This window comes from Streptoverticillium reticulum, from assembly GCF_047456005.1.
Classification (GTDB): domain Bacteria; phylum Actinomycetota; class Actinomycetes; order Streptomycetales; family Streptomycetaceae; genus Streptomyces; species Streptomyces reticulum.
Genome location: NZ_CP179755.1, coordinates 4,755,193 through 4,868,857, shown reverse-complemented (window position 1 = coordinate 4,868,857; position 113,665 = coordinate 4,755,193). Strand labels below are relative to the sequence as shown.

Sequence of the window (113,665 nt, the reverse complement as noted above, 5' to 3'; positions counted from 1 at the left end):
TCAGGTTCAGCTGGTGGAGGCGGCCCCAGCTCCAGGAGTTGACGTCCTTGCCGAGCTTGGACGTCAGCTCCCAGCGGGCGTCCTTCATGGCCGTGGCGAGCAGGTCGTCACGGTTGCGGGCACCGGGGTTGGTGCGGGTGCCGTTGGTCTTCCACCACGCGTTGTCCGGCTTGTCGAGGATGCCGCGCACGATCTCGGACCAGCGGTCGCCGCCGTCGGGCTGCGCCGCGTCCGGGTCCCGCTCGCCGCACTCCCAGACCAGCCGGGTGTTGCCGTTGAGGTCCTCCTGGGGACCCGAGTCGTTGGCCGGGCGCACCCGCAGGCACTGGCCCTTGACCCGCAGCTCCTTGGGCAGCTTGTTGCCGAAGGCGAGCTTGAGGACGTTGCGCCAGACCGCGTTGAAGTAGGCGGCGGCCGGGGAGTCGGCCTCCTGGGTGTAGTCCCAGTCCTTGAGCAGGGCCTGCGCCTCGCGGACGTACTTGGTCTCGCGCTCGTTGGCGCCCTTGACGTCGATCTTGAGCAGGTACGGCGTCAGCAGCTTGGCGATCTCGCTGGAGTTGTCCAGCTGCATCTTCTGCATGTCGTCCGTCGAGATCTTCCCGCCGTCCTTGATCTTGGACTGGATCAGCTCGTTTATCCGCTGGCTGCGGGTGCCGTAGCTCCAGTCCGAGGTCAGCTTCTCCGGGTAGTCCTTGCCGGCGACCGACTGGTTGGCGGTGACGATGTAGCCGCGCTTGGGGTTGTAGTCCCAGGGCAGCTCGGACTGCGGGATCCAGTTCTTCCACTGGTAGGAAGAGTCCCAGCCGGGGGCCGGGTAGCGACCGTCGCCCTTGCCGCGGACGGGGATGCGGCCCGGGGCCTGGTAGCCGATGTTGCCCTTGGTGTCCGCGTAGATCAGGTTCTGCGAGGGCACCTCGAAGTCGGCGGCGGCCTTGCGGAACTCGGTGAAGTCCTTGGCCTGGTTGATCCCGAAGACCGCGTCCATCGTCTTGCCCGCGTCCAGCGCCGTCCAGCGCAGCGCTATGGCGTAGCCCTCGGCGCGGTCGGGGGCGGGGTCCTGGACGGGCGCGTCCTGGCCGACCTTGCCGAGCTCGTCGTTGCGGTCGGAGACGATCGGCCCGCTGTTGGTGGAACGGACCGTGATCTCGCGGTCCTTGCCGCCCGCGACCTTGATGGTCTCCTTGCAGGTGGTGAACGGGACCTGCTTGCCGTCGTAGAGGTAGCTGTCGGCGGTGACCTTCTCCAGGTAGAGGTCGGAGACGTCGGCGCCCATGTTCGTCATGCCCCAGGCGATGTCCTGGTTGTGGCCGATGACGATGCCGGGCATGCCGGAGAAGGAGTAACCGGCCACGTCGAAGGGGCACTCGGCGCTGGTCCTGTTGCAGTGCAGGCCCATCTGGTACCAGAGCGAGGGCATCTGGGGCGCCAGGTGCGGGTCGTTGGCCAGCAGCGGCTTGCCGGTGGTCGTGTACTTGCCGGAGACGACCCAGGAGTTGGAGCCGATGCCGTTGCCGCTCGGGCCCAGCAGCGCCGGGACCTTGTCGAGCGAACCGGACAGCGCGGACAGGCTGGTGCGCAGGCCGTTGGCGGCGGAGCCGCCGGTGGCCGGGTTCGCGGTGCCGTTCTGCGTGCCCGTGGCCGGGGTGCCCTTGGGGTCGAAGGTCTTGGTGGCGGGGTCGACCGCGCCGCCGTCGACGATCGGCTGGTTCCGGTCGTACGGGTACGCCGGGTACAGCTCCTCGATCTGCTTGGGGCTCAGCCGGGCCGCGGCGAGCGAGCGGTCGATCTCGTCGCGCATGTTGCCGCGCAGGTCCCAGGCCATGGCCTTGAGCCAGGCGACCGAGTCGACCGGGGTCCACTGCTCGGGCTTGTAGTCGTTCTGGAACTCCAGGGCCGCGTACTCGACCGAGAGGTCCTTGCCCTTGTGGTCCTTCAGGTAGGCGTTGACGCCGTCGGAGTACGCCTGGAGGTACTTCTTGGTGGCCGGCGACAGCTTGGTGTCGTACTCCTCCTGAGCCACCTTCCGCCAGCCCATGGTGCGCAGGAACGCGTCCGACTCCACGGTGGAGTCACCGAACATCTCGGAGAGCCGGCCGGCCGTCATGTGACGGCGGACGTCCATCTCCCAGAACCGGTCCTGCGCCTGGACGAAGCCCTGGGCGCGGTAGAGGTCCTCGGCGTTGTCCGCATAGACCTGCGGAATGCCGTTGCCGTCGCGCACCACCTTGACCTGGCCCGACAGCCCCTTGAGCTGCAGCGTGCCGTTGGTCTTCGGGAACGAGGCGCGCACGGTGCCGATGCTCCAGTACGAGCCGTAGGCGACGCCCGCCACGAGCAGCAGCACGAGGGTGATCACGAGCAGGCGGGCGCGTCGGCCTTTCTTCTTCTTGCCGGAAGGGCCGGTCTTGTTGGCGGGCATCGCTGTCCTTGCTGTCCTTCGCGGGGCAGGGTGGTCCGGGAGTGCTGGAAGCAACCATAGGCGCAGGGCGCCGGGCCACCCGACGCGGAGTCACCACCGGCGTCGAGTGCCCGGGAAGCGATCGTCAACGAAACGCGTTAAGAACCCGTAAAATATTAGATTAGGAAATGAAGCTTCCCGCTTGCTCGTGAAGGGACCGGCCCCTGACTGTCGAACACCTCAACGAACTCCTGCTCATCTGCTCGCTCGTGCTGCTCGTCGCAGTGGCCGCGGTGCGGGTCTCCTCACGCAGCGGGCTCCCCAGCCTGCTCATCTATCTGGGCATCGGCGTGGCCATCGGCCAGGACGGCATCGGTGTCCACTTCAACGACGTCGGCCTGACCCAGGTCATCGGCTACGCCGCCCTGGTCGTGATCCTCGCCGAGGGCGGTCTCGGCACCAAGTGGCACGAGATAAAACCGTCGCTGCCCTCCGCCGCCGTGCTCTCCACCCTCGGCGTCGCGATCAGCGTGGGCGTCACCGCCGCTGCCGCGCACTACCTCGCCGGCATGGAATGGCGCCAGTCGCTGATCATCGGTGCCGTCGTCTCGTCGACGGACGCCGCCGCGGTCTTCTCCGTCCTGCGCAACGTCCCGCTGCCCGCCCGGCTCACGGGTGTGCTGGAGGCGGAGTCCGGATTCAACGACGCCCCCGTCGTCATCCTCGTCGTCGCCTTCTCGGCCGCCGGACCCGTCGACCACTGGTACCTCCTGGTCGGCAAGATCGCCCTGGAGCTGGCCATCGGCGCGGGCGTCGGCATCGCGACCGGCCTCGTCGGCGCGTACACGCTGCGCCGGGTCGCACTGCCCGCCTCCGGCCTGTACCCGATCGCGGTCATGGCCATCGCCACCGCCGCCTACGCGGGCGGCGCCCTGGCCCACGGCTCCGGCTTCCTCGCGGTCTACCTCGCCGCGCTGATCCTCGGCAACGCCAAGCTGCCGCACCAGCCGGCCACGCGGGGCTTCGCCGAGGGGCTCGGCTGGATCGCCCAGATCGGCATGTTCGTCCTGCTCGGCCTGCTCGTCACCCCGCACGAGCTGGGCGCGGACATCCTGCCCGCGCTCGTCGTCGGACTGGTGCTGACCATGGTGGCCCGCCCGCTGTCCGTCTTCCTCAGCACGGCGCCCTTCCGCACGCCCTGGCGGGAGAAGGCCCTGCTGTCCTGGGCGGGGCTGCGCGGGGCGGTGCCGATCGTGCTGGCCACCATTCCGATGGTGGCCGAAGTGGACGACAGCCGGCGGATCTTCAACATCGTCTTCGTGCTGGTGATCGTCTACACCCTGGTCCAGGGCCCGACGCTGCCGTGGCTGGCCCGCCGGCTCGAACTGGGCGACAACGAGGCCGAGGACCTGGGGATAGAGTCCGCTCCCCTGGAGCGGCTGCGCGGCCACCTGCTGTCGGTCGCGATACCCGACGGCTCTCGCATGCACGGCGTGGAGGTCTCGGAGCTGCGGCTGCCCGCCGGGGCCGCGGTCACCCTCGTCGTCCGGGACGGGGCGAGCTTCGTCCCGTCCCCCTCGACCGTCCTGCGGCACGGGGACGAACTCCTGGTGGTGGCCACGGACCCGGTCCGCGACGCCACCGAGAAACGACTGCGGGCGGTCGCCGAGGGCGGCAAGCTGGCCGGCTGGCTGGGGGCGCAGCGGACCTCGGACAACGGCAGCGCGCCGCAGGATGTGACCGGGGTCATAGGCACAACAAAGCGACCCCGTATGATAAAGAGGAAGTAATCAACAACTTCCCCAATCGAACCAACTCTGCCTGATGCAGAGCTGGCGCGACCGCACGGCGGCCGCGGCTGCGCAACCAAGGCGGCCGGAGCGGTATCTACCACGGTCCTGCGCGAGAGGACAGCTCTCGGCGCGCACCGTGCGGTCGCTCGTGCGGTGCGTGCTACCAGGCGGCGGAAAGGCCCGGACCGTGGCTGACACGGTCGACACCGCCGGGGCACGCCCCGGATACGGCAGGCTGCTGCGCACGCGCGGCGCCTGGACCTTCCTCCTGCCCGGCTTCTTCGCCCGGCAGCCGTTCGCGATGCTGACCATCGGCATTCTGCTGCTGGTCCAGGACACCACCGGCTCGTACTCCACCGCGGGCGCCGTCTCGGCGACCGCGGGAGTGTCGATGGCCCTGTTCGCCCCGCAGGGCGGCAAGCTCGCGGACCGCTTCGGACAGGGCGCGGTGCTGATCCCCGGCGTCATCGTGCACGCCGCCGCGATCTCGCTGCTGATCTCCCTCGCCCTGGCGGACGCCCCGCTGTGGGCGCTGTTCGCCGCGGCGGTGCCCGCCGGTGCGTCCACCCCGCAGGTCGGCCCGATGGTGCGGGCCCGCTGGGCGGCCAAGCTGGAGGGCTCGCCGCTGATGGCCACGTCGGCGGCCTTCGAGTCCGTCACCGACGAGTTCACGTTCGTGATCGGCCCGGTGCTGGCCACCGCGCTGTGCACGGGCATCCACCCGGCGGCCGGCCTGGTCGCCGAGGCGGCGCTGACCCTCTTCGGCGGCCTGCTGTTCGCCGCGCAGCGGCGGACGCAGCCGCAGCCGAGCCGTTCGCACGGTGCGGGCGGGACCGGGGAGAAGGGCCGCTCGGCGCTGTCCGTCGCGGGCGTCCGTGTGCTGGCCGTGATCTTCCTGGGCATCGGCTCGGTCTTCGGCGGCATGCAGGTCTCGCTCGCCGCCTTCACCAAGGACATCGGCGAGCCGGGCCTGAACGGCCTGCTCTACGGCATCTTCGCGGCCGGCAACATGACCGCGGGCATCGTCTGCGGCGCCATCGCCTGGCGCAGCAGCCCGCAGCGCCGGCTGCTGATCGCCTACCCGGCGCTGGTGCTGGCCACCAGCCCGCTGTGGGCGGCGCACTCGCTGCCGCTGCTGGGCGGGCTGGGCCTGGTCGTCGGCCTGTGCATCGCACCCGCGCTGATCACCGGCTTCACGCTGGTCGAGAAGCTGGTGCCGGCGGGCATGCGCACCGAGGCCTTCACCTGGCTGACCGGCTCGGTCGGCCTCGGCCAGGCGGCCGGCGCGGCCCTCGGCGGCAGGCTGATCGACGCGCACAGCCCGCACGCGGGCTTCCTGGTGCCGCTGATCGGCACGGCGCTGGCGCTGGCCGTCCTGCTGACGCTGCGCAAGGCGCTGGCGGCGCAGCCGGGGTCCGCTTCGCGGATCGCGGCGAGTGGAGTCGGTCACCGCGAGCCGGTATCGGTGGACTGACGGGCAGGAATACTGCACTATTGAGCGTCGTTAGCACTCATCGAGTGAGAGTGCCAGGAGGAGCAAGTGCCGACTTACCAGTACCAGTGCACCGAGTGCGGCGAGGGCCTCGAAGCGGTGCAGAAGTTCACCGACGACGCCCTGACCGTGTGCCCGCAGTGCGAGGGACGCCTGAAGAAGGTCTTCTCGGCGGTCGGCATCGTCTTCAAGGGCTCCGGCTTCTACCGGAACGACAGCCGCGGCACGTCGTCCAGCAGCACGCCGGCCTCGTCGACCACTTCGACTGCGTCGAGCACGCCGTCGGCCGGCACGTCGAGCAGCAGCACCACTGCGTCCTCCTCGGCTGCCTGATCTTTCACAAGCGGAGCCCGTCGCCCCTTCGGGGGTGGCGGGCTCCGTCGTGCTCGCGCCCCGTAGCCCCTAAGGTGAAGGCCATGGTCGACATCGGCACCGCGCGAGCGGACATAGGCGTGATCGGCGGCTCGGGATTCTACTCCTTCCTGGACGACGTCACCGAGATCCAGGTCAACACCCCCTACGGCGCCCCCAGCGACTCCCTCTTCCTCGGCGATCTGGCAGGACGGCGCGTCGCCTTCCTGCCGCGGCACGGGCGCAGCCACTCCGTGCCCCCGCACCGCATCAACTACCGCGCCAACATCTGGGCGCTGCGCTCCGTCGGCGCCCGGCAGGTGCTGGGGCCCTGTGCCGTGGGCGGGCTGCAGTCCGCGTACGGGCCGGGCACGCTGCTGGTACCGGACCAGCTCGTGGACCGGACGAAGTCGCGTACGCAGACGTTCTTCGACGGCGAGCCGCTCCCGGACGGCGCCGTCCCCCACGTCGTGCACGCCACCTTCGCCGACCCCTACTGCCCCGCCGGCCGCACCGCGGTCGTGGCGGCGGCGCGCGGGCGCGGCTGGGAGCCGGTGGACGGCGGCACGATGGTCGTGATCGAGGGGCCGCGCTTCTCGACCCGGGCCGAGTCCCGCTGGCACGCGGCGCAGGGCTGGTCCGTGGTCGGCATGACCGGGCACCCCGAGGCCGTCCTGGCCCGTGAACTGGGCCTGTGCTACACCTCGATCTCCCTGGTCACGGACCTGGACGCGGGCGCGGAGACCGGCGAGGGCGTCTCGCACGACGAGGTCCTGCGGGTGTTCGCGGAGAACGTGGGACGGCTGCGCGAGGTGCTCTTCGACACGGTGAAGGCCCTTCCGGAGCCCGCCGACGCCGACTGCCTCTGCCGGCACGCGTACGACGGGCAGGACCCCGGCATCACGCTCCCGTAGGCCCCCCGGCTCCCGTTTGCCGACTGGACAGACCGGCCAGGGTCTTCCGTATGTTGTGCAGCCGGATCGGAACCTCACATTCCGGTGTAGGTGCGTACAGAGAGGCTCTCCGGTGAGCGAGAAGAAGACAGGAGTCCTCGGCGGCTTCAAGGCGTTCCTGATGCGCGGGAACGTCATCGACCTGGCAGTCGCCGTGGTCATCGGCGCAGCGTTCACGAACATCGTGAACTCCGTGGTCAAGGGCGTGATCAACCCGGTCGTCGGGGCCTTCGGGACCAAGGACCTGGAGCACTACTCGTCCTGCCTCAAGGGCCCGTGCGTGCGGAACGCCGCGGGCGAGGTGACGGAGGGCGTCTCCATCCAGTGGGGCATGGTGCTCAGCGCCTCGCTCACCTTCCTGATCACCGCCGCGGTGGTCTACTTCCTGATGCTGCTGCCGATGAAGCGGTGGCAGGAGCGGAGGGCTCCTGCAGAGACCGAGGCGAAGCCGCTGACCGAGGTGGAGCTGCTGACGGAGATCCGCGATGCGCTGGTCGCTGCGCGACGGGACGAGGGTCCGGGGGCGGTTCCGGCTCAGCGCTGAGTGCGGGTCGGCTTGGGCTGAGCGCGCAGTTCCCCGCGCCCCTTCGGGGCGCGGTACTGCGACGGCGTGGTCAGGTGCGCGGGGAACTGCGCGACCAGCCACGACGAGCCTGCAGTCGACGCGCTCAGATGTGGTGCGGCGGCTTCTCGTCCAGGAAGCGGGCGAGGTCGCCGCCTGCGGGGCGGTCGCCCCAGCCTCGGTCCGTGTCGTCGTCCGACGGGCGCGACAGCGGGTCGTCGAAGATCAGCGCGGCGGCGGAGGCGGGGTCACGGGGCTCGGGGGCGGTGCTCATCCCTCAAGGGTAGGGCCACGCGCTCCGCGCGCGGGCCGGGCCGCCTGCGGTGAGAATCGGCCCATGAGCGTGCTGCGCCCCATGACCGCACGCGGACGCGAGGAGTCGCACCGCGCCGCGACGCCCCTGGAGCTGTTCTTCGACCTGTGCTTCGTGGTCGCCGTGGCCCAGGCGGGCCGGCAGTTGGTGCACGCGCTCGCCGAGGGACATCCGCAGCACGGCATCCTCGGCTACCTGATGATGTTCTTCGCCGTGTGGTGGGCGTGGATGAACTTCAGCTGGTTCTCGTCGGCGTACGACACGGACGACGCGCTCTACCGCGTCGTCACCCTCGTCCAGATCGCCGGTGTGCTGATCCTCGCCGCCGGCGTGCCCCGCGCCTTCGACCGCGGCGACTTCACGGCGGTCTGGTTCGGCTATGCCGTGATGCGGCTCGCCATGGTCTCGCAGTGGCTGCGGGCCGCGCACGGCTCCGAGGGCGAGGAGCGCGGCACGGCCCTGCGCTACGCGGCGGGCATCAGCCTGTGCCAGATCGGCTGGCTGGGGCTGCTGTTGCTGCCGGGCCACGCCAAGCCGTGGCTGTTCCTGGTGATGGCGGTGCTGGAGATATGCGTGCCGCCCGTCGCCGAGCACCGTCACCAGACGGGCTGGCATCCGCACCACATCGCCGAGCGCTACGGCCTGTTCACGATCATCGTGCTCGGCGAGACCGTCTCCGCGGCCACGGTCGCCGTCCAGTCGGCCGTGGACGAGCACGGGTCGCTGAGCACCCTGCTGCCGATCGCGGCCGGCGGGCTGCTCGTCATCTTCGCCGCGTACTGGATCTACTTCGCCGTGCCCATCCATCTCCACCTGGCCTCCAACAGCCAGGCGTTCCTGTGGGGTTACGGGCACTATCCCGTCTTCGTCTCGGCGGCGGCGGTCGGGGCGGGCATCGAGGTGGCGATCGAGACGGCGACGGGCAAGGCGCACATCCCGACGACGGCGGCCTCCGCGACCGTCACGATCCCCACCGCGCTGTTCATGCTCACGGTGTGGCTGATCCACTCGCGGCACCAGAAGCGCGGCCTCGCCCAGCAGTCGGTGCTGCCGGTCTCGGCCGTGCTGGTCCTGCTGTGCACGTTCGCGGGCGGCAAGGCCGTGCTCGCCGCCGGTCTGGTGGCGGCCGCGACGGTCGTGGTGGGCGTCACTCTCACGACGAGGAGGGCGGCGCGGGAGCGGAGCGCGTGATACGCATGCCCCATGAATGCATTGCTGCGCCCTGGCCCTCGTGATGCACTGACCGACGTTCCCGGTCTCCGTGTGGGACATGCCCAGTTGACCGGCGAGCGGGCCTTGAGCGGGACCACCGTCGTCCTGGCCGAGCCGGGCGGCGCGGTCGCCGCCGTGGACGTCCGGGGCGGCGGGCCCGGGACGCGGGAGACGGACGCGCTCGACCCGCGCAACCTCGTCCAGCGCATCGAGGCAGTCGTCCTCACCGGCGGCAGCGCGTTCGGGCTGGAGGCCGCGTCCGGGGTGATGGCCTGGCTGGAGGACGCGGGCCGGGGCGTTCAGGTCGGCCCGGACCCCGCCCAGGTGGTGCCCGTCGTCCCGGCCGCCGCCCTCTTCGACCTGGGCCGCGGCGGCGACTGGCGGGCCCGCCCGGACGCCGCCCTGGGCCGCCTGGCCGTCGAGGCCGCGGCGCGTACGGAACCCGGGGCGCCGGTGGCGCAGGGCAACGTCGGAGCCGGCACCGGGGCGGTGGCCGGGGGCCTCAAGGGAGGCATCGGCACGGCGAGCGTGGTGCTGCCCTCGGGCGTGACGGTGGCCGCGCTCGCCGCCGTCAACGCGGCCGGTGCGGTGGCCGATCCGCACACGGGCGTCCTGTACGGGCAGCTCTACGAGGGCACTCGGGTCACGTACCCCGAGCCGGAACGGCACGCGGCGGCACAGCGCGCACTGGACGCGGCGCGGCAGGAGTCGGCCCGGCGCTGGGCGGGCTCGGTCCGGCCCCCGCTCAACACCACGATCGCCGTGGTCGCGACGGATGCGGCGCTCACCCGCGCCCAGGCGCAGAAACTGGCCGGCACGGCACACGACGGCCTGGCGCGGGCGGTACGGCCGGTGCACCTGCTGACGGACGGCGACACCGTGTTCGCTTTGGCGACGGGCGCTCGCCCGTTGGCGGAGGACCAATCGCTGCCCAGCAGCGTGGACTTCACGGCAGGGGCCGTGAACGAGATCCTGGCGGCGGGGGCGGACGTCCTGACGCGGTGCGTGGTGAAAGCGGTGCGGGCCGCCGAGGGCGTCAACGGCCCCGGCGGTGTGTTTCCGTCGTACACGGAGCTGTACGGCTGAGCGTTGCGTTCGGCTGCAGGTCGTCTGTGGCTGGTCGCGCAGTTCCCCGCGCCCCTAGTGGTTCCGTGCCCCGTCAGGGGCGCTGGGAACTGCGCGAGCAACCACGGACCGCCCGCACCCGACCGACCAGGGGCACCGCCCCGAAAGGGGCGCGGTGAACTGCGCGAGCAACCACAACGGACCCGCACCCGACCTACTCGGCGGCCGCCCCCGCGGAGCGCTTCGGCAGCGCGAACATCAGCACCAGAACCACCCCCAGCACCCCGGCGACCCACCACATGCCATGCCGGAACGCAGTGGCAAACGCCTCCCCCGTACGCCCAGCGGCCAGCGCCTTCGCGTCCAGCGCGTTGAAGAACACCACCGACACCAGCCCCAGCCCCACCGCATTGCCCAGCTGCTGCGTCGTGTTGATGAGTCCGGACGCCGAACCGGAGTGCTCGCGCGGCACCTCGGAGAGGACGGCCTCGGTGAGCGGGGCGACGACGAGGCCCATGCCCAGGCCCATGACGATCAGCGGCGCGGCCATCTGCCACGGCTTGATGCCCGTCCCGTAGTGGCCGGCCTCCCAGATGTAGAGGAGGACGCCGGCCGCCATGGCGAGCGCACCGGTCTGCAGCACCTTGCGGCCGAAACGCGGCACGAGCTTCTGGACGGACATGCCGGCCGCGACGGAGACCGCCAGCGAGAAAGGGATGCCGGTCAGGCCCGCGCGCAGCGGGCTCCAGCCCAGCCCGATCTGCATGTACAGCGTCCAGATCAGGAAGAAGATCCCGCAGGCCACGCCGAAGGCGATCTCGACGCCGACGCCGGCGGCGAAGCTCTTCACGCGGAACAGCGAGAGCTCGACGAGCGGGGAGCCGTCCTTGCGGGCCTTGTACCGCTCGTAGGCGACGAACGCACCGAAGACGACGGCGCTGCCCGCCATGCAGAGGTAACCCCACAGCGGCCAGCCCAGCTCGCGGCCCTGGGTCAGGGGGTAGAGCAGCATCAGCAGGCCGCCGGTGGCCAGCACCATGCCCACCAGGTCGAGCCGCAGCGCCTTCGGGGCCCGGGACTCGGAGATGTAGCGGCGGCCGAGCAGCAGACCGGCGATGCCGACGGGCAGGTTGACCAGGAAGATCGGCCGCCATTCCAGGCCGAAGAGGTTCCACTGGGTGAGCAGCGCGCCCAGGATCGGTCCGGAGACGGCGCCCAGGCCGACGACGGCGCCGAACATGCCGAAGACCTTGCCGCGTTCGTGCGCCGGGAAGGTGGCGTGGACGATGGCCAGCACCTGCGGCACCATCAGGGCCGCCGTCGCGCCCTGGAACACCCGTGCCGCGACGAGGAGATGGGGGTCGCCGGCTATGCCGCACAGCATCGAGGCGAGCGTGAAGCCGGACATGCCGAGGAGGAAGATCCGCCGCCGGCCGTAGATGTCCCCGAGCCGGCCGCCGGTGATCAGGCCGGCCGCGAAGGCGAGCGCGTAACCCTCGGTGATCCACTGCAGGATGCTGAAGGAGGCGCCGATGTCCTTCTGGATGCTCGGCATGGCGATGTTGACGATGGTGACGTCGACCAGGTCCATGAAGGACGCGGTCATCACGACCGCGAGCGCCAGCCAGCGGCGGCGGTCGGCCGGTGCCTGCTGTGCGGCCTCGGGGGCCTCGGTGGCCGGCGGATCGGTGGCGGTGACGGACACGCGTGTTGCCTTTCGTGCTGATTTTCCGGGGGTGACCGAAAACCTAACCCGGGTATAGGTCAGGTCGTGTCCTACTTCGCTGGCAGGCTGAGTGACATGACGGACACCCCAGCACGGCTGCTGACCCTGCTCTCCCTGCTCCAGACCCCGCGCGAATGGCCGGGCCGCGAGCTCGCCGAGCGGCTGGGCGTCACCCCGCGCACGATCCGGCGCGACATCGAGCGCCTCCGCGACCTCGGCTATCCCGTCCAGGCGACGATGGGCGCCGACGGCGGGTACCGGCTGGCCGCCGGGGCCGCCATGCCGCCGCTCGTCCTCGACGACGAGGAGGCGGTGGCCATCGCGGTCGGGCTGCGCGCCGGGGCCGGGCACGCCGTCGACGGCATCGAGGAGGCCTCGGTGCGGGCGCTGGCCAAGCTGGAGCAGGTGCTGCCCTCCCGGCTGCGGCACCGGGTCGCCGCACTGCAGGCGGCCACCGTGCCGCTGGTCTGGGGTGCGGGGGACGGGGCGACGATCGATCCCCGGACCCTGACCGTCATGGCGGCGGCCGCGACCGGCCACGAGCGGCTGCGCTTCGGCTATCGCACGGGGGACGGCACCGAGACGAAGCGGCTCGTCGAGCCGCACCGGCTGGTGAGCACGGGGCGCCGGTGGTACCTGGTCGCGTACGACATCGACCGCGAGGACTGGCGCACGTTCCGGGTGGACCGGGTCAGCGAGCCCTTCGCGACGGGCGCGCGGTTCACCCCGCGGGAGCTGCCGGCGGCGGACGCAGCGGAGTTCATGAGCCGCTCGATGTCGCGGAGCCAGCCGGTCTACCGGGTCGTGGCGACCCTGCGCGCTCCGGCGGAGATCGTGGCCGCCCGGATGCCGCCGTCGGTCGGCACGCCGGTGCCGACGGGCTGCGGCAGCTGCCGGCTGGAGTTCGAGACGTCCGACTCGCTGGAGTGGATCGCCATGCGGCTGGCCTTGATCGACTGCGAGTTCGAGGTGAGCGAGCCGCAGGCCCTGGTGGACCACCTGCGGGAGCTGGGCGCCCGGCTGGGCCGGGCGGCAGGCGCGTAGCCCCACGCCCAGGAGGACGAAAAGGACCCCGACGCAGGGGGGGAGGCGCCGGGGCCCGTCCTTGGGGTTGCTTCCAGGCTATGCCGTTCAGGCCGCCGCGTCGAACCCCGTGTCGTGGGCCATCTTCTTCAGCTCCAGCAACGCGTGCTTCTCGATCTGCCGGATGCGCTCGCGCGTGAGCCCGTGCTGCTTCCCGACCTCGGTGAGCGTGCGCTCACGCCCGTCGTCGATGCCGTAGCGCGCCTTGATGATCGACGCGGTGCGGTGGTCGAGACGGCCGATCAGGCCCTCCAGCTCCTCGCTGCGCAGCAGGGCGATCACCGACTGCTCCGGGGAGACCGCGGAGGTGTCCTCCAGCAGGTCGCCGAACTGGGTCTCGCCCTCGTCGTCCACGGACATGTTCAGACTGACCGGGTCGCGGGCCCAGTCGAGGACGTCGCCGACGCGCTCGGGCGTGGTGTCCAGCTCGGCGGCGATCTCCCCGTGCTCGGGGTCGCGGCCGTGCTCCCGGTTGAACTCGCGCTGCACCCGGCGGATCCGGCCGAGCTCCTCGACGAGGTGGACGGGAAGCCGGATCGTCCGGGACTGGTCGGCTATGGAGCGGGTGATGGCCTGGCGGATCCACCAGGTCGCATACGTGGAGAACTTGAAGCCCTTGGTGTAGTCGAACTTCTCCACGGCGCGCACCAGGCCCGCGTTGCCCTCCTGGATGAGGTCGAGCAGGGGCAGTCCGCTGCGCGGGTAGCGCCGGGCCACGGCGACCACCAGGCGGAGGTTGGACTTGATGAAGACGTCCTTGGCGCGGGCGCCCTCGGCGGCTATGGCCTCGAGCTCCTCGTGCGAGGCGCCTGCGGCCTGGGCATCGTCCTCCAGGCCGTCGAGGATCTGCCGGGCGTAGACGCCCGCCTCGATGGTCTGCGAGAGCTCGACCTCCTTGGCGGCGTCGAGCAGGGGCGTACGCGCGATCTCGTCGAGGTACATGCCGACCAGGTCGCGATCGGCGATCTCCCCGCCCGAGGCGCGAACACTGCTGGCCTCGTCGGCCCCCGGAGAGGCGGTCTTACGACGGGCGACGGCACGGGTTGCCATGCGTGCTCCCTTGCGATGAGTGGGTCGCGGGATGGAGACGGTGCCCCTGACGGGTGGCCGTCCGAAGGAAACAACGGCTGGAATCAGGACAGAATTCCCAGGGACGTCTTCTTTTTTGTGATCATGCAGTACCCTGTCCGGCCGCAAGGGGCCCGCTGGGCGTCACAGCCGGGAAAACCGCAGGTCGGACGCGGACTCGGCCAGGGGCGAACCGGCGGGCGGCGCTGCCCCTCGGCCCTCGGCGGGTTCCGGTTCCTGCCCCCGTAGACGCCGTGCACCGGCCGCCGGTTGCCCGGAAGGCCCCCCGGACGGGCGGACGCCCCGTGATCGATTTGCCGGACCCGCGGGACGGGTGTGCGCTGGTGACATCCGGCGAGAGGAGCCCGTCATGCCGGCACGCGCCGCCCACGAGGGCCCGGGCCCGGTGGCCCGCCACACACACCTTCCGCAGACCCGCCGCACCGCGGAGACCGGTCACGCGGCCCGGTGGGAATGGGCCGCCCCCATCACGGGCGGCGTCGCCCTGGGCCTCTACGCCGTCTTCATCTCCTCGCAGCACGGCGGCTCCACGCTGCACGCGTGGCTGGTGGGCATCGTCGCCGCGCTGGTGTCCATCGCCGTCGGGCACGTCCTGATCCGCGAACGGCACCGGATGGTCGCCGAGGTGCGCGCCACGGCCTTCGGCGCGCTCTTCGGCATCTCCATGGGCTTCCTCTACAGCCTGGCCGGGCCGACCGCGCTCCGGGCGTCGGAGATCGGGCTCCTGATGGGGCTGGGGATGGGTCTGGTCTCGTACTACGTCTTCTACCTGCACGAGCACTGAGCGCGGAACCGCGCCCCGAAGGGGCGCGGGGAACTGCGCGACCAGCCACAACGGACCCGCACCCGAACCGTCACCCGAACTGAACGGACCGCTTCGCGAGCCCAGCCCAAAAACCATCGATCACGTTTCGCCCGCGCTCGCCCTCGGCCGCGCCGAGCGTGACGAAGAGCGGCGCAAAGTGCTCGGTGCGCGGATGCGCAAGCGCGGCGGCGGGCGCGGCATGCGCGAAGTCCAGCAGCGCATCGACGTCCTGCGCGTCCAGGGCCTCGCGCCCCCACGCGTCGAACTCCGCCGACCACGCGGGCGGCAACGGCCCGGCATGCCGCAAGGCAGCCAGGTTGTGGGTGAAGAAGCCGCTGCCGACGATCAGTACGCCCTCGTCGCGCAACGGCGCGAGCCTGCGGCCCAGTTGCAGCAGCCGCTGCGGGTCGAGCGTGGGCATCGAGAGCTGCAGCACGGGGATGTCGGCGTCGGGGTACATCTCGACGAGCGGGACGTACGCGCCGTGGTCCAGCCCGCGGTCCGGCAGGTCCTGCACGGGCGTGCCGGCACCGCGCAGCATCCTGCGGATCCGGTCGGCCAGCGCGGGGGCGCCGGGGGCCGCGTACTGCACCCGGTAGTAGTGCTCGGGGAAGCCCCAGAAGTCGTACACCAGCGGCACCGTCGTGGTCGCGCCCAGTGCGAGCGGGGCCTCCTCCCAGTGCGCCGAGATCATCAGGATCGCGGCGGGCCGGGGCAGCCCGGCGGACCAGTCCGCGAGCTGACGGGTCCAGAGGGCGTCGTCGGCCAGCGGCGGGGCGCCGTGCGAGAGGTAGAGGGCGGGCATCCGCCCGGAGGTCGATGACATGACACACTCCCGGCTCACTACTTGAAATCTCAAGCTCCATGGGAGACCTTATCCGGAACTAATTGAAACTTCAAGAAACAAGGTGGTGTGCAGGAAGTGGAACAGTGGATCCCATGACCAACCGACCCGCATCGGACGACATCGCGGAGGAACCGCGCTGGCTCACCGAAGACGAGCAGTCCGCCTGGCGTGCCTACATGCACGCGTCCCGGCTCTTGGAGGACCACCTCGACCGCCAGCTCCAGCGCGACGCCGAGATGCCGCACGTCTACTACGGACTGCTCGTCCAGCTCTCCGAGGCCCCGCGCCGCCGGATGCGGATGACCGAACTCGCCCAGCAGGCCAAGATCACCCGCTCCCGGCTCTCGCACGCCGTCGCCCGCCTGGAGAAGAACGGCTGGGTGCGCCGCGAGGAGTGCCCGTCCGACAAGCGCGGGCAGCTGGCGGTCCTCACGGACGCGGGCTACACGATGCTGAGCCGCTCGGCACCGGGCCATGTGGCCGCGGTGCGCGGGGCGGTCTTCGACCGGCTCACGCCGGAACAGGTCAAACAGTTCGACGAGGTGTGCCGGATCATCGCGACGGGCCTGGAGCCGGAGGGCGCGGACCTGCCCTGGCTGCGCTGACCAGCGCCCCGCAGGGGCGCCGTGGCGAGGCAAGACGAAGGGCCCTTGCCGGAACCAGGGTTCCGGCAAGGGCCCTCGCCTGCACTGCACCGGTCAGTGCGCCATCACCGGCACCGCATCCTCGGCGGCGGCCTCGCCCGCCCCGCCGGACGCGGCGGCGGAACCGTCGCCGCCCGGGCGGTGGTTGACGAAGGTCAGCGCGATCAGCGCGGACAGCGTGAGGATGCCGGCCGCCCACCAGATGGCGGTGGTGTAGCCGTGCACCGCCGACTGGAACTGCAGCAGCTTGGGGTTGGCCGCTGCAGCGGGCGTCATGTGCGACTTGAGGTAGTCGGTGGTCGCGCTCGCGGCGATCGTGTTCAGCAGGGCCGTGCCGATCGCACCGCCCACCTGCTGCGAGGTGTTGACCATCGCGGAGGCGACGCCCGCGTCCCGCGGCTGCACGCCGATCGTGGCGAGGCTCATGGCGGGCATGAAGGCCGTGCCCATGCCGAGGCCCATCAGCAGCAGCGAGGGCAGGATGCCGGTGGTGTACGAGGTGTTGAGGTCGATCCGGGTGAGCAGCACCATGCCGAGGGCGGCGAGCAGGAAGCCCGGGCCCATCAGCCAGCGCGGGGGCACGCGGTTCATCAGCCGGGCGCCGACCTGCGTCGAACCGGTGATCATCGTAGCGATCATCGGGAGGAAGGACAGACCCGTCTTGACCGGGCTGTACCCCCGGGTGACCTGCAGGTAGTAGGTCAGGAAGAGGAACAGGCCGAACATGCCGATGGCGGCGAGGCCGAGGGCGGCGTAGACGCCGCCGCGGTTGCGGTTGGTGACCACGCGCAGCGGCAGCAGCGGCGCCTTCACCTTCCGCTCCACGACCACGAAGGCAAGCAGCAGCACGGCGGCGGCGACGAAGAAGCCGATCGTGGCGCCGGCCGTCCAGCCGTCCGTCTCCGCGCGGGTGAAGCCGTACACGAGCGAGACGAGACCGAGGGTGGCCAGGATGACGCCCGGGACGTCCAGGCGGGAGGAGTTGCGGCTGCCCGCGGGCTCGCGGATGACGGCTATCGCACCGGTCGCGGCGACGATGGCGAAGGGGATGTTCACAAAGAACGTCCAGCGCCAGTTCAGGTACTCGGTGAACACGCCGCCGAGGATCAGGCCGACGGCGCCGCCGCCACCCGCGATGGCACCGAAGATGCCGAACGCCTTGGCGCGCTCCTTGGCCTCGGTGAACATCACGGCGAGCAGCGACAGGGCGGCCGGTGCCAGCAGTGCGCCGAAGACGCCCTGCAGGGCGCGGGCGCCCATCAGCATGGACGTGTTGACCGCGGCGCCGCCGATCGCCGAGGCGGCGGCGAAGCCTATGAGGCCGGTGACGAACGTGCGCTTGCGGCCCCACATGTCGGACACCCGGCCGCCGAACAGCAGCAGCCCGCCGAAGGCGAGGGCGTAGGCCGTGATGACCCACTGCCGGTTCCCGTCCGAGATGCCGAGGTCGGTCTGGGCGGAGGGCAGGGCGATGTTCACGATGGTGGCGTCGAGGACGACCATCAGCTGGGCGAGGGCGATGAAGACGAGCGCTTTCCAGCGCCGGGGATCGGCGTGGGGGGTGGCGTGTGACATGGCGGGGCCTATCTGGCGTGGCGGGGTGCGAAATCTGCGAAGGACCGGGGCTGTTGGAGAACGATGACACGAGGCACTGACAACGGGCCGGGCAACGGCCCGGCCTGCGGCCTCACTTCTGGCGCAGGTCCTCCAACGTGACGGCGGCACCGGGGAGCTGGGAGCGGGCGGGGGCCATCAGCCCGTCGAGGAAGATCTGCAGGTGCCGGTGCACGAACTGGTCGAAGTCCATGCAGCCGGTCCCCGGCAGGGGTCTGGTGAGCTGGGTGATGGCCACCATCAGATCGCCGACGGAGATGTCGGCGCGGAGCTGGCCGGCCTCGCGGGCGGCGGCCATGAGCGCCTCGATCCCCTGGTCGAGCCGCTCGCGCGCCGCGACGTGCTCGACGTGGCTCTTGTCGACGCCCTCGGCGAGCAGCGGGCAGAGCGCCCCGATCCGCTCGTCCGCCGCGGCGTGGACGAAGCGCCTCAGCGCCAGGAAGGCATCGGGCTCCTCGGCTCGTGCCGTCTCGGCGCGGTCCGCGAGACGGGCCATGACCGAGAGGGTGACGTGGTGGATCAGCTCGCGGCGGTCCGCGAAGTGCCGGTACAGCGTGGCATTGCCGACCCCGGCGCGTCGAGCGATTTCATCGAGCGAGGACTCGGCGCCGTGCTCGACGAGCGCCTCACGGGCGGCCGAGATGATCCGCTCGCGGTTGCGGAGGGCATCGGCGCGAAGGCGGGGCTGCGGGACGGCGGCCACGGCGGCTCCTCCTCGGGTGGGATGCGGGTGGGATGAAGATCCGGGGATGAGCTCCCCGTTTGACAGAGACGCTCACTTAAACGGGGAGTGGGTCCCCGGATATTTCGGCGCGGCGGGGTGAGCCGCGTCACACGGCGTTCCGGGCCGCCGGCGTCACGCGTCTGCCGCAGTCCGGGGAGCGGTCCGGCCCGGCACGGCACAGGGTGAAAAGCATGAAGACCCTGGTCGTCGCGGTCATGGCGGTGACGGTGCTGGCGCTCACGTCCCCCGTACCGTCCGAGGCGGACCCGTACGCGCCGGACACCGCGGGCGCCCCCGCGGCGGACCGGGGCCGGCGCCCGTCCGGCCCCTGCGCCCTCCGCACGGTCACCCAGAACGTCTCCGAGGGCGCCCGCACCCCGTACGGCTACGCGCGCTCCAGCGGAACGGTGCGGGCGGTCACCCTCTTCATCGACTTCCCCGACGCCCGGGCCAGGATCACCCCGAAGGAGCGCTACGCGGAGTTCTTCCCGGCCGTCGCCGACTACTTCCGCCACAGCTCGTACGGCCGCCTCGACTACCGCTCGACCCCGTTCCTGCACTGGATCCGCATGGCGCACCCGTACCGCTGGTACGGCATCAGCCGCGGCTCGGCCTTCGACCCGAACCACGACGACGGCTACCACGCGATCTCCAAGGAGATCCTCGCGGCGGTCGACGACCGGGTCGACTTCTCCCGCTACGACCTGATCAACGTGCTGGCCGCCCCCAACGCCGGGCCGCCCGCCGTGCAGGACGTCCGCTCGGTGACCTTCGCCGGCGCCGCCACGGGCCTGGAGACCTACGACGGCACCCCCTTCCGCAACGTCTCCTTCATCTGGAGCCGGCAGACCGGCGACAGCCCGTACCGCGTCCTCACCCACGAGAACGCCCACAGCTTCGGCCTCCCCGACCTCTACACCGCCGGCCGCAGCCGGGCGGTCCGCACGCCCGTGGGCCACTGGGACCCCATGGACGAGGACTGGGGCCCCTCCAACGACTTCCTCGCCTGGCACAAGTGGAAGCTGGGCTGGCTGGCTCCGCGCGAGGTCCACTGCCTCGACCGCCCGGGCACCCGGACCGTCACCCTCGCCCCGACCTCCCGCCGCGGCGGCGCCAAGCTCGCCGTGATCCCCCTCTCCCCCACCCGCGCGATCACCCTGGAGGCCCGCGCCCCCGGCCCCCTGGACCACATGGTCTGCCGCCCCGGCGTCCTGGTCACCACGGTGGCCTCGGACCTCCCCTCCGGCACGGGCCCGGTCCGCGCCTCAGACGCCACCCCCGGCAGCGCGGGCTGCTACACGACGGACCCCAACGTGAGCGCCCCCCTCTCCGACGCCCCCTACCGCGCGGGCCAGCGCTGCACGGCGCCCGGCGTCACGATCGACGTCCTGCGCCAGGAGCGCGACGGCACTTGGCGGGTGCGGGTGAAGCGGTGGGACTGAAGCCCGGCCGATCCACCGCCTTGCCGACCTGCCGCCCGCCCCGGCCCACCCGCTACACTGACGGCTGCCCCGCCTCCGTAGCTCAGGGGATAGAGCACCGCTCTCCTAAAGCGGGTGTCGGCAGTTCGAATCTGCCCGGGGGCACCAGCGCAAGTGCCCCCCGGCCGGTCCCGGCCGGGGGGCACTGTGCATGACGCGCCCCGTCAAAAACACACCCCGGCAAGCGGCCCGGAATTTCTCCGGTCCGCCGACCGGGGTGCATTTTTGACGGGGCGTCATACGTACTCGATACGTGGACTCGGGGAGCCGGAAGAGAACCAGGGGGGTGTGCTCTCTTCCGGCTCCCGGCAAAGGGTGTTCGCATTCCCTTCGACAGTGATTCACTTTTCCCGCCAAGACGGGAAATTCAGACCCTTCGGGACAGAGCTCGCTTTCTAGCCCTGGAACCACTGGAGGGCGTAGTTGAACAGGCCGGTCGCGATGTCGAAGATCGTGGAGAACATCTCGGAACTCTTTTCTCGTGATCACCGGGTGCCGGTGAGCGATGCGGACGAGATGATCGTGTCCGCCCGCCCGACCTGGGACATCCGCACAAGTCCGCAGGATTTCTGCGGGTTCCCCGCAGCAGATTGAAATTTTGACATTCGCTCCCGGAATTCCGCCAGTTGACAATATTGGCCACTACATCGGAAAGTGAATGCAGTCACGGGGGTGGCAAATCAGCCATGTTTTCCCCGTGCCCGAAAGGCTGTGCAGACAATGGGCGGTCCCGTGCGAGTGGTCCTGGCCGAGGATCATCCGACCGTACGCGCCGGAACCCGGGCGTTCCTGGAACCCGAGGGTTTCGTCGTGGTCGGGGAAGCCGCGTGCGAACGCCAGGCGTTGAAGGTCGTCTCCGAGCAGCGGCCCGATGTCCTGATGCTGGACGTGAGGCTGGAATCGGGGCTGGCCCTCAAAGCCATTCCCCAACTCCTCGCAGCCGCGCCGGGGATGGGAATTCTCGTGCAGAGCTGCTACGAGGACCGCGCCATCATCTGCGGGGCCCTGGCCGCGGGCGCCTCGGGCTATCTGCTGAAGAGCAGCCCCGTGTCCGAACTGGTCGTCGCGGCACGGACGGTGGCCTCCGGAGGACGGTACGTCCAGCCCTCGCTCGGCGCCGGGCTGGCCCGCGCCCAGGGCCGGGAGCCGGACCTGCCCCTGCGGGAGCGGCAGGTCCTGGGCCTGCTCGCCGAGGGGCACACCAACCGTGAGGTGGCCGCGCGGCTGACGGTCAGCGTCCGCACGGTGGAGAGCGTCAGGGCCGCCCTGCGCGCCCGGCTGGGCCTGGTCACCAGGGCCGACCTCGTCGCGTACGCCCGGCAGAACAGCTCCGCCGATGTGTAGCGGAAGCACCCGGCAGGCCACCGCACGACAGCCGGGTGCCCTGGGCGCACTCGGCGGCTTCTGCGTCGCGGTCGGCCTCGTCGGCGTCGTGGCCTACCTGGCCAACTTCCTCACCCACGACCGGCTGCCGCCCCGGTCCATCTCGACCCCGAGCATCGCCCTGGCCACCGGCGTCCTCGCGGTGCTGACCTGCGGGATGCGGCGGGCCCGTCGGCTGCTGCTCCTGATCTGCTGCGGGTTCACGGTCCTGAGCGTGGACCGGGTGGCGCACTCCCCCGCGACGGACCACGTGGCCCTGGCGTTCCTGCTGGCGGCATCGGTGTACGCCGTCCCGGCCTGGCCCGAGATCAAGGTGGTCCTCAGCCGGGGAAGCGCCAGTGCCATGGTGGAGCGACAGGAGCACCATGCGGGCCTGCTCGCGGGCGAGTTGCACGACGAGGTCCTCCAGCTGCTGGCACTGACCCGGCGGCGGCTCGACTCGGCCCGTGCACTCGACGACCCCGGTGCGCTGCGTGCGGCGATGCAGGACGCGTCCCGCACCCTCGACGAACAGGCCGGCACGCTGCGCCGCATCATCGCCACCGTGAGCCCGGCGGCCGTCCAGGGGCTGGGGCTCGCCGAGTCGGTCACCTTCCTCGCCGGACAGGTCGCCGCCGAGAACGGCCTCGTGGTGGACGTGGACGTCCAGGGCGACCGGCCCCATGCGTGCACGGGGGAGAGCGGCGTGAATCTCGCCGTCTACCGGGTCGCCCAGGAGGCGCTCACCAACGTGGTGAAGCACGCCGGCGCCCGGCACATCACCGTTGCCCTCGCCTGTCGCGACGAGGGCATCAGCCTCACCGTCACCGACGACGGACGCGGCCTCGGACCGAACCTGCCGAGAGCCACCGAGGGGTACGGCATGCAGGGCATGCGCTGGCGCTGCGAGGCGTACGGCGGCACGTTCAGCGCCAGGACCGCCGCCACCGGCGGCACGGTCGTCCGGGCCGTGTTCCCGCTGCGCAGCTGCCGGAAGATGCGGGCGTCCCGGGACAGGCCGTAGCCGGAACGGGCCCGGATCAGGCCGACAGCCCGCCGGCCTGCGGCGGCCCCATCATCGCCTCCACCACGACCGCCAGCCGCGGATCCGTCACCGCATAGATCTGGTGCCGGCCCTCGCTGCGGGAGCGCACGGCACCGGCGAGTTTCAGCCGGGCCAGGTGCTGGCTGACGGCCTGGGGGCGGGCGCCCACGCGGCGGGCCAGTTGTGTGACATCGCTCTCGCGGCGGGCCAGTGCCCATACGATGTGCAGGCGCAGCGGTGAGGACAGCAGACCGAACTTCAGGGCCGCGGCGTTGAGCGCCTGCTCCGAAGGCTCCCCAGGTGCCGCCATCGGCGTGGCTCCTCCCCCTTCTGCGGTTGCGTTCACGGGATTCCTCCCGGACACCCGCACAGCCTAGCCGGAACACTTGCTACATTGCGCAACTATGCAACCCGGAATGCCCACGGCAGGTCAGCGGGCCGCAGCTCCGAACAGGGCGGCGAGGCCCTCGCCGGACCCGGCCGCCTCCCGTCCCCGCGCGCAAGGATCACGCCGGGTACCGGCCCCTCGGGGCCGGGCGGCGGGGGCGCGCGGCGGAAGAAGCGGAACCGGAAGAACGCGGGCGCAGGCCCGCAGAGCGATGCTGGTCGCTCTGGTGCTGCCGGTGGCCGGAGCCTTCGCCGACGAGCTGGTCACCTCCTCGCTGGGCTGGATCTTCACGCTCACGGCGGCCGCCGGGGCGGTCCTGGCGGCGTGGACCTGCTCGCGGGCGGGCGCCTGGTGGGTCGCGTACGCGCCGCCCCCCGTGGTGCTGCTCGTCACGGTGATCGCCGAGCTGACGGCGGGCCCGAAGGACTCCCAGGCCAAGGGGGCCACCACCGGGGCCGTCCACTGGGCGATCGACGCCTTTCCGGCGATGGCGGCGGCCGAGGCCGCACTGTTGCTGGTGCTGGCGGTGCGGTGGATGCGGGTGAGGCGAAGTGTGACGCCCGGCCGAGGGGCGAGGAAGAGCGGTGCGTACCGTGCGCGATAAACCGGGCGCCGAGCGGCGCACCAGCAGCAACAGGCCCGGCAGCCGCCGTACGCCCCGCCGCCGGGGCGGCAGCGGTCCGCGTACCCCCCGCGGGGTGATCGTCGGACGCACCGTGGCCGGCCTGACCTCGGCCGCCGTGCTGGCGACCTGCGGGGTCTCCTGGGCCGCGTACCACTGGATCACCAGCGGCCTGAACACCTCCGACGCGCTCGGCAAGGTGGGCCGCAAGCACCTCGACAACTCGGTCAACCTGCTGCTGATCGGCCTCGATTCGCGCAAGGACATGAACGGCAACGACCTGCCGAAGGAGTTCGTCCAGGACGAACTCCACGCGGGGTCGAGCGAGATCGGCTACTACAACACCAACACCCTGATCCTGATGCACATCCCCGCCGACGGCGGGAAGGTCCAGGCGTTCTCCATCCCCCGGGACGACTACGTCCAGACGTTCAACGGCGACGGTTCGACACAGGGGCACTACAAGATCAAGGAGGCGTACTCCAACGCCTACACGGGCGCCCGGGAGCGGCTCTACAAGCAGGGCCGGCGGGGCGCCGACCTGGAGGCGGGCAGCCGGGAGGCGGGCCGTGAGGCCACGCTGGCGACGGTGCAGAACTTCCTCGACGTGCCGATCGACCACTTCGCCGAGGTCAACCTGCTGGGCTTCTACGACATCGCCAAGGTGCTCCAGCCCATCCAGGTGTGCCTCAAGCACCCGGTGAAGGACCGGTATTCGGGCGCCGACTTCCCCGCCGGCCTCCAGGAGGTCAACCCCCGGCAGGCGCTGGCCTTCGTGCGCCAGCGGCACGGGCTGGACGGCGGCGACCTGGACCGCACCCACCGCCAGCAGGCGTTCCTCTCCTCGGTCACCCACAAGCTGAAGTCCGAGGGCGTCTTCGACAGCCTGGGCAAGCTGCAGGGCCTGTTCGGCGTGGTGAAGAAGGACCTGGTCATCGACAGCAAGCTGAACGTCATCGACTTCGCGCAGCAGGCCACCAACCTGACCGGCGGCAAGGTCGAGTTCAACACGCTGCCGACGGAGGGCTCGGCCACGCGCAACCACGAGGACGTGCAGCTGGTGAACCCGGAGAAGATCCGGGCGCTGGTGCAGGAGCGGTTCGGCCACGGCACGTCGTCGGCCTCGCCGAGCGCGGGCGGCTCGTCCGCCCCGGCGAAGCCCGCGCCCGGCACCGTCGACGTGCTGAACGGCTCGGGCCGGACGGGCGCGGCGGCCGTGGAGCTCAAGGCCCTGAAGGACGCGGGCTATGCGGAGGGGCATGCGTCCAACACGGCGCCCCAGCCCCACACCACCGTCGTCTACGGCAAGGGCGCGGACGCCGCGGCCCAGCAGATCGCGGGGCGCCTCGGCGTGACGGCGGCCCCGCGGGCCAGCACGACGGTGCCGGAGGGGCACGTGCAGGTGACGCTGGGACAGGACTTCACGGGTGCGCCGGCGGGCGCGAGCTCGTCGCCGAGCCCGTCGGACTCACCGTCCGACGCGGCGAGTTCGTCGCCCTCGGACGACAAGTTCGCGGGTGATGCGGTGAAGGAGGGCGGCATCCCCTGCGTCAACTGACGTGATCAGGATGACGTGATCCGAGGCGCCGGGGCCGGCAGGAGAACTGCCGGCCCCGGTTCCGGGCCTGTCGGCTCAGATGTTCCAGAAGTGGTCCGGCCAGTCGCCGCACGGCCACTGGATGATCTTCTCGCCCTGCGCCATGCTCGCGCCCGGGACGGCCAGGCACTGCCCGCTGTTCCAGTTCACCAGCCGGGTGCCCTTGGCGGTGTACTCGATGCCCCAGAAGTGGTCCTTCCAGTCGCCGCAGGGCCACTGGATGACCTGGATGCCGTTCTGGGTGCTCGCACCCGGCACCGCCAGGCACTGCCCGCTGTTGAGGTTGCGGATGTGGTAATAGGCGCGTCCGCCGTCGCTGAAGGCGTACTCGAACTGCCAGAAGTGGTCGCGCCAGGTGCCGCAGCCCCACTGGATCAGGCCGATCCCGTTCTGGGTGCTGGCGCCCGGGACGGCCAGGCAGTGGCCGCTGTTGGCGTTGCGGATCCAGTTGTACGAGTCCGCGCCCGCGGGTCTGGACGAGCGCTCCGGGCCCTGGGGCGCTGCGGAGGCCTGGGTCGTACCGGTCACGACGGCGCCGAGCACGAGCGCTGCTGCTGCGGCCAGGATGCCGGGAAGGCGATAGTGCGACTTCATGTGTCCTCTTCTCTTCGTGGAGTGGACCAGGAGCCGTACTGCGCGCGCGGTGCGCAGGCTATAGCCGAAGCCCGTGGGACGGCAGTCACGGCGGGCGCCACCCCCAAGTTGGCGCGAACGCGCCGCCTTTGGCTGGGTGCACCGCCGCCGCGTCCTGACACTGCCTCAGCCCCCTAAAATTGCCCCGTAACCGCTGGTCAAGGAACCAGTGACCAGGACGTACGCGCGCGGTTCCGGGGCTGGGCCGGTCTCGGGGGGAGGGATGGGTCCGCAATGAGTCGGCGCTCCAACGGGCTGATGGGGATCTGGGCCGAGGCCCAGCGGCAGCAGCAGCGGCAGCAGGAGGCGCGGCAGCGGGCCGCGGTGCAGGCGCAGCGGGAGGCCGAGCGGCAGCAGCGGTCCCTGGAGCGGGAGCGGGCCCGGCAGGACCGGGAGCAGCGGCAGGCGTACCGGCAGAGCCGGGAGGCCGAGGTCCGGCGGCGGAACGAGGAGCTGGACGCCCAGGTCGAGGCGCTGACCTCGCTCCTCGCCAAGGGCTGCGGGACGCCCGCCTTCAGCACCGCCGCCCTCGCCCGTCCCGAGCAGGTGCCCGCCTTCGCCCCCGGGCACCTCGGGCAGCCCGTGTCCATGCCCGACCCCAACCGGTACCGCGGGTTCGGCACCCGCGCCCAGTACGAGCGCGACTGGCAGGCGGCACAGGCCGCCGAGGCGCAGCGGCAGCAGCAACTGGCCGCCTACCGGCAGCAGTACGAGCAGTGGGCCGGTGCCCAGCTGCAGGAGATCCGGCAGTACAACGCGGGGGTCGGCGAGCTCGTCGCCGCCCTGCGGCAGGGCGACCCGGACGCCGTCGTGGAGTACTTCTCGGCCGCTCTCTACGCCTCCGCCCGGCCCGACGACTTCCCCCACCGGCTCTCCGCCGCCTACGACCCCGGGCCCCGGCAGCTGGTGGTCGACTGGGAGCTGCCCGGCCCGGACGTCGTGCCGGCCGTGAAGTCCGTGCGCTACATGCCCACCGCGGACGAGGAGAAGGAGACCGCCCGGCCCGTCACCCAGCGCCGCGCGATCCACCGGGACCTGCTCGCGCAGTGCGTGCTGCTCGCCGTCCACGAGCTGTTCGCCGCCGACGAGTTCGGGATGCTGGAGTCCGTCGTCCTCAACGGGTTCGTCGACGACCACGATCCGGTCACCGGGCAGCGCGCGCAGATCGTGCTCGCGTCCGTGTCCGTCGCCCGGCCGGTCTTCTCCGGGCTGCGGCTGGCGCAGGTCAGCGCCGTCGACTGCCTCGTCGAGGGGCTCGGCGGGCAACTGTCCGCCCGGCCCGACCAGTTGGCCGCGGTGCGGTCCGCGCGGCAGCCCGGCGACGTGGGCCGCGGGGTGGTGTCGCACGGCGGGGACGACGACCCGGACCTCTTCGAGATGGACCCCATCGCCTTCGAGGCGCTCGTCGCCGAGCTCTTCCGGGCCCGCGGCATGCAGGCCGTGATGACCCAGCGGTCGAACGACGGCGGTGTCGACGTCGAGGCCCTCGACCCCGACCCGATCAGCGGCGGGCGGATCATCGTGCAGGTCAAGCGGTACCGGAAGACCGTGCCGCCGACCGCCGTCCGCGATCTCTTCGGGACCGTGCAGGGCGCCGGCGCCAACAAGGGCGTGCTCGTCACCACCTCCGGATTCGGGCCCGGGTCGTACGCCTTCGCCAACGGCAAGCCGCTGACGCTGGTCTCCGGCGAGGAGCTCGTGGGGCTGCTGCAGGAGCACGGCCTGCGGGGGCGGCTGGGCCCCGGGAGCAGCGCACCCGAACCGGCTCCCGACGGGCCCGGGGCGTCCGGGGAGTCCGGGACCCCTGATGGCCACAACATCCTCGGCATGTCCTGGTCCGGCCGCGTCGCCCTCGACGTGTGCGCCCTCGTCTGCGCCGGCGACCGGGTCCTCAGCGACGATCACTTCGTCTTCTACAACAATCCCCGCACGCCCGACGGCGCCGTCCGCGCCGCCGCCCCCTCCGCCGCGGACAAGGCCGCCCTGCGCGTGGCCTTCGAGGCGCTGCCCGCGCGGGCGGACCGGCTGGTGCTCGCGGCCGCCATAGACCCGGCCGTGAACCCGGACGCCGATCTCTCCGGTTTCACCGACGCCCGGATCCGGCTCGCGGACGCGGCCGGGGGCGAGCTCGGGCAGCTGGAGGTGTCCGACGGGCGGTCCGGCGAGACCGCGCTCGTCCTCGGGTCCTTCCGGAAGCGCGCGAGCGGCGACTGGGACTTCGTCGTGGGCGGGAAGGGGTACGCGGGAGGGCTGGAGGCGCTGGTGCAGGAGTTCGGCATCGAGGTGGCGTAGCCCCGTCAGGGGCGCGGGGCTGTAGACATATGCGGCTCCGCCGCGTGGGCGCGACCGGCCACGACGCACCCGCAGGCGACGCACCACCCGGTCCGGGGCGAAGCCCCGGAGAAACGGCGTTGTACGTCGGCTGCAGGCCGTCAGTGGCCGGTCGCGCAGTTCCCCGCGCCCCTGACGGGGCCCGAGGCCCTCCGGTTATCCACATCCCCCATTCGTGTAAGCCCTTCCCCCATACACTTCCGGAATGGACGAGCCCACCGAGACCACCGACCTCGCCGGTACCCCCGACATCCCCGACAGCGACGCCCTGCGCTGCCTCCGGCGCGTCTTCGGCTACGACGCCTTCCGCGGCGAGCAGCGGGAGATCATCGAGCACGTCGTCGACGGCGGGGATGCGCTCGTCCTGATGCCCACCGGCGGCGGCAAGTCGCTGTGCTACCAGATCCCGGCCCTCGTGCGCCCCGGCGTCGGCATCGTCGTCTCCCCGCTGATCGCCCTCATGCAGGACCAGGTCGACGCGCTCCGCGCGCTCGGCGTGCGGGCAGGCTTCCTGAACTCCACGCAGGATCCGGACGAACGGCGCATGGTCGAGGCCGAGTTCCTCGCCGGCGAGCTGGATCTGCTCTACCTCGCCCCGGAGCGGCTGCGCGTCGAGGCCACGCTGCGGCTGCTCGACCGCGGCAAGATCTCCCTCTTCGCCATCGACGAGGCGCACTGCGTGGCCCAGTGGGGCCACGACTTCCGGCCCGACTACCTCGCGCTCTCCGCGCTCCACGAGCGCTGGCCCGACGTGCCGCGCATCGCCCTCACCGCGACGGCCACGGAGGCCACGCGCCGGGAGATCGCGGCGCGCCTGAAGCTCGACGACGCCCGGCACTTCGTCGCCAGCTTCGACCGGCCGAACATCCAGTACCGCATCGTCCCGAAGAACGAGCCGAAGCGTCAGCTCCTGGAGCTGCTGCGCACCGAGCACGCGGGGGACGCGGGCGTCGTCTACTGCCTGTCCCGCAAGGGAGTCGAGGACACCGCCGCGTTCCTGGTGCAGAGCGGCATCGACGCCCTCCCGTACCACGCGGGGCTCGACGCGGCGACGCGCGCCGCCCACCAGTCGCGCTTCCTGCGCGAGGACGGCATCGTCATGGTCGCCACCATCGCCTTCGGCATGGGCATCGACAAACCCGACGTGCGCTTCGTCGCCCACCTCGACCTGCCGAAGTCCGTCGAGGGCTACTACCAGGAGACGGGCCGCGCCGGGCGCGACGGCCAGCCGTCCACCGCCTGGCTCGCCTACGGCCTGCAGGACGTGGTCCAGCAGCGCAAGCTGATCGACGGGTCGGAGGGCGACGAGGCCCACCGCCGCCGGCTCGCCGCGCACCTGGAGGCGATGCTGGCTCTGTGCGAGACGGTCGAGTGCCGCCGGGTGCAGCTGCTGGCCTACTTCGGGCAGCAGAGCGGCCCCTGCGGCAACTGCGACACCTGCATCGCCCCGCCGGTCACCTGGGACGGGACGATCGCCGCGCAGAAGTTCCTGTCGACGGTCCTCCGGCTGGCCCGGGAGCGGCGGCAGAAGTTCGGGGCGGGGCAGATCATCGACATCCTGCTGGGGAAGAAGACCGCCAAGGTCATCCAGCACGACCACGACGCCCTCACCGTCTTCGGCATCGGCACGGAGCTGAGCATGGCCGAATGGCGGGGAGTGGTACGGCAGTTGCTCGCCCAGCGGCTGCTCGCGGTGGAGGGCGAGTACGGGACGCTGGTGCTCACCGACGACAGCGGCGACGTGCTCGGCTCGCGGCGCCAGGTGCTGCTGCGCCGCGAGCCGGAGAAGCCGGTTCGCTCCGCGGGGGCCGCGCGGTCGAGCGGTTCGGCGAAGCGCTCGACCCCCGTCGATCTGCCCGCGGAGGCAGTACCGGTCTTCGAAGCACTGCGCTCCTGGCGCGCAGCCACGGCCAAGGAGCAAGGCGTGCCCGCCTACGTCGTCTTCCACGATGCGACGCTGCGCGAGATCGCCACGCGGATGCCCACAGGCCTCGACGAGCTTGCGGGCATGAGCGGTGTCGGCGAGAGCAAGCTGGCGAAGTACGGCCAGCCGATTCTCGATGCGCTCGCCGAGCTGCGGGCGACTCCTTCGCCCTGACCCACTGGGCCATGTCCGGCGGATCTTGCAGCGCCCCGTCAGGGGCGCGGGGAACTGCGCGATCAACCACAGCCGGCCCGCAGCCGAAGCACCACCCCGAGGCGGCACGTCATCTGCGGGTGCACTGTGGCTGATCGCGCAGTTCCCCGCGCCCCTTCGGGGCGAGGATCCGCGGACACGCCCCCGAGGTCCCGTCCGCCTACGAGGCGGCGCCGCGCCGCCGCCTCGGCTTGATCCGCTGCTGCGCCGCCAGGACCGCCGCCGCATAGCGGGGGTCCGGGCGCAGCGCGTGCTCGCGCCGGGCCGCCTCGGTGAACTTGATGACGTGCTCGTCGCCGTGCTCCACCGCCCGCGCGACGAGCTCGTCGAACGGCGGCACGTCCGTCTCCGCCGCCACCCGCGCCGCCTCCGCCTCACCGCCGCGGTGTTCGGTGAAGGTCAGCAGCAGCGTCGCGTGCACGTGCCAGAGCGCGGCCACCGTCGGCCGGTGCAGGCCCGTCGGCAGGTGCGGCAGGACGAGGCGCACGGCGGCCGGAGCGGTGACGCCGTGGATCAGCGGGACGGGGAAGACCTCGGGGTGGCCCAGGTAGACGCCCGCGAACTCGGTGGTCATCTCGGCCAGCAGCCAGTCCGGGCGCTCCGCGGCGGCGGGGCCCAGGGCGTCGAGCGCCCCGGCGTATCCGGGCAGCCGGGCGGGGTCGGCCAGCCGCGCGCCCGCGGCGGCGCGGCCGTGCTTGCCCTCGTAGGGCGTCCGGGGCGCGGAGGCGACGGCGGCGGCGAGGTCGCACGTGCCGGACAGCCGTACCTCGCCGGGGAGGTGGGCGAACCGTGCGGCCCAGTAGGCCATCCCCCGTGCCAGTTCGGTGAGTTGGCGCCGGGTCGGCTCCTCGGCCGCCGCCAGGGAGCGGACCGCGTGGGCCGTGCGGATCAGGCCGTGGGTGAGTCCTGCGAGCATGCCCGGCAGCAGCCGGGGCCACCAGCGGGCGAGCACCTCGCGCCAGGGCGCCGCGGCGAGTTCGCGGGCGAAGAGCCGCTCCCAGTCGCCCGCGCGGGAGAAGTCGCCGAGCGCGGGGCGCCAGGACGACTCGTCGGCGGGGTCGAGGGCGAAGCGCGCCTCGGGCACCTCGTGGTGGGGCATGGCGGTGCGGTAGCCCTCGACCCACGCGGCGACCTCGGCGCCGTGCCCGAGGGCGGCGAGGGCCTCGGCGCCCATGGGCCCGTGATTGGCGAGATCGGCGCCGGCTCCGCGCTCGTAACCGAGGTCGTCCAGGCGCTCCAGCGCCTCTCCGAGCGCATCGCGATAAGTGACGGCAGGCATGGGTGTCCCCCTTGTCCGGAACAGTTTCAGAACAGTTCGAGTTTCCCAACAGTTCGGATATCCGAAGCATCTAGACTCGCAGTATGCCGCACGCCCCCGCCGCCGGAAAGCACCGCCTCCCGACCGCCGAGGAGATGGAGGCCATCGGCCTCGTCCCGCTCATCTCCCCCTACATGCGCAACGCACTCACCGAGATGCCCGACCGCCTGCGCTCGGTCTTCGACGTGCACGGCCTCACGCCCCGGCACGGCGCGGTGCTGCCGCAGCTGATCGCGGAACAGCCGCTCGCCGTGGGCGAACTCGCCCGCCGGATGGGGCTGTCGCTGTCGACCGTCAGCGAGCTGGTGAGCGCGCTCAACAAGGCGGGCCTGGTGGAGCGGCGCGAGGACCCGGGGAACCGGCGGCGGATGCTGGTGCGGATCGACGGCCGCTACCAGGCGCTCGTCGAGTCCTTCATCGCCCGGCGCTCCGCCCCGCTGCTGCGGGCGCTCGACAGCCTCACGCCGGACGAACGGGCGGGCTTCATCGCCGGGCTGGCGGCGTGGGCGCGCGAGGCCCGGCCGCCGGCGTCAGGGTGCTGACGCCGCCTGCGGCCCCTGCAACGGCTGGAGCACCGCCGTCAGATGGGCGTACACCACCACGTTGCCCAGGTACTCCTCCGTCTCCTGCGAGAAGCCGCCGCCGCACGTGATCAGCCGCAACTCGGCCCGGCCCGTGGCCCCGTAGACCTTCCGGGACGGGAAGTCCGTCCGCTCGTACACCTCGATGGCGTCCGTCGTGAACACGGCGGTCCGGCCGTCGGCGCGCGCGACTTCGACGGTCTGCCCCTTCTTCAGGGCGCCGAGGGAGTAGAAGACGGCGGGGCCGGACTCGGTGTCGACGTGGCCGCCGATGACGGCGGTCCCGGTGGCGCCGGGGGCGGTACCGGCCGCGTACCAGCCGGCGAGGTTCTTGTCGTCCTCCGGCGGGCTGGCGAGGGTCTCGTCCGGCAGCAGGCCGAGGGTGGTCAGGGGGGCGTCGACCCGGATGTCGGGGATCCTGATCCGGGTGGGCGGGGCGGGCGGCAGCGGCGGGATCAGCCGGTCCGGATGGATCACCCGGGCGGCTCCCGCGGCGAACGCCTCGGCGGCCGAGGGCTGCGGGGGCGGTATGTGCTCCCGGGTGCCCTCGCCGATCAGCGCGCCGCCCGTGCAGAGCGCGGCCCCGAGGACCACGGCGGCCGTCGCCGTGGCGCGCAGGTCGCGCAGGGCGTCACGGAGGGCCCGGTACGGGATTCCGGGCGGACCGGCACACCAGGCGGCCGGCCGGGCGTGCCGACGGGGGCGCCGTCGGGGGCGGTTCTTGCGCATCGGAGTCCTCCACCACGGTCCGGGGACCGTGGCCCCGGCCCCGGCCCCGGTCCCCGGACGCGTACGGGGTCCGGGGACCGGAGCGGTCCGGGCCGGCCGGGGTGCCGGCTTCGCGCGGCCGGCTCAGTACCGGCTGCCGGTGCCGCGGCGGCGCAGGAACCAGACGCCGCCCGCCGCCGCCATCGCCATCAGGGCCGCACCGGCCACGATGTCGGCCGTGCCCGACTCCTCGCTCGTACCGCCGACGCCGGTCTTCATGCCGCCCTGGGGAGGCTTGGCCGCGGACATGCTCGGCATGGGCGAGGCCGCGGCCGAGGGCGAGCCGGAGGCGCTGCCCGCGCTGACGACCAGGTCGCCCGTGGCCTCCTTGCCGTTGGCGCACTTGGCGCCGATGCCGTACGTACCGGGCTTGGCGTTCTTCGGCACCATGAACTGCCCGACCACGACCTCCTTGTGGGTGCCCGGCTTGAGGTCGAACGACGCCGGCCCGCCGACGGCGCTGGCGTCGCCCGCACCGTGCCCCTTCGGACCGCAGACCGTGGTGTTCACGGTGACCTCGGCACCGGGCTGGACGGTGCCCGGGGTGACCTCGAGCTTCCCGAAGTCGCCCGCGAAGGCGGGAAGGGCGGTTATGGCCAGGGCGGTCCCTGCGGTCCCGGCGAGCACTCGTGCAGTACGCATGCTTCTTCCTCCGTGAGCGCGGATGCGGCACGCGGATGTGCCGCGCGGGGGTGGGGGTTCCGCGCCCCTCCAAGGTCGAGCGAACCGGGGATCTGCGGGGGCCGCACTCCGACGCCGGGCCGCCGCGGGCCGAACGGGTGAGGAAACCGTTACCCCTGGTGGCCGCCGGTCGCGGCCCGCAGGGTCACCGCGCCATGTCGTCCGGGCAGCCGGTGCCGCGCGGCAACTTGTACCGCGCCACGATCCGGTAGCTCCCCGCGTGGGGCGCCCGCAGGACGGTCCAGTCGTCCTCCGGCTCCCCGGCCTTCGGCGGGGTCACCTGCTTCGTCAGACAGCCCTCGACGTTGACCGGGGGCTCGCCCCCGGGCCCCGGCCTCGGCGGCCGGACGTCCTTGCCCTGCGCGTCCACCAGGCCCAGCCACGGCGAGTACGGCACCCGGATCAGCACCGGTCCCGGCTTCTTCACCGAGATCGTCAGGCCGTCGGGGTCCGTGCGGTCCACGACCGCGGGCGGCTCGGCCAGCGGGGTCGGGTTCTTCACCTCGTACAGCCGCCAGTTGTCGTCCGACCACACCTCGCGCAGGTACGACTGCCCCTGCGCGACCAGCTTGGCCTCCTCCACGGCCGCGTTGTCCGGCTCGCCGGTCGGCAGCACCACGTACGCCACCGCCCAGCGGCTGAGCCAGGCCTGGTAGCTGGCGGGGGTGAGCATGCCCTCCTCGTAGAAGAGCGGGTTCCGCTTGAGGTCCGCCTGCCGGTTCCAGCCGCGGGCCAGGTTCACGTACGGGGTCAGGGCCGAGGCCTCGCGGTGACTGCGGGCGGGGACGACCTCGACGCGGCCGCGCGCGGCGTCCACCTTCTGCAGCCGGTCCACCAGGGGGGCCAGCTCGCGCGCCCACGAGGCGGCGGGGGTGGTGTGGATGATGTCGCTGATGGAGTTGACCGACTGCCAGACCGTGCAGGTCAGCAGGGCGAGCACCATCACCGTCCACTTACGGCCCTGCTTCAGCAGCTCGGACCGCGGCGGCACCTTCATCTCCGTCAGCACGGCGACGAGCACCACACCGCCGAAGACCATGCCGAGCCGGGAGATGTTCGTGCCGATCTGCGAGGGGATCAGCCAGACCAGCAGCACGCCGAGGGCGTAGAGCCCCGAGACGACCCGCACGGTGCGCCACTGCGCGGGCACCAGGAACACCCCGAACAGACCGGCCAGCAGCGGCAGGATCGTCGACGGGAACGCCATCGGCTGCTGCCCGGAGAACGGGAACAACCAGGCCGACAGCCCCACCACGATCACCGGGGTGACGCCCAGCGCGTACGCAGCGGGACGGCGCCGGCCCAGCCAGAGCGCGGCCGCCACGATGCCCACGTACAGACCGGCGACCGGGCTCGACGCCGTGGCCAGCCCCGCCAGCACCCCCGCGAGCGCGGCCCGCGGCCAGCGGTACGAACCGTCCGAGCGCCAGCGCACCGGCCACGCGAAGATCACGGCCACGGCCGCCAGCCCGAACATCATGCCGAGCCCGAACGTCACCCGCCCCGAGATCGCGTTGCCCGTCAGCGCGAGCGCCCCGTAGAGCGCGGGCCACAGCGGCCGGCGCACCGCACGGCTGCGCACCAGGATCAGCGCGATCAGCCCGGCGGAGAGCGTGCCCGCGACCATCATCGTGGAGCGCACGCCCAGCACGGCCATCAGATACGGCGAGATGACGCTGTACGAGACGGGATGCATGCCGCCGTACCAGGCGAGGTTGTACGCCGAGGAGGGGTGCTGCAGCGCGAACTCCGCCCAGGCGTCCTGGGCGGCCAGGTCGCCGCCGCTGTTGGCGAAGACCCAGAACCACAGCACGTGCAGCACGGCCGCCGTGATCAGAGTGACCGGCACGGTCCGCGTCAGCGCCGCCCGCCAGCCCGTGCGCTGCGGGTCGGGCCGCAACGCCCAGGAGGGCAGGCGCCGGGCCGGCTTGTCCCGGCCTCGGTCTTCGTCCCTGACGTCACGTCCGGGCTCTCCCGGCGTACCGGCCCGCGCCGGTCCCACGGTGGTCACTGCGGCTCTCCCCGTCTTCCCCCTGAGGTTCTTCTCCCCCATCTTCATGCATGCTCGTCCGGCACGGCCGTCCCGGACGCAAACCCCCGCGACGCTAGCACGACGCCGTCACGGCGCTCCGGACCGCCGAACGGCTCCCGGCCCGCACCCACCCGTACGGACCAGGAGCCGCTCCGACGGCCCGGAACGGATCAGCCGAGACGGGTCACCTTGGACCCGAACGACGGCTCCACGAGGTCCTTCTGCAGCGCCACGGGCACCTTCACCTCACCCATGCCGCCGCCCGCGGTCAGCTCGCCGACCTGCGTACCGGCCTTCGCCGTGTGCGGGAGGGTCTTGTCCCCGGCGGTGATCTTCAGGTCGACCTTGAGACCGGGCCAGCCGACCGCCGTCAGGTCCTTGGTCGCCACGACCGGGGTCGTACCGCCCAGGCCGTCGTCGACGTGGCCGACGACCTCGCCCTTCTTCACGACGGTGGTGGTGGTCAGCTCCTTGCCCACGGCCAGGATGAGCTGCTTGCTGTAGTCGGTGGCGGTGTCGATGATCGGGCTCTTGTGCTGCCCGAAGACCGCTCCGATGATCAGCTGCGTGGAGTCGCCGACCTTCTTCTCCGCAGCGAAGAGCAGGTTGCCGCCGGCCTTGGTCGTGGAACCGGTCTTGATCCCGACGACACCGAACGCGGGGACGAGCTTGTTGAAGTTGGCCTGCGTCTTCTGGTACTCGACGCCGGAGCCCGTCCCGGAGGCGGTGGTGGAGGTGTACTGGGTCATCTTGGAGATTTCCCGGAAGGTCGGGTCCTGCATCGCCTTCTTGCCCAGCTTCACCTGGTCCTCGGCCGTGCTGACGGTGCTCTCCATGAGGCCGCTCGCGTCGGTGTAGGTGGTGTTCGTCATGCCGAGTTCCTTGGCGGTGTCGTTCATCTTCTTGATGAACGCCTCCTCACCGCCCGCGTCCCACCGGGCCAGCAGCCGGGCGACGTTGTTCGCGGACGGCAGCATGACGGCCTCGAGCGCCTCCTTCTCGGAGATCTTCTGGCCCTTGTGGACCTCGACGACCGACTCCTTCTCCTTCACACCGTTGGTGAAGTCGTCCTCGGCCTTCTGGTCCACGTCGATCAGCTGCCCGTTGTCGCCCTTCTTGAGCGGGTGGTCGCGCAGGATGATGTACGTCGTCATCACCTTGGCCACACTGCCGATGGGCAGCGGCTTCATCTCGCCGTACGAGCCGACCCGGCCGAGTCCGTCGACGTCCACGATCGCCTGGCCCTCGGAGGGCCAGGTCAGCGGCGGCGTGGCGCCTCCGAAGGCGAAGGACGACTTGTCGGCGGCGATCGCCAGTTTCGGGGCGGGCAGCGGACGCATCGCCTGCACGACCACGAAAATTATCCCGAGGAGCACCACCAGCGGCGTCCAGATCTTCACCCGGCGCACCGCCGTGCGCACCGGGGTCTCCGGCGGGGGCGGAGTGTTCGTCAGCTGGGCGAGCAGGTCGAGCGGAGCCGGAGGCTCCGCCGGAGCCTTGGCCGGAGCCGGAGTGCCTGCCGCCGGCTTCGGGGGCGCCGGGGGCGCAGCCTTGGGCTTGGCCTCGGCCTTCGACTCGGCCTTGGCCTCGGGCTTGGCCTCGGGCTTGGGGGCCTTGAGCGGCTTCGCCGCCGGGGCGTCGTCCTTCTTCAGCGGGACGAACTGGCTGGTGCGCTCGGACTCGGAGTCCGGGTTCGCGGGAGCCTTGATGGCCTGGGTCGGCTGGTCGGCGGAGGCCTGCGCCTTCGCGTCCTTGCCGTCCTTGGGCGCCTTGGGGGCCTCGATCAGCTCGGTGGGCTGGTCGCCGGAGGCCGCCGCCTTGGCGTCGTCCTTGTCCTCGGCCTCGGCAACCCAGGCCGCGACGGCGGCCTTCAGCCGGGCGTCCTCCTTGGGCTTGCCGTTGCCGGACGCACCGGCACCCCAGGAGGCAGCCTTGGCATCGGCCTTGGCATCGGAGTCGGCATCGGAGTCGGCGCCCCCCTTGGGGGCCTTGACCGCGCCGAACACGGCGGTGGCCTGATCGGCCTTGGCCGTGTCGGACGCAGCAGCCTTGCCGGTTCCGGCCGCGGCGGGCGTCTTCTCGGCCGCATCGGCCTTCGCAGGCGCCTGGTCGTCCTTGGTGCCGGCCTTGTCCTCGGAGGCCTTCACCGCACCGAACACGGCAGTCGCCTGATCGGCCTTGCCGCCGCCCGCAGCGCCGGACTTCGCAGCCGCCTTGCCGCCCTCGGCGATGTCGGCGCTGTCGGCGCTGTCGGCGCTGTCGGCGCTGTCGGCGCTGTCGGCCGCACCGGCCTTGTCGCCGTCGGCCGAACCGGACTTCACCGTTCCGGATGCCGCAGCCGCCCCGGCGGCCTTGCCGGCCTCGCCGCCCTCGTCGGCGCGACCGGCCTTGCCGCCACCGGCCGCGCCGTCACGCACGGCCACCCGCGGATCGGGACGACCACCGTTCCCGGCCTTCGCCCCGGCGGGAGCCGAAGCGGCAGCGGAACCGTCCGCAGGACTCCCGGCCCCGGGACGGGAACCGGCCGCAGGCCGACCCACGTCCGGATCCCCCGACGACTTCCGCTGCTCCGACTTGTCGGGGGACTCGCCCGCCACCGATGCCTCCTCAGAATTCCCGCGCCGTACATCCGGAACCTGCAGGCGCCAACGCGCCCCGGGGCCCGGAATTCACTCAACGTCTACCAGTGTCCTCTGCGATCGTCGCGCGCATGCGCACCCCTATCGCCAGAGGGCTCCGCCTGGGTTCACCCACGTGCTAGACGAGACGACATACCTACCGGTTCCCACACGAAGCCACCACGCGCTCTCGACAGACCAATGTGAGAGGGGTCACCCTGTCACTCATCCACGCGGGGAGGCATGGATGGGCAGGAGCCGCAGAACAATTCCGGAGGAGCTTCTGCTGCTCGCCCTGGACCCGGCCACGGGTACCACGGCGCAGCCGCAGTCGCTCGATCTCGGTCTCGCCGGAGCACAGCTAGTGGAGCTGGCTCTGGCCGGACGGATAGCCCCTGACGGGGATCGTATCGCCGTGGTGCACCCACGGCCGACAGGTGATCCGACCCTGGACACCGCGCTCGAACTGCTGCGCCGCCGTGGCAGTCCGGTCCGCGCCGTCCACTGGATCGGCGGGCCCCGGCTGGGGCTGCGCCAGACGTACCTCACGCACCTGGAGCGGTGCGGCATGGTGCATGCCGTGGCGGGCCAGATGTGCGGGGTGCTGCCGACCACGCGCTACCAGGCGACGGACACGGCCATCAGCCGGGAGATCAGGACCCGGCTGGACAGCGCCATCCGCACCGGCGTGCCGCCGGACCCGCGGACGGCGGCGCTCGCGGCGCTCGCGCACGCCGTCGGCCTCGGCAAGCATCTCTACCCGGGCAACGAGGGCCGTTCCTCGCGGTCCCGGCTGCGGGACCTGATCAGACACGACCCGATGGGCGGGCTCGTGGCACACGCCGTGATGGACGTGCAGAACGGCGTCGGCGCCCAGCCCCGGCGGCCGGCCGCCACGGCCGGTGCCACAGGCGGATCCGGCGCCCCGGGCCGCAGGGCAGCAGTGCGTTCCAGGGCTGCGGCACCCGCCGAAGCCGCCGCCGCCCAGCCGGTCCGCGAAGGCGTCATGGCCCGTGCGGGCGCCTCGTGAAACGGTTCGGCAGTTCTTCCGATCACCGATAAGCAGCAAGAGCCAGCGACAAACGGCAACAGACGGCACCATCAGCACGCACCACCCTCCGCTCCAACTCGACCGCATCGCAGTCCCCATGGCCCGGTTCGGGAGCCGCATCAGGACGCGGGGCGGCGGGCCGGCCCGTCCCTTGAGACGGCGACGGCCCGCCGCCCCGCGTACGCGTCCGTCCGTGCAGGCGGCGGCGGGCGGGCGTAAGCGGACTTTCGGTTCGGCATTTTCCCAGCGCCGCCGAGGCCGGGGTGGCAGGCTGCGGGGCAGGAGACATCAGCATGACGGAGCCGGAGGTGCGTCCCGTGGCGTCCAGTGTCAACCCCACCGTAAGGCGGCGCCGATTGGGGCAGGAGCTGCGCAAGCTCCGTGAGCTCAAAGGTATGACGGCGGAGGAGGTCGCCGAGCGGCTCCTGGTTTCGCAGTCGAAGATCAGCCGACTGGAGAACGGCCGGCGCAGCATCAGCCAGCGCGACGTCCGCGACCTGTGCAGCGTGTACGGGGTGGACGACCACCGCATTGTCGATTCGCTGATGCAGATGGCGAAGGAGTCGCGCCAGCAAGGCTGGTGGCATGCCTTCGGCGACATTCCCTACAGCGTCTACATCGGTCTGGAGACCGATGCGGCCTCGTTGCGCGTGTACGAGGCCTCGCTGGTGCCCGGCCTGTTGCAGACGCCCAACTACGCCAGCGCCGTGACCGAGGGCTCCTGGCCGGAGGCCACCGCGGCGGACGTCGAACGCCGCGTCCAGGTGCGGATGCGCCGGCAGGAACGCATCACCGACCCCGACAACCCCTTGCGCCTGTGGGCCGTCATCGACGAGTCCGCGCTGCGCCGCATCGTCGGCAACAAGGCCATCATGCGCGAACAGATGGAACACCTCGTGGAGTTCAGCCTGCAGCCGCACATCACCGTGCAGGTGCTCCCCTATGACGTGGGCGCGCATCCGGGCATGTACGGGAAGTTCTCCATCCTCGAATTCCACGACCCGCAGGACGCCAGCACCGTCTATCTCGAAGGCATCACCAGCGACCTCTATCTGGAGAAGCCGAATGACGTGCAGGCCTACAGCGTCATGTACGAGCATTTGCGGATGCAGGCGCTGAATGCGGAGGACTCGCGGCGGTTCATCCTGCGTGTCGCCGAGGACTGGTCGGCCTGACCAACCCCCCGGCCGCCCGCGTGGCGGCGGAACGGTACACCTCCGCGTGGCCTGCGGGAAGAGGCTCTGGACATAAGCCATCCGGTCGAGTGAACAGCCCATTCGCCACATGATGTTGGCGCGTAACGTCGATCGCACCTCGGGAAACCGGCGTACTGACAGGCATTGCTCACAGGTATCGGAGTAACACCATGGCGATTCAGCAGGGAATGACCACCTGGCGGAAGTCCTCCTACTCGCTGGCCAACGGCGACTGCGTGGAGGTCGCCTCGCCCCTTCCGCAGGCCATCGCGGTCCGTGACTCGAAGAACCCGGAGAGCCCGGCCATCGCCTTCTCCCCGGAGTCCTGGACCGCCTTCGTGGCCGACGTCAGCGGCTGCTGACTCCCACGGCTCAACCCGGCTCAGCCCTCTCGACCGGTCCGCCACCGGGGCCGAGAGGGCTTTTCCGCGCGTCCTGCGCCGGCCGTCAGCCCTTGGTCGGCCGCACGGTTCCCATGATCTTCTCGATCTGCTCGGCACTGAGGGCGTTGGGAACGCCCTGGTCGGCGTAGATCACCCAGCCGTGGAAAGTACCGTCCGGCAGCTTCTGCGCGATGCTCTTCACGATCGCGGTCGGCGGCACGCACTCACTGGCCCGGTTGGCGATCGTCACCTTGGCCGTGGCCGTGTAGCCCTCGATGCCGTTGTGCTTCCACGGCACCGCCTCGCCGACCTCGATCTTGGGCTTGTTCTTCAGCCCGCCGTAGGCCATGACGCCCCAGTTGCCCGCCCAGTTGCGGGCGTTCTCCTGCAGCGTGCCGTCCTTGCCGCCGCCGGTCGTGCCGACCGTGGCGAGCTGGCCCTTGCCGGCCTCGCCGAACGCGTCGGGGTTGGGGCTGGACGAGCAGCCGCCCTCGCGGAAGTTGGCCGTGCCCCGCATGGTGACGACCGGCTTGTTGTCCTCGGTGTACGAGATCATCGTGTCCGTCGGGAAGACCTTCCACTGGTCACCCTTGGGCGGGACGTCGTAGGCGAAGTGGTGGTCACCGTTCACCTGCGTCTGCCACCCGGCGACCAGCGCCTTGCCGCCCGACGCACCCTGCGGCGCCACGCTGGTGTCGGGGGCGGGCTGGCCGCCCTGCTGCTGCGCCGGTGCGGACGGCGCCTGCGAGGCCGCCGACGACGACGCCTTCTTGCCGTCGTCGTTCTTCCCGCTCGTGAGGACGTACGCCACGCCGCCGCCGATGACGGCCAGCGCCACGACGCCGCCGACGGTGGCGAGCAGCGCCCTGCTCTTCGCCGGCTTGGGCTCCGGGCCCGACGGAGGGATCGGGGCCATCGGGGCCGTCGACGACGGTGCCCCGCCGTAGGCTCCCGGGCCGCCCGGGCCAGGAGCGGGCGCGGGCGGCGGCGGAACCGACGCCCCGCCGGGCGGCGGCGGAGGTGCCGGCACCGCCGGCTGCCCGATCATGGTCGGCTGCGCATGTCCGGTGCCGTCCGGGCCCCACACGGGAGGCGGCCCGAAGCCGCCCTGCGGAGGCTGAGGGCTCTGCGGCTGCGCGGGCTGCTGTTGCGGATCTTGCGGGTTCTGGGGCCAAGACATGCGGGACACCTTATGCAAGGTGTGTAGCCGCCGGATCGGTGGCCGGCGACAGCTTGGCAACACTTGCGCCCCGAAGGGGCGCGAGGAACTGCGCGACCAGCCACATCCAGCCCTCACCCGTCAATCTGCCCCCAACACGGGCAAAAGCTCCGGCAGATGCCCGTCCGAATCCATGGCAGCCCGCTGCCGCTCGTCCGGTACGTCCCCGTACAGGGTCGTTCGCGGACGGGCGGGCCGCCCCGCCGCTTCGGCTATCGCCACCAGATCCCGGATGGACCGGTACGAACCGTACGAAGACCCCGCCATACGGGAGATGGTCTCCTCCATCAGCGTGCCGCCCAAGTCGTTGGCGCCCGAGCGCAGCATGTCCGCTGCGCCCTCCGTGCCCAACTTGACCCAGCTCGTCTGGATGTTGGGGATATGCGGGTGCAGCAGCAACCGCGCCATCGCCGTGACCGCGCGGTTGTCCCGGGTGGTCGGACCAGGGCGGGCGATGCCGGCCAGGTACACCGGCGCGTTGGTGTGGATGAACGGCAGGGTGACGAACTCGGTGAAACCACCCGTCTCCTGCTGGATCTGTGCGAGCAGCCGCAGATGCCCCAGCCAGTGCCGCGGCTGGTCCACGTGCCCGTACATCATGGTCGAGGACGAGCGGATGCCCAGCTCGTGCGCGGTCTTGACGACCTCGACCCACGTCGCCGTCGGCAGCTTGCCCTTGGTGAGGACCCAGCGGACCTCGTCGTCCAGGATCTCGGCGGCGGTGCCGGGGATGGAGTCCAGCCCGGCCTCCTTCGCCTCGGCGAGCCACTCGCGGACGGACATCCCGGTGCGCGTCGCGCCGTTGACGACCTCCATCGGGGAGAAGGCGTGCACGTGCATGCCGGGGACGCGCTTCTTCACGGCCCGTGCGATGTCGAAGTAGGCCGTCCCGGGCAGGTCGGGATGGATGCCGCCCTGCATGCAGACCTCGACCGCACCCACGTCCCACGCCTGCTCGGCCCGGTCGGCGACCTGCTCCAGCGAGAGCGTGAACGCGTCGGCGTCCGTGCGGCGTTGGGCGAAGGCACAGAAACGGCAGCCGGTGTAGCAGACGTTGGTGAAGTTGATGTTGCGCGTGACGATGTAGGTGACATCGTCGCCGACCACATCGCGGCGCACGGCGTCGGCGATCCCGCACAGGGCGTCCAGCGCCGGGCCGTCCGCGTGCAGCAGGGCCAGGGCCTGGGCGTCCGTGAGCTCCGTCGGGTCGTCGGCGGCCACGGCCAGGGCCTCGCGCACGTCGGCGTCGATGCGCTCGGGGGCCATGCCCGGCGCCGCGGCCTCGCGCAGGGCCTCCCAGTCGCCGTAGACCTCGTCGAAGTCCTGGCGCCGGTCGCCGGTGCGGCCCTCGGTGTCGATGGCGCGGTGCAGATCCGTACGGCCGGACGGGACGAAGACCTCCTCCGGCTCCTGCCACGGCAGGCCCCGGACCTCCACGTCCTCGCGGGCCAGGCCCGTCTCCGGGTCGGCCAGCGCGCGCACGTGGGGCAGCAGCCGGGGGTCCAGCCAGGGCTCGCCGCGCTGCACGAACTCCGGGTAGACCGCCAGGCGTTCGCGCAGCACGAAGCCCGCGGCGGCGGACTGCTCGGCGAGCCGGTCGATCTGCGGCCAGGGGCGCTCGGGGTTGACGTGGTCCGGGGTGAGCGGGGAGACGCCGCCCCAGTCGTCGATGCCGGCGCCGATGAGGCGCACGTACTCGCCGTCGACCAGGTTCGGCGGGGCCTGCAGGCAGGCCGAGGGGCCCATGATGTGCCGGGCGACGGCGACGGTGGCGACGAGCTCGTCCAGCTCGGCGTCCGGCATGCCGCGCATCGCCGTGTCCGGCTTGGCGCGGAAGTTCTGCAGGATGAGCTCCTGGATGCCGTGGTACGAGCGGGAGACGCGGCGCAGCGCGAACAGCGACTCCGCGCGCTCCTCGTACGTCTCCCCGATGCCGATCAGCAGCCCGCTGGTGAACGGGACGGAGCTGCGCCCGGCGTCCTCCAGGACGCGCAGCCGGACGGCCGGCTCCTTGTCGGGCGAGCCGTGATGCGGGCCGCCCGGCTCGCTCCACAGGCGCTCGGCCGTGGTCTCCAGCATCATGCCCATGGACGGCGCGACGGGCTTGAGCCGCTGGAAGTCCGTCCACGACATGACGCCGGGGTTGAGGTGGGGCAGCAGCCCGGTCTCCTCCAGGATGCGGATCGCCATCGCGCGCACGTACGCGATGGTGTCGTCGTACCCCTCGGCCTCCAGCCACTCGCGGGCCTCGGGCCAGCGGTCCTCCGGCTTGTCGCCGAGGGTGATCAGGGCTTCCTTGCAGCCCAGTTCGGCACCGCGGCGGGCGATGGCCAGGACCTCGTCCGGCGACATGAACATCCCGTGCCCGGCGCGGCGCAGCTTGCCGGGGACGGTGGCGAAGGTGCAGTAGTGGCACTTGTCGCGGCAGAGACGGGTGAGCGGGATGAAGACGCTCTTGGAGTACGTGATGACGCCGGGCCGCCCGGCGGCCTCCAAGCCCGCGTCGCGCACCCGCGCGGCGGAGGCGCACAGATCCGCCAGGTCGTCACCGCGCGCCTGGAGCAGGACCGCGGCCTCGGCGACATCCAGCGCGACGCCGTCCCGCGCGCGTTTGAGCGCACGCCGCATGGCGTTGGCGGTCGGCTGCCGTGATTCCTGTGCGCTGGAAGTCATTGTCCGAGCATACGAGCGGACACTGACAGCGACACGTAGCGGAAGAAGAAGGTCCATGTGCCTCTCGTCACGTCAGACGGAGGCACCCTCCGGAGAGTTGCGGCCGAGACGTGCGACCACCGGTCACAGGAACTCCGCGTGCACGTCCAGCGCCCGCAGCACCTCTCCCTCGCCACCCGGCGGAAGCCCCACCACCGTCTCCTCGATCCCCATGTCCGCGAGGTGCGCGAGCTTCCCCGCCGAGGGGTGCACCGCATACGGCACCACCTCCGGCTCGCCGTGCCGCCCCGCCTCCCGCCACACCCGGTGCAGCTCCGGCAGCGTCTCGCGCAGCCCCTTGCCGCCGACGGGCATCCAGCCGTCCGCGTACTCGGCGATCGCCGCGAACAGCCGCGGCCCGGCGCCGCCCCCGAGCAGCGTGCGCGGCCCGATCAGCGGCAGGTCCCCCTTGCGCTCCCGCGGCGCCTGCACCGGCTTGGGATGCGCCCAGCTGGCCCGTACGGCCCCGAACTCGCCCACGTACGCCGTCGGCTCCTCCGCCCACAGCGCCCGCATCAGCGCCATCCTGTCGCGCACCAGACGGCGCCGCACCGGCCACTCCACCCCGTGGTCGGCGGCCTCCTCCACGTTCCACCCGAAGCCGACGCCGAAGGTGAACCGGCCCCCGCTGAGATGGTCGAGCGAGGCCACCTGCTTGGCCAGCACGATCGGATCGTGCTGGGCGACCAGGCAGACGCCCGTCCCGAGCCCGATCCGGTGCGTGACGGCCGCGGCCTGGGCCAGCGCCACGAACGGGTCGTAGGCCCGCCCGTACTCCGGCGGCAGCGGGTCGCCCATGGGGGCGGGGGTGTCCCGGCTCGCCGGGATGTGCGTGTGCTGCGGCAGATACAGCCCGGCGAAGCCGCGCTGCTCCAGCTCCCGGGCCAGCCGGACGGGGCTGATCGTCTCGTCCGTGAGGAAGATCGTGGTGGCGATCCGCATGGGCACCTCCGTCGCGGGGGCGTGTGTGACCCACGGTATGCCCTGACGGGCCGCCATGACCCGGACGGACACGGGTGCGACGGCGCCTGTTCCGCGAGGCGCCACTCGGGCGTACGACGGTGGAGGTGCAGCCTCAGGATGGAGACCGACCATGCAGCGTCGCAACGTTCTCAAGATGACGGCTATCGCAGGAGCCGCAAGTGTGCTTACGCTCGAAGGCGTGACGTTCGCTCACGCCGACGGGACCGGCTCACGGTCCCCCGGCGAAGAGACCCGTAAGGTCACCGGCCGGCTGGCGGCCGGTGCTCCGGACTTCGTCCACCTCCCCGTGGAAGTCCCCGGCGGCGTCCGCGAGATCGCCGTCTCCTACACCTACGAGAGGCCCTCGGTACCGCCCGGCACCCCGGGCAACGCGCTGGACATCGGCATCTTCGACGAGCGCGGCACGGAACTCGGCGGCGCCGGCTTCCGCGGCTGGTCGGGCGGTGCCCGCAAGGAATTCGCCATCAGCGCGGAGCAGGCCACCCCCGGGTACCTCGCCGGTCCCATCAGACCGGGCACCTGGCACGTCGTCCTCGGCCCGTACACGGTGGCCCCGCAGGGCCTGGCGTACGAGGTCACGGTCACCCTGCGGTACGGGAAACAGGGCGCCACCCCGCAGCCCGTCTACCCGCCGCAGCGGGCGAGAGGCCGCGGGCGCGCCTGGTACCGGGGCGACAACCACCTGCACAGCGTCTACTCCGACGGCCTGCGCGCCCCCGCCGACATCGCGGCCGCGGCGCGGGCGGCCGGCCTGGACTGGATCACCACCACCGAGCACAACACGAACTCCTCGCACCGCGCGTGGGAGGGCCTGTGGGGCGACGACCTGCTGATCCTCACCGGCGAGGAGATCACCACGCGCAACGGCCACGTGGTCGCGCTGGGCACCGACCCGGGCGTCTTCCTCGACTGGCGCTACCGCGCCCGCGACCGCGTCTTCCCGCGCATCGCCCGGCAGATCCACCGGGCGGGCGGCCTGGTCGTCCCGGCGCACCCGCACGCCACGTGCGTCGCCTGCAACTGGAAGTTCGGCTTCGCGGAGGCGGACGCGGTGGAGGTGTGGAACGGGCCGTTCACCCCGGACGACGAGGTGACGATCGCGGAGTGGGACAACACGCTGGTCGCCGCGGTCCGGGGCGACCGGCGGGGCTGGCTGCCCGCGATGGGCAACAGTGACGCGCACCGGGAGCCGCAGGTGGTGGGCCTGCCCCAGACGGTGGTCCTGGCGGAGGACCTCTCGCGCCCGGCCCTGCAGGCCGCGATCCGCGCGGGCCGCAGCTGGATCTGCGAGTCGTCGAAGGTGCAGCTGTCCTTCGAGGCGACGGGCGGCCGGGGCGCGCACGCGGGCATCGGCGAACGGCTGCCGGTGGACCGGGACGCGCCGGTGACGGCGCGCCTGAAGGTGTCCGGCGTCCCGTCCGACTGCACGGCCTCGTTCGTGACGGACCAGGGCACCCTGTTCACGGCCCCGGTGCCGAGCGGAGGCGGGACGGTGGAATGGCGGACGACGCCGTCGTATGCGGCGTACGTCAGGGCGGAGGTACGGCACCCGGCGGGTCCGGGGAGCGAGCTGCCGGGGGCCATGGTGGCGATGACGAACCCGATCTTCCTGGGGCGGGAGTCATCGGCGTAGATCCATTATCGCCGGGGAGAACGGTGCCTGTCACCGTCCCGCAGAACGATCTTGAAGCCGTCGAAGCGGCCTACCGTTGCCCCCATGAATGCAACAGAACCCCGTAATTCCGCTCTGTCGGCGGAACTTGTGAGCATGGCGGAGGCTGACCGGCAGACGTCGCCGGGCGCGAACAGCGAGGACCCGGCCGAGCAGTTGGCGTGGCGCCGTCTGACCGCTCAGCACGGCGACCGCCTGGCCCGGATCATGGCCGAGCACGGCTGGCCGACGGCGCAGTTGGTCGGTGAGGAGGCGGCAACAAGTGCGTGGCTGATCGCTCAGCACGCGGACCGCCAACTGGATGTACAGCGGAGAGCACTTCGCCTGATGGAACAGGAGGACGCAACGCCCCCTCGTCAGATGGCGTTTCTGCGTGACCGGGTGCTGGTGAACGAGGGCCACAAGCAGGTATACGGCACGCAGATAGCGGGGGTGGGGAAGGACGGCGCACCGGTGCCGTGGCCGTGTGAGGAGCCGGAGCGCGTGGACGAGTTGCGGGCGGGGGTGGGGATCGAACCGTTCGGGGAGTACGTGGCGAAGTTCATGTGAGCCGGCACAAATCTTCGTGACACGCCGGGTGACGTGAAGATTTGGGGGCTGGCAGCGGCCGTTCAGGCCACGTCACTGCAAGCTGTCCGACAGTCACGGCACAGCCCGGGCCGCTCGGCCCGGAAGGCACGTTCACAGCCGTCACAGGTCTGCAGCGGCAGGGGCCGCGGCTTCGACGGTTCGGCGGCGGGAGTAGGCAGGGCGGGCGGCAGCCAGTTCGCGAGGCGGTGGGCCAGGAGGCGGGCGGGCCAGGTGATGGCGCCGACGGGCAGATCCGCACTGAGCGTGCGGACGATCTGGGCCGGGCCGACGCCTCGGTCCAGCCAGGCGCGTACGGCGGGAGAGAGGCGGCGCACGTCCTTCGCGGACAGCAACAGCCTCGGGTCGCGGCGCCGCAGCCCGGCGAGCAGCTCGGCTGCGGGCGGATCGGCGGGCGGCAGGGGCTCGGGCGGCTGCTTCGCGGGGGTGGCAAGCTTGCGGCTTGTGCTGGTGGCCCCCGGCCGCTCGTACCACCGCGTGACGGTCACGACTCGCCCGCCCTCGGTACGGACGCGCTTGCGCTCCAGGTAACCGGCCTGCTCCAACTCCCGCAGGGCGCGGGCGACCCCCACCCCGCGCCCCTCGACCTCACTCCGATCCGCACGACCGTCCGCCGTGCCCTGCAAGAGCGCACCCGACCACCCCGGAACGGCGAAGTCCGTGAAATCACCGCCGCGTTGCGCGGCCACCTCCAGCCCATGGTCCGGGAAGCCCAGCGGCGCGCCGACGGCATCGAACGCGGCACCGAGGCCTGGATCCGGTGGACCGCGCTGATCATGCGCGCCGAGGACGACCTCTACCGGGTCGGCGAAGCCGGCACCCAGGCAGCGGAAACCCGCATGAACGACCTCGCCCGCACCTGTCGACGGCTCGCGGACTGCCTCGACGAGTGGTAGTCGAGAGTGATGGCCGAGCCGCCCGTAGGGGACGGCTCGGGGGCGCATCAGGGTCTTCCCGAAGGGCGGCCACCGCCCGCCGTCCCTAGCATCGTTCGTATGACGGCTGAGACCCAGACCCCCGAACCGGCGCCTTGGAACGAGCAGCGCGCCTCCCACGCCGACCGCGACGCAGTGGTGGCGCGGCTGCAGCAGGCGGCGGCCGACGGTCGCCTCGACTTCACCGAGCTGGATGCGCGGCTGGAGCTGGCGCTGAAGGCCAAGACCCACGCGGACCTCGCCCGGCTGACCGCCGACTTGTGGGGCCCGGGCGAGCCGGAGCCGAACCGGACGCTGGTCCTCAAGGGAGGCTTGCCGGGCGTGACGCGCAAGGGGCGTTGGCAGGTGCCCGCGCACGTGACCGCTTACGCCGGTATGGGCGGCGTCGTACTCGACTTCACCCAGGCCGACTGCACGCTGCCCGAGGTCGAGGTGGAGGTGCACGGCCAGATGGCCGGGGTCGTCGTCATCGTCCCCGACGGCTGGGCCGCGCAGACCGACGACGTGGAGCCCGGTCTCGGCGGCGTGAAGGACGGCACCACTCCGGACCGTCTCCCGGGCACGCCTCTCATACGTCTCACTGGCAACGGCGGGATGGGCGGCGTGGTCGTCCGTCACCCGAGGCCGCGGGAGCGTCGCAAGCTGAACAAGCTGAAGCGGGCGGCGGCTCTGACTGCGGCGGCCTAGCCCGCCTCACTCCTCCACGACCAGCACCGGCGTCCCCGCCGTCAGCGTCTCCCCGCGGAAGAACCGCGGGCTGCGCCGCTGCATCACCAGCATCAGCACCGCTCCCAGCACCAGCAACCCCACGCCGATGATGAACACCGACCCGACCCCGAAGACCGAACTCCCGGTTCCGTACGCCGGGTTCCACATGTCGTACAGGGTCTTGCAGAAGACGGCGGCCAGCAGCAGCCCGCCCAGTACCGGGAAGACGCCCTTGAGGAAGGCGTCCCGCGCCGACCTCCGCAGCTGCTCGCGGAAGAACCAGGCGCAGGCGAACGCCGTGATCGAGTAGTAGAAGCAGATCATCAAGCCGAGTGCATAGATGGTGTCGACCAGTACGTTCTGACTGAGGAAGCTCATCACCGCATAGAAGACCCCCGTGGCCACCCCGGCCCAGACCGTCGCCCTGCCCGGCGACTTGAAGCGGGGGTGGACCCTCGCGAAGCACGCCGGCAGTGCCTCGTACGTGCTCATCGCCAGTACCGTCCGCGCCGCCGGAAGGAACGTCGTCTGGAGGCTGGCCGCAGCGGAGGCCAGCACCGCCACGAGCAGCAGCACCCCGAGTCCCTTGCCCATGACCGGCGTTGCCAGCGCCGCGAACACGTTGTCCGCCGTGCGCGGGTCGCCCAGCCGCTTCCCCGCGAACATCTGGGCAGCAATGGCCGTCATCAGATAGGAGCCGATCAGCACCACCATCGCGAGGATCGCCGCACGACCCGGCGTCTTGTCGCTGCCGGCCGTCTCCTCGTTGACGGTCAGGCACGCGTCCCAGCCCCAGAAGATGAAGATGGACAGCGACAGGCCCGCCGTGAAAGCGCTCAGCGATTCGACGCCGAAGGGGTTCAGCCAGGTGAAGGAGAAGTCCAGCGAGTCCGGGAGGCCGCCCGAGCGCGCCTTCGTGATGGCCATCGCCACGAATACGGCCAGCACGGCCAGTTGGAGGCCGACCAGTGCGTACTGCACCCCCTTCGTCGCCGTCATCCCGCGATAGCTCACGGCCGTCGCCACGGCGATGAACACCAGGCATGTCAGGACGTGCACGAGACGGTCGTCGTCGAGAGACGCCACCGCATCGCTGCCCGTGAGGTCGCCCAGCAGCAGATAGAAGAAGGATGTCGCCACCCCGGCCAGGTTCGACAGCACGATGATCGTGGCGATCACCAGGCCCCAGCCGCACATCCAGCCGATGCGCGGGCCGAAGGCCCGCACCGACCAGGTGAAGGAGGTGCCGCAGTCGGGGAGCGCCTTGTTGAGCTCGCGGTAGGCGAAGGCGACCAGCAGCATCGGGAGGAAGCCGGCCAGGAAGACGGCCGGCGTGCGTACCCCCACCTGGCCGACGGTCGGGCCGAGGGTGGAGGTCAGGCAGTAGACGGGCGCGACGGTGGAGATCCCGATGACGGCACTGCCCAGCAGGCCCACCGAGTTGCCGCCGAGGCCCTTGGCGCGCACCTCTTCGCCGGCGCGGGCCGTCACGCTCACCACCGTGTCTCCGGCCTGGGGCCGTGGGGATGCCTGAACCATGGGCAGGACGGTAGGTGCTGCTGTTTCCGTATGCGGAGGTTCGAGATCCGTTCCGATCACCTTCAACATCCGGACCGACTATGCCCGTTGGCCTGGCATTGCAAGGTCAATGACGGGTTACGGCAGGTAACAGGCAGCCCTCCCCTCTCCCACCCCTGCCGCGATATCCGCACCCCCACCCCATTTGTCCCGATTCAAAATTTTCCCGTCGCGCCTCCGTCACGCCCCCGTCCCCACCGTCTCCGTGTCCCTCCCCGACCGCAGCACCCTCCCCGGCACCGCCCCCGTCACCACGTCGTGCCGCACCGCCTCCACGCCGTTGACCCGCACGCTCACCACCCCCAACGCCCGTGCGTCCAGGCGCGGTCCGTCCCCCGGCAGGTCGTGCACCAGGGTCGCCGCCCCCGCGTCCACCCGCTCCGGATCGAAGAGCACCAGGTCCGCCCACCAGCCCTCGGCGATCCTGCCGCGGCCGCGCAGGCCGAACAGCCGCGCCGGCTCGTCCGTCAGCATCCGCACCGCCTGCTCCAGCGGGACCAGCTTCCGGCCCCGCAGGCAGTCGCCGAGGAAGCGCGTCGGATACGGCGCCCCGCACATGCGGTCCAGGTGGGCGCCCGCGTCCGAGCCGCCGAGGAGGACGTCCTCGTGGCCCCAGGTCCGGCGGCGCAGCTCCCAGCTGGCGTCGTCGTTGTCCGTGGGCATCGGCCACAGGACCGTGCGGAGCTCGTCCGCCGCGCAGATCTCCACCAGGCAGGCGAAGGGGTCCATGCCGCGTTCGGCGGCGATGTCGCGGACCTCCCGCCCGCTCAGGCCGTCGTTCTCCTTCGCGTAGGTGTCGCCTATGACGTAGCGGTCGAAGTCGGCCAGCCGCCGGAAGACGCCGGCCTCCTCGCTCCGCGCCCCGCGCAGCAGTTCCGCCCGGACCGCGGGGTCCCGCAGCCGGTCGATGCGCTGCGGTACGGGCAGGGCCAGGACGTCGCCCCAGCCCGGGAGCAGGTTCAGGGCACAGAAAGTGCCCAGCGACATGTTCATGGGCGCGAGGACGGGCATGGTCAGCGCGACGATCCTGCCGCCCGCCGCGCGGGCGCGCTCGCTCGCGGCGAGCTGGCGGGGGACGCGGTCGGGGACGGCCGCGTCGATGGTCAGCACGTTCCAGTTGAGGGGGCGGCCGGCGGCCGTCGTCATGTCGACGAGGAGTCCGATCTCGTCGTCGGCGAAGCGGTCCAGGCAGCCGTCGACGATGGCCTCCAGCTGTGTGCCCTCGTGCTGCCCCACGGCACGGGCCAGCGCGTGCAGTTCCGCGGGCCGCGCCCAGCGGGAGGCGACGGGGCGGCCGTCGCCGTCCGCGTGGGTCGCGGAGCGGGTGGTGGACAGGCCCCAGGCGCCCGCGTCCATGGCCTCGTGCAGCTGCGCGGTCATCCGCCGCAGCCCCTCGGCACCGGGGTCGGCGTCCCCCACCGCGTCCGCGCCCAGCGCGTGGCGGCGCAGGGCGCAGTGGCCCACCATGAAGCCGGCGTTCACGGCGATGCGCCCCTCCAGCGCATCGAGGTAGTCGCCGAAGGACGACCAGGTCCAGGGCGCGCCCTCCGCCAGCGCGGCGAGCGACATCCCTTCGACCTTGCTCATCATCCGCCGCGTGTAGTCCGCGTCCCCGGGACGGCCGGGGTGCAGCGGGGCCAGCGAGAAGCCGCAGTTGCCGCCGACGACCGTCGTGACGCCGTGGCCGAGGGACGGAGTGGCGTACGGGTCCCAGAAGAGCTGGGCGTCGTAGTGGGTGTGCGGGTCGACGAAGCCGGGCGCGAGGACGAGCCCGTGCGCGTCCTCCTCGGTGCGGGCGCGTTCGCCGGTCCGGCCCGGCGCCTTCACGGACGTACTCCTGTCGATCACCGCGATCCTGCCGGCCCGTATGCCGACGTCCGCCACGTAGGCCGCGGCTCCGGTGCCGTCGACGACGGTGACGCGGCGGTAGAGGTGGTCGAGCATGGGCGGCTTCCTCTCACTCGACGGAACGTCCCTACAGGTGGCAGACGGAAGCCGGGGCGGCGACCCGGGAGGCGCCGCCCCGGCGCACTGGGGGCGCGGGCGCTCAGCGGCGGCCCGCGGCCTGGCGGAAGCGGGTGGTGCGGTGCACCGGATCCGTGTCGATCTTCGGTATGACGTGCTCGCCGATGAGCCGGATCGTCTGCATCGTGTCCTCGTACGGCACCCCGACCGGCAGCCCGAAGACGAGCTGGTCGGCGCCCGCCTGCTCCCACCGCTTGCACTGGCGGAGGACTTCGTCCGGGTCGCCGCAGATCATCAGCTCCTCGGCGACGAGCAGGTCGACGATCTCCTCGGTGTACTCGGGCAGCAGCTCGGGCCACCGCGGGATGCCCTCGGGCCGGGGGAAGGTGTCGTGGTAGCGGAAGAGCAGCGACTGGAGGTAGTTGAGGCCTCCGGCGGCGGCGATCCGCCGCGCCTCCTGCGAGGTCTCGGCGCAGATGGCCGTGGACGTCACCATCACGTTGTCGTTGACGTACGCGCCGACGGGTTCCGCGTCCTTGACCGCGGTCTTGTACGAGTCGAGGACCCACTCCATGTCGCCGACCTTCTGCACGCTGAACCCCAGCACGCCCAGCCCCTTGCGGGCCGCCATGGCGTACGAGGACGGGGACCCGGCCGCGTACCACATGGGCGGGTGGGCCGGGCCGTACGGCTTGGGCAGCACCTTGCGGGGCGGCAGGGCCCAGTGGCGGCCGTGGAAGCCGGGGTACTCCTCGTGGAGCCACATCCTGGGGAACTCGGCGATCGTCTCCTCCCAGATCTCCTTGGTGGCGTCCATGTCGGTGATGCCGGGCAGGAAGCCGAGGATCTCGTGGCTGCCCGCGCCGCGCCCGGTGCCGAACTCGAAGCGCCCGCCGGAGAGATGGTCGAGCATCGCGGCCTTCTCGGCGACCTTGACCGGGTGGTTGACCTGCGGCAGCGGGTTGAAGATGCCGGAGCCGAGGTGGATGCGGTCGGTCGCGTGGGCGAGGTAGCCGAGGAAGACGTCGTTGGCGGAGAGGTGGGAGTACTCGTCGAGGAAGTGGTGCTCGGTGGCCCAGGCGTACTTGAAGCCGGAGCGGTCGGCCTGGACGACGTACTCGGTCTCCTCGAGCAGTGCGTGGTGCTCGGCGTCGGGATCGGCCCGCCGCCTGCTCGCCGGTACGTAGCCCTGTACGAAGATGCCGAATTCCACGGGGTCACCATCCCTGTTTCTGACGCTCCGTCAGATCGAGCTGGTGCGACTCTGGCACCGGCGTCATCGGACGTCAATAACCGGGGGACTGCCGGGCATCCGCCCCGCGGACAGCCAGCCACCGTCCACGACGAAGGACTGCCCGGTGACGTACGAGGACTCGTCGGAGGTGAGGAACAGCGCGAGCTGCGCCACCTCCAGCGGCTGTCCTATCCGCCCCATCGGCACCATCGTGCGGAACATCTCCTCGATGGCCGGGCCGTACTCCTGCGGCCGCGGATTGGTCATCGGGGTGTCGATCCCTCCGGGGCACACGGCGTTGACGCGAACACCCCGGGCCGCCAGCTCCAGCGCCGCCACCCGTGTCATGCCGAGCACGGCGGCCTTGGACGCCGCGTAGGCGGTGAGCAGGGGCAGGCCCGACAGAGCAGCAAACGAGGCGATGTTGACGACCGTCCCGCCGCCGGCCGCGGCGAGCACGGGCGCCACGGCGCGCATGCCCAGGAACGTGCCGGTCTGGTTGACGCGGACGACCTCGTGGTACTCGTCGAGCGAGGTGTCGACGAGGGCGGTGTGCCGCACGATCCCGGCGTTGTTGACGAGCCCGTCAAGCCGCCCGAAGGCCGCCGTGGCGGCGGCGACGGCTGCGTTCCAGTCGGCTTCCTCGCCGACGTCGAGGTGGACGTAGCGGGCGGAGCCCTCTCCGAGTTCGGCGGCCAGAGCCGCCCCCTCCTCGTCCAGGACGTCCGCCAGCACGACCCGCGCCCCTTCGGCGGCGAAGAGCCGTGCTTCCTCGGCCCCTTGGCCACGAGAGGCGCCGGTGATGAGAATGACACGCTCGTCGAGTCGGCCCATTCGGCCTCTCCTTCCTCGGACTTCACCACGGCGCCCCGAAGGGGCGCGGGGAACTGCGCGACCAGCCACAACGCGCCCGCAGATGACGTGCCGCCCCCGGACCCGCGCCCTACCCGTTGAGCAAAGGTGCAACCGACCCGGCGAACGCCTCCATCTGCCCCACCAGTTCCGACACTCCGCGGCAGCGGAACCGCACCTGGATCTGGTCCACGCCCATCGCGCGGTACGCCCGCAGCGACTCCGCGAGCTCCTCCGGTCCGCCGGCCAGCACCCCTCCCCCGGAGAACGGTGACCGCCCCGACCGCTCCGGCCGTCCCACGTACAGCGGCTCCGTGATCGCCCCGATTGCGAACGGTCCCGTCCGCCCGGCCTCTTCCCGCAGCCGCCGCAGCTCCGCCACCCGGTCCGGCAGCCGCTCCCGCGGGTCGCCCTGCGAGAGCCAGCCGTCGCCGCGCACCGCCGCCCGGCGCAGCGCGGCCGGCGAGGAGCCGCCGACCCACACCGGCGGTCTCGGCACCCGTACGGGCCGGGGTGCCAGCCCGAGCCCCGCGAACCGGAAGAACCGCCCCCGGAACTCCGGGAACTCCTCGGGCCCGAGCGCGGCGGTCAGCGCGTCGACGGTCTCGTCGAGGATCTCCCCGCGCCGCCGGAAGTCCACGCCCAGCGCCTCGAACTCCTCCCGCACGTGTCCGGCGCCGACGCCGAGGACGAGCCGCCCGCCCGAGAGCCGGTCCACGGTCGCGTACTGCTTCGCGGTGACGAGCGGGTGCCGCAGCGCCGCGACCGCGACGTGGCTGAGCAGCAGTACGCGCTCGGTGACGGCGGCGACGTGGGCGAGGGTCGCCACGGGGTCGTACCAGACGGTGCCCATGGCGGCGGCGAGCCGCGCGGGGACCGCGACGTGGTCGCACGTGGCGATGTACGCGAAGCCCAGCCGGTCGGCGGCGCACGCCACTTCGCGCAGCTCGGCCGGGCCGGCCGTGACCTCCCACGGTTCGGCGTACAGCGCGCTCAGCGACTGCACGGGCAGCTGCATCCCGTAGGACAGCAGGCCCTCGGGCAGCACCCGCAGACCCGTGGCCTCAGCCACGCGCCGCGGCCCCCGCCCAGAGTCCGTCCGGCGTCAGCCCCAGCAGGTCGATCGCGTTGCCGCGCACGATGCGCTCCACCACGTCCGGCGCCAGGTGCCCCATCTGCTCCTCGGCCACCTCGCGCGAGCGCGGCCAGGTGGAGTCGCAGTGGGGGTAGTCGGTCTCGTAGAGGACGTTGCCGACGCCGATCGCGTCGAGGTTGCGCAGCCCGAAGGCGTCGTCGAAGAAGCAGCCGTGGATGTGCCGCGCGAAGAGCTCCGAGGGGGGATCGAGCACCTTGTCCCCAACACCTCCCCATTTGCGATTGTTCTCCCATACGGTGTCGGCCCGTTCGAGGATGTACGGGATCCAGCCGATCTGTCCCTCTGCGTACATGAGGCGGAGGTCCGGGAAGCGGGTGAAGGCGCCCGACATCAGCCAGTCGGTCATCGAGAAGCAGCAGTTGGCGAAGGTGAGGGCCGAACTGACGGCGGGCGGTGCGTCCTCGGACGTGGACGGCATGTGCGAGGACGAGCCGATGTGCATGGCGACGACCGTGCCGGTCTCGTCGCACGCGCGCAGGAAGGGGTCCCAGGCGTCGGTGTGGACCGAGGGGAGGCCGAGATACGGCGGTATCTCGGAGAAGCACACGGCCCGGACGCCCCGCGCCGCGTTGCGCCGCACTTCCCGTGCCGCCAGTTCCGCGTCCCACAGCGGCACGATCCCCAGCGGGATCAGCCGGCCGCGGGCCGCAGGACCGCACCACTCCTCGGTCATCCAGTCGTTGTAGGCCCGTATGCACAGCAGGGCGAGTTCACGGTCGGCCGCTTCGGTGAAGGTCTGGCCGCAAAAGCGCGGAAAGGTGGGGAAACAGAGCGCGGACTGCACGTGGTTGGCGTCCATGTCGGCGAGCCGCTCGGGAACACTGAACGAGCCCGGCCGCATCTCTTCGTAGGTGATCCCTTCCAGTCCGATGTCGTCCCTGGAGTATCCGACAGCGGTATCCAGCCGTGTGAGGGGACGGTGCAAAACCTCATAGACCCACCAGTCCGCCACCGGACCCGCGTCGCCGGGGGCGCCCATAGTCGGCGCGAAACGACCGCCTACGAAGGTCATCTCCTTGATCGGAGCCCGCACGATCCGCGGCCCGGTGTCACGGAATTTCGCCGGAAGACGGTCCCGCCAGACGTCGGGGGGCTCGACCGTGTGGTCGTCCACCGAGATTATCGTGGGGAAGCTCTCCATGGCCGTCACGGTAGCGCCGATCTGACGGTTCGTCAGGAGAGTGCGGGGCGACCGGCCATCCGGTCGGTGAGACGGTCCTTGGCAGGCCTTGTGGAGAGGCCGGACCACTGCTGACGTAAACGCCTAGGACAAGGCAGACTGGCCGGTGCGACCGAGCAGGACAGGCAGGGGGTCACGATGGCCGGCGACACAGGGCACGGACAGGCACTGCGCTTCACCGTGCTCGGCCCTGTCCGCGCCTGGCGCGGAGAGGAACTGCTCAACACCGGTTCTCCCCAGCAGCGGGCGCTGCTCGCGGCCCTGCTGCTGCGCGGCGGGCGCACCGCCACCGCGCCGGAGCTGGTCGACGCGCTGTGGGGCGAGGAGCCCCCGCACGCGGCCCTGGCCGCGCTGCGCACCTACGCCTCCCGGCTGCGCAAGGCCTTCGGCCCCGACGCCGACACCCTGGTCAGCGAGTCCGGCGGGTACGCGATCCAAGTGGCGCCCGGCGGGCTGGACATCGACACCGCCGAGCGGCTGGCCGGAGAGGCCGACAAGGCCCGCGCCGCCGGCAACCGCCTGCGCGCCCGCGAGCTGATCGCCGAGTCCCTGGCCGTGTGGGACGGCGAACCGCTGGCCGGACTGTCCGGCCCCTACGCCGAGACCCAGCGCATCCGCCTCGGGGAATGGCGCCTGGGCCTGCTGGAGACCCGGCTCGACCTCGACCTCGAAGTCGGCTGCCACGCCGAGGCCGTCTCCGAACTCACCGCCCTCACAGCCGCCCACCCGCTGCGCGAGCGGCTGCGCGAACTGCTCATGCTCGCCCTCTACCGCAGCGGACGCCAGGCCGAGGCCCTCGCCGTCTACGCCGACACCCGCCGCCTCCTCGCCGACGAACTCGGCGTCGACCCCTGCCCCGAACTCTCCGAACTCCAGCAACGCATCCTCCAGGCCGACGCCGACCTCAACCTCCACGGAGCGACCGGCGACCGCAACTCCGCAGGCCCCACCTTCGTCCGCCCCGCCCAGCTGCCCGCCACCGTCCCGGACTTCACCGGGCGCGCGGACATGGTGCACGAGCTGAGCGACCAGCTGGCCACCGCCGAGGGCCGCGTGATGGCCGTCTCGGCGGTCGCGGGCATCGGCGGCGTCGGCAAGACGACGCTCGCCGTGCACGTCGCGCATGCCGCCCGGCACCACTTCCCCGACGGCCAGCTCTACGTCGACCTCCAGGGCACCGGCCCGGCGGTCGCCGAGCCCGAGGCCGTCCTGGGCTCCTTCCTGCGGGCCCTCGGCGTCCCCGACCCGGCCATCCCGGACGGGGTCGAGGAGCGCGCCGCCCTCTTCCGCTCCACCCTCGACGGCCGCCGCGTCCTGGCCCTGCTCGACAACGCCCGCGACGCCGCCCAGATCCGCCCGCTGCTGCCCGGCAACGAGGGCTGCGCCGCCCTCGTCACCAGCCGCATCCGCATGGTCGACCTCGCCGGGGCACACCTGGTGGACCTCGACGTGATGAGTCCGGAGGAGGCGCTCGTCCTCTTCACCCGGATCGTGGGTGAGGAGCGTGTGAGCGCCGAGCGCGATGCCGCGATGGATGTGGTCGCTGCGTGTGGCTTCCTGCCGCTGGCGATCCGTATCGCGGCGTCCCGGCTGGCGTCGCGGCGTACGTGGACGGTCTCGGTCCTGGCCCGCAAGCTCGCGGACGAGCGTCGTCGTCTGGACGAGCTGCGTGCCGGGGACCTCGCGGTGACCGCGACCTTCGAGCTCGGCTACGGCCAGCTGACTGCGGAACAGGCCCGTGCCTTCCGGCTGCTGGGCCTGGCCGACGGGCCCGACGTCTCCCTCGCCGCGGCGGCCGCCGTCCTGGACATGGACGCCGAGGCCGCCGAGGACGTGCTGGAATCGCTGGTCGACACCTCGCTCCTGGAGTCCGCGGCACCGGGTCGCTACCGCTACCACGACCTCGTACGCCTCTACGCGCGTTCCTGCGCCGAGCGCGACGAACACCCCCCGGCCGAGCGAGAGGCCGCCCTCTCCCGGCTGCTGGACTTCTACCTCGCCACGGCGGCGGGCGTGTACGTGCTGGAGCGGCCCGGCGACACCCTGCGGGCCCACCTCGCGCCCACCACCCACCCCGGGCTCTCCTTCACCGACCCCGCGGCCGCGAGCAACTGGCTGTTCGCCGAGGCCGGATGCCTGCTCGCGTGCGTGCGCCAGCACGCCGACTCCGCCGGGGACACCCTGCGCCGCGCCGTCGACCTGCTGCTCGTCGCCAAGGACCTGGCCGAGTCCGGCGCCGACTCCCGCCAGTACGAACAGGCCGCCACCGCCCTGCTGGCCTCCAGCCAGGCGAGCGGCGACGCCCGCGCCGAGGGCCGGGCCAGGACCGTGCTCACACACGTCTGCCACTTCGCCGGACGCTTCGAGCTCGCCGAAACCCACGCCAGCGCCGCAGTCGACCTCGGCCGTCTCTGCGACGACGCCATCCCGCTGTGCTACGCCTCCAACAACCGCGGGATCATCGCCAATTACCAGCACCGCTACGAGGACGGCGAGATCTACGGCGAACAGGCCCTCGCCGCCTTCCGCGCCGACGGCAACCGCCCGGGCGAGGCCAGCGCACTGTGCAACCTCTCCCGGGTCCATCTGTCCACCGGCCGCGTCGAATCCGCCCTCGCCCTCGCCGAACAAGCCATCCACCTCTACCGCGAGGTCAACGTCTCCTGGCGCCACGCCAATGCCCTCTACGCCTACGCCCTCGCCCTCACCCAGGCCGGACGCTACGAGGAAGCCATGGCCAGCCTGCTGGAGGCCATGCCGGTCTTCCGCGAGAACCGCCAGCGCATGTGGGAGGGCATGACCCTCTTCCGCATGGCCGAACTCCACCTCGCCACGGGACAACTCGCCCAGGCCGCGGCCCACGCCGAACAAGCGCTGGCCGTGCTGCGCACCCTCGGCGGCGAATGGCGCCGGGGCAACGTGCTGGCCGTACTCGGCCGCAGCCTCGACGCCCTCGGCCAGACCGGGCGCGCCCACGCCTGCTGGACGGAGGCGCTGTCCATCTTCGACCAGTTGGGCTCCCCGGAAGCGGCGGAGGTCCGCAGCCTCCTCACTCCGGTGACAGCTGCCTAGGGCGGGACGAGAGGGGTGGATTCCGGGGCCGCATTCCCGCTGCGGCCCCGGTAAAAACCCGTTCCACGTGCCCGTTCATCGATCGTTTATCGCGGGGGTCCATGCTGAGGTTCGTCGATCCGCTGCATCGGGGGGCAGGCGGGTCGTAGGTGAGGCCTCACCTTTAGGGTGAACAGCCCTGGAAGGGCACCCGTCCGGCGGTTCTCGGGGGAGTCGCCGGGCGGGTCGCATACTCCCGGACCACCAACGACTCGCACTGAGCAAACGGAGTTGACGAAAATGCGCGACGAGACCCAGGTCAGTCCTGCGGCATCACCCCTGGACGACCACGGCACGGGTACGCACAACCTCGCCGCACAACTGGCACCGGCCGACGACCACGGCACCGGCACGAAGGGGCTCACCGCGAACGCGGCCGGCCGCGGGAAGAAGTCTCCCGCAGACGACCACGGGACCGGTCCGGAGCGCGTCATGATGGACGATCACATGACCGAGGCTCCCGTCTTCACCATGGAAGACGCCGAGAAGCCCTACTAGGCCCACCGCCACCGGTCTTCGGTAACCGGGCAGAGCTCCGGGCCACCGGCCCAGGGCTCTGCTCCCGGGGGGGCGACGGGGGAAGTACGACGGGGGAAACGTACGGGGGAACCAACGGGGGGGCACGGGGAGGGAGGACGGGGGAAGGAACCAACGGGGGGAACCAACGGGGGAACCAACGGGGGAACTGAACTGTCGGAGAGGCGCGGAGAGAGACGGGGGAACGGGGGAAGTTCTCTCCTCGGGGGAAGCCTCTCGGGCTGGGGAGCCAACGGGGGAAACGGACAACTCTCCAGCCGGACCGGCACACAGCGGGACCGGCAAGCAGCAACACCGGCAATTCCAGCACCACCTGCACATACCAGGCACCCGTTCCTCCGGGCGGCTTCGGCCCACCGGGGGATCGGGGAGGCCGCAACGGGGGATCGACAGGGGCCGGCACCGACGGCGCGGAGGGGGAGCCGTCGTTGCCGGTCCCTGCGGCTGTTTTCGACCGCGAACAGCAGCCCGCAGGGACGAACCGGCACGAATGCCGACCCGAATGCCGACGCCAAGGAACCGTCAGCACCGGGTCAAGGATGCGGCCGGGGCAGCAGCGGAAGCCCCCGCACCCGGGTTCACTCGAACCGGACACCGGTACCTGTCACTTCATGTCCACTGTTCTGCACGACACTTGCGGCCGCACATCACGGCCGCAGGAGCAACTCACCGTCACATCGGTGCCCCGCCCCGCCGGGGCACCGCACCCCCGATCAGAGGAGTCACGATGAACGGCACGAAGACCATAGCCAAGGCCGCCACGAAGGCCTGCGCCATACTCGCGCTCACTGGTGCGGCAGCTTTCCTGAGCATGGCTCAAGCCTCCGCCGACGACCACAGCATGGCTCAGCCTCTCGCCCACCACGCCGGCCCCGCCTTCAGTTCGGACGACCACATGCAGGGCGGCGCGGACGCCCTGATGGGCTTCGGCTCGGACGACCACAGCATGGGCGACCGCTGACGCCGGAGACCGCTGCGCAACGACGGTCACTGACGTCTCCGTCGGCGTGCCGACATCGGTGCGGCTCGCCGGCGGACGGCCCGGCACACAGCCCGGCAACCGGGTGGCCCGGTGGGTGCTCTGCAGGGCGAGCGTGCTGCAGAGCGAACGGGCGGCTCAGCCCGACGCCCCCAGGTCCGCCGACAGCCGGCGCCGCGGCCGCACCCTGATCGCCACGGCCGCCCCGGGATCGGCCAGCACCTGCTCCACGTGTCCGGCAACCGCCTCCTCCGTGGGCAGACAGCGGGAACCGACCTCCCTCACCTCCTCCTCGGTGGCCGTGGTGACCGAGACGACCTCGCCCTCCACGGAGACGTACCGGTAGAACGGGACCGTCCGGCCGACCAGGAGCGCGAAGCGCCCGGCCTCCGCGGCCAGCCTCGCCCTGCGGGAGGCGCGGCCGGTGATCACCAGCACGTCACCGCCCGGACGGTAGGCGTACCAGACGGGACGGCCACCGGCCCGCGCCCCCGCTCACCGGGGTCAACGGCGAACGACGCCACATGCACCTCGCCCAGGAACGCCTCGCGCTCCTCTGCAGTCAGCCGCACGGACACCTCCGCCGCAGCACCTCCTTGAGCACCTTCCCGGACGCATTGCGCGGCAGCTCCGCCACGAACTCCACCTCGCGCGGCACCTTGTAGTTGGCCATCTCCTTCCTCGCCCACCCGATCAGCTCCTCGGCCGTCGGCCCGGACGCCGCCGTGCCCGCACTCCGCACCACGAATGCCCTTCCGACCTCCCCCAGCCTCGCGTCCGGCACTCCGACGACCGCGGCCTCGGCAACACCCGGGTGCCGGGCCAGGAGTTGCTCGATCTCGGCGGGGAAGGCGTTGAACCCTCCCACGATGAACATGTCCTTGAGCCGGTCGGTGATCCGCAGGTTGCCGTCGCCGTCCAGGACGCCGACGTCGCCGGTGTGCAGCCAGCCGCCGGGGTCGACGGCCCGTGCCGTGGCGGCGGGGTCCTCGAAGTAGCCGGACATCACCTGGTGGCCCCGCACCAGCACCTCGCCGGGCTCCCCCGCCGGCCGCACGGCCCCGTCGGCGCCGACCACCTTGACCTCGGTGCCGGGAACAGCCCGGCCCGACGTCCCCGCCACGATCTCCGCGGGGTCCCCGCGCCGGCACATGGTCACCAGCCCGGTGGCCTCGCTCATGCCATAGGCGGTCAGCACGACCGGTATCCCCAGCTCGTCGCGTAGCCGCTCGACGAGCCGTCGGGGCACCGTGGCCGCACCGGTCACCACCACCCGCAGCGACGACAGGTCGTACGCAGCCCGCAACGGGTGGTCCAGCAGCGCCTGGTGGAGCGTGGGCGGCCCGGGCAGCACCGTGATCCGCTCGGCGGCGGTCAGGGCGAGCGCCGCTTCCGGGGTGAAGACGGGCAGCGGGATCATCGTCGCACCGCGCATGAGGGCGGCGATGATGCCGGCCTTGTAGCCGAAGGTGTGGAAGAAGGGGTTGACGATCAGATAGCGGTCTCCTTCCTGCAGTCCTGCCAGCCCGCTCCAGGTGCCGAAGGCCCGCAGCGTCTGTGCGTGGGTGATGACGGCCCCTTTGGGCTCGCCGGTGGTGCCCGAGGTGAAGAGGATGTCGGAGGGCGTATCGGGCCGGACGGCGTCGGCGCGTGCCCGTACCTCCCGGGAGGAGACGGCCTCCCCCGCTGCGAGGAACTCTTTCCAGGTGAGGAAGCCGGGGGATGCGGGTGCGGCTTCGGCGAGCACGACGACGCGGCGCAGGTGCGGCAGCCCGGGCAGGGGACCGGGGCCGGAGCCCTGGCCGGTCCTCGGGCCCGGGCCTTCCCCGGCTGTTGCTCCCGTCGCGCGGCGGAGCGTGGCGACGTAGGACGTGCCGAGGAAAGTGCCGGTGACAAACAGCAGCTTCGCCCGGGTGCGCGCCAGCGCATGGGCCGCTTCGGCGCCCTTGAAGCGGGTGTTGACGGGGACCAGCACGGCTCCGGCCGTGACCGCGCCGAGGGCACAGACGATCCAGTCTGTCGTGTTGGGCGCCCAGACCGCGACCCGGTCGCCGGGCTCGACCCCGGCGGCGAGGCATGCGGCAGCGGCCCGTTCGACGCGTTCGCCGAGCTGCCGGTAGCCCGTTCGGGACCGGCCCTCGACGGCTGCTTCGCGGTCGCCGTACCGCTCGGCCGCGGTGCGGACGAGACGGGGTATCGATCCGAACTCCAGGTCACCGCGCATCGGACACCTTCGCCATCCTCGACCGCCCGGCATGCCAGTCCACTGAGCCGGCTAAACCGACTAAGCTGACTGTGCGTCAGATTAGCGATAGCCTTCCGCGCTGTCAGCAGCAGCACGGGCGACAGTGCCGGCACGGCCGGCGCCGACACCACCGAGGCGGCGATGGCGATGGCGATGAGGACGACGGCGGCACCGCTCAAGGACGCGACGGCGATCGTCGGCATTGGTCAGACTCCTTTCGCGAAACAACTCCCCGAATCCGAAAAGACCTTGGCGTGCCGCGCCATCCTGGCGGCGCTGGACGACGCCGGCATCGCCCCGTCCGAGGTCGACGCCTTCGCCTCGTACACCATGGAGGAGACCGACGAGGTCGAGGTCGCCAAGGCCATCGGCGCAGGCGACGTGACCTTCTTCTCCCGGGTCGGCTACGGCGGTGGCGGCTCCTGCGCAACCGTGGCCCACCTGGCGGCGGCGATCGCCACGGGACAGGCGACCGTCGGCGTGGCCTGGCGCTCACGCAAGCGCGGCTCGGGCCCCCGCCCATGGCGCAACACCGGGGCCCAGCTGCCCACGCCCGCGCAGTGGACGCGTCCATATGGACTCCTGCGCCCGGTCGACGAGATAGCCATGCTGGCCCGTCGCTACATGCACGAATACGGCGCCACCCGCGACCACTTCTTCAACGTCGCCCTCGCGTGCCGCAACCGCGCCAACCAGAACCCTGCCGCGATCATGCATGACCGGCCGCTGACCCGCGAGATGTACATGACCTCGCGCTGGATCAGCGAACCGCTCTGCCTCTTCGACAACTGCCTGGAGACGGACGGCGCGCTGGCCTGCATCGTCGTCCCCGCGGAGCGGGCCCGGGACTGCCGGTCCGCCCCCGTCTACGTGCACTCCGTCGCCCAGGCCCTGCCGGCCCAGCACCACGGCATGGTCAACTACTGGACGGAATCCCCTCTGACCGGCCCCTCCTGGACCGCCGCACGCCACCTGTGGCAGCGCGCCGACTTCGGCCCGCGCGACGTCCATGTTGCCCAGATCTACGACGCATTCACCCCGCTCATCCCGCTCTCCCTGGAGGGCTACGGCTTCTGCGGACGCGGCGAGGGTGCGGCCTTCACCGAGGGCGGCGCGCTGGAGCTCGGCGGCCGGCTCCCGCTCAACACCGGCGGGGGTGGCCTCAGCGAGGCGTACGTCCATGGCTTCAACCTCATCAACGAGGGGGTCAGGCAGCTCCGCGGCAGCTCGACCGCGCAGGTCCCCGGCGCCGCTACGTGCCTGGTCACGGCGGGCGAGGGAGTCCCCACATCGGCGCTTCTGCTGAGGAGTTGAACTCATGTCCCCCATGATGAGGGCCACCACTGACAACGGCCTCCTGGCGCCGGTCCCGGACGCGGACGGCGCCCCCTTCTGGGACTTCGCAACACGGGGTGAACTTCGCATACAGAGCTGCGCGGCCTGCCGCGAGCCCCGCTTTCCACCCCGCCCCTGCTGCCCGAAGTGCCAATCATTCGCCAGTAGTTGGCGACTGGTAAACGGAACCGGTCACATCTGGTCGTACGTTCTTCCCCACCCGCCCCTGCTGCCCGGCTACGCCGCACACGCCCCGTACAACGTGGTCGTGGTCGAACTCTCCGACGCGCCCGGCATCCGCATGGTGGGCAACCTGGTGGCTTCCCCGGACGCGGAGATCGACTCCGCGGCCCCGGAGGACCTGCGCATCGGCGCGCCCGTCCGGGCCGTCTTCCCGCAGGCCCAGGGGATCACGCTCCTCCGCTGGACGCCGGAGCGGCCATGACCACGACCGTGGAGAGCGGCGCGGACGGCGTCGCGCTGGTGGTCCTGAACCGCCCGGACCGCCTCAACGCCATCGACGCCCGGACGGCCGTCGAACTGACCGCGCTCTGGCGGGAGTTCCGCAATGACAGCGCCGTTCGCTGCATCGTCCTCACCGGGGCGGGCGACCGCGCCTTCTGCACAGGCCTCGACCGCACCACGGAGACACCGCAGCCCGCGTCCCCGTACTCCCTGGACGACCCGCTGCTGACGATCGGCCCCAAGGCCTCGGACCTGTGGAAGCCGGTCGTCGCCGCGGTGAACGGCATGGCCTGCGGCGGCGCCTTCTACCTGCTGGGCGAATCCGAGTTCGTCGTCGCGTCCCGCAACGCGACATTCTTCGACCCGCACACCACGTACGGCATGGTCAGCGCGTACGAGTCCCTGTACATGGCCGGGCGCATGCCGTTCGGCGAGGCCGCACGGACGGCCCTGATGGGCACGGCCGAACGCCTCTCGGCACAACGGGCCTACGAGATCGGCCTGGTGTCCGAGCTGACCCCGCCCGGCGGCGCCGTGGAGGCGGCCCTGCGCGCCGCGACCGTGATCGCGGCGCACCCGACGGAGGCCGTGCAGGGCACCGTGCGCGCCCTCTGGGCGGCCAAGGAGCAGGCCGGTTCCCATGCGCTGGCCCTGGCCCCGCACCTCGTCACGCTGGGCAATCTGCCCCCGGCGCGCCAGGCGGACCTCTTCGCGGCGCGCTCCCGCGACTACCGGTTGCGCTGAGGCGGGCGCCGGCCGGCGCCCGCCCGGTCAACGCCGCGTGTGGCCCGTCCCCTTCGCGGCGTCCAGCGCGTACACGCAGCGGTCCTTGCTGCAGGCGTAGACGACACCGCCCTTGGCCACGGGCGAGCCGGTGATCTCGCCGCCCGTGGCCAGCTTCCAGCGGAGCTGACCGCCTGTCGCGTCGACCGTGTAGAGGCAGTGGTCGGCCGAACCGAAGTGCACCCGGCCGTCGGCGGCCACCGGCGCCCCCACGATGTCGCCGCCCGCCGCGAACCGCCACTTCGGCGTGCCCGTCACCGCGTCCAGCGTGTAGAGCGCACCACCGCTGCCCAGGTGCACGGAACCGTCCGCCACGAGCACCGGCTCCGTCGACTGCCGGGCCTCCGTCGCTATGCGCCACCGCTCGCGGCCCGCGGCCGCGTCCAGCGCGTAGACGGTGCCCAGGTAGTCCGCGATGTAGACACCGCCACCGGTGACGACGGGGCCGGGCGCGAAGGAGGGCGGGCACAGGAAGACCGCCGACGCCTCGAACCGCCAGCGCACGTCACCGCGCGCCACGTCGATGGCGAGCAGGCGCGTGCCGGCGGCGACGTACACCACTCCGTCCGGAGCGGCCAGCAGCCGCACCGGGACCCCGCCGCACGAGGCCGCATCGCCCACCGGATAGGACCACCGCTCGGCGCCCGTACGCGCCTCCAGGGCGCGCAGCCGGGCGTCGGCCCAGACGTAGACCACGCCGTCGTGGAGGGCCGGCCCGCAGTCCGGGGTCTCGAAGTCGGTCTGGACGCCGCCCGTCTCCCACAGCAGATCGCCGGTCGCGGCCTCCCACGCCTGGACGCCTCCGCCGCGGGTGCCCGTGACGACCGTGCCGCCCTCGGCCCGCAGCGAGTAGACCCAGCCGTCGGTCGAGAGCCGCCAGCGCTCCGCGCCGTCGGCGGCGTCGAGCGCGTACAGCGTGGGACCGTCCGAGGCATGTATGCGCCCGTCGGCGACGGCCATGGCCCAGGCCACGTCCCGGGTCTTGAACTGCCGCCGCCCGCTGGCGACATCGAGCGCGTGGACCTCGAACGAGGTGACGTACAGCAGGTCCCCGGCGACGGTGGGCGTGCCCCATACGTCGTTCGACATCCGGAACCGCCACGGCCGCCAACGCCCCTGGTCCGCCTGGACGTTGCTGCTGCCCGCGTCGGGCGATGCGACGGGGGCAGGCGGCGCGGCCGGTGCACCGGTCTGGCCCGGCAGCGCGGCGGAGGCTTCGGACGGGGGCCGGACCCATCCGGCCGTGGGACCGGCGGCCGGATGCGCCTGGGCGTCGGCGACCCGGGGGCCGGGGCCGATCGGCACCTGCGATCCGGCGAGCCGGACCGTCCCCTCGGGCGGGGCTGCGACGGGTGCGGCGGCGTGCCGGCCCTGCGGCCCGGTCAGCCCGCCACGCGGGTCGGGTGCTCCGACGACGGACCGTGCGGGGCTCGCGGGGCCCGCGCCCCAGCCGCTCGCCGCGTGGGCGCTCGGCGCGGGCTCGTAGCCGGGAGCGGGGGCCGGGCCGGAGGTGGGCGGCTGTGCGGGCCGGGGCGGCACGGCACGGCTGCGCCCCGTGCCCGCGGCACCCGCGGCACCGCCCGCAGAAGCGCGCTGCCCGGCCCTGCGGCCCTCGATCAGGGACACGGCGTTGTCCGGCAGCCAGGCCGACGCCGTGCCGCTGTCGTCGTCCCCGCCGGCGGCGAACAGGTGCGGGGCGAGCTGCGCCTGCAGGTCCGCCGGGCTGGGCCGGTGCTCGGCGCTCATCTGCATGCAGGAGTCGATGAGCGGCCGCAGCTCGTCGGGCAGGCCGCTCAGGTCGGGGCCTTCCCGCAGGAGCATGAAGACGGTCTCCACCGGGTTCGCTCCGTGGAAGGGCGCGTGCCCGGTCGCCGCGAAGACCAGGGTGGAGCCGAGGGAGAAGACGTCGCTGGCGCCGGTCACGCTGCGCGAGTCCCGCGCCTGCTCGGGGGACATGTAGGCGGGCGTGCCGACGGCGACGTTGGTCATGGTCAGCCGGGTGTTGGACACCCCCGACGCGATGCCGAAGTCGATGACGCGCGGCCCGTCCTCCACGACCAGCACGTTCGAGGGCTTGAGGTCGCGGTGCACGAGGCCCGCCCCGTGGATGGACTGCAGCGCCTCGGCGATGCCCGCGGCGAGCCACCGCACGGCCTGGGCCGGGAGCGGCCCGCACTCCGTGATGATCTCCTCGAGCGAGGGCGCGGGGACGTACGCGGTGGCCAGCCAGGGCACGGCCGCCCGCGGATCGGCGTCGACGACGGCGGCCGTGTAGAAGCCGCTCACCGCACGCGCCGCTTCCACCTCACGAGTGAAGCGGACGCGGAAGAGCTGATCCTCCGCGAGCTCCGTGCGCACCGTCTTGATCGCCACTCGCCGGCCGGATGCCGAGCGGGCGAGATAGACCAGCCCCATGCCGCCCGCACCGAGCCGGCCCAGCACCTCGAACGGGCCGATCCGTCTCGGGTCGTGCTGCGTCAGCTGCTCCACCACTGGCCTGCCACCTCCCCGTCGGGGCCCGGAAGGGTTTCCGGCCCCGCTGCAGCGTCTCACCGCGAATTATCCCGGGGAACGCACCCCGATTCTTCCTGGACTGGCCCGCGGTTGCGAACCCGGGTCGGGCTTCGTCGTGTCTCCGCCACATCCGGAACCCCGCCCCCCGCGGTCACCCCCTCTGCGCCTGCGCGGGATCGATGACGGCGAAGTGGGCTCCCTGGTCGTCGGCCAGCACGGCGAAGCGCCCGTAGGGGGTGTCACGGGGCTCGCGCAGGACGCGGCCGCCGAGCCGCACGGCGGTGGCGGCCGCGGCGTCGCAGCCGTCCACGACGAAGTAGACGAGGAAGTGCGCAGGCATCTCCTGCGGGAACCCGGCGTCCATGACGACCCGGCCGCCGACCGCGTGCTCGGGGGCCGCGGGTGTTCCGGCGGGGGTCCAGACGGCGAACTCGATGCCCGCCTCCTCGCTCAGATCGTCGGTGGCGAAGCCGAAGACCTGCTCGTAGAAGGGGTCGACGGCCTTGGCGTCACGGGTGTAGACCTCGGCCCAGCCGTACGAGCCGGGCTCGCCCCGCTCCTCGAAGCCCCCGTGGCTGCCGGCCTGCCAGACGCCGAAGACGGCACCGCCCGGGTCTGCGGCCGTCAGCATCGTGCCGTACTCGCCGACGGTCATGGGGCCCACGATGATCTGTCCTCCCGCGGCATGGATCCTGCGTGCGGTGGCCGCGGCGTCGGACGAGGCGAAGTAGAGGGTCCAGGCCGTGGGCATCCTCCCGTCGGGCTTGGGCGCCAGCGCCGCGACATTCTTCCCGTGGTGGAACGCCTGGGCGTAGTGCCCGTACTCGCCGCCGCTGTCCTCAAAGGTCCAGTCGAGGAGTTCGCCGTAGAAGCGCTTTCCGGCGGCGAGATCGGACAGCATGACATCCGCCCAGCACGGCATGCCTTCCGTGAATCCTTCCGCGGCTGCGCTCATGGGCCCGGCTCCTTCTGCGTGTGCTGCATCCGCCTGCGCGGGGTGTCCCGCCGCAGGTTGTGCCCAGCTGTCACGGTATCGGCGGAGGGGCGTTCTCGCGCGGGCTGTGGATAACCGGGGAATGGGCGGGTGACGCGGTTGTCCACAGCTTGTCGATAGGACAATTCACCGGTACGGGCCAATCCGCTTCAGCCGTCTCCATACCCCTTCACACCCCATCTGACCTGCCGATACACACCATCGCGCACCCCCGCCCCCATTTGCATGCGGCCGAATCGCGCTCCGATCACCCCTCGGTAAGCTGACGGCATGACAGGACAAGTACGCACCGTCGACGGCCGGGTGGCCGGCCGGCGAGGCCAGGCGACGCGGCAGAAGCTGCTCGACTGCCTCGGCGAAATGCTCAGCTCCTCGCCCTACCGCGACGTCAAGGTCATCGATGTCGCTCGCCAGGCCGGCACCTCGCCGGCCACCTTCTACCAGTACTTCCCCGACGTCGAGGGAGCCGTCCTCGAAATCGCCGAGGAAATGGCGAAGGAGGGCGCGAGCCTCACCGAACTCGTCGCCGGACGCTCCTGGGTCGGCAAGTCCGGCTGGCAGGCGGCCGAGGAACTGGTGGACGGATTCCTCGGGTTCTGGCGCAAACACGATGCGATTCTGCGCGTCGTCGACCTGGGCGCTGCCGAGGGGGACAAGCGGTTCTACAAGATCCGCATGAAGATCCTCAACGCGGTCACCAACTCCCTGACGGACTCCGTCAAGGAGCTCCAGTCCAAGGGGAAGGTGGACAAGGACGTCAACGCCGCGGCCATGGCGGGCTCGCTCGTCGCCATGCTCGCCGCGGTGGCCTCCCACCAGAAGGGCTTCCAGAGCTGGGGCGTCAAGCAGGCCGAGCTCAAGCCGAATCTCGCGCTGCTCGTCCATCTGGGCATCACCGGCAAGAAGCCGACGAAGTAGGCGCGTTGCAGGCCCTCTTGCGGGCCTGTCCGCTCACGTCTCTCTCGCGTGTCTCGCACGTCCTGTCATCGCGGCGGCGGGCCGCCCGGGCATGGCCCCGGGCGACCCGCCGCGTCGCGCTCATAGCGGTGAGGACTCAGCGGTCCCCGGCGGCTGCCGTCGCTCCAGCCGGAAGAGTCTGATCTCCCGTTCCACACGCGCCTGATAGCGCTCGTACGGCGGCCAGAACCTCAGCAGCGCCGCCCAGACCGTCTCCCGTTCCGCTCCGCGCAACAGCCGTGCGCGCACGGGGATGTCCCGGCCCTTCCAGCTGATCTCCGCGTCCGGGTGGGCCAGCAGGTTCGCCGACCATGCGGGGTGGCCGGGGCGGCCGAAGTTGCTGCCGACGAGAACCCATCCCCCGTCCGTGCCGTCGCGGCCGCCGTCCGGCATGCAGGCGAGCGGTGTCCGCCGCTGCTGCCCGGTCTTCGCGCCTGTCGACGTCAGGACGAGCCCCGGAAGCAACTTCGTGCTCAGCAGCAGCCTTCCGCCCGTCAGACGGTGCACCGCGCGGTCCAGGGCTGGTACGCAGTGCGGTGCGATTCGCGCGAACGAGCGGGTGGACGAGACCTTCTGCACCAGGCGTTCGACTACAGGCATCACAGCACCACCGCTTCCCGACCCTCTGAAACGTCAAACAGCCCCGCCAGTTCGGCCGCATGGGCCCTCAACCGGTGCACGGGCCCGAACATCAGCTCGTCGGAAGCCGCTCGTTTGAAGTACAGCTGCACATCGTGTTCCCATGTCACCCCGATACCTCCGTGCAGTTGGACGGCCTCGCCCGCCACCCGCCACTGGGTCTCCAGGGCCTGTGCGAGCGCGAGCGCCCCGACGGCCCGCCCCCGTGCGGTACCGGCCGCGGCCCAGGCTGCGTAGTACACGGCCGAACGTGCCGCCTGAACGGTCACATGGAGATCCGCCAGCCGGTGCTTGACGGCCTGGAACGATCCGATCGGCCTGCCGAACTGTTCGCGTACGCGCGCGTACTCCACGGTCTTCTCCAGGGCCCGTGCTGCGGCACCCACCGCCTCTGCAGCCAGTACGGGGGCAGCGCTGCCTCCGAGCGCAGCGAGGGCGGGCAGCGCATCGCCGGTACCGAGCGGTTCCGCGTCGGTGTCCCGCAGCTCGATACGGGCCTGCGGCCGCGTCTCGTCCAGTGCGGTCAGACGCGTACGGGTCACTGCGTGCGCACGGTCCGGCCGTACGGCGAACAGGAGCGTGCGGCTGCGGGCGTATCCACCGGTGTGCGCGGCGACGAGCAGCAGTCCCGCGCTGTGGCCGTCGAGCACCTGCCCGGCCTCCCCGTACAGCCGCCAGCCGTCGGCGGTGTGCCGCGCCTGCACTCCTCCGGCCCGCCCGTCTCCGGCCCAGGCGCCGTCGTCCGGCCCGGCGAGGCCGAGCGCCGTCGTCAGCGTGGTGCCGGGCAGGACAAGTGCTCCCGTGAGCTCGCCGGAGGCCAGTCCCGGCAGCAGTTGCGCGCGCTGCTGCGGCGTTCCGAGCGCGGTGACGAGCGGCACGGTGAGCGCTGCCGTGGGCAGGAGGGGTGACGGCAGCAGGACGCGGCCCGTTTCCTCGGCGGCCAGGGCGAGTTCGAGGGTTCCGCAGCCCGTTCCTCCGTAGCGCTGTTCCACTGCCAGGCCGACCAGTCCAGGGGACGAGCCGAGCTGCCGCCAGAGGTCCGTGTCGTACCCGGCCCGAGTGCGGACCGCTGCGCGGACCTGTTCCGAGGAGGCATGCTTCTGCAGCAACTCCCGCAGGGTGCGGCACACTTCCTTTTGTTCGTCGCTCAGCCGGGCATCCATCGCGGACTCCCCTCATACGGTCCGACGGCGGGCATTATGGCGAGGGGAAGCCCACTTTCCCAGAGCGAATCTGATGTACCGTCAGATTCGTGTCTTCAGGCCGACGCAAGGTCGCCGTCGTCGGTGTCGCCCTCGCGGACTGCGGCCGCCTCGACACCGTCACGCCCTACGCCCTGCATGCCCAGGCCGCACGCCGCGCCCTCGCCGATTCCGGTCTCGACAGAAGCCTCGTCGACGGCTTCGCCTCCGCCGGTCTCGGCACGCTCGCGCCCGTCGACGTCGCGGAGTACCTGGGCCTGCGGCCCACCTGGGTGGACTCGACCTCCGTCGGCGGCAGCACCTGGGAGGTGATGGCCGCCCACGCGGCGGACGCCATCGCAGCAGGGCATGCGAACGCCGTCCTCCTCGTCTACGGCTCCACCGCACGCGCCGACATCAAGGCCGGCCGGCGCACCGCCAACCTCGCCTTCGGCGCGCGCGGCCCCGCACAGTTCGAGGCACCGTACGGTCACACGATCGTCGCCAAGTACGCCATGGCGGCGCGGCGCCACATGCACCAGTACGGCACAACCGTGCAGCAGTTGGCCGACATCGCCGTTCAAACCCGCGCCAACGCAGCCTGCAATCCGCACGCCCTGTACCGCGACCCGATCACGGTCGACGACGTCCTCGGCAGCCCGCTGATCGCCGACCCGTTCACCAAACTGCACTGCTGTATACGGTCGGACGGCGGCTGTGCCGTGCTGCTGGCCGCAGCGGACTACGTGCCGGACACTGCGAAGCCTCCGGTGTGGGTGCTGGGCGCCGGCACGGCGGTGTCGCACATGACGATGTCGGAGTGGGAGGACTTCACCGTCTCCCCCGCTGCGGCCTCCGGGCGGACGGCCTTCGGGCAGGCGGGCGTGACCGCGCAGGAGATCGACGTAGCCGAGTTGTACGACGCGTTCACGTACATGACGCTCGTGACGCTGGAGGACCTCGGCTTCTGCCCGAAGGGCGAGGGCGGCGCATTCGCCGCGGACGGCAGGCTGACGACCGGTGGTGCGCTGCCGGTCAACACCGACGGCGGAGGGCTGTCCGCCTGCCATCCGGGAATGCGGGGCCTGTTCCTGATCGTCGAGGCGGTGCGGCAGCTGCGCGGCGAGGCGGAGCCGGGGCGCCAGGTCCGCAGGCGTGGAGGACGGCTGCCGCAGCTCGCCGTGGCGTCGGGCATGGGCGGCTGGTTCTGCTCGTCCGGGACAGTGGTCCTCGGGCGCGGCTGACCGCCCGGCACACGGCCCGTGCACCGCCTCCTGTTGGATGGGCACATGAGCAACGTGCCGGACGCCAGGCAGCAGGAGCAGGAACAGGACGAGCGACAGGAGTCCTTCCGGCGCCTCCTGCGCTCCCTCCCCGTGTGGGACACCGAACTGCCGCACTTCGACCCGGCCGCGGCACCGGACGACCCGCTGCCGCTCTTCCAGCAGTGGCTGTCCGACGCGGCCCGGGCGGGCACTCCCGAGCCGCACACCATGAGCCTGGCCACCGTCGGCGCCACCGGACGTCCGTCCGTGCGGACGGTGATGCTGCACGACGCCGACGAACGCGGCTGGCACTTCGCCACCCACCGCACCAGCCGCAAGGGCCGCGAGCTGGCGGCACGCCCCGAGGCAGCCCTGGGCTTCTACTGGCCCGCTGTCGGGCGGCAGGTGCGCATCCAGGGCACGGTGACGGCAGCGGACGCGGCGGAGAGCCGCGCGGACCTGGGCAAGCGGTCACCCGGCGCGCTGGCCGCGGCCCTGGTGGGGCACCAGAGCGAGGAGCTGTCCTCGTACGCGGAACTGGAGCGGGCCTCGGAGGCGGCCTGGGAGCGGGCACGCCGCGAGCCGGACGCTCCGGTCGACAGCTGGACGCTGTACGTCCTCGCTGCCGACGAGGTCGAGTTCTTCCAGGGGGACGCGCGGCGCCGGCACGTGCGCCTCGTCTACCGCCGTACGGGCCCGGGGTCCTGGACTACCGGGCTGCTGTGGCCGTGAGGTCGGGTGCCGGGTCGGTGGCGAGCCGGGCATGGAGGTGCACGTCCCACATCCGGCCGTCGACGCCCGGCATCGCACCGCGCATCGTGCCCTCGTAGGCGTACGCGCAGTGCCCGGCGACGCGGCAGGAGGCGCGGTTGGGCAGGACGTGCCCCAACTCGACCCGGTGCAGCCCGAGCTCGCCCCGGAACGCCCAGCGCGTGACGGTCTCCAGGGCGCGGGAGGCATAGCCGCGGCCCCGGTGCTCGGGCAGGACCCAGTACGCGACGCGGGCGGACTGCAGCACTTGGTCGATCATCGCGAGCCCCACATGGCCCACGACGGCGCGGAATCCGTCGTCCTCCGTGGTGATCGCGAACGAGGCCTGGTCCCCCATCCGCCAGCCCGCCGCGCGTCGTTCGAGGAACTCCCGGGCACCGTACTCGTCCGGGGCGGGCACGGTGACGGCGTTCCAGCGGCGGAAATCGGGGTCCGATATGCCGCGCAGCACGGCGTCGAGATCCCGTGCCTCCCAGGGGCGCAGCAGCAGGTCGTACTCACCGAGCCAGACCGGATCCAGTGCCTTGGGTTCCATCATGTGTACATTCAACACGTCCGGAACAGCGGTATCACCAGGGCGAGTTCCGGATCCTTGCGGAAGGTGACGGTGAGCTCCACGCCCACGCGGAGCGAGCCCTCCGGGCAGCCGGTCACCTCGGTGGTCATGCGCGGCCCCTCGGCGAGGGAGACGACGGCGGGGACGTAGGGCAGCCGGGATCCGAAGGGCGGCAGATCGTTGACGTGGACGACGGACCAGGTGTAGAGCGTGGCCCTGCCGCAGGCCTCCTCCCAGACGACGTCGTCGCTCCAGCAGTACGGGCAGAACTCCCGCGGGTAGTGGTGCGCCCTGCCGCAGCCGGCGGCGCGGCAGCGGCGGATCAGCAACCGTCCTTCTCCGGCGGCCTCCCAGTAGGTCCGGGTGAAGTCGTCGGCTTGCGGGACATCGGCGCGCGGCCGTCCCTCCACGTCCGGCCTCCCTTCACGGGCCGTTCGCGGACGGCCCATTCCTGACGGTCCATCAGATCTGTAGCCTGACTGCACGTCAGCTTATCGGCCAACGAGCAGGAGTGGGCGAGAACGATGCTCGGATCGACTCATGGCACCCTCACCACCACCTCCCGCCCGGCCCGCGTGGCGGCCTGCGGCGAGCGCCCCGGACCGGCCGTCCACGGCACCGCCGACGAGCGGGAGACGGACGTCAGCGGCCGTCCGCTGCATGCCGAAGTCCCCGATCTGGCACGGTTCTTCCGACCCCGGACCGTGGCCGTCGTCGGCGCCTCGGACGCCGATGGGCGACCCGGCAGGACCGTCACCGCGCAGCTGATCGACTGGGCCGGGCGCGTCGACGCCCGTATCCACCTCGTACACCCCACGCGCACCACCGTCTTCGGCCTCCCCTGCCACCGCTCCGTCCAGGACCTGCCCGAACCGGTCGACGTCGCCGCCGTACTCGTGGGCGACCCCCTTCCCTGCGTCCGTGAACTCGCCGATCACAAGGCCGGGTTCGCCGTCGTCTTCGCCTCCGGCTTCGCCGAGGCCGGCGCCGAAGGAGCCGCGGCCCAGGCCCGGCTCGCCGCCGCCGTCCGCGGGACGGGCACCCGGCTCCTCGGCCCCAACACCAACCTCAACGCCTTCGAGCGCTTCCGCGACGACCTGGACGGACCGGCCATCGCGCTGATCACCCAGTCAGGCCACCAGGGCCGCCCCGTCTTCGCCCTGCAGGAGCTGGGCATCCGGCTCTCGCACTGGGCTCCGACGGGCAACGAGGCGGACCTGGAGTGCTCCGACTTCGTCTCCTGGTTCGCCGGCCGGCCCGAGACCGGCGCGATCGCCGCCTATCTGGAAGGGATCAAGGACGGCCGCTCCTTTCTCCTCGCGGCCGACCGGGCGGCCCGCCGCAAGGTGCCGGTCGTCGCCGTCAAGGTCGGCAGGACGGAGGCCGGGGCCCGCACCGCCGCCTCCCACACCGGCAAGCTGACCGGAGCGGACGACGTGGTGGACGCGGCCATGCGGCAGTTCGGCGTGATCCGAGTCGACGGGCTGGACGAGCTCCAGGACACCGCGGCGCTCCTCGCCCGCGCCCGGCAGCCCCGGGCCGACGGGGTGGCCGTGTATGCGATCTCGGGCGGCACGGGCGCCCACTTCGCCGACCTCGCCACCGCCGCCGGCCTCGACCTGCCCACGCTCTCCCCCGCCAAGCAGGACGAACTGCACCAGTGGATACCCGGGGACCTGAGCGTGGCCAACCCCGTCGACTGCGGCGGCCATCCCGTGGGCGACGCCCGCGGCCGCAGGATCATCGACGCGCTGCTCGCCGATCCGTCCGTCGGCGTCCTCGTCTGTCCCATCACCGGCCCCTTCCCTCCCCTCAGCGACCGGCTCGCGCAGGACCTCGTGGACGCCGCAGAGGAGACGGACAAGCCGGTCTGCGTGGTGTGGGGATCCCCCGTCGGCACGGAGGACGCCTACCGCACCACCCTGCTCGGCTCTTCGCGCGTTTCCACCTTCCGCACCTTCTCGAACTGCATCACCGCCGTCCGCGCCTACCTCGGCCACCACCGCTTCACCACCGGCTACCGCTCCCCCTTCGACGACGCACCGCGCGTCCCCTCTCCCTCGGCAGGCAAGGCGCGGGCCCTCCTGCGCCCGGGCGAGCAGCTCAGCGAGCACGCGGCGAAGCAGCTCCTGCGGGCGTACGGCATACGCGTCCCCCGCGAACACCTGGTGACCAGCGCTGCGGCGGCCGTCCGGGCGGCGGGCCAGATCGGCTACCCCGTGGTCATGAAGGCCTCGGCACCGCAGCTCGCCCACAAGTCGGAGCTCGGCCTGGTCAGGATCGGCCTCACCTCGGCCAGCCAGGTCCGCGACACCTACCGCGAACTCACCGACATCGCCCGCTTCGAAGACCTTCCGCTGGACGGCATCCTCGTCTGCCAGATGGTCGGGCGCGGCATCGAGACGGCCGTCGGCATCACGCACGACCGGATTTTCGGCCCCACCGTGACCGTGGGACTGGGAGGCGTGCTGATCGAGGTCCTGGACGACACGGCCGTGCGCATACCGCCCTTCGGCGAGGGCGATGCCCGCGCGATGATCGGCGAACTGCGCGGGCGGGCCCTGCTGGACGGCGTCCGGGGACGCCCGCCCGCCGACACGGACGCCCTCGTCGAGACCGTCCTGCGCGTCCAGCGCTTGGCACTCGAAGTGGGTGACGGAATCGCAGAGTTGGACATCAACCCGCTCGTGGTGCTCGACCACGGCCAGGGCGCGGTGGCCCTCGACGCGCTGGTCCTCTGCCGCTGACGCGGCACGCACATCCCCGAACGGACCGTGCCCGGCCGCCCGCAGGACAAGGAGCTCCCCCATGAACCTCTCCCCCCGTGAAGGGCCCCCCGGCCCCTCCGCATCGGATGAGTCATTGGTACTGCACCCCACTGACAACGGCGTTGCCCGGATCATCCTCAACCGCCCGCACACCCTCAACGCCATCACCCCTGACCAGCGGGAACAGTTGATTTCACATGTGTCCCGGGCCTCCGCCGAACCGGCCGTGGGAGCCGTGGTGATCACCGGGTCCGGCGGGGGATTCTGCTCCGGAGCCGACCTTCGTTCCGCAGCGGCGGCAGCCCCCTCCGAGCGCATTCCGGGCGACGTGGCCCGCACCATCCGCCACGGCGCACAGCGACTGATCGCGGCGGTCCTGGACTGCGAGAAGCCCGTGATCGCCGCCGTGAACGGCGTCGCCGCAGGCCTCGGTGTCCATCTCGCGCTGGCCTGCGACCTCGTCCTGGCCGCCGAATCCGCCCGGTTCACCGAGGCGTTCGTCCGCCGCGGCCTGGTGCCGGACGGCGGCGGGGCTTATCTCCTGCCGCGTCTGGTGGGGTTGCAGAGAGCGAAGGAGCTGATGTTCTTCGGCGACACACTGTCCGCCGCCGAAGCGGAACGATTCGGCCTGGTGAACCGCGTCGTGCCCGACGGAGAACTGGCCGACACGGCCAAGGCGTGGGCCGAGCGCCTCGCAGCCGGGCCGACCCGGGCCCTGGCCCTGACGAAACAGCTGCTCAACGCCTCGTTCGACGCCGACCGCACCGCCGCGTTCGCTGCCGAGGCGGCAGCCCAGGAGATCAATGCGACGACGGCGGACGCGACCGAAGGCATCCGCGCCTTCGCCGAACGCCGCAAGCCCGTCTACCGGGGGCGGTGACAAGGCGTGCGGCGAGAGGACTTCCACTCTGACGCAGCGTCACTTTCAATGGCTGCATGATGGGACACGCGGGGATGGCCGCAGCCGCCGTGCGCCACTTGCGCCGGAAGGGGGCGCCGGCGTCCGCGGCGCCGCCGGTCGACCCACTGCCCCGGCCCGAACTCCGGGCCGTGCGGGCGGACGAACCACCTCCACCGGACCCCGCCGAATTCCGGCGCGTCCTCGGCCACTTTGCCTCCGGCGTCACCGTGATCGCGGCGCCCGGCACGGAGGGGGAACCGCCCGCCGGCTTCGCCTGCCAGTCCTTCGCCTCGCTGTCCCTCGACCCGCCGCTCGTCGTGTTCATGGTGGCGCGGACCTCCGCGTCCTGGCCGCGCATCGCCCGTGCGGGGGTCTTCTGCGCCAGCATCCTCGGCGCCGGGCAGGAGGCGCTGTGCCGGGGTTTCGCGGTCAGCAGCGCGCAGAACGCCGACAAGTTCGCAGGGGTGCGCCACGAGCCCGCCCCTGTCACCGGGTCGCCGAGACTCGCGGACGTACCGGCCTGGGTCGACTGCTCGGTCCACGCGGTGCACACGGGCGGCGACCATCTCGTGGTCGTGGGGCGCGTCGAGGCCCTGGGGGCGGACGAGAACGCCGCGGGAGCCGGGCCGTTGGTCTTCCACAGGGGCACGTTCGGGACGCTGCGCACCACCGAGCGCTGAACGACGCAGGAGAGACGGGAGCAGTGCGCCCTGCCGCTGCTTCTGTCCGTACTTCTTGCCCTTACTTCTGGTCCTCCGCGCCGTGGTGCTCACTCTCGCCGCGGTGCTCGTTCTCTTCGCGGTGCACGGTCCCGACGCTCTGCTTGCCCTCGTCACCGTGCTTGCCGCCGTGCCGGTGCTTGCCGCCGTGCCCGCCCTTGACGACCTTGGTCAGCACGTATTTCTTGCCCGAGCCCGGCTTGCCGATCTCGTGGAAGATCCGGGGCTTCTTCTCCGTACCGGTGAGGCTCCAGTCACGGGCCAGCTCGCAGCTGCCGATCCGCATGGAGACGCCTTGGACGGGCCCCTTGCCCGGCAAGGGCGACCACGTCCCGGAGCCGTCGCAGTCCTTCGGCTTGTCCTTGCCCGTGCCGTCCCACACGTAGTTGTCGAGGCCCTTGGCGACCAGCGCCCCGTGCGTCTCGAGCCTGACCGTGCCGCCGCGGCCGTCCGTCCAGGTGCCGGCAAGGTCCGACCCGGAGAGCCGGGGCGGCTCGTACACGTTCACCAGACCGGTCCCGTAGACCGTCGCGCCCACCGCTCCGACGGCCAGCCATGCGATCGCACCGTTGCGGGTGACCTTCCGGGCCACGCTTCCGGGCCGGTTCTCACGGATCCGACTGCCTGCCGCTCCGGCGACCAGAGCGGCAGGCAGCAGGACTGCGGTGAGGGACGACCACCAGAGCAGGTACGCAAGCGGGTGCGCCGGCGAAAGGCTGCCGAGTGCGGCGATGCCTCCGAACACGGCCACCGCACCGGCGGCGACCACCGGCACGGCCCCCAGCGTCCACTTCCACCCGCCGGGACGGCCCCGGCGCTCGGCCGCCCGGCGGGCGAGCGTCAGTGCAGGCATCACAGCGGCAGCAGTGACGAATCCGCTGAGCAGCACGACGAGCAGCAGAGCCCCGAGGGACACGGCAACGGCCAGGAGGACCCCGCTGGGCAGTACGTCGTGTTCGCGGGACAGCAGGATGAGCACACCGACCGTCGCAGCGACCACCGATTCCGCACAGAGCGCGGCCATCGATGCGCAGAATGCTGCGCCGAAGCCGTCCGGGTGCGCCACCTGCCGCGCGGTCGTACGGGCCGTCCCCGGGGCGACGTCCTCTGTCGCCTCGTCGGGTATGGCGTGCGGCTCAGCCTGCTGTGTCATGTCGCCCCTCTCTCCAAGAAAGATTCCCCCAGAGGCCGAGAGGTTCCGCTGCGGGGTCGTTCCGAGACCGTGCCCGGCTGCCGACCGGGCGACCATTCTTACCGAATAGCCTTGCTTGACCCGATACGGGCCATACAAGCCGGCCGCACGCTCGGACGGCGGCCGCAGCAAACCCTGCTGCGCAAGGGAGCAGCAGGGATCACATGCGGATTCCCGGGGTAGGACGCAGCAGGTCGCCGGAACGTTGTCAGGACAGCCGGACGCATCGGGGAGAGGGACAGCAGAGGCAGAAAGGGACAGGAGCGGGGGACGAGGGCGCGTCACTCCTGGAGGTGCAGGCGCGTCATTCCCGGAAGGACAGCACCGCCCGTGTCACCGCTCCGCGGCGCACGTCCTCCGCCGCCTTCCCGAACTCCTCCACCGGATAGACGGCGGACACCAGCTCGTCCAGCAGGAGCCGTCCTTCGCCGTACCACCGTGCGTACAGCGTTATGTCGTGCTGCGGCCGCGACGAACCGTAGCGGCAGCCGAGGATCGACTTGTCGAGATACATCGACGAGACGGGGAACGATGCCTCCGCACCGGAGGACGGCACCCCGAGCAGCACCGCCTGACCGTGCCGGTCGAGGAGGCCGATCGCCTGCCGCACGAGCCGGGTGTCGCCGACGCACTCGAAGGCATGGTCGGCGCCGCTGGGGAGGATCTCCCGCACGGCGGCGGAGGTGTCGGGGACGGTGGAGGCGTCGACGAAGTGGGTCGCCCCGAACTGCCGGGCCGCCGGGCTCTTCGCCGCGTTGGCGTCGATGGCGACGACGGGCGAGGCTCCGGCGATGCGGGCCCCTTGCAGGACGTTGAGCCCGATGCCGCCCGCCCCGATGACGACCACGGAGTCGCCCGGCCCGACCCGGGCGCGCCGGAGCGCCGCACCCACTCCCGTGAGCACCGCGCAGCCCATGACGGCGGCCGAGGCCATGGGCATGCCGGCCGGGATCCTGACGGCCTGGACCCCCTTGACCACCGTGCGCTCCGCGAAGACCGAGCTCGAGGCGAACTGGAACAGCCGCTCGCCGGGCCGGGAGAAGGGGCGGCCCGGCCTGCCGATGGAGGCACGGCACATGGTGGGCCGGCCTCGGTCGCAGTCGGGGCAGGTGCCGCAGTTGGCCAGTGTGGACAGTGCGACGTGATCGCCGGGAGCGACGTGAGTGACGCCTGTTCCGACCGACTCGACGATGCCCGCGCCCTCGTGCCCGAGCACGACGGGGACGGGAAACGGAATGACCCCGTCGACGACCGACAGATCGCTGTGGCACAGGCCTGCGGCGGCCACGGAGACGAGGACCTCGCCGGGCCCGGGCGGGCGGACCTGCAGGTCGTCGACCGTCCGCACCTGCTTCCCGTCGAAGATGACACCTCTCATGCCCAGCTGTCCTCTCGTCCTCGCGGGTTGACGGCGGCGGTCTCAGGAGGACCAGACGACCGACTGGAGTTCGCTGTACGCGTGCAGTCCGAAGGAGCCCCCGTCCCGGCCGATGCCGCTCTCCTTGAAGCCCCCGAACGGGGTCTCGGGGTGCCGCTGGGCCGTGTTGATGCCGACGTTGCCGCTGCGCAGCCGGGCGGCGAGGGCCCAGGCGCGGGCGGTGTCGGAGCCGAAGACGTAGTCGTGGAGCCCGTACGGGGTGCCGTTGGCGATGTGCACCGCTTCGTCCTCGTCGTAGAAGGGGAGGGCGACGACGACGGGCCCGAAGATCTCCTCGCGGGCCACGGTCATGTCCGGGGTGGCGTCGGCGATCAGGGTGGGCCCCACGTAGAAGCCGCGCCGCAGGTCGGGGCGGGTGCCGCCGACGACGATCCGGGCTCCCTGGGCCCGGGCGCCGGCGATGTACGCCTCGACACGGTCGCGCTGGTCGGCGGAGATCAACGGGCCCACGGCGGTGGAGTTGTCCACAGGGCTTCCCACGGTCAGTGACTCAGCGTAACGTTGGAGACCGGCAACGACCCGTTCGTACAACGCCCGTTGGACGAGCACGCGGGTCGGCGCCGTGCAGATCTGCCCGCTGTGGAAGGACCAGACCGAACCGACCGCCCCGATCGCCGACCTGAGCACCGCTCCGTCGGCATCCCCCAGGACGATGGCAGCACCCTTGCCGCCCAGCTCCATCAGGGTGCGCTTCATCGACCTCCCCGCGGCCTCGGCGATCTTCTTCCCCACGGCGGTGGAACCGGTGAAGCTGACCATGTCGACGCCGGGATGGGCCACCAGCGCCTCACCGGCGGCAGGCCCCGAACCGGTCACCACGTTGAACGCACCGTCCGGGAGGCCGGCCTCCTGGAAGAGCGGGCCCAGGAGCAGACAGCACAGGGGGTCCTGCGGCGCCGGCTTGGCCACGACCGTATTGCCCATGGCCAGGGCAGGGGCGACCTTGCCCGCGAGATTGACGACCGGGAAGTTGTAGGAGGTGATGCAGCCGACCACGCCCACGGGGCGGCGCACGGCCACGGCGCCCACGAGGCCGCCGGGAGCGAGCGGGCTCGCCGCGACGGGCCGGGGCGCGAGCGGCACGGTGTCCGGTTCCAGGGCGCCTCGCGCATAGCACCGGAAGCGTTCGGCCGCCGTGGGCAGTTGCATGGCCGAGGTGACGCGCAGGGTCGCGCCCGTCTCGGCCTGGAGGAGGGGGACGATCTCCTCCTTGTGTTCGAGGATCAGTTCCGCCATCCGGTCCAGTACGGCTGCGCGTTGCAGCGGAGTCGTACGGGACCAGCCGTCCTGAGCGGCCCGTGCGGCGGTCACGGCGTCGGCGACTTCGGCGGGAGTCGCCTCCGGGGCCTCCCCGACGACCTCTTCGGTCGCCGGATTGACAACTGGATAGTGCCCTTTTTCCGGCGCACGCCACGTGCCGCCGATCCAGTGCCCGTAGGCGGTTGCTGCCGCCGGTGTCGCCGATGTCATGGCCGGGGCTCCTTCGGCAGGCCGAGCACGCGCTCGGCGATGACGGTGCGCTGGATCTCGTCCGAGCCGCCGTAGATGGTGTCGGCGCGACTGAAGAGGAACTGGCGCTGCAGGTCGTCCAGTTCGTAGGGGCGCGCGGCATCCCAGTCGCGCGGCCCGAGGGCGGCGGACGCGCCGCGTACCTGCATCGCCAGCTCGCCCAGCCGTCGATGCCAGCCGCTCCACAGCAGTTTGGCGACTGCGCCCGCCCCGGGATCGTCCCCCGCGCCGAGGTTCCGCAGGGCGTTCCAGCGCATGCTCTGCAGCTCGGCCCACTGCCGTACGAGCCGGTCGCGCATGACCGGTTCCGCTGCGGCGCCCGTCTCCCGGGCGAGGCCGACGACCCGGGCCAGTTCGGCCGCAAAGCCGATCTGCTGGGCGAGGGTGGCCACTCCGCGCTCCCGGGCGAGCAGGCTCATCGCGACCCGCCAGCCGTTGCCCTCTCCGCCGACGAGGTGTTCGGCGCGGGCCTCGGCATCGTCGAAGAACACCTCGTTGAAACCGGCGTCCCCGGACATCTGCCGGATCGGGCGGACGGTGATCCGGCCGGGCTGGTCCATGGGGACGAGCAACAGGGAGAGTCCGTGATGGCGCCGCGATCCCGCCGTGCTGCGGGCGAGGACGAAGCACCAGTCGGCCTCGCGGGCGTGGGAGGTCCAGATCTTCTGGCCGGTGATCCGATAGGTGCGGCCGCCGTCGGCGCGGGTTGCGGACGTACGGACGGCGGCGAGGTCGGACCCTGCGCCCGGTTCGCTGTAGCCCTGGCACCAGAGTTCCTCGCCGCGGGCGATGGCGGGAAGGAAGCGGGCTCGCTGATCGGCGTCGCCGTGGGCGAGGAGGGTGGGGGCCAGCAGGTTCTCGCCCATGTGACCGAGGCGGGCGGGCGCCTGGGCGCGAACGTATTCCTCGGCCCAGACGATCTGTCCGGCCGGTGTGGCGGAGCGGTTGCCGAAGGTTCCGTGCGTGCGGTCCCAGCCGAGGCCGATCCAACCGCCGGTGCCGAGTTCGCGTTCCCAGGCACGGCCGCCGGCCCGGGAACGCGCCCCGGGCTCCCCGGCGAGGCGCTCGGCCAGCCAGGCCCGCGCCTCCTCCCGGAGTGCTTCGTCCTGCGGCCCGAAGGCGAAGTCCATGCCGTCTCCCTTCGATACAACCCGCGGGGAACGGGGGGCGGGAACCGCCGTATGCGGACTAGGTATTGGGCCGCTCGTCCGCCGCAGCCGCCTTGGCCATGGCCTGCAGCCGGTCCAGGAGCGGCATCGGATCGGTGCCGACCGTCCCCGGAAGGAGATCGGCGATCTTCTCGGGGCTCCAGCCGCCTTCGGCATAGGCGGCACGCAGTTCGCGGGGCTGCGCCCATACGGCGATCTTGGGGCCGGCCACGGTGTAGACCTGCCCGGTGATTCCCTCGGCACGAGCGCGGTCGCTGAGCAGGTAGACGACGAGTGCGGCCACGTCCTCCGGTTCGCCGATCTCCGTCAGTTCCATCGGCACCTTGGCGGACATCCGTGTACGGGCCACGGGGGCAACGCAGTTCGCGGTCACCCCGTATTTGTGGAGGCCCAGGGCTGCACTGCGCACGAGGGAGATCACGCCGCCCTTGGCGGAGGCGTAGTTGGCCTGGGCGACGCTGCCCTGATGGCTGCCGCTCGTGAAACCGATGAGAGTTCCGCTCCCCTGGCGCCGCATGGCGGCCGAGGCGGCCCGGAAGACGGTGAACGTGCCCTTGAGGTGAGTGGCGATGACGGGGTCCCACTCCTCTTCCGTCATGTTGAAGAGCATGCGTTCGCGCAGGATTCCGGCCACGCACACAGCACCGTCGATGTGTCCGTAGCGGGCGAGGGCGGTGTCGGCGATCCGCTGCCCTCCGGCCATGGTCGAGATGTCGTCCGTGACGGCCACGGCCTCGCCGCCCGCCGTTTCGATCTCCTTGGCCACGGCGGCGGCGACCTCGCCGGCGGGTTCTTCGCCGCCGATGGTCACCCCGTAGTCGTTGACGACGACGCGTGCCCCCTCGGCGGCACAGGCCAGGGCCACGGCCCGGCCGATCCCCCGGCCGGCACCGGTGACGGCAACCACCTTGCCTGCCAAGAAGTTCCCCACGGTGCGCCCCTTCCCGCAACTTCTGACGGACCGTTAGATTCTGGAGAGGAGGGCCGGGGAAGACAAGAGCCGGGAGGGAACCCATGGCGCTGCCACCCGAGTTCCACGAGATCGCCAAGCGGGTCAACAACTGGGGGCGTTGGGGGGCGGACGACGAGATCGGAACGCTCAACCTGATCACCGACGATGTCGTGCGCAGAGCCGCCGCGACCGTGACCAGCGGCCGCCGGATCCCGCTGGCGCTGCCCCTGCAGCAGGACGGGGTGCAGACGGGCCTCATCCCCGGCAGGGTCAATCCGCTGCACACCATGACGTCAGTCAATGCGGAGCTCTTCGGCCCGGGAACGGTCGCCACCAGCGACGACGTGGTGACCATGGGCCTGCAGGCGGCCACCCACTGGGACGGGCTGGCCCACGTCTCCCACGGTGGCCGGCTCTACAACGGCCGCCCGGCGGATTCCGTCACCGCCCACGCCCGTGCGGCCTTCAGCGGCATCGAGAAGGCCGGGCCGGTCGTCTCCCGCGGCGTCCTGCTCGACGTCGCCCGCGCCCAGGGGGTGGAGCGGCTCGACGGCGGCCATGCCGTCACGCCCGAAGACCTCGACGCGGCCGAGGAACTGGCGGGCACCACGGTCGGGGAGGGCGACATCGTCCTCGTACGGACCGGTCAGGTGCAGCACTATCTGGAGGGCGACAAAGAGGCGTACGGCTTCCCTTCGCCCGGGCTGTCGGTCCGCACGCCCGAGTGGTTCCACGCCCGCAATGTCGCCGCGGTCGCCAACGACACGCTCACGTTCGAGATCGTCCCACCGGAGATCGAGAACCTCTGGCTGCCCGTACATGCCCTGCACCTGGTGGAGATGGGGATGCCGCAGGGCCAGAACTGGAATCTGGAGGAGCTCTCCGCCGCGTGCGCCGAGGAGCGGCGCCACACCTTCCTGCTGTCGGCGACACCGGAACCGTTCGTCGGGGGAACGGGAGCCCCCGTCGCCCCGGTCGCCGTGCTCTGAGGGGACGGGACATCGGCCACGCCGGCCGCACCGGCAACATCAGCGGCAACCGAACGCGAGCGGAAAGCGCCAAACTGCGGGCGAGCCGCAAGTCATGGGCGGACGGCGGCGTACAGATGCACACCCCGAGCACGGCACCGCACGCCGCCACCCAGCCTCCGGCGCCTCAGCCCTGTCGTTGCGCCGGGCCGCGACCCGTACTCGCCAAGGCAACCCTGGATCCCCGGGTCTCTCGACGTCCCCTCGCAACGAATCGCTGCATCCAAGGGTGATCACGTGAACACTTCACGTCAACACCTGGTCTGGACTTTGTCGACTACGCCCGATTTGTCGCGGCGTGTTGTGGCTCGAAAGCACCAGTCCACAGCGGCCCCCGGCGGTCGACCTCGCACCAGATGCGCTTGCCCGTGCCCTCGGGCTGCCAACCCCAGCGGTCGGCGAGCCCGTCGACGAGCTCCAGACCCCTCCCGCCCGTGTCGTCACCCCGGGCACAGCGCTGCCGCGGCGGCCTGGTGCTGTTGTCGGCCACCTCGACGCGGACGGTTCCGGGACAACCACCGGGCGCCGCCTCCATGGATGCACCCGCACCGGGGAAGAGCATTCGCAGCACGGCCGGACAGCCCGTATGCACCACGGCGTTGGTGACCAGCTCCGAGATCAGCAGGATCAGCGTCTCGGCGAGCGGCTCGTCGACCCCTATGCCGGACCCGGCGAGGCGCGACCGCGCCCACCTACGAGCCCGACCCACTTCCGCAGGGTCGGCCCGGACCTCCATCTGCATCTGAAGCATCTGCACCGCTCACACCACCCGAACCGGCGGACACAACACCCCACGCCTCCCAAGGGTCACGGAACGTGATGCCCTTTCGAGACAGCATGGTTGACGTACAGTTACCTCAACAAGCGCTTCAGGCATATTCCGGCGCAAAGGAGTATGCGCCGCCCGTGCTGTGCGACCTGCGCCGCGAGGCTTCGAACACCGGGGAACCGGACTCCCCGCGCCCATGCGAGCTGGGCACATGCCGACGCCCGACATCGTCCGGCCGACAACGCCTTGATGGTTGCGCCCTTGAACCACTCGCATCCAAGGGAGAGTACCCGAGGGCGGACCCGACTCCGCACCGTGACGAGTTACACGCGGAACACAACTCGATATCAACACAGCGTGATCTTTTTTCCATGGCAAGGCAGGCATTTCACCGCGCCCCGGTTACGCAGCGCCATATGCGTCTCCGGCCAGCAACTCAGCGGCCAACTCCTCCTCGGCGACGGCCGGAGTCCGCCACTGTTCGCGTCTGAGCCAGGCCCGCTTGAGATGCAGGTGGACATCCGCGTCCCACGTGAAACCCATTCCGCCGTGCACTTGCAAGCAATCCCGTGCATTACGGACGGCCGCTTCGTCGGCGAGCAGCTTCGCTCCCGCGACATCGCAGGCCGCCATGGTCAGCGAGGCCGCATACACGCTACTGCGTGCGATTTCCGCACGTACGAGCATGCGGGCGCAGAGGTGTTGCACGGCCTGGAAGGCCCCGATGGGGCGACCGAACTGCCTGCGGGACCGGGCTTGGAGGACGGCCAGGTCGAGCGTACGCAGAGCGCTGCCGAGTTGCTGGGCAGCGGTCAGGAGGGCGGCCTCGTTGCGCAGGCGTTCCCCATCTCCTCCTGGAAGCAGGCATGTTGCCGAGAGCGGAGGCAGCTGATGGACCTCGTGCAGAGGTGTCAACGGGTCCACCGACTGCACGGGCCGGGCGGCCAGGACCCGTGGCCCGGTGCCCTCGTCCGTCGCCGACACCCGGGCCTTCGCGCCATCGAGGAGCAGCACGGAGTCTGCGGCGTCCAGGTGTTCGGCCATTCCGGGCCCGGCCAGAGCCGTCACCATCCGGGCGCCTTCGGCCGCTCCTGGCACCAGGCCTGCCGCAAGGTGCGTGGCGACCAGCGGGCCGGGAACCAGGGCCCGCCCCGCCTCCTCGAAGAGGAGCACCGCCTCCGGGAGCCCCAGGCCCACGCCACCGTCCTCCTCCGGCAGCCGCAGCGCGAAGAGGCCCGCGTCGCCCAACTCCCGCCACAACGCGCGGTCGACGCCCGCCTCAGCGTCCTTCCCCCCCTGCACCTCCACCGCCTCCCTCAACCGCTCACGGGGGAAGCTCCGCTCAAGGAGCTGCCGCATGCCGGCCTGCAGGGCCCGTTGGTCGTCGTCCAGCCGGAAGTCCATGGGTGCCGTCACCGTCCTCCCGGGAGGCCGAGGATGCGCTCGGCGATGATGTTCTGCTGGATCTGCGAGGTGCCGGCGGCGATCGTGTACGAGAGCGAGGAGAGCCGCTGGGCGGTCCACTCCTGCTCGGCATCCAGCGAGGCAGGGCCGAGGACCTCGGCGGCTGCGTCGTACAGCTCCTGGCGGGCCTTGGAGTAGCGCAGCTTGAACACCGACCCTCCGGTGCCCGGCACCCCGCTCCCGCCGTTGCGCAGCGCGTGTCCTGCCGCGCTGACGTTCCACTGCACCAGCCGCCACAGTGCGCCGAACTCCGCGCTCAGCCGCCCCAGTCGGCGGCGCAGCGCGGGGTCGTCCCAGCGGCCGTTCTCCTTCGCCTTCCCGGCCAGCCGGGTCAGGGTGCGGCGGCAGGCGACGACCTCGCCTGCGAAGGCGGTGCCGCGTTCGAAGGAGAGGGTGACCATGGTGATGCGCCAGCCGTCGTTCTCGGCTCCGACGCGGTACGAGAGCGGCACCCGCACCTCGTCCAGGTGCACCTCGGCGAACTCGGCGGAGCCGGCCAGGGTGCGCAGCGGCCGGACCGTGACGCCCGGGGAGTCCATCGGCAGGGCGAGCCAGGAGATCCCCCGGTGGCGGGGGGCCGACTCGTCGGTGCGCACGAGCAGTTCGCACCAGTCGGCGACCTCGGCGTGCGAGGTCCAGATCTTGCTGCCGGTGACGACGTACGCATCGCCGTCCCGGGTGGCGCGGGTGCGCAGGGAGGCGAGGTCGGAGCCGGCCTCGGGTTCGGAGAAGCCCTGGCACCACACCTCCTCGCCCCGCAGGATCGGCGGCAGCCAGCGGGCACGCTGGGCGGCCGTCCCCTCGGCGGCGATGGTGGGGCCGGCGTGCAGCAGACCGACGAAGTTGGCGCCCACGTAGGGTGCCCCCGCCAGTTCGGTCTCCTCCAGGAAGATCAGGTGCTGGGCGGGGGTGGCCCCCTGGCCCCCGGCGTCGGCGGGCCAGTGCAGCCCGGCGTATCCAGCGTCGTACAGGGCCCGTTGCCAGGCGCAGTCGTAGGCGCGCCGCCCGGGCCAGTCGGCCGGTGACGGTGCGGGGGGCAGCCGGGGCAGGGCGTCCGCGAGCCAGGCACGCAGCCGTTGCCGGAAGTCCTCTTCCTCTGGGGTGCAGGTGAGGTCCATGAGAGCTCACCTGCCGAACGGGCCAGGCAGACCGGAGGTGCCTACGGGGTCGAGGTCCAGGCCCAGCATCCGGATGGCGTTGCCCCGCATGAGTTTGCGGACGGTCTCGTCGTCCAGGCCCCTCACATGGTCCAGGGCGACCTCCTTGGTGTGGGGGAAGGTCGAGTCCACGTGGGGGTAGTCGGTCTCGAAGGTGGCGTTGTCGCGGCCGACGACGTCGAGCGAGGCGATGCCGTGTTTGTCGCGGAAGAAGCAGCAGTGGATCTGCCGGTAGTAGTAGGTGGAGGGGGGCTCGGGGATCAGGTCGCGCACGCCACCCCAGGCGCGGTGCTCGCGCCAGACGTCGTCGGCGCGCTCCAGGGCGTAGGGGATCCAGCCCATCTGCCCTTCGGCGTAGGCCAGTTTGAGCCGTGGGAAACGGACGAGCACGCCGCTGAAGAGGTAGTCCGTCATGGAGGCCATGGCGTTGTTGAAGGACAGCGAGGCCTGGACGGCCGGGGGCGCGTCGGGCGATGCGGCGGGCATCTGTGAGGAGGAGCCGATGTGCATGCAGACGACGGTGGCGGTCTCCTGGCACTCGGCGAAGAAGGGGTCCCAGTAGCCGGTGTGGATCGACGGCAGACCGAGGTACGGGGGGATCTCGCTGAAGGTCACGGCCCGTACGCCGCGGGCGGCGTTGCGCCGGATCTCGGCGACGGCCAGGTCCACGTCCCAGAGCGGGATCAGGCACAGCGGGATCAGCCGGCCGCCGCTGTCGCCGCACCACTCTTCGATCATCCAGTCGTTGTAGGCGCGCACGCAGGCGAGGGCGACCTCCTTGTCGTGCGCCTCGGCGAAGGTCTGGCCGCAGAAGCGGGGGAAGGTCGGGAAGCACAGGGACGCCTCGACATGGTTGAGGTCCATGTCCTTCAGCCGTTCCGCCGGGTCCCAGCAGCCGGGGCGCATCTCCCGGCGGGTGATGCCCTCCAGGGTCATGTCGTCGCGGTCGAAGCCGACGGCCGCGATGTTGCGCTTGTACGGGAACTGCAGATCCTCGTAGATCCACCAGTCGGCGGACGGGCCGGCGGGGTCCATGGTGATGCGGTACTTCCCGCCCACGTACTGCAGTTCGCCGATCCCGGCGGTCAGCGGACGGGGTCCGCGGTCGCGGTACTTGGCGGGCAGCCAGGTGTCGAAGAGGTGGGCGGGCTCGATCACATGGTCGTCGACGCTGACGATGCGCGGAAGATCCATGGCGTCTCCTCCCTCGCCGGACAAGAGGACCGGGGTGGCCGGACCCCACAGCGATCTGACGGTACGTCAGCTCACGCAGCCAGCCAGGCTAGCCCCCACCCCCTGGACCCACAAGGCGCGCCCTCCTACGCTCGCCACCTATCTGCCGAACCGTCAGGCATCCGAGACGGAGGGCCGCCATGCAATCGCCCGGCACCGGCACCGGCACCACCCAGGACCTCGCCGCGTCCCGCACCCTGTGGGAACTGCTCGAGCGCCGCGCCGCCCTCACCCCGGACGCCCCGGCGCTCCTCCAGGACGAGCCCCCGGGCCCGGCGGCCGCGCCCGGGGCCGCCCGCCGCCTGACGTTCGGCGGCCTGCGCACCCGCAGCGAGCGCGTCGCCGCCTGGCTGCACGGGCTCGGCGTCCGGCCGGGCAGCTGCGTCGCCTGGCAGCTGCCCACCCGCATCGAGACGGTCGTCCTGTCCTTCGCCCTGGCCCGACTGGGCGCCGTCCAGACGCCGCTCGTCCCCGCCTGCCGCGACCACGAGACCGGGCACGCGCTACGCGCCTCCGGTGCGGAGTTCTTCGCCGTGCCCGGCACCTGGCGCGGTCACGACCACACCGCCATGGCCCGTCGCCTGGCCCTCACGCTGCCCGTACCGCCCCTGGTGTTCACCGCGTACGCGCGCCTCCCCGAGGCCGATCCCGCGACGCTGCCGCCCCCGCCCGCCGACGGCACGTCCGTCCGCTGGATCCACTGGACCTCCGGCACGACCTCGGACCCCAAGGGCGTGCTGCACAGCGACCGTTCCCTCATCGCCGCCGGCTCCTGTCTCGCCGACGCGCTCCGCCTCGCCCCGCACGACGTGGGTTCCATGGCCTTCCCCTACGCGCACGTCGCCGGGCCCGACTACACGGTGATGCTGCTCCTGCGCGGCTGCCCGGCCCTCCTCCTGGAGCACTTCTCCCTGCCCGGTGCGCTCCCCTCCTACCGGCGCCACGGCGTCACCGTCGCCGGGGGCTCCACCGCCTTCTACACGATGTTCCTCGCCGAACAGCGCAAGGATCCGGCCCGGCCCGTCATCCCCACACTGCGCCTGATGGCGGGCGGCGGCGCCCCCAGACCGCCCGCGCTCCACGCCGAGGTCGCCCGCGAGATGGGATGCCCGCTGGCACACGGCTACGGCATGACCGAAGTACCCATGATCACCATGGGAGTTCCGGGCGAGGACACGGAGGAGCAGCTCGCCACCACCGAGGGGCGGCCGCCCGCGGGCATGGAGGTCCGGGTGACGGATCCGGAGGGCCGGCCGCTGCCGCCGGGGACGGACGGGGAGATCCGGCTGCGCGGCGAGGCCGTCTGCACGGGGTATCTCGATCCGGCCCAGACCGCCGAGGCGTTCGATGCGGACGGTTTTCTCCGGACCGGAGACCTCGGGCATCTCACCGACCACGGCCATCTCGTCCTCACCGGCCGCCTCAAGGACATCATCATCCGCAAGGGCGAGAACATCTCCGCCCAGGAGGTCGAACAACTCCTCCTCACACACCCGGGTGTCGAGGACGCCGCCGTCATCGGCCTGCCGGACGCCGCGCGCGGGGAGCGCGTCTGCGCCGTCGTCCAACAACCGCCGGGGGCCGCCCGGTTGAGCCTTGCGGACGTTGCAGGCCATCTCCGCGGGGCGGGGCTCGCGCTCCACAAGGTCCCCGAACAGCTGGAGCTCGTCCCGGAGCTTCCCCGCAACGACACGCTCCGCAAGGTGCTCAAGCACCGGCTGCGCGAGCGCTACGCGGACCCGGAGCAGTGACCCGGGACAGTGACCCAGAACAGAGACCCGAGCACCTCAGCCATCCGTCCGGTACGTGGCGCTGGCCTGGTCGAAGAAGGTGTCCACCGAGCGCTGCCGGTCCGCGGGGCCGATCACTTGGAGGAGGTGGTAGCGGCCCTTGAGGAGCATCGCCGCGTTGCGGACGTACAGCGGGCGGCCACTGCTGTCGTTCCAGGTGAAGGTGCCCTCCGCCGTCGCCGTCCCGCCGACGTCGGTGCGGCGCAGACCCGAGGCGCCGGACCAGGAGGAGGAGCGGTAGGGGGCGAGTTCGGGTTCCTTGTCCGCCTGGTAGGCCATCGGGTCGGTGCCGGCGTCGGCCGCCTTGTCCCGCCCGGGCACCACGATCAGCTCGTAGGCGCCGCCGGCGTAGACGACCTGGCCGCGGTCGTTGTCGCCGATGCGCTGCCAGTCCTTGGCGACGGCGACGGAGAAGCCCTTGGGGTCCTCGCGCAGGGAGAAGCCCTGGGCGAGGTCGCCGGATTCGGTCGTCCCGTCCTCCCGGGCGCCCGAGGCCGAGGCCTGGCCCAACCGGCCTGTGGTGCCCGCGCCTTGGGGAACCGTGCCGACGGATCCGGCGGCGCCGGTGCGGTCCGTGGCGGTGCTGTCCGTGGTCCGTTCGGCGCGCGGCATGAACAGCAGCGCGTACAGCACCGCGCCGAGCAGGGCGAGCAGGACCGCGCCGACCAGCAGGCGCCCCAGGCGGTGCGGGGACCGGGTGGTGGCGGGCACCCGCTGTTCCTGCAGGTGCTTCTTATGCCGTCCGTGCGCCGCCGCCTCCGCAGCGGCCGTGCGGGCGCCCCGGCGGCGGACGAGCTCACCGCGGCGGCGGACGACCGGCAGCCGGACGGCCCCCCGGCCCAGGGTGAGAGCGTGCTCGCCGGAGGTCAGCGCGCCGATGGACGGCACGGTGACCGTACGGCTGCCGATGTCCGGCTCCGGCGCCGAGCGGATCAGCGAGCGCAGCCAGCCGCGGAGTTCCTCGAACTCGGGGCGCTCGGCCGGGTCCTTGCGCATCAGCGACTCGACGACCGGCCGCAGCGCACCGCACTCCTCGGCATAGGAGGGCGGCTCGGTGCAGACGGCCTGCAGCAGCTCCGCCGTGTTCTCCTCCGGGTAGGGCGCGTGTCCCTGGACGACGCGGAAAAGGAGCGCGCCCAGCGCCCACAGGTCGGCGGCCGGTCCGACGGGCGGGGCCAGCTGCCAGTTCTCCTGCACGGGCCAGGCCTGCTCCGGGGCCCAGCGCTCGGTGACGGCGCCGACCACCACCATGCGTGCCTGCCGCGCCCGTTCGGCCGCGAGGGCGCTGCCCGGCCCGGCGCCCTGTGCCCAGCCCTCGGCCGGCCGCGCCGCAGTGGGTTCGGTGCGGGCCTGCGGCCCCTGCGGGGCACGGGCGGCCGGCTCCACGACGGCCTCGGGTGCCGTACGGGCCGGGGGGACGCCGTGCACCAGGGAGTCGGCGCTCCACGGCGGCTGGGATCCGGGCGCGGGGGCCGTCCCGCTGGCGGCGCTGCCGCCGCCCCAGGTGGAGGCGCCGGTCGCGGTGCCGGTGCGGCCCTCCCCGGCCGGGGTGCGGGCGGCGGCGGCACGGGTGCCCGCCGTGTACGCGGCGACGGCCGCGGACCGCGCGCCCTTCTTGGCGGCCGCCGTCGGGGTGCCGCTGCCCGGCACCCCCGTGGGTGCGCGCGGCGGCTCGACGGCCTGCGGCACCGGGTCGTAGCCGCACAGCGCCTCCTCGGCCGCGCCCGCCGCCAGGCCGGTGAGGATGGCCCGCCCGTCGTCGCAGATGAGGACCGTGCGCACGGTGATGTTGCGGTGGGTCCAGCCGTGGGCGTGCAGGGCGCGCAGGGCCGTGAGCACGTCGGCGGCCACCTCGGCCGCGCGGTGCGGGGAGAGGGCGCGCTCGGCCAGCACGGCCGCGAGCGGCCTGGCGGCGACGAGTTCGCTGACGATCCAGAGGCTGCCCGCCTCGGCGAAGACGTGGAAGACCTGGTCGAGCCGCGGGTGGTCGGGGAGTTGTGCCGCCGCCGTCGCGGCTGCCAGCGCCCGGCGCACGGCAGGGTCGCCCGGCCCCTGCCCGGTCCGCCCGGCCGCGCCGCCGGCCCCGTACGGCGCCTCGCCGCCGACGACTTCGGCGTCGACGACCTCCGGCAGCGGGATCTGGCGGACCAGGACCTCCTGCCCGCTGTAGGTGTCGAAGGCTCTGGTCTCGACGAGTTCGAACGCTTCGGAAGGCGGCAGCGGCAGGCGGTAGCGCTCGGCGAGCACCCGGCCCGCGTACTCGTCCACGGCGCCTCCCCAGTCGTGCGTTCCACCCGTCGACCGCATGACCGCCTACCGTCAAAGCCGGTCGTTCAGCTGTCGCTTGCTGCTGATGGTGATGCCCAATGCGGCTGCGTACAGTCCACGAGGACTCACGATACGTGCCGAACCCGCCCCTTCGGGCGCGTACGGCTCAGTACGTCCTCGGGAGGTGCTCAGTACGTACTCGGTGCGTGCTCAGGATGTCTTCCCGGACGTTCCGTTCACGACCGTGGATGCGCTCTTGTGCTTGACCGGCGAACCGCCCTTGCCGTCCTGGTCCTTGCCGCCGCTGCTGAGCGCAAGGGCCAGCACCGTGCCGAGAACGGCCAGCGCCACGACGACCACGGCGACGAGCAGCACCTTGCGCGGCACGACGTCCGTGACGGAGGCCCGCCCGAAGGAGCCGGACCGCGCGCTGCCGCGGACCCGGATGCCCGTGGAGACGCTGCCCAGACCCTGCAGCGCCGTCCTCTCCGGCTCGGAAGCCGATGCCGACGCCGACGGCACCGCATCCCGCAGCGGGCGGAACGAGCTCTGTATCCGGTCGGTCGTGGAGTCCGAGGAGGCCGGACGGGACGGTCCCGCGGGCGCCGCCTTCGGCTTCGACGGGCCCGAGGGCGACGACGGCCGCGAGGCCGCCGGGGACGGCTTCGCCACGGCCGGAGTCCGGCCCTTCTGCGGCAGCTCCGTCTGCTTCGTCTGCTTCGTCCGCTCCATCGACGTGGCCGGCAGCGCGGGGATGGCGGGCACCGCGATCGCCTGCGTGGCCTCCAGGTCCGGCTGCGGCTCCGGCCGCTTGGGCAGGCGCTCGTCCGGGGCGTTGACCGCGTCGGTCAGCAGCGCCCGCGCACCGGCCTCGTCCAGCCGCTTCTGCGGGTCCTTGGCGAGCAGCCCGTACATGACCTCCGCCAGCGGGCCGGCGTTCTTCGGCGGGCCCAGGGGCTCCGTCATCACGGCCGTGAGGGTCGCTATGGCCGACCCCTTGTCGTACGGAGGGGCGCCCTCGGTGGCCGCGTACAGCAGGCCGCCCAGCGACCACAGGTCGGCCGGCGGCCCGGGCTTCTGGCCACGGGCCCGCTCGGGGGAGATGTAGGAGGGGGCGCCGACGAGCATGCCGGTGGAGGTGACCGACGGGTCGCCCTCGACCTGCGCGATGCCGAAGTCGGTGAGGACGACACGCCCGTCGTCCGCGATGAGCACGTTGGACGGCTTCACGTCACGGTGCAGGATGCCCTCGCGGTGCGCGGCGCGCAGCACGTCGAGAACGGCCAGGCCGACCTCGGCGGCCCGTCTCCACTTCAGCGGCCCGTCCTCGCGGATGACCTCGGCGAGCGAGCGGCCCTCGATGAGCTCCATGACGATCCACGGGCGGTCGTCCTCGTGCACGACGTCGTAGACCGTGACCGCACCCGAGCTGCGGATGCGGGCGATCGCCTTGGCCTCGCGCAGGGTGCGCGTGATGAGGCGGCGCTTCTCGTCCTCGTCGATATTGGCCGGGAAGCGCAGCTCCTTGACCGCGACCGTGCGCCCCAGCGTCTCGTCCGTCGCGCGCCAGACCGTACCCATGCCACCGCGGCCGAGGACGTCCCCCAGCCGGTACCGACCGGCGAGGAGGCGCCCTGTCGTGCCCTGCGTCTGCTCCGCCTCCGACATGCGTCCCCTCTGGCAATCAGCTCTGCGACCAACCGACCCTGGCAGAGCGTCCATTGTCTCTCATCCCAGGACCTGCGGAAGGCCAGGGTCCAAGAGGCCGTGGATGATGGGCGCATGCCGATGCACACCGCCCTCGCACGCCTCACGGCGGCCATGGCCGCGCTGTGCTGCGCCGTTGCGGCACAAGGGGCGGCCGGATGCAGCTTCACCGCCCGCTCACCTCTACATGACCTGATTTCGGAACGTACGGTTCCCGGCGCCGCCGAGCTGTCACAAGATGCTCACGGGACGGCCCGGTTCAGCACGGCCGGGGTCGCGGACGTCCGGACGAGGCGCCCCATCCGTCCCACGGACCGCTTCCGTGCCGGGAGCATCACCAAGACGGTCATCGCCACGGTCACTCTCCAGTTGGTCGCGGAGCACCGGCTGGATCCGGACGATCCGGTCGTGGACCATCTGCCCCCGGACGACTCCGCTGCCATCAGACGCACCACGGGCACCGCGCACATCACGGTCCGCCAACTGCTCACCCACACCAGCGGGCTGTTCTCCTACACCGACGACCACGCGTTCTTCAGCGAGTTCTTCGGCGCCGGGTTCGCCGCGCACCGCTACGACTCCCACACCCCCGAGGCCCTGCTGCGCACCGCGCTGGCCCACCGGCCCCATGCCGCGCCGGGCGCCGTCTACCGCTACTCCAACACGGACTATCTGCTCCTCGGCATGGTCATCCGTCAGGTCACCGGCGACTCCTACGCCGACGAGGCCCGACGCCGCGTCATCCTCCCCCTGCACCTCACGGGCACCAGCTTCCCCGGCCCCCGCACCACTCTCCCCGCGCCGCACGGGCGCGCGTACAGCGCAGGACTCACCGACGTCACCGATCTCAACCCCTCGTCGGCGGGCGCCGCCGGAGAGATGGTCACGACCCTTCCCGACCTCGACCGCTTCTTCGCCGCCCTGCTGGGCGGGAGGCTGCTGCCCGCGCCGGAGCTGCACGCGATGGAGGACACCCGCGCCTCGCAGGGACGGTACGGGATGGGGCTGTTCCCGGTGCGGCTGCCGTGCCGGCGGACGGTGTGGGGGCACAACGGGGAGATCAACGGGTCGTACGTGCTGGCCGCCGGGACGGACGACGGCCAACATGTGGTCAGTTATCGGGTCAACAGTGACGTACGGCCCGGGGCCGCGGCCGAAGGGCGGCTGCTGGCAGCCGAGTTCTGCCCGCGCAGCCGCGGATAGCGGATAACGGATAACGGATAACGAATAGGCGCCTCACACCGGCTGGATGTCCGGCGCCCCCAGCCGTGCCGCGTCCGCCGTCAGGTCGTCCGGCTGGCGCTGCGACTCCCGTTCCGCCTGGACGCGCTTCTCGTAGTGCTCGACCTCCTTCTCGATCTGCGCCTCGTCCCACCCCAGGACGGACGCCATCAGGGCCGCGGCCTCCCGCGCGCTGCGCGTCCCGCGGTCGAACGTCTCGATCGAGATCCTGGTGCGCCGCGTGAGCACGTCGTCCAGGTGCCGCGCGCCTTCGTGCGAGGACGCGTAGACGACCTCCGCCTTGAGGTAGTCCTCCGCGGCCGGCAGCGGCTCGCCCAGCGCCGGATCGCCGATGACCAGGCCCAGCACCTCGTCCACCAGCGAGCCGTACCGGTTGAGCAGGTGCTCGACGCGCGCGACGTGCAGGCCCGTGCGCCGGGCGATCTGCGCACGGCCGTTCCACATCGCCCGGTAGCCCTCGGCGCCCACCAGGGGCACGTCCTCGGTGACGCAGTCGGCCACCCGCTGGGCCAGCCCGTGCACCGCCTCGTCCACCGCGTCCTTGGCCATCACCCGGTACGTCGTGTACTTGCCGCCCGCCACGACGACCAGCCCGGGCACCGGGTGCGCCACGGTGTGCTCGCGGGAGAGCTTGCTGGTCGCGTCCGACTCGCCGGCCAGCAGCGGGCGCAGCCCGGCGTAGACGCCCTGGACGTCGTCGCGCGTGAGCGGCACGGCGAGCACCGAGTTGACGTGTTCCAGCAGATAGTCGATGTCCGCGCTGGAGGCCGCCGGGTGGGCCTTGTCCAGGTCCCAGTCGGTGTCGGTGGTGCCGATGATCCAGTGTCGGCCCCAGGGGATGACGAACAGCACGCTCTTCTCGGTGCGCAGGATCAGCCCGGTCGTGGAGTGGATGCGGTCCTTGGGCACCACCAGGTGGATGCCCTTGGAGGCCCGGACGTGGAACTGGCCGCGTTCGGCGATCATCTGCTGGGTGTCGTCCGTCCATACCCCGGTGGCGTTGACGATCTGCCGGGCGCGGATCTCGAACTCGCCGCCCTGCTCCAGGTCGCGCACCCGGGCGCCGACCACCCGCTCCCCCTCGCGCAGGAAGCCCACCACGCGCGCCCGGTTGGCGACGTCGGCGCCGTAGGCCGAGGCGGTGCGCACGAGGGTCATCACGTAGCGCGCGTCGTCCATCTGGGCGTCGTAGTACTGCAGGGCGCCGATCAGCGCGTCCTTGCGCAGCGCGGGGGCGATCCGCAGCGCCCGCCTGCGGGTGAGGTGACGGTGCGTGGGCAGCCCGCGGCCGTGGCCGGAGGAGACGGACATGGCGTCGTACAGGGCCACGCCCGCGCCCGCGTAGAAGCGCTCCCAGCCCCGGTGCTGGAGCGGGTAGAGGAACGGCACGGGCTTCACCAGGTGCGGGGCGAGCCGCTGCAGCAGCAGGCCGCGTTCCTTGAGGGCCTCGCGCACGAGCGCGAAGTCGAGCATCTCCAGGTAGCGCAGCCCGCCGTGGATGAGCTTGCTGGAGCGGCTGGAGGTGCCCGCGGCCCAGTCCCGGGCCTCCACCAGGCCCGTCACCAGCCCCCGGGTCGCCGCGTCGAGCGCGGTGCCCGCGCCGACCACTCCGGCGCCGACCACGAGGATGTCCAGTTCGCGTTCCGCCATCCGGGCGAGCGCCTGTCCGCGCTCGGCCGGCCCGAGTACCGATGTCCTCACCACTGCCTCCCGCTCGACCGCTCACGCTGTCCGCCGGTGACGGCGCCGCCGGCGCCGGTGCAGCCCGCCGGCGGGCCCGGCCCGTCCGCCGTCTCCCTTCGATGCTGCCCCAGATCCGCCGTTCCGGCCGTCCCGGGGGCGCAGCGGGGCCCGTGGCACGGCGCGGCAAGCCCCCACAATCCCGGATATCTGTCATATATCCGCTTAACCTGATTCAGCCCGTTCGAGCCTCGACCTGCCCCCGGGGAGGACCGCCCCGTCATGCCCGCAGATCTCGCCGTCATCGGACTCGGTCCCCTCGGCCTCCCCCTCGCCCAGGCGGCCACCGCCGCGCGCCTCCCCACCGTCGGCTACGACCCCGACCCGCACACCGTCGCCGAACTGCGCGCCGGGCGGCTGCCCGCCGAGGGCGGCGACGGCTCGCTGACCGCCGCCGGGATCCGCCGCATGCTCTCCGCGGGCTTCCGCCCCACCACCGAGGACGCCGAGCTCGGCAAGGTCCGTACCGCAGTGATCTGCGCCCCCACCCGGCTCGGCGAGGACCGCGCGCTGGATCTCGGCGCCGTCCGCGACGCCGCCCGCACCCTGGCCGTGCGGCTGCGCCCGCACACCACCGTGCTGCTGGAGTCCGCCGTCCACCCCGGCACGACCGAGGACTTCGTGCGCCCCCTCCTCGAAGCGGGCTCCGGGCTGCGCGCCGGCCGGGACTTCCATCTCGCCTACTCCCCCAGCCGCTTCGACCCCGCCAACCGGCGCCACGGCTTCGCCAACACCCCCAAGGTCATCGGCGGCCTCACCGCCGCCTGCACGGAGGCCGCCGCCGCGTTCTACGGACGGTTCTGCGAGAAGGTCGTCCGGGCCCGGGGGGTGCGCGAGGCCGAGACGGTCAAGGTGCTGGAGACCAACTACCGGCACGTCAACATCGCACTGGTCAACGAGATGGCGGTGTTCTGCCACGACATCGGCGTCGACCTGTGGGACGTCGTGCGCTGTGCGGAGACCAAGCCATTCGGCTTCCAGGCCTTCCGTCCCGGACCCGGGGTGGGGGGCCACGGGGTGCCCATCGACCCCGCCTACCTCTCGTACCGGCGCAGCAGCCCCGGACATCCGCTGCGCATGGTGGAGCTGGCGCAGGAGGTCAACGGGCGGATGCCGCGCTACGTCATCCAGCGCTGCGCCACCCTGCTCAACGAGCACGGCAAGTCGGCCCGCGGCGCCCGCGTGCTGCTGCTCGGCGTCGGTTACAAGGCGGACGTGGCCGACCAGGAGGGCTCGCCGGCGCGGGAGATCGCCTCCCGGCTGATGGAGATGGGGGCCCAGCTCAGCTACCACGACCCCTACGTGGCGCAGTGGCGCGTGCTGGGCCAGCCTGTGCCACGGGCCGACTGCCTCTACGAGGCGGCGGCGGACGCCGACTTGACGGTGCTGCTGCAGCCGCACCGGACGTACGACCTTCAAGGGCTCGCGGTCAAGGCGCAGTTGCTGCTGGACACGCGGGGCGCCAGTCCTGCTGGCGCAGCGCACCGGCTGTAGGGGGTGCGGGGCGCGTGTCCGGCGGACCTCGCGCCCCGTAAGGGGCGCGGGGAACTGCGCAACCGGCCACGACGCGCCCACAGCCGAAGATACCCGGGGTAGTGCGTCGACTGCGGGCCGGCAGCGGCTGGTCGCGCAGTTCCCCGCACCCCTTACGGGGCCTACAACCTCCGCCCCGCCAGCAGTCGCGGCTGTGCGTCCAGCACCGTCCGCAGGGCCGCGAAGTCCTCCACGCAACGGCCCGTGCCGACGGCCACGCAGTCCAGCGGGTCGTCCGCGACCAGGACCGGGATGTCCAGCTCCTTGCTGAGGCGGACGTCCAGCCCGCGCAGCAGCGCACCGCCGCCCGTCAGCACGATGCCGCGGTCCATGATGTCGCCCGACAGCTCCGGCGGGGTCTCGTCCAGGCTCTGGCGCACCGCCATCACGATGGCGTCGACCGGCTCGGAGAGCGCGTGCCGGATCTCGTCCGCCGTCAGCGTCAGCGTCTTCGGCAGGCCGCTGACCTGGTCGCGGCCGCGGATGGTGATGCGCTCCGGCAGCTTGAGGCCCTGGGTCTCCTCCGGGTCGCCGCCCGCGCCCTCGACCTCGGCGTTCTTCTCCAACTGCTGGGCCAGCGCGCTCAGTCCGGCCGCCGACCAGTAACCGGTCGGGGCGGCGGAGCCGATGGTCATCTTGATCTCCTCGGCGGTGCGCTCACCGATCGCGAGGGAGTACTCCTTCTTGACGTAGGACATGATCGCCGCGTCCATGGCGTCGCCCGCGGTGCGCACCGAGCGCGCCGTGACGATGCCGCCCAGCGAGATCACCGCGACCTCGGTGGTGCCGCCGCCGATGTCGACGACCATGCAGCCGGTCGGCTCGCTGACCGGCAGGCCCGCGCCGATCGCGGCGGCCATGGGCTCCTCCACCAGGTGCACCGCCCGCGCCCCGGCCTGCGACGCGGCCTCGATGACCGCGCGGCGCTCCACGCCCGTGATGCCCGACGGCACGCACACCACGACGCGGGGCCGGGTGAAGCGGCGGCCCGCCAGCACCTTCTTCATGAAGTGCCGCAGCATCCGCTCGGCGATCTCGAAGTCGGCGATGACGCCGTCGCGCAGCGGGCGCACGGCGACGATGTTCGAAGGGGTGCGGCCGATGGTCTCCTTGGCCTCGGAGCCGACCGACAGCACGCTGCCGTCATCGGCGTTGACGGCGACGACCGAGGGTTCGTTGAGCACCACCCCCTTGCCCCGCACGTACACCAGCGTGTTCGCGGTGCCGAGGTCGATGCCCATGTCCCTGCCGCTGAACGACTTGCTTTGCGCCATAAGTCGCCAGTATTCCCTATGCTCGAACCTTTATACGGAGCTAACGGGCCTGGCGGGCAACGGAAAAGGCCCGAGCCGCCACAGCAGCCCGGGCCTTCGCCTGTCGGTGCGTCAGCGGTTGTCGTGCTGCGACGGCGCGACCGTCACCTCGACGCGCTGGAACTCCTTGAGCTCGCTGTAGCCCGTGGTGGCCATGGCCCGGCGCAGGGCGCCGAAGAAGTTCATGGAGCCGTCGGGGGTGTGCGAGGGGCCGAGGAGGATCTCCTCGGTCGAGCCGACCACGCCCAGGTTCATGCGCTTGCCGCGCGGCACGTCCTCGTGGACGGCCTCCATGCCCCAGTGGTGGCCGCGGCCCGGCGCGTCGGTGGCGCGGGCGAGCGGGGAGCCCATCATCACGGCGTCCGCACCGCAGGCGATGGCCTTGGGCAGGTCGCCGGACCAGCCCACGCCGCCGTCGGCGATGACGTGCACGTAGCGGCCGCCGGACTCGTCCATGTAGTCGCGGCGGGCGGCGGCCACGTCGGCGACGGCGGTCGCCATCGGGACCTGGATGCCCAGCACGTTGCGGGTGGTGTGCGCGGCGCCGCCGCCGAAGCCCACCAGGACGCCCGCGGCACCGGTGCGCATCAGGTGCAGCGCGGCGGTGTACGTGGCGCAGCCGCCGACGATGACCGGCACGTCGAGCTCGTAGATGAACTGCTTCAGGTTCAGCGGCTCGGCGGCACCGGAGACGTGCTCGGCGGAGACGGTCGTGCCGCGGATGACGAAGATGTCCACGCCGGCGTCGACGACGGCCTTGGAGAACTGCGCGGTGCGCTGCGGGGAGAGCGCGGCGGCGGTCACGACACCGGAGTCGCGGACCTCCTTGATGCGCTGCCCGATCAGCTCCTCCTTGATCGGAGCGGCGTAGATCTCCTGCAGGCGCTTGGTCGCGGTGCGCTCGTCCAGCTCGGCGATCTCCGCGAGCAGCGGCTCCGGGTCCTCGTAGCGGGTCCACAGGCCCTCGAGGTTGAGCACGCCCAGGCCGCCCAGCTCGCCGATGCGGATGGCGGTCTCGGGCGAGACGACCGAGTCCATCGGGGCGGCCAGGAACGGCAGCTCGAAGCGGTAGGCGTCGATCTGCCAGGCGATCGAGACCTCCTTCGGGTCGCGGGTACGGCGACTCGGGACGACGGCGATGTCGTCGAAGGCGTACGCCCGGCGGCCGCGCTTGCCGCGCCCGATCTCGATCTCAGTCACGTGTGTGGCCTTTCCTTCTGCACGTCTGCCGCATCCAGTATCCCTGACGCGGCGAGGCCCGCGGCCTGACGGCCGCGGGCCTCGGATGAAGCTCCGACTACTAACGACGGGAGTAGTTCGGCGCCTCGACCGTCATCTGACCGCATCATCCGGGGGGCAACCCCCGGACCCCCGGCCGGAGGCCGTGGTTACCGGCGCGAGTAGTTCGGCGCCTCGACCGTCATCTGGATGTCGTGCGGGTGGCTCTCCTTGAGGCCCGCCGACGTGATGCGGACGAAGCGGCCCTTGTCCTTCAGCTCCTGGATGTCCGCGGAGCCGACGTAGCCCATGGAGGCGCGCAGGCCGCCGATGAGCTGATGGGCGACCGAGGACAGCGGTCCGCGGTAGGGGACCTGGCCCTCGATGCCCTCGGGGACCAGCTTGTCCTCGGAGAGGACGTTGTCCTGGAAGTAGCGGTCCTTGGAGAAGGACTTCGCCTGGCCGCGCGACTGCATCGCGCCGAGCGAACCCATGCCCCGGTAGGACTTGAACTGCTTGCCGTTGATGAAGACCATCTCGCCCGGCGACTCCTCGCAGCCGGCGAGCAGCGAGCCCAGCATCACCGTGTCGGCGCCCGCGGCGATCGCCTTGGCGATGTCGCCGGAGTACTGCAGACCGCCGTCGCCGATCAGCGGCACGCCCGCCGCGTGGCAGGCCTGGGCGGCCTCGTAGATCGCGGTGACCTGCGGGACGCCGATGCCGGCGACGACGCGGGTGGTGCAGATCGAGCCCGGGCCGACACCGACCTTCACGCCGTCCACGCCCGCGTCGATCAGCGCCTGGGCGCCCTCGCGGGTGGCGACGTTGCCGCCGACGACGTCGACGTTGATGTTGGACTTGACCTTGGCGATCATGTCGAGGATGCCGCGGCTGTGGCCGTGGGCGCTGTCCACGACCAGGAAGTCGGCACCGGCCTCGACGAGCGCCTGGGCGCGCTCGAAGGCCTCGGCGCCGACGCCGACCGCGGCACCGACGATCAGCCGGCCGTCGGCGTCCTTCGCGGCGTTCGGGTACTGCTCGGCCTTGACGAAGTCCTTGACCGTGATGAGGCCCTTGAGCACGCCGGCGTCGTCCACCAGCGGCAGCTTCTCGATCTTGTGGCGGCGGAGCAGCTCGATCGCGGCCTCGCCGGAGATCCCGACCTTGCCCGTCACCAGCGGCATCGGGGTCATGACCTCGCGGACCTGGCGGCTGCGGTCCAGCTCGAAGGCCATGTCGCGGTTGGTGACGATGCCGAGCAGCTTGTTCGCCCCGTCGGTGACCGGCACACCGCTGATCCGGAACTTCGCACAAAGCGCGTCCGCCTCGGCCAGCGTGGCGTCGGGACGGACGGTGATCGGGTCCGAGACCATGCCGGACTCGGAGCGCTTGACGAGGTCGACCTGGTTGGCCTGGTCCTCGATGGAGAGGTTGCGGTGCAGCACGCCCGCGCCGCCCTGGCGGGCCATGGCGATGGCCATGCGCGCCTCGGTGACCTTGTCCATCGCGGCGGACAGCAGCGGGATGTTCACCCGCACGTTGCGCGAGACCCGGGAGGCGGTGTCGACGGTGTTGGGCAGCACCTCGGAGGCGCCCGGCATCAGCAGGACGTCGTCGTATGTCAGACCGAGCATCGCGAACTTCGCGGGCATACCGTCGACGTTGTCAGTCATGACACCTTCTCCAATGGTCTTGCATCAGCGAGGACTCCCATGCTAACGGGCGCCACGCGTGTCCCATTCCACTACGGCTGAGTCCCGCATCACTTGGAGATTCCTCCAAGCGCCGCGCTGCAGGCGCCTTTTGCCGTTCGGCCCGCTGTTCCGCCTACTGTTCCGCGAGGGCCCGCAGCCGGCTGAGCGCCCGGTGCTGGGCGACCCGGACCGCGCCGGGCGACATGCCCAGCATCTGCCCGGTCTCCTCGGCCGTCAGCCCCACCGCGACCCTCAGCAGCACCAGCTCGCGCTGGTTCTCCGGAAGGTTGGCCAGCAGCTTCTTGGCCCACTCCGCATCGCTGCTGAGCAGTGCCCGTTCCTCCGGCCCGAGCGAGTCGTCGGGCTGCTCGGGCATCTCGTCGGAGGGCACGGCCGTACTGCCGGGGTGCCGCATGGCGGCCCGCTGGAGGTCGGCGACCTTGTGGGCGGCGATGGCCACGACGAAGGCCTCGAAGGGGCGCCCGGTGTCGCGGTAGCGCGGGAGCGCGCAGAGCACCGCCAGGCAGACCTCCTGCGCCAGGTCGTCCACGAAGTGCCGGGCGTCGCCCGGCAGACGCGACAGCCGCGTGCGGCAGTAGCGCAGCGCGAGCGGGTGCACCAGGGCGAGCAGATCATGAGTGGCCCGCCGGTCCCCCTCGACGGCACGGGCGACGAGGGCGCCGATCTCCCCCGGACCTGTGGCCACAGGGGGCCCCGGGAACTCGTCGTCGCGCATCGGTCCATGGTGCCTTGACGCCGGACGATCCGTGGCACCGCCCTCATTGTTGTGCATCGAACCGTTACGCGTCGGTGTCGTCGCACTCACGTCTCGCGTCGCCCCCTTCCGGGTATACCCGCCCCACGCCCACGACTCCCCCGATAGCTTGTGCCCATGCCGCGGTGCACGGGACCGGCCCTGTCCGTCATGAGGTCTCTCCCGGCCGGGCGATGAACGCCGGCCTGTACCGGGGACGGGGAGGAGTCACAACTCCAAGGATGCGGCATCCGTCGGAGTTTCGGCGTCCGGCGCCGACACGGTGAGGTCGCGGTGCGCACCGCCTGCCCGGTGACGCGCAACGCGACCGCACGGCGCTGCGCGCCACACGCGCCTAGCGGACCAGACCCCACCGGAAGCCGAGCGCCACCGCGTGCGCCCGGTCCGAGGCGCCCAGCTTCTTGAACAGGCGACGCGCATGCGTCTTCACGGTGTCCTCGGAGAGGAACAGCTCGCGGCCGATCTCGGCGTTGGAGCGGCCGTGGCTCATGCCCTCCAGCACCTGGATCTCGCGCGCGGTGAGCGTGGGCGCGGCGCCCATCTCCGCCGAGCGCAGCCTGCGCGGGGCGAGCCGCCAGGTGGGGTCGGCGAGCGCCTGCGTCACGGTGGCCCGCAGCTCGGCGCGCGAGGCGTCCTTGTGCAGGTAGCCGCGCGCCCCGGCGGCGACCGCGAGGGCCACCCCGTCGAGGTCCTCCGCGACGGTGAGCATGATGATGCGGGCTCCGGGGTCGGCGGAGAGGAGCCGGCGCACGGTCTCCACGCCGCCGAGACCGGGCATGCGTACGTCCATCAGAATCAGATCCGAACGATCGGCGCCCCAGCGGCGGAGGACTTCCTCGCCGTTGGCCGCCGTCGTCACGCGCTCGACGCCGGGCACGGTCGCCACCGCACGACGGAGCGCCTCTCGGGCAAGCGGGGAGTCGTCGCAGACGAGGACGGATGTCATGGCCGTCCTCCGCAGCTGATGCGCGTCACCTTGAGCCTCCAGGCTGGTACTGATCGTCACCTGTGCGATCGACGAGACGCCGGAAGATACCGACAAGCTCCACCAAGCCCGGACACCCGCCCGACCGCTTGATTTCGTCAACCGCCTCCGCACTCTCAACGACGGTCACCCGAAAGAGTTACGGGCTCGGTCGGCCACGTTCGGCACTCTACGTGAAGGAGCGGACACGGAGCAGGGCGCACGGGGAACGCGCGGCAGGACGACCCACCCCCGCCCCGCCTTATGCCCCATTTGCTCAGTTGGGGGCGCTTTTCTTCCCATTCGCAGCTATCTGTGGCTAGATTCGCAATGAGTCATATTTTCATCTGCTCGGATGGCAGTTGAAAAGTGCATGTCACGCACATCGCTTCGACACATCGGTTCCGATCGCTTCGAGGGGATAGTCATGGCAGATTTCTCCCGCCTTCCCGGCCCCAACGCCGACCTCTGGGACTGGCAGTTGCTGGCGGCGTGCCGCGGAGTCGACAGCTCCCTCTTCTTCCATCCCGAGGGCGAGCGGGGCGCGGCCCGCAGCGCCCGGGAGACTTCTGCGAAAGAGGTGTGCATGCGCTGCCCGGTGCGCGCCGAGTGCGCGGCGCACGCGCTGGCGGTGCGCGAGCCCTACGGCGTGTGGGGCGGCCTGACCGAGGACGAGCGGGAGGAGCTGATGGGGCGCGCCCGGCACCGGTCCATCACCGCGACCGGCTCGATGAGCGCGTGAAAGCGGGCGGCACGGAGCGGCCGCCGACGTGGCCCGACGAGCTGAAGAAACGTTTCTCCCATCCCACCCCACCCCATCGCCTCGCCCCGCCACCCCGCTTGCGCGCGCCGCGGCGCCTCAGCGCCGCGTCGCCTCCGTCAGCCGGTCCAGCATGGCCCCGACGGCCGGGACCCGCTCCAGGTCGGGCAGCGTGAGGGCCACGATCTCGCGCTGCACCAGCGGCTCAACCGGCACCGTGCGCGCGCCCATGGGCACCACCGACTCCAACGCCAGCTCGGGCATCACGGCAACCCCGAGCCCCGCGCCCACCAGCCCGAACACCGCCGGGTAGTCGTCCGTCGCGAAGTCGATCCGGGGCGTGAAGCCCGCGCTCTCGCAGACCTCGACCAAGTGCCGCCGACAGCGCGGGCAGCCCGCGATCCACGGCTCCTCCGCCAGCTCGCCGATCCCGATCCGCTCCGCCTCCGCCAGCCGGTGGCCCTCCGGCAGCACGCCGACGAGCCGGTCGGTCAGCAGTGGCCGGACGACGAGGTCGTCCCACTCCTCGCGGGCCGCCTGCCCGTCACCGCGCACCTCGACCTCGGGGTAACGGAAGGCCAGGGCGATCTCGCAGTCGCCCTCGCGCAGCATCTCCACGGAACGCCCCGGCTCGGCCTCGACCAGCGAGATCTGCATGGCGGGGTGCGCGGCCCGCATCGCCGCCAGTGCGGAGGGCACCAGCGCCGAGCTGCCGCTGGGGAAGGACACCAGCCGCACCCGCCCCGCGCGCAGGCCCGCGATCGCCGCGACCTCCTCCTCGGCGGCGGTCAGCCCGGCCAGGATGCCCGTCGCGTGCCGGACGAGCGCCTCGCCCGCCTGCGTCAGCCGCATCTCGCGGCCCGCGCGGATCAGCAGGGGGGTGCCCGTGGACTGCTCCAGGGCCTTCATCTGCTGGCTGACCGCGGGCTGGGTGCAGCCCAGCTCGCGGGCCGCGGCGGAGAACGAACCGGTGGTGGCCACGGCGCGCAGCACCCTCAGATGACGTGCCTCGATCATGTCTCCGAGCATAAGCCCGGCTTGGGGGCTGCAGAGCATGAGTTCTCGACGCTTTGACCGGTGCCCCCTACCCTGAGGCCCATGCACCTGCTCTCCGTGAACCTCGGACGCGCCCGGACCACGGCGGACCGCCCGGGCGCCCCGGGCTTCGCCGACGGCATCGTCACGGGCATCGACAAGCGGCCCGCGACGGGCCCGGTCGCGGTGGCCGCCCCCGGCCCGAAGGGCACCGCGGGCAGCGGCCTGGCCGGTGACGAAGTGGTCCACCTCGAGCACCACGGCGGGAACGACCAGGCCGTCTACGCCTTCGCCCGCGAGGATCTCGACGGCTGGGAGCGGGAGTTGGGGCGCACCCTGCCGCCCGGCTCCTTCGGCGAGAACCTCACCACCGTCGGGGTCGACGTCAACGGGGCCCGCATCGGCGAGCGCTGGCGCATCGGGCGGGATCTGGTGCTGGAGGTCTCCGCGCCGCGCATCCCCTGCCGCACGTTCGCCGACTGGCTGGGCGAGGCGGGCTGGGTCCGGCGGTTCACGCAGGTCGCCGCGCCGGGGGCGTACCTGCGGGTCGTCGAGCCGGGCGAGATCCGTGCGGGCGACCCGGTGACCGTCGTGCACCGGCCGGAGCACGAGGTGTCCGTCTCCTTCGTCTTCCGCGCGCTCACCACCGAACGTGCGCTGCTGCCCCGCGTCCTGGCGGCCGGCGATGCGCTGCCCGGCGGGATCCGGCGGAAGGCCGCCGAGTGGACGGGCCGTCAAACGGCGCGCCCGGAGGGAGGAAAGGACTCGCCGGTAGGCAGCCGTGAGGGGGCGGCGAGCACTAACGTTCCCGTATGACGACTGCACTGATCACGGGAGCAACCGCGGGCATCGGCGCGGCCTTTGCACGGCGGCTCGCAGCCGACGGGCACAACCTCGTCCTGGTGGCCCGCGACGAGAAACGGCTGCACGAGCAGGCGACCGAGCTGCACGACCGGCACGGCGTGGAGGCCGAGGTGCTGCGCGCCGACCTGTCGGAGGACGCGGGCATCGCCGCGGTCGAGAAGCGGCTCGCGGACCGGAAGCATCCGGTGGATCTGCTGGTCAACAATGCGGGGTTCGGCAACAAGGGCTCCTTCCTCGACGTGCCGATGGCCGACGAGCTGAAGATGCTCAAGGTGCACTGCGAGGCGGTGCTGCGGCTGACGTCGGCCGCGGTGGGCGTGATGCGCGAGCGGAAGCGCGGCGGCGTGGTCAACGTGGCGTCGGTGGCCGCGTTCCTGCCGCGGGGCACCTACGGCGCGAGCAAGGCGTGGGTCGTGCAGTTCACGCAGGGCGCCGCGCGGGACCTGGCGGGGAGCGGGGTGCGGCTGATGGCGCTGTGCCCCGGTTTCGTCCGGACGGAGTTCCACCAGCGGGCGGGGATGGGGACGGACAACGTCCCCGGCTGGATGTGGCTCGACGCCGACCGGCTGGTGGACGCCGCGCTCAAGGACCTGGCGCGCGGCAAGTCGCTGTCCGTCCCGGACCCGCGCTACAAGGCGCTGACCGGCCTGACGAAGATCGTGCCCCGCGGGGCGCTCGGCCGGGTGTCGTCCGTCTCCGGCCGCAGGTACGGCCCGACCCGCTGAGGCCCGGGCAGGCCGCAGTCGTGAAACGCCGGAGGCCCGGCGCCCCTTGCGGGGTGCCGGGCCTCGGGCTTGCGGAGTGCGTCAGTGCGCGTGGCCGTGACCGTGGCCGTGACCGGCCTCGGCGGGCTCCTCTTCCTTCTTCTCGACGACCAGGGTCTCGGTCGTGAGCAGCAGGGAGGCGATGGAGGCGGCGTTCTCCAGGGCGGAGCGGGTGACCTTGACCGGGTCGATGACGCCGGCCTTCACCAGGTCGCCGTACTCGCCGGTCGCGGCGTTGAAGCCCTGGCCCTTGTCCAGCTCGGCGACCTTGGAGGTGATGACGTAGCCCTCGAGGCCCGCGTTCTCGGCGATCCAGCGCAGCGGCTCGACGACGGCGCGGCGGACGACGGCGACACCGGTGGCCTCGTCGCCCTCCTTGCCCAGACCGCCGTCCAGCACCTTGGCGGCGTGGACCAGAGCGGAACCGCCACCGGAGACGATGCCCTCCTCGACCGCGGCGCGGGTCGCGGAGATGGCGTCCTCCAGACGGTGCTTCTTCTCCTTGAGCTCGACCTCGGTGGCCGCACCCACGCGGATCACGCAGACGCCGCCGGCGAGCTTGGCGAGGCGCTCCTGGAGCTTCTCACGGTCCCAGTCGGAGTCCGTGGCCTCGATCTCGGCCTTGATCTGGGCGACGCGGCCGGCGACGTCGGCAGCGTTGCCGCCGCCGTCGACGATGGTGGTGTCGTCCTTGGTGATGGTCACGCGGCGGGCGGTGCCCAGCACGTCCAGGCCGACCTGGTCGAGCTTGAGGCCGACCTCCTCGGCGACGACGGTGCCGCCGGTGAGGGTGGCCATGTCGCCGAGCATCGCCTTGCGGCGGTCGCCGAAGCCGGGCGCCTTGACGGCGACGGCGTTGAAGGTGCCACGGATCTTGTTGACGACGAGGGTCGACAGGGCCTCGCCCTCGACGTCCTCGGCGATGATCAGCAGCGGCTTGGAGGCACCGGCCTGGATGACCTTCTCCAGCAGCGGCAGCAGGTCCTGGATCGAGGCGATCTTGCCCTGGTGGATCAGGATGTACGGGTCGTCGAGGACGGCCTCCATACGCTCCTGGTCGCTGACCATGTACGGCGACAGGTAACCCTTGTCGAAGGCCATGCCCTCGGTGAAGTCCAGCTCCAGGCCGAAGGTGTTGGACTCCTCGACGGTGATGACACCGTCCTTGCCGACCTTGTCCATCGCCTCGGCGATGAGCTCGCCGACCTGCTTGTCCTGGGCGGACAGCGCGGCGACGGCGGCGATGTCGGTCTTGGAGTCGATCGGGCGGGAGGTCGCGAGCAGCTCGTCGGAGACGGCCTTGACCGCGGCGTCGATGCCCTTCTTCAGGGCGGCCGGGGAAGCGCCGGCGGCGACGTTGCGCAGACCCTCGCGGACCAGCGCCTGGGCCAGCACGGTGGCGGTGGTGGTGCCGTCACCCGCGATGTCGTTGGTCTTGGTCGCCACCTCCTTGACGAGCTGGGCGCCCAGGTTCTCGTACGCGTCGTCGAGCTCGACCTCACGGGCGATGGTCACACCGTCGTTGGTGATGGTGGGAGCGCCGAACTTCTTGTCGATGACGACATTGCGGCCCTTGGGGCCGATGGTCACCTTCACGGTGTCGGCGAGCTTGTTGACGCCGCGCTCAAGGGCGCGACGGGCGTCCTCGTCGAACTTCAGGGTCTTGGCCATGGGTTACGTATCCTTCGC

The 113,665-nt window shown here is 71.9% G+C and carries 96 protein-coding genes, 1 tRNA gene and 1 pseudogene (1 of these 98 cut by a window edge); 46 read left to right on the top strand and 52 right to left on the bottom strand.

Going from position 1 to position 113,665, the window contains the following annotated elements; all coding sequences use genetic code 11:
• Positions 1-2,419 carry the 5' portion of a penicillin acylase family protein gene (locus tag ACMATS_RS22295; RefSeq protein ID WP_414168813.1) on the bottom strand. Its footprint begins 341 nt before the window's first position, so the window shows 2,419 of its 2,760 coding nt (coding positions 1-2,419); it begins with the start codon at positions 2,417-2,419; its stop codon lies beyond the left edge, outside the window.
• A gap of 230 nt (positions 2,420-2,649) precedes the next feature.
• On the opposite strand from ACMATS_RS22295, the gene ACMATS_RS22290 reads away from it, so the two are divergent.
• The 5 genes from ACMATS_RS22290 (at position 2,650) to mscL (ending at position 7,531) form a co-directional block, all read left to right on the top strand.
• Positions 2,650-4,188: a potassium/proton antiporter gene (locus ACMATS_RS22290; protein ID WP_414170764.1), complete on the top strand. Its 1,539-nt coding sequence runs from the start codon at positions 2,650-2,652 to the stop codon at positions 4,186-4,188.
• 190 nt (positions 4,189-4,378) lie between these two features.
• The gene (locus ACMATS_RS22285; protein ID WP_414168812.1) at positions 4,379-5,665 is read left to right on the top strand and encodes an MFS transporter; all 1,287 of its coding nucleotides are present in this window, start codon (positions 4,379-4,381) and stop codon (positions 5,663-5,665) included.
• A 66-nt stretch (positions 5,666-5,731) separates the two neighbouring features.
• Complete coding sequence (locus ACMATS_RS22280; RefSeq protein ID WP_414168811.1) at positions 5,732-6,016, top strand: FmdB family zinc ribbon protein; 285 nt, start codon at positions 5,732-5,734, stop codon at positions 6,014-6,016.
• 83 nt (positions 6,017-6,099) lie between these two features.
• The gene (locus ACMATS_RS22275; protein WP_390779983.1) at positions 6,100-6,948 is read left to right on the top strand and encodes an S-methyl-5'-thioadenosine phosphorylase; all 849 of its coding nucleotides are present in this window, start codon (positions 6,100-6,102) and stop codon (positions 6,946-6,948) included.
• Between the two features lie 112 nt (positions 6,949-7,060).
• Entirely contained in the window at positions 7,061-7,531 is a 471-nt protein-coding gene (gene mscL / locus ACMATS_RS22270) for a large conductance mechanosensitive channel protein MscL (protein ID WP_414168810.1), read from the top strand.
• Positions 7,532-7,655: 124 nt separating this feature from the next.
• Here mscL and ACMATS_RS22265 read toward each other — a convergent pair whose 3' ends face one another.
• Positions 7,656-7,823 carry a hypothetical protein gene (locus ACMATS_RS22265; RefSeq protein ID WP_390779981.1) on the bottom strand — a complete coding sequence of 56 codons (168 nt, stop codon included), beginning with the start codon at positions 7,821-7,823 and terminating at the stop codon, positions 7,656-7,658.
• A 63-nt stretch (positions 7,824-7,886) separates the two neighbouring features.
• On the opposite strand from ACMATS_RS22265, the gene ACMATS_RS22260 reads away from it, so the two are divergent.
• Positions 7,887-9,053, top strand: coding sequence for a low temperature requirement protein A (locus tag ACMATS_RS22260; RefSeq protein ID WP_414168809.1), 1,167 nt, complete (start codon positions 7,887-7,889; stop codon positions 9,051-9,053).
• A 12-nt stretch (positions 9,054-9,065) separates the two neighbouring features.
• A complete protein-coding gene (locus tag ACMATS_RS22255) occupies positions 9,066-10,160 on the top strand; it encodes a P1 family peptidase (RefSeq protein WP_390779979.1) in 1,095 nt (364 codons plus the stop codon).
• Between the two features lie 193 nt (positions 10,161-10,353).
• On the opposite strand, the gene ACMATS_RS22250 is transcribed toward ACMATS_RS22255, so the two are convergent.
• Positions 10,354-11,844 carry an MFS transporter gene (locus tag ACMATS_RS22250; RefSeq protein WP_391149803.1) on the bottom strand — a complete coding sequence of 497 codons (1,491 nt, stop codon included), beginning with the start codon at positions 11,842-11,844 and terminating at the stop codon, positions 10,354-10,356.
• A gap of 96 nt (positions 11,845-11,940) precedes the next feature.
• Between ACMATS_RS22250 and ACMATS_RS22245 the strand changes: the two genes are divergently transcribed.
• Positions 11,941-12,909, top strand: a complete 969-nt coding sequence (locus tag ACMATS_RS22245) for a helix-turn-helix transcriptional regulator (protein ID WP_390779977.1) — start codon at positions 11,941-11,943, stop codon at positions 12,907-12,909.
• An 87-nt stretch (positions 12,910-12,996) separates the two neighbouring features.
• On the opposite strand, the gene ACMATS_RS22240 is transcribed toward ACMATS_RS22245, so the two are convergent.
• On the bottom strand, positions 12,997-13,998 hold the full coding sequence (locus ACMATS_RS22240) for an RNA polymerase sigma factor RpoD/SigA (protein ID WP_414168808.1): 1,002 nt from the start codon (positions 13,996-13,998) through the stop codon (positions 12,997-12,999).
• 388 nt (positions 13,999-14,386) lie between these two features.
• On the opposite strand from ACMATS_RS22240, the gene ACMATS_RS22235 reads away from it, so the two are divergent.
• Entirely contained in the window at positions 14,387-14,821 is a 435-nt protein-coding gene (locus ACMATS_RS22235; protein ID WP_414168807.1) for a hypothetical protein, read from the top strand.
• A 70-nt stretch (positions 14,822-14,891) separates the two neighbouring features.
• Here ACMATS_RS22235 and ACMATS_RS22230 read toward each other — a convergent pair whose 3' ends face one another.
• Positions 14,892-15,668 (bottom strand): dioxygenase, encoded by a 777-nt coding sequence (locus ACMATS_RS22230; RefSeq protein WP_390779974.1) that lies wholly within the window; start codon positions 15,666-15,668, stop codon positions 14,892-14,894.
• 113 nt (positions 15,669-15,781) lie between these two features.
• Between ACMATS_RS22230 and ACMATS_RS22225 the strand changes: the two genes are divergently transcribed.
• Positions 15,782-16,294, top strand: a complete 513-nt coding sequence (locus tag ACMATS_RS22225; protein WP_336412929.1) for a MarR family winged helix-turn-helix transcriptional regulator — start codon at positions 15,782-15,784, stop codon at positions 16,292-16,294.
• Positions 16,295-16,387: 93 nt separating this feature from the next.
• On the opposite strand, the gene ACMATS_RS22220 is transcribed toward ACMATS_RS22225, so the two are convergent.
• Together ACMATS_RS22220 and ACMATS_RS22215 are read right to left on the bottom strand one after the other, a co-directional pair.
• Positions 16,388-17,908, bottom strand: coding sequence for an MFS transporter (locus ACMATS_RS22220; RefSeq protein WP_390779973.1), 1,521 nt, complete (start codon positions 17,906-17,908; stop codon positions 16,388-16,390).
• A gap of 112 nt (positions 17,909-18,020) precedes the next feature.
• Positions 18,021-18,650, bottom strand: coding sequence for a TetR/AcrR family transcriptional regulator (locus tag ACMATS_RS22215; RefSeq protein WP_336412931.1), 630 nt, complete (start codon positions 18,648-18,650; stop codon positions 18,021-18,023).
• A 212-nt stretch (positions 18,651-18,862) separates the two neighbouring features.
• Between ACMATS_RS22215 and ACMATS_RS22210 the strand changes: the two genes are divergently transcribed.
• From ACMATS_RS22210 to ACMATS_RS22190, 5 genes are all read left to right on the top strand, one after another.
• Entirely contained in the window at positions 18,863-20,113 is a 1,251-nt protein-coding gene (locus ACMATS_RS22210) for a M6 family metalloprotease domain-containing protein (protein WP_414168806.1), read from the top strand.
• Positions 20,114-20,184: 71 nt separating this feature from the next.
• Positions 20,185-20,260: transfer RNA gene (locus tag ACMATS_RS22205), tRNA-Arg, on the top strand.
• Positions 20,261-20,593: 333 nt separating this feature from the next.
• Positions 20,594-20,746, top strand: a complete 153-nt coding sequence (locus ACMATS_RS22200; RefSeq protein WP_414168805.1) for a hypothetical protein — start codon at positions 20,594-20,596, stop codon at positions 20,744-20,746.
• 138 nt (positions 20,747-20,884) lie between these two features.
• On the top strand, positions 20,885-21,496 hold the full coding sequence (locus tag ACMATS_RS22195; RefSeq protein WP_390779970.1) for a response regulator: 612 nt from the start codon (positions 20,885-20,887) through the stop codon (positions 21,494-21,496).
• Positions 21,489-22,538, top strand: a complete 1,050-nt coding sequence (locus ACMATS_RS22190) for a sensor histidine kinase (protein ID WP_414168804.1) — start codon at positions 21,489-21,491, stop codon at positions 22,536-22,538. Before ACMATS_RS22195 ends, ACMATS_RS22190 begins: the two co-directional genes overlap by 8 nt.
• A 16-nt stretch (positions 22,539-22,554) precedes the next feature.
• Here the strand turns inward: ACMATS_RS22190 and ACMATS_RS22185 are convergent, their stop codons facing one another.
• Positions 22,555-22,869, bottom strand: coding sequence for an ArsR/SmtB family transcription factor (locus ACMATS_RS22185; RefSeq protein WP_390779968.1), 315 nt, complete (start codon positions 22,867-22,869; stop codon positions 22,555-22,557).
• 289 nt (positions 22,870-23,158) lie between these two features.
• Between ACMATS_RS22185 and ACMATS_RS22180 the strand changes: the two genes are divergently transcribed.
• A complete protein-coding gene (locus ACMATS_RS22180; protein ID WP_390779967.1) occupies positions 23,159-23,551 on the top strand; it encodes a DUF6542 domain-containing protein in 393 nt (130 codons plus the stop codon).
• Positions 23,541-25,127: an LCP family protein gene (locus ACMATS_RS22175; RefSeq protein WP_390779966.1), complete on the top strand. Its 1,587-nt coding sequence runs from the start codon at positions 23,541-23,543 to the stop codon at positions 25,125-25,127. The genes ACMATS_RS22180 and ACMATS_RS22175 overlap by 11 nt, the downstream gene beginning before the upstream one ends.
• Before the next feature lie 75 nt (positions 25,128-25,202).
• Here the strand turns inward: ACMATS_RS22175 and ACMATS_RS22170 are convergent, their stop codons facing one another.
• Positions 25,203-25,760: an RICIN domain-containing protein gene (locus ACMATS_RS22170; RefSeq protein ID WP_390779965.1), complete on the bottom strand. Its 558-nt coding sequence runs from the start codon at positions 25,758-25,760 to the stop codon at positions 25,203-25,205.
• 273 nt (positions 25,761-26,033) lie between these two features.
• Between ACMATS_RS22170 and ACMATS_RS22165 the strand changes: the two genes are divergently transcribed.
• The gene (locus ACMATS_RS22165) at positions 26,034-28,091 is read left to right on the top strand and encodes a restriction endonuclease (RefSeq protein WP_414168803.1); all 2,058 of its coding nucleotides are present in this window, start codon (positions 26,034-26,036) and stop codon (positions 28,089-28,091) included.
• Between the two features lie 244 nt (positions 28,092-28,335).
• Entirely contained in the window at positions 28,336-30,228 is a 1,893-nt protein-coding gene (recQ, locus tag ACMATS_RS22160; protein WP_390779963.1) for a DNA helicase RecQ, read from the top strand.
• Between the two features lie 199 nt (positions 30,229-30,427).
• Here the strand turns inward: recQ and ACMATS_RS22155 are convergent, their stop codons facing one another.
• A complete protein-coding gene (locus ACMATS_RS22155) occupies positions 30,428-31,546 on the bottom strand; it encodes a hypothetical protein (RefSeq protein WP_390779962.1) in 1,119 nt (372 codons plus the stop codon).
• A gap of 83 nt (positions 31,547-31,629) precedes the next feature.
• On the opposite strand from ACMATS_RS22155, the gene ACMATS_RS22150 reads away from it, so the two are divergent.
• Positions 31,630-32,127: a MarR family winged helix-turn-helix transcriptional regulator gene (locus tag ACMATS_RS22150; protein ID WP_390779961.1), complete on the top strand. Its 498-nt coding sequence runs from the start codon at positions 31,630-31,632 to the stop codon at positions 32,125-32,127.
• Here ACMATS_RS22150 and ACMATS_RS22145 read toward each other — a convergent pair.
• The 4 genes from ACMATS_RS22145 to ACMATS_RS22130 form a co-directional block, all read right to left on the bottom strand.
• A complete protein-coding gene (locus ACMATS_RS22145; protein WP_390779960.1) occupies positions 32,116-32,895 on the bottom strand; it encodes a class F sortase in 780 nt (259 codons plus the stop codon). The two genes, ACMATS_RS22150 and ACMATS_RS22145, sit on opposite strands and share 12 nt — an antisense overlap.
• 123 nt (positions 32,896-33,018) lie before the next feature.
• A complete protein-coding gene (locus ACMATS_RS22140) occupies positions 33,019-33,576 on the bottom strand; it encodes a hypothetical protein (RefSeq protein ID WP_336412942.1) in 558 nt (185 codons plus the stop codon).
• 184 nt (positions 33,577-33,760) lie between these two features.
• Positions 33,761-35,626: an MFS transporter gene (locus ACMATS_RS22135; RefSeq protein WP_414168802.1), complete on the bottom strand. Its 1,866-nt coding sequence runs from the start codon at positions 35,624-35,626 to the stop codon at positions 33,761-33,763.
• 191 nt (positions 35,627-35,817) lie between these two features.
• Entirely contained in the window at positions 35,818-38,070 is a 2,253-nt protein-coding gene (locus tag ACMATS_RS22130) for a D-alanyl-D-alanine carboxypeptidase (RefSeq protein ID WP_414168801.1), read from the bottom strand.
• Positions 38,071-38,512: 442 nt separating this feature from the next.
• Between ACMATS_RS22130 and ACMATS_RS22125 the strand changes: the two genes are divergently transcribed.
• The 3 genes from ACMATS_RS22125 to ACMATS_RS22115 all read left to right on the top strand — a co-directional run bounded on the left by ACMATS_RS22125 (position 38,513) and on the right by ACMATS_RS22115 (position 40,874).
• The gene (locus tag ACMATS_RS22125) at positions 38,513-39,295 is read left to right on the top strand and encodes a GOLPH3/VPS74 family protein (RefSeq protein WP_390779957.1); all 783 of its coding nucleotides are present in this window, start codon (positions 38,513-38,515) and stop codon (positions 39,293-39,295) included.
• Positions 39,296-39,633: 338 nt separating this feature from the next.
• Positions 39,634-40,491: a helix-turn-helix domain-containing protein gene (locus ACMATS_RS22120; RefSeq protein ID WP_171081871.1), complete on the top strand. Its 858-nt coding sequence runs from the start codon at positions 39,634-39,636 to the stop codon at positions 40,489-40,491.
• Positions 40,492-40,682: 191 nt separating this feature from the next.
• Positions 40,683-40,874 (top strand): DUF397 domain-containing protein, encoded by a 192-nt coding sequence (locus tag ACMATS_RS22115; protein ID WP_390779956.1) that lies wholly within the window; start codon positions 40,683-40,685, stop codon positions 40,872-40,874.
• 85 nt (positions 40,875-40,959) lie between these two features.
• On the opposite strand, the gene ACMATS_RS22110 is transcribed toward ACMATS_RS22115, so the two are convergent.
• From ACMATS_RS22110 to ACMATS_RS22100, 3 genes are all read right to left on the bottom strand, one after another.
• On the bottom strand, positions 40,960-42,075 hold the full coding sequence (locus ACMATS_RS22110; protein WP_414168800.1) for a hypothetical protein: 1,116 nt from the start codon (positions 42,073-42,075) through the stop codon (positions 40,960-40,962).
• 120 nt (positions 42,076-42,195) lie between these two features.
• Complete coding sequence (locus tag ACMATS_RS22105) at positions 42,196-44,787, bottom strand: bifunctional FO biosynthesis protein CofGH (RefSeq protein WP_414168799.1); 2,592 nt, start codon at positions 44,785-44,787, stop codon at positions 42,196-42,198.
• A gap of 123 nt (positions 44,788-44,910) precedes the next feature.
• Complete coding sequence (locus ACMATS_RS22100; protein WP_414168798.1) at positions 44,911-45,768, bottom strand: TIGR03619 family F420-dependent LLM class oxidoreductase; 858 nt, start codon at positions 45,766-45,768, stop codon at positions 44,911-44,913.
• A gap of 151 nt (positions 45,769-45,919) precedes the next feature.
• Between ACMATS_RS22100 and ACMATS_RS22095 the strand changes: the two genes are divergently transcribed.
• Positions 45,920-47,443: a CehA/McbA family metallohydrolase gene (locus tag ACMATS_RS22095; RefSeq protein ID WP_414168797.1), complete on the top strand. Its 1,524-nt coding sequence runs from the start codon at positions 45,920-45,922 to the stop codon at positions 47,441-47,443.
• 84 nt (positions 47,444-47,527) lie between these two features.
• Positions 47,528-48,031 carry a DUF6624 domain-containing protein gene (locus ACMATS_RS22090; protein ID WP_414168796.1) on the top strand — a complete coding sequence of 168 codons (504 nt, stop codon included), beginning with the start codon at positions 47,528-47,530 and terminating at the stop codon, positions 48,029-48,031.
• Positions 48,032-48,093: 62 nt separating this feature from the next.
• Here ACMATS_RS22090 and ACMATS_RS22085 read toward each other — a convergent pair whose 3' ends face one another.
• Entirely contained in the window at positions 48,094-48,642 is a 549-nt protein-coding gene (locus ACMATS_RS22085; RefSeq protein WP_414170875.1) for a helix-turn-helix domain-containing protein, read from the bottom strand.
• Between ACMATS_RS22085 and ACMATS_RS22080 the strand changes: the two genes are divergently transcribed.
• On the top strand, positions 48,607-48,966 hold the full coding sequence (locus tag ACMATS_RS22080) for a DUF6415 family natural product biosynthesis protein (RefSeq protein WP_414170763.1): 360 nt from the start codon (positions 48,607-48,609) through the stop codon (positions 48,964-48,966). The two genes, ACMATS_RS22085 and ACMATS_RS22080, sit on opposite strands and share 36 nt — an antisense overlap.
• Before the next feature lie 99 nt (positions 48,967-49,065).
• Positions 49,066-49,692 (top strand): DUF1707 SHOCT-like domain-containing protein, encoded by a 627-nt coding sequence (locus ACMATS_RS22075; protein WP_414168795.1) that lies wholly within the window; start codon positions 49,066-49,068, stop codon positions 49,690-49,692.
• A 6-nt stretch (positions 49,693-49,698) separates the two neighbouring features.
• On the opposite strand, the gene ACMATS_RS22070 is transcribed toward ACMATS_RS22075, so the two are convergent.
• The 6 genes from ACMATS_RS22070 to ACMATS_RS22045 all read right to left on the bottom strand — a co-directional run bounded on the left by ACMATS_RS22070 (position 49,699) and on the right by ACMATS_RS22045 (position 57,639).
• Positions 49,699-51,252 carry an APC family permease gene (locus ACMATS_RS22070; RefSeq protein ID WP_414168794.1) on the bottom strand — a complete coding sequence of 518 codons (1,554 nt, stop codon included), beginning with the start codon at positions 51,250-51,252 and terminating at the stop codon, positions 49,699-49,701.
• A 219-nt stretch (positions 51,253-51,471) separates the two neighbouring features.
• Positions 51,472-53,235 carry an N-acyl-D-amino-acid deacylase family protein gene (locus ACMATS_RS22065; RefSeq protein ID WP_414168793.1) on the bottom strand — a complete coding sequence of 588 codons (1,764 nt, stop codon included), beginning with the start codon at positions 53,233-53,235 and terminating at the stop codon, positions 51,472-51,474.
• Positions 53,236-53,338: 103 nt separating this feature from the next.
• Positions 53,339-54,469: an LLM class flavin-dependent oxidoreductase gene (locus ACMATS_RS22060; RefSeq protein WP_390779945.1), complete on the bottom strand. Its 1,131-nt coding sequence runs from the start codon at positions 54,467-54,469 to the stop codon at positions 53,339-53,341.
• A 63-nt stretch (positions 54,470-54,532) separates the two neighbouring features.
• Positions 54,533-55,324, bottom strand: a complete 792-nt coding sequence (locus ACMATS_RS22055) for an SDR family NAD(P)-dependent oxidoreductase (protein ID WP_414168792.1) — start codon at positions 55,322-55,324, stop codon at positions 54,533-54,535.
• Between the two features lie 109 nt (positions 55,325-55,433).
• Positions 55,434-56,360: a TIGR03619 family F420-dependent LLM class oxidoreductase gene (locus ACMATS_RS22050; RefSeq protein WP_414170762.1), complete on the bottom strand. Its 927-nt coding sequence runs from the start codon at positions 56,358-56,360 to the stop codon at positions 55,434-55,436.
• Between the two features lie 46 nt (positions 56,361-56,406).
• Positions 56,407-57,639 (bottom strand): amidohydrolase family protein, encoded by a 1,233-nt coding sequence (locus ACMATS_RS22045; RefSeq protein ID WP_414168791.1) that lies wholly within the window; start codon positions 57,637-57,639, stop codon positions 56,407-56,409.
• Between the two features lie 177 nt (positions 57,640-57,816).
• Between ACMATS_RS22045 and ACMATS_RS22040 the strand changes: the two genes are divergently transcribed.
• The 3 genes from ACMATS_RS22040 (at position 57,817) to ACMATS_RS22030 (ending at position 62,287) form a co-directional block, all read left to right on the top strand.
• On the top strand, positions 57,817-60,750 hold the full coding sequence (locus ACMATS_RS22040) for an AfsR/SARP family transcriptional regulator (protein ID WP_390779942.1): 2,934 nt from the start codon (positions 57,817-57,819) through the stop codon (positions 60,748-60,750).
• A gap of 279 nt (positions 60,751-61,029) precedes the next feature.
• On the top strand, positions 61,030-61,287 hold the full coding sequence (locus ACMATS_RS22035) for a hypothetical protein (protein ID WP_390779941.1): 258 nt from the start codon (positions 61,030-61,032) through the stop codon (positions 61,285-61,287).
• A gap of 766 nt (positions 61,288-62,053) precedes the next feature.
• Positions 62,054-62,287 carry a hypothetical protein gene (locus tag ACMATS_RS22030; RefSeq protein ID WP_390779940.1) on the top strand — a complete coding sequence of 78 codons (234 nt, stop codon included), beginning with the start codon at positions 62,054-62,056 and terminating at the stop codon, positions 62,285-62,287.
• Positions 62,288-62,443: 156 nt separating this feature from the next.
• Here the strand turns inward: ACMATS_RS22030 and ACMATS_RS22025 are convergent, their stop codons facing one another.
• The 3 genes from ACMATS_RS22025 to ACMATS_RS22015 are packed head-to-tail and all read right to left on the bottom strand — an operon-like array spanning position 62,444 to position 64,529.
• Positions 62,444-62,743: a hypothetical protein gene (locus ACMATS_RS22025; protein WP_414168790.1), complete on the bottom strand. Its 300-nt coding sequence runs from the start codon at positions 62,741-62,743 to the stop codon at positions 62,444-62,446.
• On the bottom strand, positions 62,734-62,877 hold the full coding sequence (locus ACMATS_RS22020) for a hypothetical protein (protein WP_390779938.1): 144 nt from the start codon (positions 62,875-62,877) through the stop codon (positions 62,734-62,736). The genes ACMATS_RS22025 and ACMATS_RS22020 overlap by 10 nt, the downstream gene beginning before the upstream one ends.
• Positions 62,868-64,529 (bottom strand): AMP-binding protein, encoded by a 1,662-nt coding sequence (locus tag ACMATS_RS22015; RefSeq protein ID WP_414168789.1) that lies wholly within the window; start codon positions 64,527-64,529, stop codon positions 62,868-62,870. The genes ACMATS_RS22020 and ACMATS_RS22015 overlap by 10 nt, the downstream gene beginning before the upstream one ends.
• 174 nt (positions 64,530-64,703) lie before the next feature.
• Between ACMATS_RS22015 and ACMATS_RS22010 the strand changes: the two genes are divergently transcribed.
• The 3 genes from ACMATS_RS22010 to ACMATS_RS22000 are packed head-to-tail and all read left to right on the top strand — an operon-like array spanning position 64,704 to position 67,094.
• The gene (locus ACMATS_RS22010) at positions 64,704-65,864 is read left to right on the top strand and encodes a lipid-transfer protein (protein WP_414170761.1); all 1,161 of its coding nucleotides are present in this window, start codon (positions 64,704-64,706) and stop codon (positions 65,862-65,864) included.
• A gap of 4 nt (positions 65,865-65,868) precedes the next feature.
• Positions 65,869-66,330 carry a Zn-ribbon domain-containing OB-fold protein gene (locus tag ACMATS_RS22005; protein WP_390779935.1) on the top strand — a complete coding sequence of 154 codons (462 nt, stop codon included), beginning with the start codon at positions 65,869-65,871 and terminating at the stop codon, positions 66,328-66,330.
• On the top strand, positions 66,327-67,094 hold the full coding sequence (locus ACMATS_RS22000; protein WP_414168788.1) for an enoyl-CoA hydratase/isomerase family protein: 768 nt from the start codon (positions 66,327-66,329) through the stop codon (positions 67,092-67,094). The genes ACMATS_RS22005 and ACMATS_RS22000 overlap by 4 nt, the downstream gene beginning before the upstream one ends.
• A 27-nt stretch (positions 67,095-67,121) precedes the next feature.
• Here ACMATS_RS22000 and ACMATS_RS21995 read toward each other — a convergent pair whose 3' ends face one another.
• Positions 67,122-69,626 carry a PQQ-binding-like beta-propeller repeat protein gene (locus ACMATS_RS21995; RefSeq protein ID WP_414168787.1) on the bottom strand — a complete coding sequence of 835 codons (2,505 nt, stop codon included), beginning with the start codon at positions 69,624-69,626 and terminating at the stop codon, positions 67,122-67,124.
• Between the two features lie 172 nt (positions 69,627-69,798).
• Positions 69,799-70,602: a VOC family protein gene (locus ACMATS_RS21990; protein ID WP_390779932.1), complete on the bottom strand. Its 804-nt coding sequence runs from the start codon at positions 70,600-70,602 to the stop codon at positions 69,799-69,801.
• Positions 70,603-70,911: 309 nt separating this feature from the next.
• Between ACMATS_RS21990 and ACMATS_RS21985 the strand changes: the two genes are divergently transcribed.
• Positions 70,912-71,559, top strand: coding sequence for a TetR family transcriptional regulator (locus ACMATS_RS21985; RefSeq protein ID WP_390779931.1), 648 nt, complete (start codon positions 70,912-70,914; stop codon positions 71,557-71,559).
• Positions 71,560-71,679: 120 nt separating this feature from the next.
• On the opposite strand, the gene ACMATS_RS21980 is transcribed toward ACMATS_RS21985, so the two are convergent.
• Together ACMATS_RS21980 and ACMATS_RS21975 are read right to left on the bottom strand one after the other, a co-directional pair.
• Positions 71,680-72,198 (bottom strand): nitroreductase family deazaflavin-dependent oxidoreductase, encoded by a 519-nt coding sequence (locus ACMATS_RS21980; RefSeq protein WP_414168786.1) that lies wholly within the window; start codon positions 72,196-72,198, stop codon positions 71,680-71,682.
• Positions 72,198-73,400: an acyl-CoA dehydrogenase family protein gene (locus ACMATS_RS21975; protein WP_414168785.1), complete on the bottom strand. Its 1,203-nt coding sequence runs from the start codon at positions 73,398-73,400 to the stop codon at positions 72,198-72,200. Before ACMATS_RS21975 ends, ACMATS_RS21980 begins: the two co-directional genes overlap by 1 nt.
• Positions 73,401-73,489: 89 nt before the next feature.
• Here ACMATS_RS21975 and ACMATS_RS21970 point away from each other — a divergent pair, with 89 nt between their 5' ends.
• Together ACMATS_RS21970 and ACMATS_RS21965 are read left to right on the top strand one after the other, a co-directional pair.
• Positions 73,490-74,662, top strand: a complete 1,173-nt coding sequence (locus ACMATS_RS21970) for a thiolase C-terminal domain-containing protein (protein WP_414168784.1) — start codon at positions 73,490-73,492, stop codon at positions 74,660-74,662.
• A gap of 45 nt (positions 74,663-74,707) precedes the next feature.
• The gene (locus tag ACMATS_RS21965) at positions 74,708-75,415 is read left to right on the top strand and encodes a pyridoxal 5'-phosphate synthase (protein ID WP_414168783.1); all 708 of its coding nucleotides are present in this window, start codon (positions 74,708-74,710) and stop codon (positions 75,413-75,415) included.
• Here ACMATS_RS21965 and ACMATS_RS21960 read toward each other — a convergent pair.
• Both ACMATS_RS21960 and ACMATS_RS21955 read right to left on the bottom strand, forming a co-directional pair.
• Positions 75,393-75,992 carry a GNAT family N-acetyltransferase gene (locus ACMATS_RS21960; RefSeq protein WP_390779926.1) on the bottom strand — a complete coding sequence of 200 codons (600 nt, stop codon included), beginning with the start codon at positions 75,990-75,992 and terminating at the stop codon, positions 75,393-75,395. The two genes, ACMATS_RS21965 and ACMATS_RS21960, sit on opposite strands and share 23 nt — an antisense overlap.
• Before the next feature lie 8 nt (positions 75,993-76,000).
• Positions 76,001-76,459, bottom strand: coding sequence for a Zn-ribbon domain-containing OB-fold protein (locus tag ACMATS_RS21955; protein WP_414168782.1), 459 nt, complete (start codon positions 76,457-76,459; stop codon positions 76,001-76,003).
• Between the two features lie 75 nt (positions 76,460-76,534).
• Here ACMATS_RS21955 and ACMATS_RS21950 point away from each other — a divergent pair, with 75 nt between their 5' ends.
• The 3 genes from ACMATS_RS21950 (at position 76,535) to ACMATS_RS21940 (ending at position 80,359) form a co-directional block, all read left to right on the top strand.
• Complete coding sequence (locus ACMATS_RS21950; protein ID WP_414168781.1) at positions 76,535-78,757, top strand: acetate--CoA ligase family protein; 2,223 nt, start codon at positions 76,535-76,537, stop codon at positions 78,755-78,757.
• 61 nt (positions 78,758-78,818) lie between these two features.
• Positions 78,819-79,658, top strand: coding sequence for an enoyl-CoA hydratase/isomerase family protein (locus ACMATS_RS21945; RefSeq protein WP_414168780.1), 840 nt, complete (start codon positions 78,819-78,821; stop codon positions 79,656-79,658).
• A 56-nt stretch (positions 79,659-79,714) separates the two neighbouring features.
• On the top strand, positions 79,715-80,359 hold the full coding sequence (locus ACMATS_RS21940) for a flavin reductase family protein (RefSeq protein WP_414168779.1): 645 nt from the start codon (positions 79,715-79,717) through the stop codon (positions 80,357-80,359).
• Between the two features lie 61 nt (positions 80,360-80,420).
• Here the strand turns inward: ACMATS_RS21940 and ACMATS_RS21935 are convergent, their stop codons facing one another.
• The 5 genes from ACMATS_RS21935 to ACMATS_RS21915 form a co-directional block, all read right to left on the bottom strand.
• Positions 80,421-81,551, bottom strand: a complete 1,131-nt coding sequence (locus tag ACMATS_RS21935) for a hypothetical protein (RefSeq protein WP_414168778.1) — start codon at positions 81,549-81,551, stop codon at positions 80,421-80,423.
• Between the two features lie 343 nt (positions 81,552-81,894).
• A complete protein-coding gene (locus ACMATS_RS21930) occupies positions 81,895-82,968 on the bottom strand; it encodes a Zn-dependent alcohol dehydrogenase (RefSeq protein ID WP_414168777.1) in 1,074 nt (357 codons plus the stop codon).
• Between the two features lie 42 nt (positions 82,969-83,010).
• On the bottom strand, positions 83,011-84,498 hold the full coding sequence (locus tag ACMATS_RS21925) for an aldehyde dehydrogenase family protein (protein ID WP_414168776.1): 1,488 nt from the start codon (positions 84,496-84,498) through the stop codon (positions 83,011-83,013).
• Entirely contained in the window at positions 84,495-85,667 is a 1,173-nt protein-coding gene (locus ACMATS_RS21920) for an acyl-CoA dehydrogenase family protein (protein ID WP_414168775.1), read from the bottom strand. Before ACMATS_RS21920 ends, ACMATS_RS21925 begins: the two co-directional genes overlap by 4 nt.
• Before the next feature lie 58 nt (positions 85,668-85,725).
• A complete protein-coding gene (locus ACMATS_RS21915; protein WP_414168774.1) occupies positions 85,726-86,637 on the bottom strand; it encodes an SDR family oxidoreductase in 912 nt (303 codons plus the stop codon).
• An 83-nt stretch (positions 86,638-86,720) separates the two neighbouring features.
• Between ACMATS_RS21915 and ACMATS_RS21910 the strand changes: the two genes are divergently transcribed.
• Positions 86,721-87,647 (top strand): cyclase family protein, encoded by a 927-nt coding sequence (locus ACMATS_RS21910; protein ID WP_414168773.1) that lies wholly within the window; start codon positions 86,721-86,723, stop codon positions 87,645-87,647.
• Positions 87,648-87,963: 316 nt separating this feature from the next.
• Here ACMATS_RS21910 and ACMATS_RS21905 read toward each other — a convergent pair whose 3' ends face one another.
• The 4 genes from ACMATS_RS21905 to ACMATS_RS21890 form a co-directional block, all read right to left on the bottom strand.
• Complete coding sequence (locus ACMATS_RS21905) at positions 87,964-88,443, bottom strand: ATP-binding protein (protein ID WP_414168772.1); 480 nt, start codon at positions 88,441-88,443, stop codon at positions 87,964-87,966.
• Positions 88,444-88,857: 414 nt separating this feature from the next.
• Complete coding sequence (locus tag ACMATS_RS21900; protein WP_414170760.1) at positions 88,858-89,859, bottom strand: acyl-CoA dehydrogenase family protein; 1,002 nt, start codon at positions 89,857-89,859, stop codon at positions 88,858-88,860.
• Between the two features lie 8 nt (positions 89,860-89,867).
• Entirely contained in the window at positions 89,868-91,037 is a 1,170-nt protein-coding gene (locus ACMATS_RS21895) for an acyl-CoA dehydrogenase family protein (RefSeq protein ID WP_390779914.1), read from the bottom strand.
• Between the two features lie 6 nt (positions 91,038-91,043).
• The gene (locus ACMATS_RS21890) at positions 91,044-92,270 is read right to left on the bottom strand and encodes an amidohydrolase family protein (protein WP_414168771.1); all 1,227 of its coding nucleotides are present in this window, start codon (positions 92,268-92,270) and stop codon (positions 91,044-91,046) included.
• A gap of 179 nt (positions 92,271-92,449) precedes the next feature.
• On the opposite strand from ACMATS_RS21890, the gene ACMATS_RS21885 reads away from it, so the two are divergent.
• Positions 92,450-94,060, top strand: a complete 1,611-nt coding sequence (locus ACMATS_RS21885) for a class I adenylate-forming enzyme family protein (RefSeq protein WP_414168770.1) — start codon at positions 92,450-92,452, stop codon at positions 94,058-94,060.
• Between the two features lie 36 nt (positions 94,061-94,096).
• On the opposite strand, the gene ACMATS_RS21880 is transcribed toward ACMATS_RS21885, so the two are convergent.
• On the bottom strand, positions 94,097-96,367 hold the full coding sequence (locus ACMATS_RS21880; protein WP_414168769.1) for a protein kinase: 2,271 nt from the start codon (positions 96,365-96,367) through the stop codon (positions 94,097-94,099).
• A gap of 243 nt (positions 96,368-96,610) precedes the next feature.
• Positions 96,611-98,035: pseudogene (locus ACMATS_RS21875) on the bottom strand (protein kinase domain-containing protein); the annotation flags it as partial.
• 114 nt (positions 98,036-98,149) lie between these two features.
• On the opposite strand from ACMATS_RS21875, the gene ACMATS_RS21870 reads away from it, so the two are divergent.
• Positions 98,150-99,277, top strand: a complete 1,128-nt coding sequence (locus tag ACMATS_RS21870; RefSeq protein WP_391149720.1) for a serine hydrolase domain-containing protein — start codon at positions 98,150-98,152, stop codon at positions 99,275-99,277.
• Between the two features lie 33 nt (positions 99,278-99,310).
• Here the strand turns inward: ACMATS_RS21870 and ACMATS_RS21865 are convergent, their stop codons facing one another.
• Positions 99,311-101,017, bottom strand: a complete 1,707-nt coding sequence (locus tag ACMATS_RS21865) for a glycerol-3-phosphate dehydrogenase/oxidase (RefSeq protein ID WP_414168768.1) — start codon at positions 101,015-101,017, stop codon at positions 99,311-99,313.
• Between the two features lie 261 nt (positions 101,018-101,278).
• Between ACMATS_RS21865 and ACMATS_RS21860 the strand changes: the two genes are divergently transcribed.
• A complete protein-coding gene (locus ACMATS_RS21860) occupies positions 101,279-102,550 on the top strand; it encodes a nucleotide sugar dehydrogenase (RefSeq protein ID WP_390779908.1) in 1,272 nt (423 codons plus the stop codon).
• Between the two features lie 161 nt (positions 102,551-102,711).
• Here ACMATS_RS21860 and ACMATS_RS21855 read toward each other — a convergent pair whose 3' ends face one another.
• The 5 genes from ACMATS_RS21855 to ACMATS_RS21835 form a co-directional block, all read right to left on the bottom strand.
• Positions 102,712-103,863 (bottom strand): rod shape-determining protein, encoded by a 1,152-nt coding sequence (locus ACMATS_RS21855; RefSeq protein WP_414168767.1) that lies wholly within the window; start codon positions 103,861-103,863, stop codon positions 102,712-102,714.
• A 111-nt stretch (positions 103,864-103,974) separates the two neighbouring features.
• A complete protein-coding gene (locus tag ACMATS_RS21850; RefSeq protein ID WP_336412996.1) occupies positions 103,975-105,102 on the bottom strand; it encodes a GuaB3 family IMP dehydrogenase-related protein in 1,128 nt (375 codons plus the stop codon).
• A gap of 188 nt (positions 105,103-105,290) precedes the next feature.
• A complete protein-coding gene (gene guaB / locus ACMATS_RS21845) occupies positions 105,291-106,793 on the bottom strand; it encodes an IMP dehydrogenase (protein WP_390779906.1) in 1,503 nt (500 codons plus the stop codon).
• Between the two features lie 154 nt (positions 106,794-106,947).
• The gene (locus ACMATS_RS21840; protein WP_390779905.1) at positions 106,948-107,550 is read right to left on the bottom strand and encodes a sigma-70 family RNA polymerase sigma factor; all 603 of its coding nucleotides are present in this window, start codon (positions 107,548-107,550) and stop codon (positions 106,948-106,950) included.
• Positions 107,551-107,923: 373 nt separating this feature from the next.
• A complete protein-coding gene (locus ACMATS_RS21835) occupies positions 107,924-108,535 on the bottom strand; it encodes a response regulator transcription factor (protein WP_003948568.1) in 612 nt (203 codons plus the stop codon).
• A 445-nt stretch (positions 108,536-108,980) separates the two neighbouring features.
• Between ACMATS_RS21835 and ACMATS_RS21830 the strand changes: the two genes are divergently transcribed.
• A complete protein-coding gene (locus ACMATS_RS21830) occupies positions 108,981-109,295 on the top strand; it encodes a WhiB family transcriptional regulator (RefSeq protein ID WP_336412998.1) in 315 nt (104 codons plus the stop codon).
• Between the two features lie 117 nt (positions 109,296-109,412).
• On the opposite strand, the gene ACMATS_RS21825 is transcribed toward ACMATS_RS21830, so the two are convergent.
• Positions 109,413-110,330 (bottom strand): LysR family transcriptional regulator, encoded by a 918-nt coding sequence (locus tag ACMATS_RS21825; protein ID WP_390779904.1) that lies wholly within the window; start codon positions 110,328-110,330, stop codon positions 109,413-109,415.
• Positions 110,331-110,411: 81 nt separating this feature from the next.
• Between ACMATS_RS21825 and ACMATS_RS21820 the strand changes: the two genes are divergently transcribed.
• Both ACMATS_RS21820 and ACMATS_RS21815 read left to right on the top strand, forming a co-directional pair.
• Complete coding sequence (locus ACMATS_RS21820; protein ID WP_414168766.1) at positions 110,412-111,164, top strand: MOSC domain-containing protein; 753 nt, start codon at positions 110,412-110,414, stop codon at positions 111,162-111,164.
• Positions 111,161-111,937 (top strand): SDR family NAD(P)-dependent oxidoreductase, encoded by a 777-nt coding sequence (locus tag ACMATS_RS21815; protein WP_390779902.1) that lies wholly within the window; start codon positions 111,161-111,163, stop codon positions 111,935-111,937. Before ACMATS_RS21820 ends, ACMATS_RS21815 begins: the two co-directional genes overlap by 4 nt.
• Before the next feature lie 81 nt (positions 111,938-112,018).
• Here ACMATS_RS21815 and groL read toward each other — a convergent pair whose 3' ends face one another.
• Entirely contained in the window at positions 112,019-113,647 is a 1,629-nt protein-coding gene (gene groL, locus ACMATS_RS21810; RefSeq protein ID WP_390779901.1) for a chaperonin GroEL, read from the bottom strand.
• Between the last annotated feature and the right edge of the window lie 18 nt (positions 113,648-113,665).

What these genes read in the sequence shown, in the direction of transcription:
- ACMATS_RS21930 (WP_414168777.1), bottom strand. Translation starts at nt 82,968, where the DNA reads ATGAGAGGTGTCATCTTCGACGGGAAGCAGGTGCGGACGGTCGACGAC.
- recQ (WP_390779963.1), top strand. Translation starts at nt 28,336, where the DNA reads ATGGACGAGCCCACCGAGACCACCGACCTCGCCGGTACCCCCGACATC.
- ACMATS_RS22050 (WP_414170762.1), bottom strand. Translation starts at nt 56,360, where the DNA reads ATGCAGCTGCCCGTGCAGTCGCTGAGCGCGCTGTACGCCGAACCGTGG.
- ACMATS_RS21815 (WP_390779902.1), top strand. Translation starts at nt 111,161, where the DNA reads ATGACGACTGCACTGATCACGGGAGCAACCGCGGGCATCGGCGCGGCC.
- ACMATS_RS21900 (WP_414170760.1), bottom strand. Translation starts at nt 89,859, where the DNA reads ATGGACTTCCGGCTGGACGACGACCAACGGGCCCTGCAGGCCGGCATG.
- ACMATS_RS21895 (WP_390779914.1), bottom strand. Translation starts at nt 91,037, where the DNA reads ATGGACCTCACCTGCACCCCAGAGGAAGAGGACTTCCGGCAACGGCTG.
- ACMATS_RS22220 (WP_390779973.1), bottom strand. Translation starts at nt 17,908, where the DNA reads ATGTCACACGCCACCCCCCACGCCGATCCCCGGCGCTGGAAAGCGCTC.
- ACMATS_RS21855 (WP_414168767.1), bottom strand. Translation starts at nt 103,863, where the DNA reads ATGGCGCAAAGCAAGTCGTTCAGCGGCAGGGACATGGGCATCGACCTC.
- ACMATS_RS22095 (WP_414168797.1), top strand. Translation starts at nt 45,920, where the DNA reads ATGCAGCGTCGCAACGTTCTCAAGATGACGGCTATCGCAGGAGCCGCA.
- ACMATS_RS22055 (WP_414168792.1), bottom strand. Translation starts at nt 55,324, where the DNA reads ATGGGCCGACTCGACGAGCGTGTCATTCTCATCACCGGCGCCTCTCGT.
- ACMATS_RS22190 (WP_414168804.1), top strand. Translation starts at nt 21,489, where the DNA reads ATGTGTAGCGGAAGCACCCGGCAGGCCACCGCACGACAGCCGGGTGCC.
- ACMATS_RS22180 (WP_390779967.1), top strand. Translation starts at nt 23,159, where the DNA reads ATGCTGGTCGCTCTGGTGCTGCCGGTGGCCGGAGCCTTCGCCGACGAG.
- ACMATS_RS22040 (WP_390779942.1), top strand. Translation starts at nt 57,817, where the DNA reads ATGGCCGGCGACACAGGGCACGGACAGGCACTGCGCTTCACCGTGCTC.
- ACMATS_RS22240 (WP_414168808.1), bottom strand. Translation starts at nt 13,998, where the DNA reads ATGGCAACCCGTGCCGTCGCCCGTCGTAAGACCGCCTCTCCGGGGGCC.
- ACMATS_RS21980 (WP_414168786.1), bottom strand. Translation starts at nt 72,198, where the DNA reads ATGCCTGTAGTCGAACGCCTGGTGCAGAAGGTCTCGTCCACCCGCTCG.
- ACMATS_RS21985 (WP_390779931.1), top strand. Translation starts at nt 70,912, where the DNA reads ATGACAGGACAAGTACGCACCGTCGACGGCCGGGTGGCCGGCCGGCGA.
- ACMATS_RS22100 (WP_414168798.1), bottom strand. Translation starts at nt 45,768, where the DNA reads ATGCGGATCGCCACCACGATCTTCCTCACGGACGAGACGATCAGCCCC.
- ACMATS_RS22150 (WP_390779961.1), top strand. Translation starts at nt 31,630, where the DNA reads ATGCCGCACGCCCCCGCCGCCGGAAAGCACCGCCTCCCGACCGCCGAG.
- ACMATS_RS22265 (WP_390779981.1), bottom strand. Translation starts at nt 7,823, where the DNA reads ATGAGCACCGCCCCCGAGCCCCGTGACCCCGCCTCCGCCGCCGCGCTG.
- ACMATS_RS22230 (WP_390779974.1), bottom strand. Translation starts at nt 15,668, where the DNA reads ATGTCATCGACCTCCGGGCGGATGCCCGCCCTCTACCTCTCGCACGGC.
- ACMATS_RS22200 (WP_414168805.1), top strand. Translation starts at nt 20,594, where the DNA reads ATGTCGAAGATCGTGGAGAACATCTCGGAACTCTTTTCTCGTGATCAC.
- ACMATS_RS21840 (WP_390779905.1), bottom strand. Translation starts at nt 107,550, where the DNA reads ATGCGCGACGACGAGTTCCCGGGGCCCCCTGTGGCCACAGGTCCGGGG.
- ACMATS_RS22170 (WP_390779965.1), bottom strand. Translation starts at nt 25,760, where the DNA reads ATGAAGTCGCACTATCGCCTTCCCGGCATCCTGGCCGCAGCAGCAGCG.
- ACMATS_RS21975 (WP_414168785.1), bottom strand. Translation starts at nt 73,400, where the DNA reads ATGGATGCCCGGCTGAGCGACGAACAAAAGGAAGTGTGCCGCACCCTG.
- ACMATS_RS22070 (WP_414168794.1), bottom strand. Translation starts at nt 51,252, where the DNA reads ATGGTTCAGGCATCCCCACGGCCCCAGGCCGGAGACACGGTGGTGAGC.
- ACMATS_RS21960 (WP_390779926.1), bottom strand. Translation starts at nt 75,992, where the DNA reads ATGATGGAACCCAAGGCACTGGATCCGGTCTGGCTCGGTGAGTACGAC.
- ACMATS_RS22110 (WP_414168800.1), bottom strand. Translation starts at nt 42,075, where the DNA reads ATGTCTTGGCCCCAGAACCCGCAAGATCCGCAACAGCAGCCCGCGCAG.
- ACMATS_RS21955 (WP_414168782.1), bottom strand. Translation starts at nt 76,459, where the DNA reads ATGGGCCGTCCGCGAACGGCCCGTGAAGGGAGGCCGGACGTGGAGGGA.
- groL (WP_390779901.1), bottom strand. Translation starts at nt 113,647, where the DNA reads ATGGCCAAGACCCTGAAGTTCGACGAGGACGCCCGTCGCGCCCTTGAG.
- guaB (WP_390779906.1), bottom strand. Translation starts at nt 106,793, where the DNA reads ATGACTGACAACGTCGACGGTATGCCCGCGAAGTTCGCGATGCTCGGT.
- ACMATS_RS22115 (WP_390779956.1), top strand. Translation starts at nt 40,683, where the DNA reads ATGGCGATTCAGCAGGGAATGACCACCTGGCGGAAGTCCTCCTACTCG.
- ACMATS_RS22010 (WP_414170761.1), top strand. Translation starts at nt 64,704, where the DNA reads ATGAGGACGACGGCGGCACCGCTCAAGGACGCGACGGCGATCGTCGGC.
- ACMATS_RS21830 (WP_336412998.1), top strand. Translation starts at nt 108,981, where the DNA reads ATGGCAGATTTCTCCCGCCTTCCCGGCCCCAACGCCGACCTCTGGGAC.
- ACMATS_RS21860 (WP_390779908.1), top strand. Translation starts at nt 101,279, where the DNA reads ATGCCCGCAGATCTCGCCGTCATCGGACTCGGTCCCCTCGGCCTCCCC.
- ACMATS_RS22155 (WP_390779962.1), bottom strand. Translation starts at nt 31,546, where the DNA reads ATGCCTGCCGTCACTTATCGCGATGCGCTCGGAGAGGCGCTGGAGCGC.
- ACMATS_RS22005 (WP_390779935.1), top strand. Translation starts at nt 65,869, where the DNA reads ATGTCCCCCATGATGAGGGCCACCACTGACAACGGCCTCCTGGCGCCG.
- ACMATS_RS22235 (WP_414168807.1), top strand. Translation starts at nt 14,387, where the DNA reads ATGCCGGCACGCGCCGCCCACGAGGGCCCGGGCCCGGTGGCCCGCCAC.
- ACMATS_RS21945 (WP_414168780.1), top strand. Translation starts at nt 78,819, where the DNA reads ATGAACCTCTCCCCCCGTGAAGGGCCCCCCGGCCCCTCCGCATCGGAT.
- ACMATS_RS22225 (WP_336412929.1), top strand. Translation starts at nt 15,782, where the DNA reads ATGACCAACCGACCCGCATCGGACGACATCGCGGAGGAACCGCGCTGG.
- ACMATS_RS22260 (WP_414168809.1), top strand. Translation starts at nt 7,887, where the DNA reads ATGAGCGTGCTGCGCCCCATGACCGCACGCGGACGCGAGGAGTCGCAC.
- ACMATS_RS21940 (WP_414168779.1), top strand. Translation starts at nt 79,715, where the DNA reads ATGATGGGACACGCGGGGATGGCCGCAGCCGCCGTGCGCCACTTGCGC.
- ACMATS_RS21925 (WP_414168776.1), bottom strand. Translation starts at nt 84,498, where the DNA reads ATGACATCGGCGACACCGGCGGCAGCAACCGCCTACGGGCACTGGATC.
- ACMATS_RS21950 (WP_414168781.1), top strand. Translation starts at nt 76,535, where the DNA reads ATGCTCGGATCGACTCATGGCACCCTCACCACCACCTCCCGCCCGGCC.
- ACMATS_RS22255 (WP_390779979.1), top strand. Translation starts at nt 9,066, where the DNA reads ATGAATGCATTGCTGCGCCCTGGCCCTCGTGATGCACTGACCGACGTT.
- ACMATS_RS22145 (WP_390779960.1), bottom strand. Translation starts at nt 32,895, where the DNA reads ATGCGCAAGAACCGCCCCCGACGGCGCCCCCGTCGGCACGCCCGGCCG.
- ACMATS_RS21920 (WP_414168775.1), bottom strand. Translation starts at nt 85,667, where the DNA reads ATGGACTTCGCCTTCGGGCCGCAGGACGAAGCACTCCGGGAGGAGGCG.
- ACMATS_RS22275 (WP_390779983.1), top strand. Translation starts at nt 6,100, where the DNA reads ATGGTCGACATCGGCACCGCGCGAGCGGACATAGGCGTGATCGGCGGC.
- ACMATS_RS22000 (WP_414168788.1), top strand. Translation starts at nt 66,327, where the DNA reads ATGACCACGACCGTGGAGAGCGGCGCGGACGGCGTCGCGCTGGTGGTC.
- ACMATS_RS22140 (WP_336412942.1), bottom strand. Translation starts at nt 33,576, where the DNA reads ATGCGTACTGCACGAGTGCTCGCCGGGACCGCAGGGACCGCCCTGGCC.
- ACMATS_RS22210 (WP_414168806.1), top strand. Translation starts at nt 18,863, where the DNA reads ATGAAGACCCTGGTCGTCGCGGTCATGGCGGTGACGGTGCTGGCGCTC.
- ACMATS_RS22035 (WP_390779941.1), top strand. Translation starts at nt 61,030, where the DNA reads ATGCGCGACGAGACCCAGGTCAGTCCTGCGGCATCACCCCTGGACGAC.
- ACMATS_RS21965 (WP_414168783.1), top strand. Translation starts at nt 74,708, where the DNA reads ATGAGCAACGTGCCGGACGCCAGGCAGCAGGAGCAGGAACAGGACGAG.
- ACMATS_RS22065 (WP_414168793.1), bottom strand. Translation starts at nt 53,235, where the DNA reads ATGCTCGACCACCTCTACCGCCGCGTCACCGTCGTCGACGGCACCGGA.
- ACMATS_RS21835 (WP_003948568.1), bottom strand. Translation starts at nt 108,535, where the DNA reads ATGACATCCGTCCTCGTCTGCGACGACTCCCCGCTTGCCCGAGAGGCG.
- ACMATS_RS22125 (WP_390779957.1), top strand. Translation starts at nt 38,513, where the DNA reads ATGGGCAGGAGCCGCAGAACAATTCCGGAGGAGCTTCTGCTGCTCGCC.
- ACMATS_RS21870 (WP_391149720.1), top strand. Translation starts at nt 98,150, where the DNA reads ATGCCGATGCACACCGCCCTCGCACGCCTCACGGCGGCCATGGCCGCG.
- ACMATS_RS21990 (WP_390779932.1), bottom strand. Translation starts at nt 70,602, where the DNA reads ATGAGCGCAGCCGCGGAAGGATTCACGGAAGGCATGCCGTGCTGGGCG.
- ACMATS_RS22030 (WP_390779940.1), top strand. Translation starts at nt 62,054, where the DNA reads ATGAACGGCACGAAGACCATAGCCAAGGCCGCCACGAAGGCCTGCGCC.
- ACMATS_RS21935 (WP_414168778.1), bottom strand. Translation starts at nt 81,551, where the DNA reads ATGACACAGCAGGCTGAGCCGCACGCCATACCCGACGAGGCGACAGAG.
- ACMATS_RS21825 (WP_390779904.1), bottom strand. Translation starts at nt 110,330, where the DNA reads ATGATCGAGGCACGTCATCTGAGGGTGCTGCGCGCCGTGGCCACCACC.
- ACMATS_RS22015 (WP_414168789.1), bottom strand. Translation starts at nt 64,529, where the DNA reads ATGCGCGGTGACCTGGAGTTCGGATCGATACCCCGTCTCGTCCGCACC.
- ACMATS_RS21910 (WP_414168773.1), top strand. Translation starts at nt 86,721, where the DNA reads ATGGCGCTGCCACCCGAGTTCCACGAGATCGCCAAGCGGGTCAACAAC.
- ACMATS_RS22075 (WP_414168795.1), top strand. Translation starts at nt 49,066, where the DNA reads ATGACGGCTGAGACCCAGACCCCCGAACCGGCGCCTTGGAACGAGCAG.
- ACMATS_RS22105 (WP_414168799.1), bottom strand. Translation starts at nt 44,787, where the DNA reads ATGACTTCCAGCGCACAGGAATCACGGCAGCCGACCGCCAACGCCATG.
- ACMATS_RS22245 (WP_390779977.1), top strand. Translation starts at nt 11,941, where the DNA reads ATGACGGACACCCCAGCACGGCTGCTGACCCTGCTCTCCCTGCTCCAG.
- ACMATS_RS21885 (WP_414168770.1), top strand. Translation starts at nt 92,450, where the DNA reads ATGCAATCGCCCGGCACCGGCACCGGCACCACCCAGGACCTCGCCGCG.
- ACMATS_RS22045 (WP_414168791.1), bottom strand. Translation starts at nt 57,639, where the DNA reads ATGGAGAGCTTCCCCACGATAATCTCGGTGGACGACCACACGGTCGAG.
- ACMATS_RS21820 (WP_414168766.1), top strand. Translation starts at nt 110,412, where the DNA reads ATGCACCTGCTCTCCGTGAACCTCGGACGCGCCCGGACCACGGCGGAC.
- ACMATS_RS22185 (WP_390779968.1), bottom strand. Translation starts at nt 22,869, where the DNA reads ATGGCGGCACCTGGGGAGCCTTCGGAGCAGGCGCTCAACGCCGCGGCC.
- ACMATS_RS22090 (WP_414168796.1), top strand. Translation starts at nt 47,528, where the DNA reads ATGAATGCAACAGAACCCCGTAATTCCGCTCTGTCGGCGGAACTTGTG.
- ACMATS_RS21890 (WP_414168771.1), bottom strand. Translation starts at nt 92,270, where the DNA reads ATGGATCTTCCGCGCATCGTCAGCGTCGACGACCATGTGATCGAGCCC.
- ACMATS_RS22165 (WP_414168803.1), top strand. Translation starts at nt 26,034, where the DNA reads ATGAGTCGGCGCTCCAACGGGCTGATGGGGATCTGGGCCGAGGCCCAG.